88 protein-coding genes, 4 tRNA genes and 6 pseudogenes (2 of these 98 cut by a window edge) are annotated in these 115343 nt (G+C 60.6%); 52 read left to right on the top strand and 46 right to left on the bottom strand.

What is annotated here, in order from left to right:
- From PSH80_RS15980 to PSH80_RS15935, 10 genes and pseudogenes are all read left to right on the top strand, one after another.
- Positions 1-807, top strand: the 3' portion of a protein-coding gene (locus tag PSH80_RS15980) for an aldehyde dehydrogenase family protein (protein WP_057439402.1). The gene continues 714 nt to the left of window position 1, outside the view; the window shows 807 of its 1521 coding nt (coding positions 715-1521); its start codon lies off the left edge, out of view; its stop codon occupies positions 805-807.
- Positions 808-1507: 700 nt separating this feature from the next.
- Complete coding sequence (gene pqqA, locus PSH80_RS15975) at positions 1508-1579, top strand: pyrroloquinoline quinone precursor peptide PqqA (protein ID WP_003243383.1); 72 nt, start codon at positions 1508-1510, stop codon at positions 1577-1579.
- A 127-nt stretch (positions 1580-1706) separates the two neighbouring features.
- A complete protein-coding gene (ercA, locus tag PSH80_RS15970; protein WP_305417459.1) occupies positions 1707-2870 on the top strand; it encodes an alcohol dehydrogenase-like regulatory protein ErcA in 1164 nt (387 codons plus the stop codon).
- A complete protein-coding gene (locus PSH80_RS15965; RefSeq protein WP_128593474.1) occupies positions 2854-4224 on the top strand; it encodes a hybrid sensor histidine kinase/response regulator in 1371 nt (456 codons plus the stop codon). The genes ercA and PSH80_RS15965 overlap by 17 nt, the downstream gene beginning before the upstream one ends.
- A gap of 148 nt (positions 4225-4372) precedes the next feature.
- A complete protein-coding gene (locus PSH80_RS15960; RefSeq protein WP_057439400.1) occupies positions 4373-4786 on the top strand; it encodes a VOC family protein in 414 nt (137 codons plus the stop codon).
- 146 nt (positions 4787-4932) lie between these two features.
- Positions 4933-5025 (top strand): annotated as a pseudogene (locus PSH80_RS15955) (ATP-binding cassette domain-containing protein); the annotation flags it as partial.
- Between the two features lie 75 nt (positions 5026-5100).
- Positions 5101-6387: an amidase gene (locus PSH80_RS15950; protein WP_305417455.1), complete on the top strand. Its 1287-nt coding sequence runs from the start codon at positions 5101-5103 to the stop codon at positions 6385-6387.
- 108 nt (positions 6388-6495) lie between these two features.
- Entirely contained in the window at positions 6496-7974 is a 1479-nt protein-coding gene (locus PSH80_RS15945) for a DASS family sodium-coupled anion symporter (RefSeq protein ID WP_120733520.1), read from the top strand.
- A 723-nt stretch (positions 7975-8697) separates the two neighbouring features.
- Complete coding sequence (locus PSH80_RS15940) at positions 8698-10359, top strand: MFS transporter (RefSeq protein ID WP_115128516.1); 1662 nt, start codon at positions 8698-8700, stop codon at positions 10357-10359.
- Positions 10356-11507, top strand: a complete 1152-nt coding sequence (locus tag PSH80_RS15935) for an HlyD family secretion protein (protein WP_115128515.1) — start codon at positions 10356-10358, stop codon at positions 11505-11507. Before PSH80_RS15940 ends, PSH80_RS15935 begins: the two co-directional genes overlap by 4 nt.
- 14 nt (positions 11508-11521) lie before the next feature.
- Here PSH80_RS15935 and copD read toward each other — a convergent pair whose 3' ends face one another.
- Positions 11522-12370 (bottom strand): copper homeostasis membrane protein CopD, encoded by an 849-nt coding sequence (gene copD, locus PSH80_RS15930; protein ID WP_169990357.1) that lies wholly within the window; start codon positions 12368-12370, stop codon positions 11522-11524.
- Positions 12371-12373: 3 nt separating this feature from the next.
- On the bottom strand, positions 12374-12739 hold the full coding sequence (gene copC / locus PSH80_RS15925; protein ID WP_169990356.1) for a copper homeostasis periplasmic binding protein CopC: 366 nt from the start codon (positions 12737-12739) through the stop codon (positions 12374-12376).
- 115 nt (positions 12740-12854) lie between these two features.
- Here copC and PSH80_RS15920 point away from each other — a divergent pair, with 115 nt between their 5' ends.
- The gene (locus PSH80_RS15920; protein WP_029298440.1) at positions 12855-13475 is read left to right on the top strand and encodes a TetR/AcrR family transcriptional regulator; all 621 of its coding nucleotides are present in this window, start codon (positions 12855-12857) and stop codon (positions 13473-13475) included.
- 112 nt (positions 13476-13587) lie between these two features.
- Here PSH80_RS15920 and preA read toward each other — a convergent pair whose 3' ends face one another.
- From preA to hydA, 3 genes are all read right to left on the bottom strand, one after another.
- Entirely contained in the window at positions 13588-14862 is a 1275-nt protein-coding gene (gene preA / locus PSH80_RS15915) for an NAD-dependent dihydropyrimidine dehydrogenase subunit PreA (protein WP_057441482.1), read from the bottom strand.
- Entirely contained in the window at positions 14863-16230 is a 1368-nt protein-coding gene (locus PSH80_RS15910) for an NAD(P)-dependent oxidoreductase (protein ID WP_305417452.1), read from the bottom strand.
- 145 nt (positions 16231-16375) lie between these two features.
- Complete coding sequence (gene hydA, locus PSH80_RS15905) at positions 16376-17815, bottom strand: dihydropyrimidinase (RefSeq protein ID WP_057441486.1); 1440 nt, start codon at positions 17813-17815, stop codon at positions 16376-16378.
- 600 nt (positions 17816-18415) lie between these two features.
- On the opposite strand from hydA, the gene PSH80_RS15900 reads away from it, so the two are divergent.
- Complete coding sequence (locus tag PSH80_RS15900; protein WP_057441488.1) at positions 18416-19903, top strand: NCS1 family nucleobase:cation symporter-1; 1488 nt, start codon at positions 18416-18418, stop codon at positions 19901-19903.
- A 127-nt stretch (positions 19904-20030) separates the two neighbouring features.
- Positions 20031-21310, top strand: a pseudogene (locus PSH80_RS15895) (Zn-dependent hydrolase).
- 39 nt (positions 21311-21349) lie between these two features.
- On the opposite strand, the gene PSH80_RS15890 reads toward PSH80_RS15895, so the two are convergent.
- On the bottom strand, positions 21350-21511 hold the full coding sequence (locus PSH80_RS15890; protein ID WP_164844848.1) for a hypothetical protein: 162 nt from the start codon (positions 21509-21511) through the stop codon (positions 21350-21352).
- 211 nt (positions 21512-21722) lie between these two features.
- On the opposite strand from PSH80_RS15890, the gene PSH80_RS15885 reads away from it, so the two are divergent.
- Positions 21723-22409 (top strand): peptidase C39 family protein, encoded by a 687-nt coding sequence (locus PSH80_RS15885; protein WP_057441587.1) that lies wholly within the window; start codon positions 21723-21725, stop codon positions 22407-22409.
- Between the two features lie 48 nt (positions 22410-22457).
- Here PSH80_RS15885 and pbpG read toward each other — a convergent pair whose 3' ends face one another.
- From pbpG to folD, 3 genes are all read right to left on the bottom strand, one after another.
- Entirely contained in the window at positions 22458-23381 is a 924-nt protein-coding gene (gene pbpG, locus PSH80_RS15880; RefSeq protein WP_057441495.1) for a D-alanyl-D-alanine endopeptidase, read from the bottom strand.
- Between the two features lie 246 nt (positions 23382-23627).
- On the bottom strand, positions 23628-23948 hold the full coding sequence (locus tag PSH80_RS15875; protein WP_282405598.1) for a hypothetical protein: 321 nt from the start codon (positions 23946-23948) through the stop codon (positions 23628-23630).
- A gap of 28 nt (positions 23949-23976) precedes the next feature.
- The gene (gene folD, locus PSH80_RS15870; protein WP_282405599.1) at positions 23977-24831 is read right to left on the bottom strand and encodes a bifunctional methylenetetrahydrofolate dehydrogenase/methenyltetrahydrofolate cyclohydrolase FolD; all 855 of its coding nucleotides are present in this window, start codon (positions 24829-24831) and stop codon (positions 23977-23979) included.
- A 280-nt stretch (positions 24832-25111) separates the two neighbouring features.
- Between folD and PSH80_RS15865 the strand changes: the two genes are divergently transcribed.
- The 10 genes and pseudogenes from PSH80_RS15865 (at position 25112) to PSH80_RS15820 (ending at position 34507) form a co-directional block, all read left to right on the top strand.
- A tRNA-Arg gene (locus PSH80_RS15865) sits at positions 25112-25188 on the top strand.
- Between the two features lie 32 nt (positions 25189-25220).
- Positions 25221-25296 (top strand) — tRNA-His (locus tag PSH80_RS15860).
- Positions 25297-25354: 58 nt separating this feature from the next.
- Positions 25355-25439: transfer RNA gene (locus tag PSH80_RS15855), tRNA-Leu, on the top strand.
- A 77-nt stretch (positions 25440-25516) separates the two neighbouring features.
- Positions 25517-25592 (top strand) — tRNA-His (locus tag PSH80_RS15850).
- 402 nt (positions 25593-25994) lie between these two features.
- Positions 25995-27305, top strand: a complete 1311-nt coding sequence (tig, locus tag PSH80_RS15845; RefSeq protein WP_057441496.1) for a trigger factor — start codon at positions 25995-25997, stop codon at positions 27303-27305.
- Positions 27306-27397: 92 nt separating this feature from the next.
- Complete coding sequence (gene clpP, locus PSH80_RS15840; RefSeq protein ID WP_029298421.1) at positions 27398-28033, top strand: ATP-dependent Clp endopeptidase proteolytic subunit ClpP; 636 nt, start codon at positions 27398-27400, stop codon at positions 28031-28033.
- A 112-nt stretch (positions 28034-28145) separates the two neighbouring features.
- Positions 28146-29430 (top strand): annotated as a pseudogene (gene clpX, locus PSH80_RS15835) (ATP-dependent Clp protease ATP-binding subunit ClpX).
- Between the two features lie 160 nt (positions 29431-29590).
- On the top strand, positions 29591-31987 hold the full coding sequence (lon, locus tag PSH80_RS15830) for an endopeptidase La (protein ID WP_057441499.1): 2397 nt from the start codon (positions 29591-29593) through the stop codon (positions 31985-31987).
- A 146-nt stretch (positions 31988-32133) separates the two neighbouring features.
- The gene (locus tag PSH80_RS15825) at positions 32134-32406 is read left to right on the top strand and encodes an HU family DNA-binding protein (RefSeq protein ID WP_003174819.1); all 273 of its coding nucleotides are present in this window, start codon (positions 32134-32136) and stop codon (positions 32404-32406) included.
- Positions 32407-32635: 229 nt separating this feature from the next.
- Positions 32636-34507 (top strand): SurA N-terminal domain-containing protein, encoded by a 1872-nt coding sequence (locus PSH80_RS15820; RefSeq protein ID WP_057960062.1) that lies wholly within the window; start codon positions 32636-32638, stop codon positions 34505-34507.
- A 63-nt stretch (positions 34508-34570) separates the two neighbouring features.
- On the opposite strand, the gene PSH80_RS15815 is transcribed toward PSH80_RS15820, so the two are convergent.
- Positions 34571-35746, bottom strand: coding sequence for an MFS transporter (locus PSH80_RS15815; RefSeq protein ID WP_057960061.1), 1176 nt, complete (start codon positions 35744-35746; stop codon positions 34571-34573).
- Positions 35747-35872: 126 nt separating this feature from the next.
- On the opposite strand from PSH80_RS15815, the gene PSH80_RS15810 reads away from it, so the two are divergent.
- Positions 35873-36817 (top strand): LysR family transcriptional regulator, encoded by a 945-nt coding sequence (locus tag PSH80_RS15810; RefSeq protein WP_305417441.1) that lies wholly within the window; start codon positions 35873-35875, stop codon positions 36815-36817.
- 44 nt (positions 36818-36861) lie between these two features.
- Positions 36862-37659, top strand: coding sequence for a DUF2242 domain-containing protein (locus PSH80_RS15805; protein ID WP_128593477.1), 798 nt, complete (start codon positions 36862-36864; stop codon positions 37657-37659).
- On the opposite strand, the gene aceE is transcribed toward PSH80_RS15805, so the two are convergent.
- Entirely contained in the window at positions 37660-40320 is a 2661-nt protein-coding gene (aceE, locus tag PSH80_RS15800) for a pyruvate dehydrogenase (acetyl-transferring), homodimeric type (RefSeq protein WP_305417439.1), read from the bottom strand. It abuts the gene before it with no gap.
- A 155-nt stretch (positions 40321-40475) separates the two neighbouring features.
- On the opposite strand from aceE, the gene PSH80_RS15795 reads away from it, so the two are divergent.
- Complete coding sequence (locus tag PSH80_RS15795) at positions 40476-40955, top strand: MarR family winged helix-turn-helix transcriptional regulator (protein WP_057441509.1); 480 nt, start codon at positions 40476-40478, stop codon at positions 40953-40955.
- 18 nt (positions 40956-40973) lie between these two features.
- Here the strand turns inward: PSH80_RS15795 and PSH80_RS15790 are convergent, their stop codons facing one another.
- The 3 genes and pseudogenes from PSH80_RS15790 to PSH80_RS15780 all read right to left on the bottom strand — a co-directional run bounded on the left by PSH80_RS15790 (position 40974) and on the right by PSH80_RS15780 (position 44501).
- Positions 40974-41996 (bottom strand): hypothetical protein, encoded by a 1023-nt coding sequence (locus PSH80_RS15790; RefSeq protein WP_057960057.1) that lies wholly within the window; start codon positions 41994-41996, stop codon positions 40974-40976.
- A 328-nt stretch (positions 41997-42324) separates the two neighbouring features.
- Positions 42325-43365 carry an AraC family transcriptional regulator gene (locus PSH80_RS15785; RefSeq protein ID WP_220172375.1) on the bottom strand — a complete coding sequence of 347 codons (1041 nt, stop codon included), beginning with the start codon at positions 43363-43365 and terminating at the stop codon, positions 42325-42327.
- A gap of 4 nt (positions 43366-43369) precedes the next feature.
- Positions 43370-44501 (bottom strand): annotated as a pseudogene (locus PSH80_RS15780) (carbon-nitrogen hydrolase family protein).
- 211 nt (positions 44502-44712) lie between these two features.
- On the opposite strand from PSH80_RS15780, the gene PSH80_RS15775 reads away from it, so the two are divergent.
- On the top strand, positions 44713-46752 hold the full coding sequence (locus PSH80_RS15775; RefSeq protein WP_115128504.1) for an NADPH-dependent 2,4-dienoyl-CoA reductase: 2040 nt from the start codon (positions 44713-44715) through the stop codon (positions 46750-46752).
- 57 nt (positions 46753-46809) lie between these two features.
- Entirely contained in the window at positions 46810-47700 is an 891-nt protein-coding gene (locus PSH80_RS15770; RefSeq protein WP_057960054.1) for a 1-aminocyclopropane-1-carboxylate deaminase/D-cysteine desulfhydrase, read from the top strand.
- On the opposite strand, the gene PSH80_RS15765 is transcribed toward PSH80_RS15770, so the two are convergent.
- The 3 genes from PSH80_RS15765 to PSH80_RS15755 all read right to left on the bottom strand — a co-directional run bounded on the left by PSH80_RS15765 (position 47697) and on the right by PSH80_RS15755 (position 50371).
- Positions 47697-48242 carry a cytochrome b gene (locus tag PSH80_RS15765; protein ID WP_057960053.1) on the bottom strand — a complete coding sequence of 182 codons (546 nt, stop codon included), beginning with the start codon at positions 48240-48242 and terminating at the stop codon, positions 47697-47699. The genes PSH80_RS15770 and PSH80_RS15765 overlap by 4 nt on opposite strands.
- Before the next feature lie 114 nt (positions 48243-48356).
- Entirely contained in the window at positions 48357-49184 is an 828-nt protein-coding gene (phnX, locus tag PSH80_RS15760) for a phosphonoacetaldehyde hydrolase (protein ID WP_057441522.1), read from the bottom strand.
- A 77-nt stretch (positions 49185-49261) separates the two neighbouring features.
- On the bottom strand, positions 49262-50371 hold the full coding sequence (locus tag PSH80_RS15755) for a 2-aminoethylphosphonate--pyruvate transaminase (RefSeq protein ID WP_057444272.1): 1110 nt from the start codon (positions 50369-50371) through the stop codon (positions 49262-49264).
- A gap of 112 nt (positions 50372-50483) precedes the next feature.
- On the opposite strand from PSH80_RS15755, the gene PSH80_RS15750 reads away from it, so the two are divergent.
- The gene (locus tag PSH80_RS15750; RefSeq protein WP_120733508.1) at positions 50484-51344 is read left to right on the top strand and encodes a LysR substrate-binding domain-containing protein; all 861 of its coding nucleotides are present in this window, start codon (positions 50484-50486) and stop codon (positions 51342-51344) included.
- On the opposite strand, the gene PSH80_RS15745 is transcribed toward PSH80_RS15750, so the two are convergent.
- Positions 51314-52219: a LysR substrate-binding domain-containing protein gene (locus PSH80_RS15745; protein ID WP_200656910.1), complete on the bottom strand. Its 906-nt coding sequence runs from the start codon at positions 52217-52219 to the stop codon at positions 51314-51316. The genes PSH80_RS15750 and PSH80_RS15745 overlap by 31 nt on opposite strands.
- Positions 52220-52485: 266 nt before the next feature.
- Here PSH80_RS15745 and PSH80_RS15740 point away from each other — a divergent pair, with 266 nt between their 5' ends.
- The gene (locus PSH80_RS15740) at positions 52486-53811 is read left to right on the top strand and encodes an MFS transporter (protein WP_305417428.1); all 1326 of its coding nucleotides are present in this window, start codon (positions 52486-52488) and stop codon (positions 53809-53811) included.
- Between the two features lie 118 nt (positions 53812-53929).
- The gene (locus PSH80_RS15735; RefSeq protein ID WP_057441529.1) at positions 53930-54637 is read left to right on the top strand and encodes a YebC/PmpR family DNA-binding transcriptional regulator; all 708 of its coding nucleotides are present in this window, start codon (positions 53930-53932) and stop codon (positions 54635-54637) included.
- Positions 54638-54786: 149 nt separating this feature from the next.
- On the opposite strand, the gene PSH80_RS15730 is transcribed toward PSH80_RS15735, so the two are convergent.
- From PSH80_RS15730 to PSH80_RS15715, 4 genes are read right to left on the bottom strand one after another with little or no spacing between them, the layout of a single operon-like run.
- Positions 54787-56091: a protein kinase gene (locus PSH80_RS15730; protein ID WP_169990348.1), complete on the bottom strand. Its 1305-nt coding sequence runs from the start codon at positions 56089-56091 to the stop codon at positions 54787-54789.
- Positions 56092-56126: 35 nt separating this feature from the next.
- Positions 56127-57239: a cell division protein ZapE gene (zapE, locus tag PSH80_RS15725; RefSeq protein WP_220172371.1), complete on the bottom strand. Its 1113-nt coding sequence runs from the start codon at positions 57237-57239 to the stop codon at positions 56127-56129.
- A 12-nt stretch (positions 57240-57251) separates the two neighbouring features.
- The gene (locus PSH80_RS15720; protein WP_057960049.1) at positions 57252-57998 is read right to left on the bottom strand and encodes an anti-sigma factor; all 747 of its coding nucleotides are present in this window, start codon (positions 57996-57998) and stop codon (positions 57252-57254) included.
- On the bottom strand, positions 57995-58501 hold the full coding sequence (locus PSH80_RS15715) for a sigma-70 family RNA polymerase sigma factor (protein WP_305420606.1): 507 nt from the start codon (positions 58499-58501) through the stop codon (positions 57995-57997). The genes PSH80_RS15720 and PSH80_RS15715 overlap by 4 nt, the downstream gene beginning before the upstream one ends.
- Before the next feature lie 152 nt (positions 58502-58653).
- Here PSH80_RS15715 and PSH80_RS15710 point away from each other — a divergent pair, with 152 nt between their 5' ends.
- On the top strand, positions 58654-59736 hold the full coding sequence (locus PSH80_RS15710) for a catalase family peroxidase (protein WP_128593481.1): 1083 nt from the start codon (positions 58654-58656) through the stop codon (positions 59734-59736).
- Positions 59733-60269, top strand: coding sequence for a cytochrome b (locus PSH80_RS15705; RefSeq protein ID WP_305417422.1), 537 nt, complete (start codon positions 59733-59735; stop codon positions 60267-60269). Before PSH80_RS15710 ends, PSH80_RS15705 begins: the two co-directional genes overlap by 4 nt.
- On the opposite strand, the gene PSH80_RS15700 is transcribed toward PSH80_RS15705, so the two are convergent.
- On the bottom strand, positions 60167-61432 hold the full coding sequence (locus tag PSH80_RS15700) for an MFS transporter (RefSeq protein ID WP_305417420.1): 1266 nt from the start codon (positions 61430-61432) through the stop codon (positions 60167-60169). The two genes, PSH80_RS15705 and PSH80_RS15700, sit on opposite strands and share 103 nt — an antisense overlap.
- Positions 61433-61529: 97 nt before the next feature.
- On the opposite strand from PSH80_RS15700, the gene PSH80_RS15695 reads away from it, so the two are divergent.
- A complete protein-coding gene (locus PSH80_RS15695) occupies positions 61530-61991 on the top strand; it encodes a helix-turn-helix domain-containing protein (RefSeq protein ID WP_057960045.1) in 462 nt (153 codons plus the stop codon).
- 20 nt (positions 61992-62011) lie between these two features.
- Here the strand turns inward: PSH80_RS15695 and PSH80_RS15690 are convergent, their stop codons facing one another.
- Together PSH80_RS15690 and PSH80_RS15685 are read right to left on the bottom strand one after the other, a co-directional pair.
- Positions 62012-63163 (bottom strand): M14-type cytosolic carboxypeptidase, encoded by a 1152-nt coding sequence (locus PSH80_RS15690; RefSeq protein WP_120733500.1) that lies wholly within the window; start codon positions 63161-63163, stop codon positions 62012-62014.
- Positions 63164-63641: 478 nt separating this feature from the next.
- Positions 63642-63986 carry a DUF3077 domain-containing protein gene (locus PSH80_RS15685; RefSeq protein WP_057960043.1) on the bottom strand — a complete coding sequence of 115 codons (345 nt, stop codon included), beginning with the start codon at positions 63984-63986 and terminating at the stop codon, positions 63642-63644.
- A gap of 129 nt (positions 63987-64115) precedes the next feature.
- Here PSH80_RS15685 and PSH80_RS15680 point away from each other — a divergent pair, with 129 nt between their 5' ends.
- A complete protein-coding gene (locus PSH80_RS15680) occupies positions 64116-64763 on the top strand; it encodes a LexA family transcriptional regulator (protein WP_057960078.1) in 648 nt (215 codons plus the stop codon).
- Here PSH80_RS15680 and PSH80_RS15675 read toward each other — a convergent pair.
- The 4 genes from PSH80_RS15675 to PSH80_RS15660 are packed head-to-tail and all read right to left on the bottom strand — an operon-like array spanning position 64760 to position 70312.
- Positions 64760-66712 carry an acetyl/propionyl/methylcrotonyl-CoA carboxylase subunit alpha gene (locus PSH80_RS15675; RefSeq protein WP_169990344.1) on the bottom strand — a complete coding sequence of 651 codons (1953 nt, stop codon included), beginning with the start codon at positions 66710-66712 and terminating at the stop codon, positions 64760-64762. The genes PSH80_RS15680 and PSH80_RS15675 overlap by 4 nt on opposite strands.
- Positions 66709-67515 carry a gamma-carboxygeranoyl-CoA hydratase gene (locus tag PSH80_RS15670; RefSeq protein ID WP_057960041.1) on the bottom strand — a complete coding sequence of 269 codons (807 nt, stop codon included), beginning with the start codon at positions 67513-67515 and terminating at the stop codon, positions 66709-66711. Before PSH80_RS15670 ends, PSH80_RS15675 begins: the two co-directional genes overlap by 4 nt.
- Positions 67516-67529: 14 nt before the next feature.
- Positions 67530-69137: a carboxyl transferase domain-containing protein gene (locus PSH80_RS15665; protein WP_057960040.1), complete on the bottom strand. Its 1608-nt coding sequence runs from the start codon at positions 69135-69137 to the stop codon at positions 67530-67532.
- 11 nt (positions 69138-69148) lie between these two features.
- A complete protein-coding gene (locus tag PSH80_RS15660) occupies positions 69149-70312 on the bottom strand; it encodes an isovaleryl-CoA dehydrogenase (protein ID WP_305417413.1) in 1164 nt (387 codons plus the stop codon).
- A gap of 171 nt (positions 70313-70483) precedes the next feature.
- Between PSH80_RS15660 and PSH80_RS15655 the strand changes: the two genes are divergently transcribed.
- The gene (locus tag PSH80_RS15655; protein ID WP_115128492.1) at positions 70484-72166 is read left to right on the top strand and encodes an AMP-binding protein; all 1683 of its coding nucleotides are present in this window, start codon (positions 70484-70486) and stop codon (positions 72164-72166) included.
- Positions 72167-72851: 685 nt separating this feature from the next.
- On the opposite strand, the gene PSH80_RS15650 is transcribed toward PSH80_RS15655, so the two are convergent.
- The 3 genes from PSH80_RS15650 to PSH80_RS15640 form a co-directional block, all read right to left on the bottom strand.
- Positions 72852-73751 (bottom strand): hydroxymethylglutaryl-CoA lyase, encoded by a 900-nt coding sequence (locus PSH80_RS15650; RefSeq protein WP_057960038.1) that lies wholly within the window; start codon positions 73749-73751, stop codon positions 72852-72854.
- Positions 73752-73764: 13 nt separating this feature from the next.
- Complete coding sequence (locus tag PSH80_RS15645; RefSeq protein WP_057960037.1) at positions 73765-74166, bottom strand: MerR family DNA-binding transcriptional regulator; 402 nt, start codon at positions 74164-74166, stop codon at positions 73765-73767.
- A gap of 70 nt (positions 74167-74236) precedes the next feature.
- Entirely contained in the window at positions 74237-75166 is a 930-nt protein-coding gene (locus PSH80_RS15640) for a LysR family transcriptional regulator (RefSeq protein ID WP_305417410.1), read from the bottom strand.
- 151 nt (positions 75167-75317) lie between these two features.
- On the opposite strand from PSH80_RS15640, the gene PSH80_RS15635 reads away from it, so the two are divergent.
- Entirely contained in the window at positions 75318-76547 is a 1230-nt protein-coding gene (locus PSH80_RS15635; protein ID WP_029298342.1) for an acyl-CoA dehydrogenase, read from the top strand.
- A gap of 116 nt (positions 76548-76663) precedes the next feature.
- Here the strand turns inward: PSH80_RS15635 and PSH80_RS15630 are convergent, their stop codons facing one another.
- Both PSH80_RS15630 and xthA read right to left on the bottom strand, forming a co-directional pair.
- On the bottom strand, positions 76664-78004 hold the full coding sequence (locus tag PSH80_RS15630; protein WP_120733491.1) for a substrate-binding domain-containing protein: 1341 nt from the start codon (positions 78002-78004) through the stop codon (positions 76664-76666).
- Positions 78005-78202: 198 nt separating this feature from the next.
- The gene (gene xthA / locus PSH80_RS15625; RefSeq protein WP_057441571.1) at positions 78203-79015 is read right to left on the bottom strand and encodes an exodeoxyribonuclease III; all 813 of its coding nucleotides are present in this window, start codon (positions 79013-79015) and stop codon (positions 78203-78205) included.
- 188 nt (positions 79016-79203) lie between these two features.
- Between xthA and PSH80_RS15620 the strand changes: the two genes are divergently transcribed.
- The 6 genes and pseudogenes from PSH80_RS15620 (at position 79204) to PSH80_RS15595 (ending at position 88737) form a co-directional block, all read left to right on the top strand.
- Positions 79204-79854 (top strand): GNAT family N-acetyltransferase, encoded by a 651-nt coding sequence (locus PSH80_RS15620; RefSeq protein WP_057441572.1) that lies wholly within the window; start codon positions 79204-79206, stop codon positions 79852-79854.
- 64 nt (positions 79855-79918) lie between these two features.
- Entirely contained in the window at positions 79919-81646 is a 1728-nt protein-coding gene (locus PSH80_RS15615; protein ID WP_057441574.1) for an autotransporter assembly complex family protein, read from the top strand.
- Positions 81643-85318: pseudogene (locus PSH80_RS15610) on the top strand (translocation/assembly module TamB domain-containing protein). Before PSH80_RS15615 ends, PSH80_RS15610 begins: the two are co-directional and overlap by 4 nt.
- Positions 85319-85490: 172 nt before the next feature.
- Entirely contained in the window at positions 85491-85964 is a 474-nt protein-coding gene (locus PSH80_RS15605) for a MarR family winged helix-turn-helix transcriptional regulator (RefSeq protein WP_057441577.1), read from the top strand.
- Positions 85965-86005: 41 nt separating this feature from the next.
- Entirely contained in the window at positions 86006-87208 is a 1203-nt protein-coding gene (locus tag PSH80_RS15600; RefSeq protein ID WP_057960033.1) for an HlyD family efflux transporter periplasmic adaptor subunit, read from the top strand.
- A complete protein-coding gene (locus PSH80_RS15595; RefSeq protein ID WP_305417405.1) occupies positions 87208-88737 on the top strand; it encodes a DHA2 family efflux MFS transporter permease subunit in 1530 nt (509 codons plus the stop codon). Before PSH80_RS15600 ends, PSH80_RS15595 begins: the two co-directional genes overlap by 1 nt.
- Before the next feature lie 70 nt (positions 88738-88807).
- Here the strand turns inward: PSH80_RS15595 and lpxH are convergent, their stop codons facing one another.
- Both lpxH and PSH80_RS15585 read right to left on the bottom strand, forming a co-directional pair.
- On the bottom strand, positions 88808-89557 hold the full coding sequence (gene lpxH, locus PSH80_RS15590; protein ID WP_057960031.1) for a UDP-2,3-diacylglucosamine diphosphatase: 750 nt from the start codon (positions 89555-89557) through the stop codon (positions 88808-88810).
- The gene (locus tag PSH80_RS15585; RefSeq protein ID WP_057441582.1) at positions 89554-90057 is read right to left on the bottom strand and encodes a peptidylprolyl isomerase; all 504 of its coding nucleotides are present in this window, start codon (positions 90055-90057) and stop codon (positions 89554-89556) included. The genes lpxH and PSH80_RS15585 overlap by 4 nt, the downstream gene beginning before the upstream one ends.
- A gap of 247 nt (positions 90058-90304) precedes the next feature.
- Here PSH80_RS15585 and PSH80_RS15580 point away from each other — a divergent pair, with 247 nt between their 5' ends.
- A complete protein-coding gene (locus tag PSH80_RS15580; RefSeq protein WP_057960030.1) occupies positions 90305-92005 on the top strand; it encodes a glutamine--tRNA ligase/YqeY domain fusion protein in 1701 nt (566 codons plus the stop codon).
- Between the two features lie 21 nt (positions 92006-92026).
- Complete coding sequence (gene cysS, locus PSH80_RS15575; RefSeq protein WP_057441584.1) at positions 92027-93409, top strand: cysteine--tRNA ligase; 1383 nt, start codon at positions 92027-92029, stop codon at positions 93407-93409.
- Positions 93410-93480: 71 nt separating this feature from the next.
- Here the strand turns inward: cysS and PSH80_RS15570 are convergent, their stop codons facing one another.
- From PSH80_RS15570 to PSH80_RS15545, 7 genes and pseudogenes are all read right to left on the bottom strand, one after another.
- Complete coding sequence (locus tag PSH80_RS15570; protein WP_198818080.1) at positions 93481-94029, bottom strand: dihydrofolate reductase family protein; 549 nt, start codon at positions 94027-94029, stop codon at positions 93481-93483.
- Between the two features lie 457 nt (positions 94030-94486).
- Positions 94487-94897 (bottom strand): hypothetical protein, encoded by a 411-nt coding sequence (locus PSH80_RS15565; RefSeq protein ID WP_169990341.1) that lies wholly within the window; start codon positions 94895-94897, stop codon positions 94487-94489.
- 1093 nt (positions 94898-95990) lie between these two features.
- On the bottom strand, positions 95991-96236 hold the full coding sequence (locus PSH80_RS27390; RefSeq protein WP_253207633.1) for a polymorphic toxin type 47 domain-containing protein: 246 nt from the start codon (positions 96234-96236) through the stop codon (positions 95991-95993).
- Positions 96237-96732: 496 nt separating this feature from the next.
- Positions 96733-97143, bottom strand: coding sequence for a hypothetical protein (locus PSH80_RS15560; RefSeq protein WP_057960027.1), 411 nt, complete (start codon positions 97141-97143; stop codon positions 96733-96735).
- Positions 97144-98045: 902 nt separating this feature from the next.
- Positions 98046-98414 (bottom strand): hypothetical protein, encoded by a 369-nt coding sequence (locus tag PSH80_RS15555; protein ID WP_305417398.1) that lies wholly within the window; start codon positions 98412-98414, stop codon positions 98046-98048.
- 1 nt (position 98415) lies between these two features.
- Positions 98416-103043, bottom strand: a pseudogene (locus PSH80_RS15550) (RHS repeat-associated core domain-containing protein).
- 176 nt (positions 103044-103219) lie between these two features.
- Positions 103220-105040, bottom strand: coding sequence for a sigma-54-dependent Fis family transcriptional regulator (locus tag PSH80_RS15545; protein ID WP_169990598.1), 1821 nt, complete (start codon positions 105038-105040; stop codon positions 103220-103222).
- A 253-nt stretch (positions 105041-105293) separates the two neighbouring features.
- Here PSH80_RS15545 and PSH80_RS15540 point away from each other — a divergent pair, with 253 nt between their 5' ends.
- The 6 genes from PSH80_RS15540 to PSH80_RS15515 are packed head-to-tail and all read left to right on the top strand — an operon-like array spanning position 105294 to position 111223.
- A complete protein-coding gene (locus tag PSH80_RS15540; protein ID WP_057445261.1) occupies positions 105294-106388 on the top strand; it encodes an ABC transporter ATP-binding protein in 1095 nt (364 codons plus the stop codon).
- Positions 106388-107485: an ABC transporter ATP-binding protein gene (locus tag PSH80_RS15535; protein WP_057960018.1), complete on the top strand. Its 1098-nt coding sequence runs from the start codon at positions 106388-106390 to the stop codon at positions 107483-107485. The genes PSH80_RS15540 and PSH80_RS15535 overlap by 1 nt, the downstream gene beginning before the upstream one ends.
- Positions 107482-108348, top strand: coding sequence for a carbohydrate ABC transporter permease (locus PSH80_RS15530; protein ID WP_057441394.1), 867 nt, complete (start codon positions 107482-107484; stop codon positions 108346-108348). Before PSH80_RS15535 ends, PSH80_RS15530 begins: the two co-directional genes overlap by 4 nt.
- A gap of 10 nt (positions 108349-108358) precedes the next feature.
- Positions 108359-109159 carry a carbohydrate ABC transporter permease gene (locus tag PSH80_RS15525; RefSeq protein ID WP_057960017.1) on the top strand — a complete coding sequence of 267 codons (801 nt, stop codon included), beginning with the start codon at positions 108359-108361 and terminating at the stop codon, positions 109157-109159.
- A gap of 10 nt (positions 109160-109169) precedes the next feature.
- Positions 109170-109442, top strand: coding sequence for a DUF2160 domain-containing protein (locus PSH80_RS15520; RefSeq protein WP_029293327.1), 273 nt, complete (start codon positions 109170-109172; stop codon positions 109440-109442).
- A gap of 38 nt (positions 109443-109480) precedes the next feature.
- Positions 109481-111223 carry an ABC transporter substrate-binding protein gene (locus PSH80_RS15515; RefSeq protein WP_029293329.1) on the top strand — a complete coding sequence of 581 codons (1743 nt, stop codon included), beginning with the start codon at positions 109481-109483 and terminating at the stop codon, positions 111221-111223.
- Between the two features lie 233 nt (positions 111224-111456).
- On the opposite strand, the gene nuoN is transcribed toward PSH80_RS15515, so the two are convergent.
- The 3 genes in view from nuoN to nuoL are tightly spaced (at most 39 nt apart) and all read right to left on the bottom strand, a layout consistent with a single transcriptional unit that may run on beyond the window.
- Positions 111457-112920 carry an NADH-quinone oxidoreductase subunit NuoN gene (gene nuoN / locus PSH80_RS15510; RefSeq protein ID WP_200659675.1) on the bottom strand — a complete coding sequence of 488 codons (1464 nt, stop codon included), beginning with the start codon at positions 112918-112920 and terminating at the stop codon, positions 111457-111459.
- A gap of 7 nt (positions 112921-112927) precedes the next feature.
- Positions 112928-114460: an NADH-quinone oxidoreductase subunit M gene (gene nuoM / locus PSH80_RS15505; protein ID WP_057445263.1), complete on the bottom strand. Its 1533-nt coding sequence runs from the start codon at positions 114458-114460 to the stop codon at positions 112928-112930.
- A 39-nt stretch (positions 114461-114499) separates the two neighbouring features.
- Positions 114500-115343, bottom strand: the final stretch of a protein-coding gene (gene nuoL, locus PSH80_RS15500; protein ID WP_029293339.1) for an NADH-quinone oxidoreductase subunit L. The gene runs 1010 nt beyond the window's last position; 844 of the gene's 1854 nt are visible here — the last part of the coding sequence; its start codon lies off the right edge, out of view; the stop codon is at positions 114500-114502.

Here is a 115343-nt window from a genome sequence, read left to right as displayed (position 1 = left end):
ACCGGCTCCACTCCGGTGGGCGCGCACATCATGCATGCGGCGGCCGAGAACATTATTCCGTCCACCGTCGAGCTGGGCGGCAAGTCGCCGAATATTTTCTTTGAAGACATCATGCAGGCGGAGCCGGCCTTCATCGAGAAAGCCGCCGAGGGCCTGGTGCTGGCGTTCTTCAACCAGGGCGAAGTGTGCACCTGCCCGTCGCGGGCGCTGGTGCAGGAGTCGATCTACGAGCCGTTCATGGCCGAGGTCATGAAGAAGATCGTCAAGATCAAACGCGGCAACCCGCTGGACACCGAGACCATGGTCGGCGCCCAGGCGTCCGAGCAGCAGTACGACAAGATCCTCTCGTACCTGACCATCGCCCAGGAAGAGGGCGCCGAACTGCTGGCCGGTGGCGCCGCCGAACACCTGGCTGGCGACCTGTCCAGCGGCTATTACATCCAGCCGACTCTGCTCAAGGGCCACAACAAAATGCGCGTGTTCCAGGAAGAAATCTTCGGCCCGGTGGTGGGCGTGACCACCTTCAAGGACGAAGCCGAAGCCCTGGCGATTGCCAACGACAGCGAATTCGGCCTGGGTGCCGGGCTGTGGACCCGCGATATCAACCGCGCCTACCGCATGGGCCGGGCGATCAAGGCCGGGCGTGTGTGGACCAACTGCTATCACCTGTACCCGGCGCATGCTGCGTTTGGTGGCTACAAGAAGTCCGGGGTAGGGCGTGAGAACCACAAGATGATGCTCGATCATTACCAGCAGACCAAGAACCTGCTGGTGAGCTACGACATCAACCCGCTGGGGTTCTTCTGATCGCCTGATTGAACTGCCAGCTTCCACCCCTTGATGGGTAGACATCAGCCTCCCTGCTTGAAATGCAATCAAGTGTGGGAGCTGGCTTGTCGGATCGCCGCATCGCTGCGATGGTGGTGTATCAGTCGATAAATGTACTGGCCGACCCGCCGCCATCGCAGGCAAGCCAGCTCCCACAGGGGAATGCAGCTTCGCACCCCGGCTTTGCTGTTGCTGTTGCTCTGCTTTTGATCTGGCTTTTGATCTTAGGCGCCCCGTTAAACCACGCTGGCCGCAGGCAGGTATTGCGCAGTGGGCACCCCGGCATGGATGCCGGGTTAGCCGCGACACGGCCATGGATGGCCGATCGCGGCGGGCCCACGGAGCAATGCCTGACTGCGGGCATGCCGAGCCTAGGCGAGGCACCGAGTGGTGGGGCAAGAGCCCTTTTGGTTACTTTTGGGGCTCTTTTCCAAAAGTGACCCGCTGTAAGAGCGGAACCAATAGCCGCCGTTACCGCAGCAATGGATATGTACACAGACCGAAGTGATGTGTAGCTACCCATGGCCATCGCAGGCAAGCCAACTCCCACAGTTTGATCCATGTACATCCGAGACTAACGACTGCGGCCGGTTCGTTCGAAAGTAGCATTCGCCCGCCAGCCCACCCATGTATTAATGCCTGTACCGGACTCTCCCGGTATAACAAGAGGAACGCTCCCATGTGGACCAAACCCGCCTACACCGACCTGCGTATCGGCTTTGAAGTGACCATGTATTTCGCCAACCGCTGAAACCATCCCAGGAGCCGGCCTGCCGGCTCCTGCAGGGATAAGGGCTAGCCCATTGGTCTGATTGCATTCGCCAGCGGATGCGTTAGTGTGGCCCGTATCTTCCAAAACAATAAAAACAGGCTTTCCAATGAGCCATAGCCTCAGCCAATTGCGTAAATTCGTCTCCCCAGAAATCATCTTCGGCGCCGGTTCCCGGCACAGTGTCGGCAATTACGCCAAGACTTTCGGTGCGCGCAAGGTCCTGGTGGTCAGCGACCCGGGTGTGGTCGCTGCCGGTTGGGTCACGGATATCGAGGCCAGCCTGCAGGCCCTTGGGATCGAGTACTGCCTGTACACCGCGGTGTCACCCAACCCGCGTGTCGAAGAAGTGATGCAGGGCGCCGAGGTCTACCGCGAGAACCATTGCGATGTGATCGTCGCCGTCGGCGGCGGCAGCCCGATGGATTGCGGCAAGGCCATCGGTATTGTGGTCGCCCATGGGCGCAGCATTCTTGAGTTCGAAGGGGTGGACACCATCCGCGTGCCCAGCCCGCCGCTGATCCTGATCCCGACCACCGCCGGCACCTCGGCCGACGTGTCGCAGTTCGTGATCATTTCCAATCAGCAGGAACGCATGAAGTTTTCCATCGTCAGTAAGGCAGTGGTGCCGGATGTTTCGTTGATCGACCCGGAAACCACCGCCAGCATGGACCCGTTCCTCTCGGCCTGTACCGGGATCGACGCGCTGGTGCATGCCATCGAAGCCTTTGTGTCCACCGGCCACGGCCCACTGACCGACCCCCATGCGCTGGAAGCCATGCGCCTGATCAATGGCAACCTGGTGCAGATGATCGCCAACCCCGGCGATATCGCCCTGCGCGAGAAAATCATGCTCGGCAGCATGCAGGCCGGCCTGGCGTTTTCCAATGCGATCCTCGGCGCGGTGCATGCCATGTCCCACAGCCTGGGCGGCTTTCTCGACTTGCCCCATGGCCTGTGCAACGCGGTGCTGGTGGAGCATGTGGTGGCGTTCAACTACAACTCGGCGCCGGAACGGTTCAAGGTGATTGCCGAGACCTTCGGCATCGACTGCCGGGGCCTCAATCACCGGCAGATCTGCGGGCGGCTGGTGGAGCACCTGATTGCCCTCAAGCACGCCATCGGCTTCCATGAAACCCTCGGCCTGCACGGGGTGCGGGTGGCAGATATTCCGTTTTTGTCGCAACACGCCATGCATGACCCGTGCATCCTGACCAACCCGCGTGAGTCGAGCCAGCGTGACGTCGAGGTCGTCTATGGCGAAGCTCTCTGACGACCAGCAGCGGGCTCTGGCCGGGCTGCTAGGGTTGGGCGATCACTCGGCGCGCAAGAGCCACTACCCGGAGCTGACGGCGCGGCTGGATGAACTGGAGGCCGAGCGCAAACGCTATATCCGCCTCAACGATGAGCTGGAACAGCGGGTGGCGGCGCGCACCGATGAGCTGCTCGAAGCCAACCACAACCTGCAACAGCAGATCGCCCGGCGCGAACAGACTGAACAAGACCTGCGCGACGCCCGTGACGCCGCCCAGGCCGCCAATCGCAGCAAGGACAAGTACCTGGCCGCCGCCAGCCATGACCTGCTGCAACCGCTCAACGCGGCGCGGCTGCTGATCTCTACCCTGCGTGAACGCAACCTGCCCAGTGTCGAGCAGGTGCTGGTGGAGCGCACCCATCAGGCCCTGGAAGGGGCCGAGGATCTGCTGACCGACTTGCTGGATATCTCGCGCCTGGACCAGGCAGCGGTCAAGCCGGACGTGGCGCTGTACCGCCTGGATGAGCTGTTTGCGCCGCTGGTGTCGGAGTTCCATTCGGTGGCCCAGGCGGCGGGCCTCAAGCTGCGGGCGCGCACTGCCGGCTACGCGATCCGCACGGACTTGCGCTTGATGACGCGTATTTTGCGCAACTTCCTCAGCAATGCCTGCCGCTACACCGACGAAGGTTGCATCCTGTTGGGCGCGCGGCGGCGCGGTGATCGCCTGCGCCTGGAGGTCTGGGACACCGGGCGCGGAATTGCGGCGGACCGGTTGAGCTCGATCTTTTTGGAGTTCAACCAACTCGATGTCGGCCGCGCCGCGGATCGTAAGGGTGTTGGGTTGGGCCTGGCGATTGTCGAGCGTATCGCACTGATTCTGGGTTACCCGGTGGCAGTACGCTCATGGCCGGGGCGCGGCTCGATGTTCAGCATCGAGGTGCCGTTGAGTGCCGAGGTACCCCTGGCCATCAATCAGTTGCCGACACAGCCGAGCACCGGTAATCCGTTGCCCGGGCGCCGCCTGCTGGTGATCGATAACGAGCTGAGCATCCTTGAAAGCATGCGCGCGCTGCTCGGGCAGTGGGGCTGCGAGGTAGTGACCGCCACCGACCAGGCCGGTGCCTTGCTGGCGTTGCAGGGCCGGGCGCCGGAGCTGATCCTGGCTGACTATCACCTCGACCATGGGGTGGTGGGGTGTGCGGTGGTCAAGCAGTTGCGCGAGCATTTCGCCCAGAACATTCCCGCCGTGATTATCACGGCGGACCGCACCGACCAGTGCCGCCGAGCCCTGCGCCGCCTGGAAGCACCGTTGCTGAACAAACCGGTCAAGCCAGGTAAGTTGCGGGCGGTGTTGAGCCAGTTACTGGGGTAGGGCAATACTCCCTGCTCTTGTACGGGGCTATCGTTAAAAATTCTTTCGCTCTGAATAAAAATTACATGCTGTGTGTTTCTGTAAAAGCAGCACAAACTTTGCCTTATTCCACTGTCATTTAAATAGATGGTGATTTAAGGAGCGCTCCATGCAGTCGATTTTTCATCTGGCCTACCATGTTCGCGATTTGGAAGTTTCACGTCAGTTCTACTGTGACTTGCTGGGTTGCGCACAAGGGCGCAGTACGGATACATGGATGGACGTGAATTTCTTCGGGCATCAATTATCCCTGCACCTGGGTGAGCCCTTTGCCGTCACTGATACCGGCAGGGTCGGCGATCATCTGGTACCGATGCCTCATCTGGGGGTGTTGCTGGAGATGCCGGACTGGCTGGTGTTAAAGGACCGTTTGATCGCGGGCGGGGTGAAGTTTGTCCTCGCCCCTTATCTGCGCTTTGCCGGCGGACCGGGCGAGCAGGCAACCCTGTTCTTCCTGGATCCGGCCGGCAATCCCATCGAGATAAAAGGCTTCTGTGATTTGCAATCGGCGTTCGCTGTTTAACGCATGTTACGCAAACGACGTTAAGTTGATTTAAGTCTTTTGGGCACGCCAGCCAACGGTAGGACGTGAACTCGTCAAGTTGCTCAACGGCTGCGACGGAACCTGGAGCGCGTGCGCATCCCGGAGCAGGCCCACAAGGTGCCGGGCAATTGTCGGGCTGTCAGCAACAGCGCGTGGCGATTACCCGTGCCCTGTGCATGAAGCCGAAAATCATGCTGTTCGACGAGCCGACCTCGGCGCCCAATGACTTCTTCGACAACCCGCAGATTTTGCATTGATCCCTTGGGCAGACAGGCCTGTAACAGAGGAATGCCATGTACCGTTTTGATCAATTGGATGCCTCCACCCTGGCACAGCGGGTCTGTGCGGGTGAGGTGAGCGAAGAGACAGTCGCCGCACACTTCCTTGGGTGTGCCGAGGCCCAGGAGTCGACAGTACAGGCCTTTGTTTCGTTCGACCCCGACGCGGTACGTGCTCAAGCGAGGCAATTGACCGGGACGCGTGCGCGAGGTCTGTTGGCAGGTATTCCGGTGGGGGTCAAAGATAACTACGACACCGTGGATCATCCCACCGGTTTTTACTCGCCGATCTATGAGGACAACCGCCCGTCCCGCGACGCACAGGTTGTCTCGCTGCTACGCCAGGCGGGGGCGCTGATTATGGGCAAGACCCACACCACCGAATTTGCCTATATGCACACCGGGCCGACGCGCAATCCCCAGGACCCCCGACGCACGCCCGGGAGTTCGAGTGCGGGCTCGGCGGCGGGGCTGGCGGCTGGATTCTTTCCCATCGCCCTGGGTACGCAGACGGCCGGATCATTGATCAAACCTGCCGCTTACTGTGGGGTGCACGCCTTCAAACCCAGCTATGGGCTGGTCTCGCTTGAGGGGGTCAAGCCACTGGCGCCGAGTTTCGACACGGCCGGCTGGTTTGGGCGTTCGGTGCGTGACTTGAGCCTGATTGCGCAAGTCCTGATCCCGGGGTTCCCGGCGCGCCCCGCGGAAAGCCCGCTACGGTCGTTGGGTTTTTGCCGTACGGCGCGCTGGGATCAGGTGGACAAGGACGTGGCCCTGGCACTGGAGGCCGCTATGGATACGCTGCGTGCGGCAGGGCACCGAGTGAGCGAGGTGGTGTTGCCCGAGGCGTTTGCCAGGGTGTTTGATGACCATCTGCTGATAAACGATTGTGAGGGCGCCCGCTCATTGGCCGCTGAGTTCAATCGGCACCCGGACAAGATGAGCATGGAAATCCTCGATATGTTCGCCCGCGCCGAGCGGACCCGTTGGGAGCAAGAGTCAGCGGCCAAGAGGCGTCTGGCACAGTTGGCGCCGGTGCTCGAGGAGATATTCAGCCCGTTTGACGCCGTCCTGGGGGCGAGCTGCGGCATCGTCGCCCCGTTGGGCCTTGGCGCCACTGGGCCGTCGGATTTCATCAAATTCTGGATGGCATTTGGATTGCCGCAAGTGAATATTCCTCTTGTGCGCAAGGCCGCAGAGCTGCCGGTAGGGCTGCAAATAATCGGAGGATTTAGAAACGACAGCCTTTTGCTAAGCGTGGCTGAGCAGGTCGATGCTCTGCTGCGGCCGGCTGGCCGATAGGAGGGGGCTGGGCTCACGTGTTGGCCTGGCACGTTGATACCCGTCAACACGGCGTGCGGTGCTTTGCCTCATGCTGTCGGCCTGATTTGAAGGCTGACGGAGAACCCCATGAACGGCCCCGCAACAACCGCTGCATCATTCAAGTTGCCCATGGGCCTGGTGATTGCCGTACTGGTGATGGTCGGCGTGCTGCTGTTGCCGCTGCCCGCCGATTTGCCGGTGGCCGGCCAGCGGATGCTGGCGATCCTCGCGTTTGCCGTGGTGGTGTGGATCACCGAAGCGGTGTCCTACGAAGCCAGTGCGATCATGATCACCTCGTTGATGGCCTTTCTGTTGGGCACTGCACCGTCCTTGCAGGACCCGACGCACCTGATCGGTTCCAGCCCCGCTATCAGCATGGCGCTCACCGGGTTTGCCAATCCGGCCCTGGCCCTGGTGGCCGGTGCGTTGTTTATCGCCGCCGCCATGACCCACACCGGCCTCGACCGGCGTATCGCCCTGGTGACTCTGACTCGGGTCGGCACCAGCACTCGCGGGATCCTGGTGGGCGCGATTGCGGTGACCATCCTGCTCAGCCTGGTGGTGCCCAGCGCCACCGCCCGCAGCGCCTGCGTGGTGCCGATCATGATGGGGGTGATTGCCGCGTTTGGCGTGGACAAACGCTCGAATATCGCCGCCGGGATCATGATCGTCGTCGCCCAGGGCACCAGTATCTGGAACGTCGGGATCCAGACCGCCGCCGCGCAGAACCTGCTGACGGTCGGTTTTATGGACAAGATGCTCGGCCAGCGCGTGTCGTGGATCGACTGGTTGATCGCCGGGGCGCCGTGGGCGCTGATCATGTCGGCGGTACTGCTGTTTCTGGTGCTCAAGTTGCTGCCCCCGGAAAGCAATAGCATTCCCGGTGGCAAGGAAGCGGTGGCGCAGTCCCTGGTGGAGATCGGCCCGATGACCGGGCCGCAGAAGCGCTTGCTGACCGTTTCGGTATTGCTGCTGCTGGCCTGGGCCACGGAAGGGCGCCTGCACAGCTTCGATACCACCTCCACCACCTACGCCGGCCTGGTGTTCCTGCTGCTGCCGGGGATCGGCGTGATGACCTGGAAGGACGTGCAGTCGCGTATCCCCTGGGGCACGGTGATTGTGTTCGGTGTGGGCATCAGCCTGGGTACCGCGTTGCTCACCACCCAGGCCGGGCAATGGCTGGGCGCGCAGGTGGTGGGGCATACCGGCCTGGATCAACTGGGGCCGCTGGGGGTGTTTGCGATCCTCGGCGCATTCCTGATTGTGATTCACCTGGGTTTTGCCAGCGCCACCGCGCTGACCTCGGCGTTGTTGCCGATCCTGATTGCCGTACTGCAAACCCTGCCGGGAGACTTCAGCCGGCTGGGCATGACCATGTTGCTCGGGTTTGTGGTCAGCTACGGTTTTATCCTGCCGATCAACGCCCCGCAGAACATGGTGTGCCTGGGCACCGGCACCTTCACCGCGCGGCAGTTTGCCAAGGTAGGCTTGCTGGTCACGGTGATTGGCTATCTGCTGATGCTGCTGTTTGCAGCCACCTACTGGAGCTGGCTGGGCTGGATCTAAAACCTCCTGTGGGAGCTGGCTCTCACAGGGGGGGGCTCGGCTGGGGCACATAATTTGCGCCACATCACAAATCAAATGTGGGAGCTGGCTTGCCTGCGATGGCAGTGTGTCAGCCACCAGAAATAGCGCCTGAACCGCCGCTATCGCGAGCAAGCCCGCTCCCACAGGGGGGCGACTGGGCACATATTTGCGCCACATCACAAATCAAATGTGGGAGCTGGCTTGCCTGCGATGGCAGTGTGTCAGCCACCAGAAATAGCGCCTGAACCGCCGCTATCGCGGGCAAGCCCGCTCCCACAGGGGGGGCGGCTGGGCACATATTTGCGCCACATCAAAAATCAAATGTGGGAGCTGGCTTGCCTGCGATGGCAGTGTGTCAGCCACCAGAAATAGCGCTTGAACCGCCGCTATCGCGGCAAGCCCGCTCCCACAGGGGGGGGGCTCGGCTGGGCACATATTTGCGCCACATCACAAATCAAATGTGGGAGCTGGCTTGCCTGCGATGGCAGTGTGTCAGCCACCAGAAATAGCGCCTGAACCGCCGCTATCGCGGGCAAGCCCGCTCCCACAGGGGGGCGGCTGGGCACGTATTTGCGCCACATCACAAATCAAATGTGGGAGCAGGCCAGCTCCCACAAAGATGACAAGATGAACCCCGCTCAGGTCTACTAAGCTCTGAGTCAGGGTTTTACCGGCCTCGTGCGTCGGTCATCAAGGTCACGAATGGATAAATACACCCCGCACACCTGGCAACCCCACGAGCGTCCGAGCTTGCCGGGGTCGCCGTCGACGCCCCATCACCCCACGCTCAAACGCTGGGCTTTTGCCCTGGTTGGGGTGCTGGTGGCAATCACCGGCGGCCTGGGCAATGCGCTGGTGATCGCCAATCTGCCATATCTGCAAGGGGCATTGGGCGCGACCACCGCCGAAATGGCCTGGCTACCCGCTGCCTATGTGATGACCAACGTGTCCATGAACCTGCTGCTGGTGAAGTTCCGCCAGCAGTTCGGCTTGCGCGCGTTTACCGAAGTGTTCCTGGTGCTCTACGCCCTGGTCACCTTTGGCCATCTGTTCGTCAATGACCTCAGTTCGGCAATCGCCGTGCGTGCCGCCCACGGCATGGTGGGCGCGGCCCTCAGTTCCCTGGGGTTGTACTACATGGTCCAGGCGTTCCCGGCGAAGTGGCGGCTCAAGGCTCTGGTGCTGGGCCTGGGTACCGCGCAACTGGCGTTGCCGATGGCGCGGCTGTTTTCCGAAGACTTGCTGCAGATTGCCGAGTGGCGCGGCCTGTATCTGTTTGAGCTGGGCATGGCGCTGACTTGCCTGGGCTGTGTGTTCCTGCTCAAGTTGCCGCCGGGCGATCGCTTCAAGACCTTTGAAAAGCTCGACTTCCTGACCTTTGCTTTGCTCGCCTCGGGCGTGGCATTGCTCTGCGCGGTACTGTCCCTGGGGCGCATCGACTGGTGGCTGGAAGCCCCGTGGATCGGCGTGGCCTCGGCCTGTTCCCTGGTGCTGATCATGGCCGGGCTGGCCATCGAACATAACCGCGCCAACCCGCTGCTGATGACCCGCTGGCTGGGCGGCGGGGTGATGATTCGCCTGGCCCTGGCGGTAATCCTGATCCGCATGGTGCTGTCCGAGCAGTCCACCGGCGCCGTGGGCTTTTTGCAGGCGCTGAATATGAGCAGCGAGCAGATGCGCACCCTGTACCTGGTGATGCTGTTGGGGGCGATCAGTGGCCTGGTGATCAGCGCGTTGACCATCAACCCGGCACACTTGCTGATGCCCCTGGTGATTTCCCTGGCGCTGATGGCCACGGGCTCGGTGATGGACAGCTTCTCCAGCAACCTGACGCGGCCGCAGAACATGTACCTGAGCCAGTTTCTGCTGGGGTTTGGCGGTACCTTCTTCCTCGGCCCGACCATGGTGCTGGGCATGCGCAATGTGCTGGCCAACCCGCGCAACCTCGTGAGTTTCTCGGTGTTGTTCGGGATCTGCCAGAACCTCGGCGGGCTGATGGGCGCGGCGTTGCTCGGCACCTTCCAGGTGGTGCGGGAGAAATTCCATTCGAGCATGATTGTCGAACACCTGACCCTGCTGGATCCGCGGGTCGCGGCCCGTGTACAAAGCGGCGGCTCGGCCTACGGCTCGGTGATTGCCGACCCGGAACTGCGCAACCTGATGGGCATCCGCAGCCTGGCCACGGCGGCCACCCGCGAGGCCAATGTCATGGCTTATAACGACGTGTTTATGCTGATCGCGATCATCGCGATCCTCACCATGTTGTGGATCTTTACCCGCAGCCTGTGGCTGATGAGCACCACCAAGAAAGCTGCCGCCAGTGCAGCGCCTTCCGTTCAACCTAGCGGCGCACTTCCTTCATGAGCGAACCTACGGCTACCACCACGACCACCAATGCCATTGCCGCCACCCCGGAGGGCAGCACGCCACCGGGTGCGACGGCCACCGAGCCGCGCTCCCTGGGCGTGCGCATCGTCTCGTCCCTGGGCTTTGCCGCGATTGCCATCGTTGGCGTGTTGATTGTGCTGTACGCCTGGCAATTGCCGCCGTTCAGCAGCGCCGTGGAAACCACCGAAAACGCTCTGGTACGCGGCCAGGTGACGATCATCAGCCCACAATTGGGCGGTTATGTGTTCGAGGTGCCGGTGCAGGACTTCCAGCACGTCAAGGCCGGGGATTTGCTGGTACGCCTCGACGACCGCATCTACAAGCAACGCCTGGACCAGGCCCAGGCGCAACTGGCGGTGCAGCAGGCCGCCCTGGCCAACGTGGTGCAACAGCGCAACAGTGCCGAGGCGACCATCAAGCTGCGCCAGGCCGCCCTGGCCGACAGTCAGGCCCAGGCGCGTAAAAGTACTGCGGACCTGCGTCGCAACGAAGAGCTGATCAGCGACGGCTCGGTGTCGCGCCGCGAACTGGACGTGACCCGCGCCGCCAACGCGCAAACCATCGCCGCTGTGGCCCAGGCCCAGGCCAGCCTGGAAATCGCCCGCCAGGACCTGCAGACGGTAATCGTCAATCGCGGCTCCCTGGAAGCGGCGGTGGCCAGTGCCGATGCGGCGGTCGAGCTGGCGCGGATCGACCTGTCGAACACCCGCGTCCTGGCCCCCCGGGACGGTCAACTGGGGCAGATTGGCGTGCGCCTGGGGGCTTACGTCAACTCCGGCGCGCAGTTGATGGCACTGGTGCCGAACCAGTTGTGGGTGATCGCCAATATGAAAGAAACCCAGATGGACAACGTGCAGGTGGGCCAGCCGGTGACGTTTACCGTGGATGCCCTGGACCACCGCAAGTTTCATGGCACGGTGCAGCGTATTTCGCCGGCGACGGGGTCTGAGTTCAGCCTGTTGCAGGCCGATAACGCCACCGGCAACTTCGTCAAGATCGCCCAGCGCGTGCCGGTGCGGATCACGGTGGACCCCGATCAGGAGCAAAGCGAACGCCTGCGACCGGGGCTGTCGGTGGTGGTGAGTATCGACACGGCGGGGCGCTTGAAGAACAGTCCGCCTTGAACTGGATGATGCTCCTACAGCATCGGTGGCAGGGTGCCCAATAGGGAAACGGCCGCCACCGCCGCCGCGCCCAACAGCCATTCCAGCAACACGCTGGCCTGCAATTGGCCACGTCGCTGCTGGCAATCCTGGGTCCGTAGCCGGTTCAGCACTGCCAGGCCGAGCATGCCCGCCACCAGCAGCGCCTTGATCAACAGGATCAAGGCAAACCCGCTGAACAGCGGGGTAGGCCAGAATTGCCCGGTGAGCACGCGGATATTGATCAGCCCGGTGACCAGCAAACCCGCCACCAGCCCGTAACCGACGCCACTGAAGCGCTGCAGAATCTCTTCCAGGGGCGTGTGCTGCGTTTGGCGCAGGAGCAGGACCAACAACAGCAACCCACCGAGCCACGCACCGACGCAGAGCAGGTGCACCGCCTGGTTGAGGATCAGCAATTGGCCGCTAAGGCCACTGAGCATGGCGCCATGGCCCACGGGGGCCAGGGTTGCCAGGAGCAGCGTCGTCAGGGGCAGGCGCGCGCGGTTGCAACGTGTCAGCAGGCTCAGCACCAACAGGCCATTCAACAGCAGGTGCACGCTCCAGACCTGGCCGAAAAAAGTCTTGCCCAGCACCAATTGCACCGTTGCAAGGTCCAGCGCCAGCAAGTCGCTGCCGGCCATGCTGGCACTGATCAACAGCAGCCACGCCACGCCGCTGCCCAGGGCCAGCCAGGCCAGTGGCCCGGTGAGGCGCGCCAGTTGCCGGTCCACTGCCGGCTGGGGCTTGGTGCCCAGGAGCAAGGGCCGGAACACACTGGCCCCGAACATCAGCAGCACCGCCATAAAGTGCAGGAAACGGCACAGCACCAGCAGGGTTGCCATGGGTTATTGGCCGACCTTGAAGCTGTAGCTGCCTGCGCTCTTGTGGGTATCGACCGAGATGGCGTGCCACTCGACCTTGTAGGTGCCGGCAGCCAACGGGGCGGCCGGGGTCACCACCAGGGTTTTCTTGTCTTTGTCCGGGGTTTCCAGGCCCTTGACCGCCACTTCGGTGCCGTCCCTGCTCAGGGACACCTTGGTGAACGTGGCTTCGACGCCTTCGGAAAACACCAGGCGCAGGTCGGCGGGGGCCGTGACGGTGCTGTCGGCCGCCGGCGTGGTGCTTTTCAGGTGGGCGTGGGCCAAGGCCGCCTGGGCGCCCAGCAGAGAGGTCAGCAAGGCAACCGTCATCAACGTGTTCTTGATCAACATCGTGCACTACCTATCAAGGGGAGGAGCGGGCAGTGTACGAAGTTTCCACTCAGGCTGTCGCCCCGATCTAGAGCGGATGGTAGTCTTCCAGGCATGTCGTTGTCAGGGAGCCCCTATGGGCAATCACAAGATCGGTATCCGTCGGGTCAACGTCGAAAAGATTCTGCTGGCCGCTGAAAAGGTCTTCGCCGAAAAAGGCTATGGCAGCACCGCCATGGCCGACATTGCCGAACAGGCGCAACTGCCGCGTTCCAACCTGCATTACTACTTCAGCACCAAGAGCGAGTTGTACAGCGCAGTGTTGTTCGACCTGCTGGAAGTGTGGAAGCAGGATGCGCTGTGCTTCGAAATGTTCGATGACCCACGGGTGGTGCTCAGCAGCTACATCCGGGCGAAGATGCAGCACTCGCGCAGCCGCCCCTATGGTTCGAAAGTCTGGGCCAATGAAATCATCCACGGCGCGCCGACCCTCGGCGAAGCGCTGGATGCGAGCCTCTACGATTGGGCCAAGATGAAGGAAGCGAAGATCCGCCAATGGGTGGAAGACAAGCGCATCCTCGCGGTGGAGCCGTCGAGCCTGCTGTATATGATCTGGGCCTCGACCCAGCACTATGCCGACTTCGATCACCAGGTGATGATCCTCAACGACCATCAGGCGCTGTCGGATATGCAGTTCGAACGGGCGGTGCAGACGGTGACCAGTGTGATTTTGCGGGGGATTGGCTTGGAGCCCTGAGCTTTGGGGAGAGGTTGAGGGCCTCATCGCAGGCAAGCCAGCTCCCACATTGGATTGGATTTACACCATTGAAATGTGGAAGCTGGCTTGCCTGCGATAGCGATTTAAACGGTTACACCGCCTCCCGATAGGGGTTCCTCGGATCCTGGGTCCAGTTGAGAAACGGCTTGCCAGTGTCCATCGGCACCATCTCGATGCAATCCGCCACCGGGCAGGTGATCTGGCACAGGTTGCAGCCCACGCATTCGTCGTCGATCACTTGGTACACGTGGGTGCCATCGGCCTGCTTGAGGCTGGCAATCGCCTGGTGCGAGGTGTCTTCACAGGCAATATGGCAACGCCCGCAGCCGATGCACGCGGCCTGGTCAATCTTGGCGATGACCTGGTAGTTGATGTCCAGGTACTTCCAGTCCGTGGTGTTGCCCACCGCGCGCCCGGAAAAATCCTGCAGGCTGCTGTAGCCCTGGCTGTCCATCCACCGCGACAAGCCATCTTTCATCTCGTCGACAATCCGAAAACCATGCAGCATCGCCGCCGTGCACACCTGCACTGCACCGCAGCCCAGGGCGACGAATTCTGCGGCATCGCGCCAGTTGCCGATGCCGCCGATCCCACAGATCGGTAGGCCCTGGGTCTGGGGATCACGGGCAATTTCGGCGACCATGTTCAAGGCAATCGGCTTCACCGCCGAGCCGCAGTAGCCGCCGTGGGTACTTTGGGTACCGACGATCGGCAGGGCGACCATGCGTTCCAGGTCGACGCTGGTGATGGAGTTGATGGTATTGATCAGCGACACCGCATCGGCGCCCCCGCGATACGCGGCACGGGCGGCCACGCGAATATCGGTGATGTTGGGCGTGAGCTTGACGATCACCGGCAGCGAACAGTAGGTCTTGCACCAGCGTGTCACCTGTTCCACGTACTCCGGCACCTGGCCCACGGCCGCACCCATGCCCCGTTCCGGCATGCCGTGGGGGCAGCCGAAGTTCAGTTCGATGCCATCGCAACCGGTGGCTTCCACCAGGGGCAGAATGTTTTTCCATGACTCTTCGACGCACGGCACCATCAACGACACAATCAGTGCGCGGTCCGGCCAGTCCTTTTTCACCTGGGTGATTTCCCGTAGGTTGATCTCCAGGGAACGGTCGGTAATCAGCTCGATATTGTTGATACCCAGCACTTCGCGGTTGGCGCCAAAGTGCGCCGAATAACGGGACGAGACGTTGACGGCCGCCGGGTCCTCACCCAGGGTTTTCCAGACCACGCCACCCCAGCCGGCCTCGAAGGCGCGGACCACGTTGTAGGCTTTGTCGGTGGGTGGCGCAGAGGCCAGCCAGAACGGGTTGGGGGCTTTGATACCGGCGAAGACAATCGAGAGATCGGCCATTTACGCAGCCTCCACGTTGAGCATGAGTTGAGCGTGCATGGCCTCGGCGGCCAGCTTGCCGTGTTGCACGGCCTGGACGGTGAGGTCTTGCCCGAGGCTGACGCAATCGCCGCCGGCATACACGCCGGGGATGCTGGTTTGCAGCTGCGCATCGACAAAGATCCGTTCACCCTGGCGTTGCAGTTGCTGGGCCAGGGGATCGTGCAGGGCCTGCTCGTCGAAGCCTTGGCCGATGGCCTTGAAGATCGCATCGGCCGCCAGCTCGAAGGTTTCGCCGGTGGTGTGCAGCCGGCCGTTTTCCAGGCGCGTGCGGGCAAAGCGCATACCGCGTACCTGGCCGTGGTCGTCCAGCAGCACGGTGTCGGGTTGGGCCCAGGTCAGCAGGCGGACCTGGTTGGCCTTGGCGATCTCCTGTTCATGGTCGGTGGCGCCCATGTCGGCAAGGCCACGGCGATATACCAGGTTGACGTCCCGCGCGCCCAGGCGAGCCATTTGTACGGCCATGTCGATGGCGGTATTGCCGGCACCGAGCACGATGCAGCGGTCGGCCAGGGGCAGTTGGCTGAGGTCGTCGGCCTGGCGCAGCTCACGGATGTAGTCGGTGGCGGCGAGCAGGCCGGGGGCGTCTTCGTGGGGCAGGCCCAGGTGTTTGCTGGCGGCCAGGCCCAGGCCGAGGAATACCGCGTCGAATTGCTGGTGCAGGTCGCTCAGGTTCAGGTTGTCGCCCAGGCGCTGGCCGTGGCGGATTTCGATGCCGCCGATCTGCAAGAGAAAATCCAGCTCCTGCTGGGCGAAGTCATCCACCAGTTTGTACTTGGCGATTCCGTATTCATTGAGGCCGCCGGCCTTTTCCCGGGCTTCGAAAATCACCACGTCATGCCCATGCAAGGCACTGCGATGGGCACAGGACAGCCCCGCAGGCCCGGCACCGACCACCGCGATGCGCTTGCCGGTAGGGGCGGCGCGCTGGAACGGGTGTTGCTCAAAGTGCGCGTTGTCGATGGCATAGCGTTGCAACAGGCCGATCAGCACCGGGGCGCATTCGTCGCTGTGGTTGCGCACACAGGCCTGCTGGCAGAGGATTTCTGTCGGGCAGACCCGGGCGCAACTGCCGCCGAGGATATTGGCCGAGAGAATCTTCTGCGCCGCGCCCTGGACGTTGTCGGTGTGGATATTGCGAATGAACGAGGGGATGTCGATCTCGCTGGGGCACGCGTTGACGCACGGCGCGTCGTAGCAATACAGGCAGCGCGAGGCTTCCAGGTGGGCCTGGCGGGCATTGAGGGGCGGTGCCAGGTCGGTGAAATGGCTGGCGAGGGTCGCCCCATCTTCGTTGGGGTGGGGGAGGTGGTTCAGGGTCTGGATCACGGTAAGGGCCTCACGGTTTTTTTGCCTCTGGCGGGCATTGGTTTTTTGTTGTTTGCACTGGCCTCATCGCGGGCAAGCCTGCTCCCACATTTGATCGGGTTCACCTATCAACGGGGGGCAGCTGGCTTGCCTGCGAGTGGCGATTTCAGCGGTTTATCGCGACTGGCCTGGAATGCTCGGCCCGCTTGCGCAGCTGCTCGAACACCGCCGGATACGCCGGCCGTTCGACATAGCGCCCGGCACCACGCTCGGCGCGCAGGTCGCCATCGACCCACACCAGCTTGCCCTGGCTGATGGTGTGGCTGGGTACGCCACGTACGGTCTTGCCTTCGAAGATATTGAAGTCCACCCGCTGGTGGTGGGTCTTGGCCGAGATGGTCCGTGTGCCCTGGGGATCCCACAGCACCAGGTCGGCATCGGCACCGACGCGGATCGCCCCCTTGCGTGGGTAGAGGTTGAAGATTTTTGCGGTGTTGGTGGAGGTCAATGCGACAAACTCCTGCATCGACAGGCGCCCGCTGTTGACGCCTTCGTCCCACAGCAACGCCATGCGGTCTTCGATGCCGGCGGTGCCGTTGGGGATCTTGCTGAAGTCGTCACGCCCGGCGGCCTTTTGGTCGGCGCAGAAGCAGCAGTGGTCGGTCGCGGTGGTGTGCAGGTTGCCCGATTGCAGGCCGCGCCACAGTGCGTCTTGATGCCCGCGGGGGCGGAAGGGCGGGCTCATCACGTAGCCCGCTGCGGTTTGCCAGTCGGGATGCTGGTACACGCTGTCGTCCAGCAGCAGGTGCCCGGCCAGGACCTCGCCGTAGACCGCCTGGCCCTTGGCGCGGGCGTAGGTGATTTCGTCGAGGGCTTCCTGGGTCGAAACATGCACCAGGTACAGCGGCGTGCCGATGGTTTCGGCAATCCGGATCGCCCGGCTGGCCGCTTCGCCTTCCACTTGTGAAGGGCGCGACAGCGGATGGGCTTCGGGCCCGGTGATGCCCTGGGCCATCAGCTTGCGTTGCAGGTGATACACCAGCTCGCCGTTCTCTGCATGCACGGTGGGCACTGCGCCCAGTTCCAGGCAGCGTTCGAAGCTGGCGACCAGGGTGTCGTCGGCGGCCATGATCGCGTTCTTGTAGGCCATGAAGTGCTTGAAGCTGTTGATGCCGTGGTGGCTTACCAGCTCGGCCATTTCCTCGCGCACCTGTTCGCTCCACCAGGTAATCGCGACATGAAACCCGTAGTCGGCCGCCGACTTCTCGGCCCAGCCGCGCCACTGATGGAAGGCCTCCAGCAACGACTGCTGCGGGTTGGGAATCACGAAGTCGATGATCGACGTGGTCCCGCCCGCCAGGCCTGCTGCCGTACCGCTGAAGAAGTCCTCGCTGGCCACGGTGCCCATGAAGGGCAGTTGCATGTGGGTATGGGGGTCGATACCGCCGGGCATCAGGTATTGGCCGCTGCCATCGAGTATCTCGGTGCCGGCGGGCACCTCCAGATCAGTGCCAATAGCGCGGATTAGACCGTCTGCGCACAAGACATCGGCTGGATAACTTTCATCATGGGTAACAACGGTGGCGCCGCGGATCAACAGAGACATGCCGAGTTCCTCAGGGGCTTGACCGGCTTATGCCAGTTCTAAGTGTTGTAGTTCTGCTCACCGTACAGAATCTATTCTTGTCATCGGTGACAGGAATAGAAACTAGCCCGAGTTTTTCGAATGATCAAGATTATTTTTTATAAGTATATATTAGTAATAACTAGTTGATTTATAAGGATAAAAACTGAAAATCACCAAAATGTAGCGACCTCTCACCATTTTGACGCACTTGACAGGTTCCCAATATGAGCAACATTTCCTATTGCAAATCAGACGCTTGAGAGTTGCCTCTTGACGGCAGGCAGTAATAAAAATAATTGTGTTGCACCAGATTGAGTCCTGATTGTTCGGACAACTTCTGCGTTATTTGGCCTGAGTAACGTTGAAAGTGCCGTGGGACTTTTCGGTAAACAAAATAAAGCTGATAAACATCAGCCAGTTATATAAGCGGTACGGATGCGGTGACGATGTGCGGCACGGTAATTGAGTGCGCTGCCGGTTGGCCGGGTCCGTGATGTCATGTTGTCCATGCGGGACTGCGGCCATCCAGCGTTGAACGCCGGATGAGCAACAATAATTCAAAAAAACCGTGGAGCGGCCATGCAACAGAACAGATCGCAAGTCATAGAACGCGACGGCCTGTATGAACTCGACGCCGGCAGCGACGTCCTCGACAGCCCCCGTTACAACCACGATATGGCACCGACCAAGGTGCACGAACGAACCTGGAACAAGTGGCACATCACCGCGCTGTGGGTCGGCATGTCGATCTGTGTGCCGACCTATACCCTCGGCGGGGTGCTTACCGCGTACTTCGGCTTGTCGGTGGGCGAGGCGCTGGTGGCGATCCTGCTGGCCAATATCGTGGTGCTGGTGCCCCTGACGCTGAATGCCTTTCCGGGCACCAAGTACGGCATTCCGTTCCCGGTGCTGCTGCGTTCATCCTTCGGCATCCTTGGTTCCAATGTGCCGTGTCTGATCCGAGCGCTGGTGGCCTGCGGCTGGTTCGGTATCCAGACGATGTTCGGCGGGCTGGCGATTCACTTGTTCCTCGGCTCGATCTTCGAGGGCTGGAAGAGCCTGGGCGGCACCGGTGAGGTGATCGGCTTCATGATCTTCTGGGTGCTGAACCTGTGGGTGGTGCTGCGCGGTGCCGAGTCGATCAAATGGCTGGAAACCCTGTCGGCACCGCTGCTGGTGGCCGTGGGTATCGGCCTGCTGGTGTGGGCGTTGCCCAATGTGTCGCTCAGCGAGTTGATGGCGATCCCGCCCAAGCGGCCCGAAGGGGCGAGCCTGACGGGGTACTTTATGGCCGGGCTGACCGCGATGGTCGGGTTCTGGGCCACCTTGTCCCTGAATATTCCTGACTTCAGCCGTTATGCCAAAAGCCAGAAGGACCAGATCCTGGGGCAGATTTTCGGCCTGCCGCTGACCATGTTCCTGTTCGCCGCCCTGGGTGTGATCATGACCGCCGCCTCGGTGAAACTGGTGGGGGTCAGCGTCTCCGACCCGGTGACCCTGATCGGGCACATCCAGAGCCCGGTGTGGGTCGCGGTGGCGATGGCGCTGATCATCATTGCCACGCTGTCGACCAACACGGCGGCCAATATTGTCTCGCCCACCAACGACTTCCAGAACATCGCGCCCAAGCTGATCAACCGCACCACCGCCGTGATACTCACCGGCCTGGTGGGGCTGGCGTTGATGGCCCACGAACTGCTGAAAAAGCTCGGCCTGATCGTGTCCGATGTCAGCCTGGAAACCGTGTATTCCAATTGGTTGCTGGGTTATTCGAGCCTGTTGGGGCCGATTGCCGGGATCATGGTGGTGGACTATTTCCTGATCCGTCGCCAGCAACTTGACCTGGCGGGGCTGTACCGCGATGACGTGTACCCGGCCTGGAACGTGGCGGGTTTTATCGCTTTCGGTGTGCCGGTGGTGCTGACCTTGCTGTCGTTGGGCAGCGATGCCTTCAGCTGGTTCTACAGCTACGGCTGGTTTACCGGATCGGCATTGGGCGGGGTGTTGTATTACGGGCTGTGCAGCAAGCGCAAAACCAGCCCTATCGCCGCTAAATTCCCGTCGTAAATGCGGTCAATGTGGGAGCTGGCTTGCCTGCGATAGCGGTGGTAACTGACCCGCCGCCATCCCAGGCAAGCCAGCCCCCACGGATATCGCGCCGACTCAAACAATAATATTGCCTGAGGAGATCCCCATGAACGCTGCCATCGACGTTCTGCAATCCACCCATCAGCACATCAACCGCGACCGCCTGTGGCAGTCGTTGATGGACCTCGCCAAGCTTGGCGCTACCCCCAAAGGCGGTGTGTGTCGCCTGGCCCTGACCGACCTTGATCGTCAGGCCCGGGATCTGTTTGTGCAGTGGTGCGAGGAGGCGGGGTGCACTGTGACCGTCGATGGGGTGGGCAATATTTTCGCCCGTCGTCCGGGGCGCAACCCGGCGCTGGCGCCGGTGATGACCGGCAGCCATATCGACACCCAACCCACTGGCGGCAAGTTCGATGGTTGCTTCGGTGTACTGGCGGGTGTGGAGGTGTTGCGCACGCTCAATGACCTGAAGATCGAAACCGAGGCGCCGCTGGAGGTGGTGGTGTGGACCAACGAAGAAGGCTCGCGCTTCCCACCGTGCATGATGGGCTCCGGGGTGTTCGCCGAGAAATTCACCCTGGCAGACACCCTGGCCAAGACCGACGCCGAGGGCGTCACGGTGGGCGATGCACTGAATGCGATTGGCTATGCGGGCACCCGGCCGGTCAGCGGGCATAAGGTGGGGGCCTATTTCGAAGCCCATATCGAACAGGGGCCGATCCTGGAAGACGAACGCAAAACCATCCGTGGTGCTGGGGGCGCTTGGCCAGAAATGGTTCGACCTGACCCTGCGCGGCGTTGAGGCTCATGCCGGGCCGACGCCGATGCATCTGCGCAAGGACGCTCTGGTCGGCGCTTCGGCAGTGGTGGCTGCGGTCAACGCCGCAGCCCTCGGCCATCAGCCCCCATGCCTGTGGCACCGTGGGTTGCCTGCAAGCCTACCCGGGCTCGCGCAATGTGATCCCCGGCGAAGTGCGCATGACCCTCGACTTCCGCCACCTGGAACCGGCGAGCCTGGATTCGATGATTGCCCAGGTGCGCCAGGTGATCGACGACACCTGCGCCAAGCACGGCCTGACCTTCGAAATGGTGCCCACCGCCGATTTCCCACCGCTGTATTTCGATGAGGGCTGTGTCGATGCAGTGCGTGAGGCGGCCAATGGCCTGGGGTTGTCGAACATGGATATCGTCAGTGGCGCCGGGCACGACGCGATCTTCGTCGCTGAACTGGGGCCGGCGGGGATGATATTTGTGCCCTGTGAAGGCGGGATCAGCCATAACGAGATCGAAAATGCGGCACCGGATGACCTGGCGGCGGGGTGCGCGGTGTTACTGCGGGCGATGCTGGCAGCGTCAGTTGCGGTCGCTCGCAAACAGCTGGCCTAGATCTGTAGGGGCCGGCTGCCTGCCGGCTCCTGGCTGGGCTCAGGCGTGATGCGCGACTGGCTTGTGGCTCTTGGCGTGTGCAGCGGGTTTGGGTTGTGGATGATGGTGCCGGCGGGTCACGCGCAAGACCCCCCACAACATGGCGCCGGCGACGGCCAGCCAGCCAAGCACCAGCATGAAAATCGTGGTTGTCAGGCTCATAAGTGCCTCCTTTTGCCCTGTGCAGGGCACTCACTGTCTTTGCAATGGACAGTCTAGCTGCCTCCCGGTGCGTGCTATTGACCAATGGTCGTGTACATCCAACTTGTTTGCTCTATGCCGGGCTTTTTACTGTGGCCCAAGGCTATACCCGCGTCCCCGGGCGCCCTATGATCAACGCCCCAGCCCGCTGATGATCAAGAGAGTGAAGAAGTTGCGTTTACGGTCGAACCTCAAAACATCCTTGTTGGTGGCTGCCTGCGTCCTCGGCTTGGCCGCGTGTGCGGGGCATCCCACTCCCTCGAACCTCCGCGGTTTGCCCGAGCGCGTAGAGCTCAACGGGGTGCCGGCGTTTCGCGGTGACACCTATCAGGGTGGTCCGGCCGCTTTGGCTAGCATGCTGTCGCAACAAGGCATTGTGATTACACCGGGCTTGCTGGATAAGCCATTGCACTTGCCGGGCGGGGAAGCCGACCTTGAGCGCAATATGCAGGTACTGGCGCGTGAGTACGGGATGCTGGTGTATCCGCTGGACCCCAAGCTGACCGCGCTGTTGGCGCAGGTAGCGGCGGGCTACCCGGTGATGGTGCGGATTACCGAGGGCTCGACGCTATGGGCCGAGCCGCGTTATGCGGTGCTGGTGGGGTTTAATCAGCAAAACAGTACGGTGGTGTTGCGAGTTGCCAGGGACCGGAGACGCCCAGTGGCGTTCAGCGACTTCGAGTCCGCCTGGAAAAGCGCCGGCCAGTGGGCGGTGCTGGTCCAGCGGCCAAGCCAGTTGCCGGCCAACCTGGATGCGGGTAGGTGGCAGCAGGCCGCCAACGCCACGGCCCAGGCCGGCCAGGAACAGGCGGCCGCCCAGGCACTCAAGGTGATGGCCGAAAGGCCGAAGCAGCCATAATGCAAACGGCGCCCTAGGGCGCCGTTTTTTGTGCCTGTCAACCGTGCCTCAGTGGGACTGGGCAACCCCGGTCTGGCGGGCCTTGAGGTTCTTGTCGGCCTTGTATTGCAGGGCCACGTCCGGCACCGAGCCGCTCTTGCCGGTTTCAATCCACTTGCGGATGCGGCTGGCATCGGCAAAGTGTGTGAACTTGCCGAAGGCATCGAGGATCACCAGCGACACCGGGCGATTGCCCATGCTGGTCACCAGCACCAGGCAGTGGCCGGCCTGGTTGGTGAAGCCGGTCTTGGTCAGCTTGATATCCCAGTTGGCACGGTTGACCAGGTGATCGGTGTTGGAAAAGCCCAGGGTGTAGTTGGGCTTGCGGAACGACACGGTTTTTTCCTTGGTGGTGCTCAATTGCGTGAGCATCGGGTACTTGCGCGCGGCCTGCACCAGCTTGCTCAAGTCGCGGGCGGTAGACACGTTATGGATCGACAGACCGGTCGGCTCGACATAGCGCGTGCTGTTCATGCCCAAGGCCTTGGCCTTGGCGTTCATCGCGGCAATAAACGCGGCATAGCCGCCCGGATAGTGATGGGCCAGGCTGGCGGCGGCGCGGTTTTCCGAGGACATCAGGGTAATCAGCAACATCTCCTTGCGCGGCATCTCGCTGTTGAGCTTGACCCGCGAGAACACCCCTTTCATTTCCGGGGTGTCGCTGATGTTGATGGAGATGTACTCGTCCATATTCTGCTTGGCGTCCAGCACCACCATGCCGGTCATCAATTTGGTGACGGAAGCAATCGGCACCACTACGTCGGGGTTGCTGGCGTAGATCACCTTGTTGGTTTGCAGGTCCACCAACATCGCGCTGCCCGAAGCGATGTGCAGTTGCGAGGTGTCCCGTGGGGCCAGGGTGGTTTCGCTGGCGTTGGCGACAGTGCCTGCGAATGCGAAGAACAGGCTGACAAGAGAAAGACGAATATTCACGCGGATGAACTCGCTAAAAGGTAGAAAAACACCGGGTGTGACCGGCTATATGAAAAATGACGTTACATATTATTAGTATGGATCAGAAACTGATAGAGAGCCTTTAAATAAAGGCTGTAAGCCGATGATTGGTTAGGGTTGTAGCGCAAAGCGCATTGGCGCGCAGATATGGCAAAAACGCTTCTGTCAGCCCTGGGCATGTAGGACTGATACAAAAGCCTCAGGGCCTTTGAGAGGGGCTTTTTGTCAGCGGTGCGTCGAGTAGGAGTCGTTGAAATCAGGGACGAAGATGAACGGTAAAACGATTCGTTGGGCCACCCATTTATTACTGTGCGTAGGGGTACTACGTTGTTGATCGGTGAAGCCGCAGATGCCACTGACCATCATAGGGTTATGGGGTTTGGGGATTGCACTGCTGATTGGCGTTGCTTTTAAGTGCGCAGGCATCACTTTCAGAAAGCCGCGGCGCACTGTTCTGTCGAGCGGGAATAAAAAAATCCGCTGCCAGACAGCTGGCAGCGGATTTTTCAGGAGGCCCGGCGTGACCTGTGAACAGCCTTGGGTCAAGACGGGGCTCTTTTGGCGCTGCAGGTGATCAGCTGTGCAGGGTTTCGGCCGCGTACAGCGTGTTTTCCAGCAGGCAGGCACGGGTCATCGGGCCAACACCACCCGGCACCGGGGTAATCCAGCCAGCACGGGGCAGGGCGGTTTCATACACCACGTCGCCCACCAGCTTGCCGTCGTCCTGACGGTTGATGCCCACGTCGATCACGATGGCGCCTTCCTTGATCCACTCACCCTTGACCAGGCCCGGCTTGCCGGCGGCGACTACCACCAGGTCGGCACGGCCGACATGGCCCGCCAGATCCTTGGTGAAGCGGTGGGTCACGGTCACGGTGCAGCCGGCCAGCAGCAGTTCCATGGCCATTGGGCGACCAACAATGTTGGACGCGCCGACGATCACGGCGTCCAGGCCGTACAGGTCGACGCCGGTGCTTTCCAGCAGGGTCATGATGCCCTTCGGCGTGCAGGGGCGCAGCAGTGGAATACGCTGGGCCAGGCGACCGACGTTATAGGGGTGGAAACCGTCGACGTCTTTGTCGGGGCGGATGCGCTCCAGCAGCAGGGAAGCATCCAGATGCTCCGGCAGCGGCAATTGCAGCAGGATGCCGTCGATGTCCGGATCGTCGTTGAGGCCGTCGATCAGGTCGGTGAGGGCCTGCTGTGTGGTGTCGGAAGGCAAGTCGTAGGCCTTGGAAATAAAGCCGACCTCTTCACAGTCTTTACGCTTGTGCGAGACATAAACCTGGGAGGCAGGATCGCTGCCGACCAGGATCACCGCGAGCCCCGGCGTGCGCAGGCCAAGCTGGCGACGCTCGGCGACACGTTTGGCGATCTGCTGGCGCAGGCTGGCGGCGATTGATTTGCCGTCGATAAGTTGTGCAGTCATTACGCGTGATTAACCATCGAGAGGGGGAGGAAAAGTGCGCGCATTCTCGCACGCCAGGACGTGAGGGCAAAGGCGCTTGGTCTGCAAATTCCCCTAACCCCTTAAATAAAATGAATTTTTTTCAAAAAAGATTTGACGGCCCCTGGGGGCGTCTATACTATTCGTCGCACTTGTCGGGCACAGCCTAGCACTGGTTAAGAAGGTCGAGCGCAATAGCTGTTTGATTGTGTGAGGCTGGAAGCATTTAGTTTGTAGTCCTCCAAGAGTACAGATTAATCAGGCGCCCGTAGCTCAGCTGGATAGAGCATCCGCCTTCTAAGCGGATGGTCGCAGGTTCGAGTCCTGCCGGGTGCGCCATTAGGCAGCTTTGGCACAAGTAGCGCAAGATGGTGGGCGTAGCTCAGTTGGTAGAGCACGGGATTGTGACTCCCGTTGTCGAGGGTTCGATCCCCTTCGTCCACCCCATATTTCAAAAGGCGCCAGATTTAACGGTCTGGCGCCTTTGTTTTAAAAGTTTCAAGCCGCGGATGTGGTGGAATTGGTAGACACACTGGATTTAGGTTCCAGCGCCGCGAGGCGTAAGAGTTCGAGTCTCTTCATCCGCACCAAATACAGCGTCACCCTTGCCATGGGCTAGGTTGGGGCTTAACAGAGAAGGCAATTGGCTTCTTTGTCACGCAATATGGTGGGCGTAGCTCAGTTGGTAGAGCACGGGATTGTGACTCCCGTTGTCGAGGGTTCGATCCCCTTCGTCCACCCCATATTCCGAAAGGCGCCAGATTTAACAGTCTGGCGCCTTTTTTGTTTTAGCGGTTTGCGTATTCGGCGGCTGCAGGTACTGGGTCGCAGGGGTAGGGCGCTTCGTCGTATTTTTGTTTCTCGATGATGCCGAACTACCCGTCGGCCTTGCGTGCAAGGCCGGCTGTCAGGGAGATGGTCGCTGGCTGCTTCTATATATAGAAGGGTTGGCACAGAGCCCTGGCGTGATTGGCTGTATTTGTCACTGGGGCGAGGAGCATTCGTGCATTCGTACCTGTAAATTGCCTGCTGTTTTTTTACCCGTTTTCAGTAGGGTGACTTCTTGAGTTTGACCCACTAGAATGCATGCCCTTGATTCTTGGGTCGGAAACGGCCGGCTAACGTCTGTGCAACGAGGAATATCCATGCAAGTTTCTGTTGAAAATACTACTGCTCTCGAGCGCCGCATGAGCATCACCGTGCCGGCAGAGCGCATCGAGACCGCGGTCAACAAGCGTCTGCAGCAGACTGCCCAGAAGGCCAAGATCGCTGGTTTCCGTCCAGGCAAAGTGCCGATGAGCGAAATCAAGCGCCGTTTTGGTGCTGATGCACGTCAAGATGCTGTCGGTGACGTGATCCAGGCTTCCTTCTACGAAGCGGTTGTCGAGCAAAAGCTGAACCCGGCTGGCTCGCCTTCCATCGAGCCTAAGTCCCTGGAAGCTGGCAAGGACCTGGAATACGTTGCTGTATTCGAAGTGTTCCCGGAGTTCACCGTTGCTGGCTTCGAAGGTATCGAAATCGAGCGCCTGAGCGCCGAAGTGGCCGATGCCGACCTGGACAACATGCTGGAAATCCTGCGCAAGCAGAACACCCGTTTTGAAGTGGCCGATCGCGCTGCCCAGAACGAAGACCAGTTGAACATCGACTTCGTGGGCAAGGTTGACGGCGAAGTGTTCGCTGGCGGCTCGGCCAAGGGCACCCAGTTGGTACTGGGCTCCAACCGCATGATCCCGGGTTTCGAAGACGGTCTGGTTGGCGCTAAAGCCGGCGAAGAGCGCGTTCTGAACCTGACTTTCCCTGCTGACTACCAGAACCTGGACCTGGCTGGCAAAGCCGCCGAGTTCACTGTGACCGTCAACAGTGTTTCCGAGCCTAAGCTGCCAGAACTGAACGAAGAGTTCTTCGCCCAGTTCGGTATCAAGGAAACCGGTATCGAAGGTTTCCGCGCCGAAGTTCGCAAGAACATGGAGCGTGAGCTGCGCCAGGCCATCAAGTCCAAGGTCAAGAACCAGGTTATGGACGGTCTGCTGGCCTCCAACCCGATCGAAGTGCCTAAGGCCCTGCTGTCCAACGAAGTGGATCGCCTGCGCGTACAAGCTGTTCAGCAGTTTGGTGGCAACATCAAGCCTGATCAACTGCCGGCCGAGCTGTTCGAAGAGCAAGCCAAGCGCCGCGTTGTGCTGGGTCTGATCGTGGCTGAAGTGGTCAAGCAGTTCGACCTCAAGCCAGACGAAGACCGCGTTCGCGAAATGATCCAGGAAATGGCTTCGGCCTACCAGGAGCCTGAGCAGGTCGTGGCTTGGTACTACAAGAATGACCAGCAGCTGAACGAAGTCCGTTCGGTTGTGCTGGAAGAACAAGTTGTGGATACTGTTCTGCAGAAGGCTAAGGTGACCGACAAAGCGGTCTCTTACGAAGAAGCAGTCAAGCCGGCAGAAGCAGCACAAGCCGACTGATTGTCCAACTCGTTTGAAAATACACCCATAAGCCAGCCTCGCGCTGGCTTATGCGTATTCAAGACATGACTATTTGGGAGTAACTGCAGAGCATGTTCCGTAATTCGTATATTCAGCAGAACTCTGATATCCAGGCCGCAGGCGGCCTGGTCCCGATGGTTGTCGAGCAATCTGCTCGTGGCGAACGCGCCTACGACATCTATTCGCGCCTGCTCAAGGAGCGAGTGATCTTTCTGGTTGGTCCGGTAGAGGACTACATGGCCAACCTGATCTGTGCGCAACTGCTGTTCCTTGAAGCGGAAAACCCGGACAAGGACATCCATCTTTACATCAACTCCCCAGGCGGTTCGGTGACAGCCGGCATGTCGATCTACGACACCATGCAGTTCATCAAGCCGAACGTGTCCACCACTTGCATTGGCCAGGCCTGCAGCATGGGTGCATTCCTGCTGACAGCCGGTGCTGAAGGCAAGCGTTTCTGCCTGCCTAACTCGCGTGTGATGATTCACCAGCCACTGGGCGGTTTCCAGGGCCAGGCGTCGGACATCGAAATCCACGCCAAGGAAATCCTGTTTATCCGTGAGCGCCTCAACACGCTGATGGCCAAGCACAGCGGGCACACCCTGGAAGAAATCGAGCGCGACACTAACCGCGACAACTTCATGAGTGCCGAAGCCGCACGTGAATACGGGCTGATCGACGCCGTGATCGACAAGCGCCCCGCTTAATATAAGCAGCTCAAAATAGGCCTGGTCGGCATGTCCGACCACCGGCGGGCTTGAAAAAGCCCGCATAAGCCTTCATCTTGTGTTGCAAGCCTATCGGATTTGGATCGAACGAATGACTGACACCCGCAACGGCGAGGACAACGGCAAGCTGCTCTATTGCTCCTTCTGTGGCAAAAGCCAGCATGAAGTGCGCAAATTGATTGCCGGCCCCTCGGTCTTTATCTGCGACGAGTGCGTCGACCTGTGCAATGACATCATCCGTGAGGAGGTGCAGGAGGCACAGGCCGAGAGCAGCGCGCATAAATTGCCTTCGCCTAAAGAAATCAGCGGCATCCTTGATCAGTACGTGATTGGTCAAGAGCGTGCAAAGAAGGTTCTGGCCGTAGCGGTGTACAACCACTACAAGCGCTTGAACCAGCGTGACAAGAAAGGTGATGAGGTCGAACTCGGCAAGAGCAACATCCTGCTGATCGGTCCTACAGGCTCGGGTAAAACCCTGCTTGCAGAAACCCTCGCTCGCCTGCTGAACGTTCCCTTCACCATCGCCGACGCCACCACCCTCACCGAGGCGGGTTACGTGGGTGAAGATGTCGAGAACATCATTCAGAAACTGCTGCAGAAGTGCGATTACGACGTAGAGAAGGCCCAGATGGGTATTGTCTATATCGATGAAATCGACAAGATTTCGCGCAAGTCTGACAACCCGTCGATCACCCGGGATGTTTCCGGTGAAGGCGTGCAGCAAGCCCTGCTGAAGCTGATTGAAGGCACGGTCGCTTCCGTACCGCCCCAAGGCGGCCGCAAGCACCCGCAGCAGGAATTCCTGCAGGTTGATACGCGTAACATCCTGTTTATCTGTGGCGGTGCGTTCTCCGGCCTGGAAAAGGTTATTCAAAACCGTTCCACCCGTGGCGGCATCGGTTTCAGTGCAGAAGTGCGCAGCAAGGAAGAAGGCAAGAAGGTGGGCGAGTCCCTGCGTGAAGTCGAGCCTGACGATCTGGTCAAGTTCGGTCTGATCCCGGAGTTCGTTGGCCGTCTGCCGGTCCTGGCGACGTTGGACGAGCTGGATGAGGCTGCTCTGATTCAGATCCTCACCGAGCCGAAAAACGCCCTGACCAAGCAATACGCCAAGCTGTTCGAAATGGAAGGTGTAGACCTCGAGTTCCGTGCCGACGCGCTTAAATCGGTGGCCAAGCGGGCACTGGAGCGCAAGACCGGTGCACGCGGTTTGCGTTCGATTCTCGAAGGCGTATTGCTCGACACCATGTACGAAATCCCCTCGCAGTCCGAGGGTGAGTAAAGTGGTGATCGACGAAAGCGTTATAGAAGGTAAGTCCAAGCCACTGTATATCTACGAAAACAGTGAGCCGGCTGCCAAGGCTGCGCCAGACGCGTAAGCGTTTCGCAGTTTCGGTACAAACAAGGGGCCTCTAGGGGCCCCTTTGTTTTGCATAGGAATTTTTACTGTGTGTAACTGCCAGCATTGAGCTTGTTTTTTTTACACGCAGCCCCCATCTTGGTTTCAAGCTTACTTTCATCTGTCATAGAGGCGAAATCATGAAGACAACCATTGAATTGCCTCTCCTGCCATTGCGTGATGTGGTTGTGTATCCGCACATGGTTATCCCGCTGTTCGTGGGGCGCGAGAAGTCTATCGAAGCCCTCGAGGCCGCGATGACGGGCGACAAGCAGATCCTGCTGTTGGCCCAGAGAAATCCGGCTGACGACGATCCAGGCGAAGACGCCCTGTATCGCGTCGGCACTATTGCTACCGTTCTGCAATTGCTCAAGCTGCCAGATGGCACCGTCAAGGTGCTGGTCGAGGGCGAGCAGCGCGGTGCGGTCGAGCGCTTCATGGAGGTGGATGGCCACCTGCGTGCAGAAGTGGCGTTGATCGACGAAGTCGATGCGCCTGAGCGTGAATCCGAAGTCTTTGTACGCAGCCTGCTGTCCCAGTTCGAGCAATACGTGCAACTGGGCAAAAAAGTCCCGGCTGAGGTCCTGTCCTCCCTCAACAGCATTGATGAGCCAAGCCGCCTGGTCGACACCATGGCCGCGCACATGGCGCTGAAGATCGAGCAGAAGCAGGACATCCTCGAAATCATCGACCTGTCGACCCGGGTCGAGCACGTCTTGGCCCTGCTGGATGCCGAGATCGACCTGCTGCAGGTTGAGAAACGCATTCGCGGTCGCGTGAAGAAGCAGATGGAGCGCAGCCAGCGCGAGTACTACCTGAATGAGCAGATGAAGGCCATTCAGAAAGAGCTCGGCGACGGCGAAGAAGGCCACAACGAGATCGAAGAGCTGAAAAAGCGCATCGACGCCGCTGGCTTGCCTAAAGACGCGCTGACCAAAGCCACCGCCGAGTTGAACAAACTCAAGCAAATGTCGCCGATGTCCGCCGAAGCCACCGTGGTTCGTTCCTACATCGACTGGCTGGTGCAGGTGCCGTGGAAGGCCCAGACCAAGGTACGCCTGGACCTGGCGCGTGCCGAAGATATCCTCGATGCCGACCACTACGGCCTCGAAGAGGTCAAGGAACGCATCCTCGAATACCTCGCCGTGCAAAAGCGTGTGAAGAAGATTCGTGGCCCGGTATTGTGCCTGGTCGGTCCTCCTGGGGTGGGTAAAACCTCCCTGGCCGAGTCGATCGCCAATGCCACCAACCGCAAATTCGTGCGCATGGCCCTCGGTGGTGTGCGTGATGAAGCGGAAATTCGCGGTCATCGCCGGACTTACATCGGTTCGATGCCGGGAAGATTGATTCAAAAAATGACAAAGGTTGGCGTACGCAACCCACTGTTCCTGCTCGATGAAATCGACAAAATGGGCAGCGACATGCGGGGCGATCCGGCATCGGCCTTGCTCGAAGTGCTCGACCCCGAGCAGAACCACAATTTCAACGACCATTACCTGGAAGTCGACTACGACCTGTCCGACGTAATGTTCCTGTGCACCTCCAACTCCATGAACATCCCGCCGGCGTTGCTGGACCGGATGGAAGTGATTCGTCTGCCGGGTTACACCGAAGACGAGAAGATCAATATCGCCGTCAAATACCTCGCGCCCAAGCAGATTTCGGCCAATGGCCTGAAGAAGGGCGAGATCGAATTCGACGTCGAGTCGATCCGCGACATCATTCGTTACTACACCCGCGAGGCCGGTGTACGGGGCCTTGAGCGCCAGTTGGCGAAGATCTGCCGTAAGGCGGTCAAGGAACACGCCCTGGAAAAACGCTTCTCTGTGAAGGTCACCGCCGATGCTCTGGAACACTTCCTGGGTGTGCGTAAATTCCGCTACGGCCTGGCCGAGCAGCAGGATCAGGTAGGGCAGGTGACTGGCCTGGCGTGGACCCAGGTGGGCGGCGAATTGCTGACCATCGAAGCGGCGGTTATCCCTGGCAAAGGTCAATTGATCAAGACCGGTTCCCTGGGTGACGTGATGGTCGAATCCATCACTGCCGCGCAGACCGTGGTGCGCAGCCGCGCCCGCAGCCTGGGGATCCCCCTGGACTTCCACGAGAAGCACGACACCCACATCCACATGCCGGAAGGGGCTACCCCCAAAGACGGCCCCAGCGCTGGCGTAGGCATGTGCACGGCCCTGGTATCGGCCCTGACCGGCATCCCGGTGCGCGCCGATGTCGCCATGACCGGGGAAATCACCCTGCGCGGCCAGGTATTGGCCATTGGTGGCCTGAAGGAAAAGTTGCTGGCGGCCCACCGTGGTGGCATCAAGACGGTGATCATTCCGGAAGAGAATGTTCGCGACTTGAAGGAAATTCCTGACAACATTAAGCAGGATCTGCAGATTAAACCGGTTAAATGGATTGACGAGGTCCTGCAAATTGCGCTGCAATACGCGCCGGAGCCCTTGCCGGATGTGGCTCCGGAGATAGTCGCGAAGGACGAAAAACGCGAGACTGACTCTAAGGAAAGAATTAGCACGCATTAATACGTTTAAGCCTGGTGGCTTCCTTGACAGCTTTTTAGAGCCCTTGTTATAAAGCGGCTCTTAAGTGTCTGTAGGCCATTCAGCACTGGTTTTTGCTTTCACCAAAAAACTTAGAATCATACTCAATAGATATAAGGGGACTTAGAGTGAACAAGTCGGAACTGATTGATGCTATCGCCGCATCTGCTGATATCCCGAAAGCCGCTGCTGGCCGTGCGCTGGACGCAGTAATCGAATCCGTCACTGGCGCTCTCAAGGCCGGCGACTCCGTGGTGCTGGTAGGTTTCGGTACTTTCTCTGTGACCGATCGCCCAGCTCGCACTGGCCGTAACCCACAGACTGGCAAAGCACTGCAAATCGCTGCTGCCAAGAAACCAGGTTTCAAAGCCGGTAAAGCCCTGAAAGAAGCCGTTAACTAAGCTTCGTTCAAGCCTTTGCCTATCCGGGCTGGACGCTGGTCTGGCCTGGCAGCGGAGCGGCAACTGACCCGAGTATCCATCGGGTCGCTACGCCGGGGGGCGGGTTCAATACCCGTCCGTTCCGCCAGTTACGAGAAGGCGCATCCTCGGATGCGCCTTTCTTCTATCCGGATTCTACCCACGCTCCACGGTTGCCTAATTTTGAAGTTCAACCGTTTCTGGGGGACGCATGCTGCAGAATATCAGGGACAATTCACAAGGCTGGATTGCCAAGACCATTATCGGCCTCATCGTTGTATTGATGGCTTTCACCGGTATCGAGGCCATTTTCCAGGCCACGACCAACAGCCAGGACGCGGCCAAGGTCAACGGTGAAGAAATCAGTCAAAACGAGCTGAGCCAGGCCGTCGACATGCAACGTCGGCAGCTGATGCAACAACTGGGCAAGGACTTCGACGCGTCCTTGCTGGATGAAAAAATGCTGCGCGAAGCGGCCCTCAAGGGCCTGATCGAGCGCAAGCTGCTGCTGCAAGGCGCGGCGGATTCGAAGTTCTCCTTCTCGGAAGCTGCACTGGACCAAGTGATCCTGCAGACCCCGGAGTTCCAGGAAGACGGCAAGTTCAGCGCTGAGCGCTTTGACCAGGTGATCCGTCAACTGGGCTACAGCCGTATGCAATTCCGTCAGATGCTGACCCAGGAAATGCTGATCGGCCAACTGCGTGCAGGCATTGCCGGCAGCGGTTTTGTCACCGATCAGGAAGTCCTGAACTTTGCGCGCCTGGAAAAACAGACCCGTGATTTCGCCACCGTCAGCGTCAAGGCCGACCCGGCCGCAGTGAAACTCACTGACGACGAGGTCAAGGCTTACTACGACCAGCACGCCAAGGAGTTCCTGACCCCGGACCAGGTCGTCATCGACTACCTGGAGCTGAAGAAGGCTTCGTTCTTCGACCAGGTAACGGTCAACGACGATGAGCTGCAGGCCCTGTACGAGAAAGAAACCGCCAACCTCGCTGAACAGCGTCGTGCCGCGCACATTCTGATCGAAGTCAACGACAAGGTGACCGAGGCCCAGGCCAAGGCCAAGATCGACGAAGTCCAGGCACGCCTGGCCAAGGGCGAAAGCTTCGAGGCCCTGGCCAAGGAGTTCTCCCAGGATCCGGGCTCGGCCAACAACGGCGGCGACCTGGGTTTTGCAGGCCCTGGCGTCTACGATCCTGAGTTCGAAAGCGCCCTGTACGGCTTGAACCAGGACCAGGTCTCGGCACCGGTACGTTCCAGCTTCGGCTGGCACCTGATCAAGCTGCTGGGTGTTGAAGCGCCAGAAGTGCCATCGTTCGCCAGCCTGAAAGACAAGCTGACCCGCGAGCTGAAGACCCAGCAAGTGGAGCAGCGCTTCGTCGAGGCGACCAAGCAACTGGAAGACGCGGCATTCGAAGCCTCCGACCTGGCCCAGCCAGCTTCGGACCTGAAACTGACCGTGCACACCTCGGCGCCGTTTGGCCGTGAAGGTGGCGAAGGCATCACGGCCAACCGTGCCGTGATCCAGGCAGCTTTCAGCCCTGAAGTGCTGGATGAGGGTGCCAACAGCACCGCCATCGAACTGGATCCGGAAACCATCGTAGTCCTGCGCGCCAAGGAGCACCGCAAGCCGGAGCAACTGCCGCTGGAAAGCGTGGCGACCGCCATCCGTGCCCAGATGACCAAGGAGCGTGCAAGCGCTGCGGCGAAGGCTCACGCTGACGAGCTGATCGCCAACCTGCGCGATGGCAAGCTGGCGTTGGACAAGCCGGTTGATGGTCAGGCCTGGAAAGTCACTGAAGCGGCCACCCGTGGCCAGGAAGGCGTTGAGCCTGCCGTACTGCAGGCACTGTTCCGCATGGCCAAGCCTGTTGCTAAAGACAAGCCGACCTTTGCTGACGTGACCCTGCGTGATGGCAGCTTGATGATCGTGCGCTTGAACAGCGTCACCGAAGGGGCTGCGCCAACCGAAGAGGAGAAGGAGCAGTATCGTCGCTTCCTCGCTTCGCGCGTCGGCCAGCAAGACTTCGCTGCGTTCCGCAAGGAACTGGAAGCCAAGGCTGACATCAAGCGCTTCTGATGCTGTGATAGCGTCTCCAAAAAAGACCCCGGCCTGAAACCGGGGTCTTTTTTTGCCTGTTTGTCAGGTGCGGCGAGGCTGTAGGGTGGTGATCAATGCCAGCGTAGCCAAGGCGGCAACGACCCAGGGAAACCACATGACGCCCCATCCCTGAAGCAGTATGCCGCCCAGCAGCCCACCGCTGGCAATCCCCAGGTTCCACACCGTCACCAGCATCGACTGGGCTGCATCCGCCGAGTCACCGGCCGATTTGGCCAGCGCGGTTTGCAGCAAGGCGGGCAAGCCGCCAAATGCCAGGCCCCAGATGGCGACTGACAGGTAGACGACCTCGGTAGAGGCGATCCACAGCCCCAGGGCCAATGCCGCAGCGGCAAACAGCGTGCAACTGATCACCAGCAAGACCTGCAGCAGGCGGTCAATCAACAGGCCGACGATCCAGATTCCCATCAGCGCGGCCAGGCCAAATACCAGCAACACCCGGTCGATGTCGGCGCTAAGCCCTGCGGGCACCAGGAACGGCGCGATATAGGTGTACAGAATGTTGTGCGCCAGCACGTAGGTAAAGGTCACCCACAGCACCGGACGCACCCCCGGCAAACGCAGGACCTGGCGCAAGCCCAGGCGCTGTTGCGCACGTTGCCCGGCAAAGTCCGGCACCTGCCAGCGCACCCACGCCAGTAGCAGCACCGTCAGCCCGGTCATGATCGCAAAGCTCAAGCGCCAACCCACTGCAGTGCCCAGAAACGTGCCGGCAGGTACTCCAAGGGATAACGCCAGGGGCGCGCCCAGCATTGCCACGGCAATCGCCCGGCCCTGTAGGTGCGGCGCCACCATGCGGCTGGCATATCCTGCCAGCAGTGCCCAGAGCAAACCCGCGAACACCCCGGCCAACAGCCGTGCGACTAGGGTCAGCCAATACACGCTTGATAGTGCCGTGACACTGTTGACTAGCGCGAAGCCACCAATGGCTAGCATCAGCAAGGGGCGGCGGCGCCAGCCACGGGTGGCGATGGTCAGGGGGATGGCGGCCAGCAACGAGCCGAGGGCATACAGCGTGACGAGCTGGCCGACCAGCGCCTCGCTCACCCCGAGGCCGGCGCTCATCTGGGGCAGCAGACCTGCGGGCATCGCCTCGGTGAGGATGGTGATGAAGCCGGCGGTGGCCAGCGCCAGCAAGCCCGCCATGGGCAGGCGTTCGCGCTGGCTGGGCAGGCATTGCGGTGTACTGCAGTCATTCATGTGGCTCGGCTCCGTATTCAAGGCATCAGGACATCGGGGCAGAGTAGGGGGCTGAACGACTTGGAAAAATGGGCTAAGGTTCCGAACTTATCGGACGTTTATATCCGTAATTCGCAGGTAGTGACAATGGACAGTCTGGGCAGTATGTCGGTGTTTGTGCAGGTCGCGGAGACCCGCAGCTTTACCCAGGCCGGTCGGCTGCTGGGGGTCTCGTCCTCGGCTGTGGGCAAAAGCATTGCGCGCATGGAGCAGCGTCTGGGGGTGCGGCTGTTCCATCGCAGTACCCGCAGTATCACGCTGACGGCCGAGGGCGCGCTGTTTCTCGAGCGTTCACGGCGGATCCTGGCCGAGGTTGAAGCGGCCGAGCAGGAGTTGACTGAAGCAGCGACCACCCCCCGTGGCAAATTGCGCATCAGCTTGCCCCAGGTCAGGGGCCTGTTGATGCCAGTGCTGACCGAATTTATGCGGGCCTATCCAGAGATTGAGCTGGACGTGGATTTTTCCGACCGCATGGTGGATGTGATCGAGGAAGGCTTCGACGCTGTGGTGCGCACCGGCAGGCCCGAGGACTCGCGGCTGTCGGCGCGGCTGCTGGGGCACTATCGGTTGGTGCTGGTGGGAGCGCCGCAGTATTTCGCCCTACACGGCGTACCGGCCTGTCCTGCGGACCTCAACCATCATGCCTGCCTGCGTCACAAGTTCTGCGCCACCGGCAAGCTGGAGAGCTGGCCCCTGCGCCATTTACCCGGCGAACCCGAGCCGGTGCTGCGTGCACCGTTGGTCAGCACTACCATCGAGTCGCTAAAGCACGCAGTGCACGAAGGCCTGGGGATTGCCTGCCTGCCGGACTTCATGGTCCGCGAATCCGTCGAGCAGGGCCGCCTGCAGCGGGTGCTGGACGATTACCTGGAGCACAGTGGCAGCTTCTGGATGCTCTGGCCGTCGAGCCGACATGCCTCGGCCAAACTGCGGGTGTTTATCGATCATATGAGCGCCAGGCTTTTTCCTGCACCGCGCGTCGAGCCGGCCAGTGACGTTTTACCGACAGGAATCCGCGCGCGCACCCGGTGATCTGTTGCACAATACCGCCCTGACCGTTTTCCTCAGGATGATCAATGTCGACTTCATTTCACTTGCGTGGCCTTGCGCTCGCGCTGGTGCTGGCAGGCGCCACGGGCTGCTCGTCGCCCAAGACCGCTATCTACGAACATGAGAATTTCGACGATTCCGGTACGTTTTCGCGCAATTACCCGGTCAGCGATGTCGCGGCCTGCGAAGCGGCACGCCGGGCGTTGCTCAGCCAGGGCTACATCATCACCAGCAGCGACCCGAAGCTGGTGAGTGGTAACAAAAGTTTCCAGCAGACCGGTGAGACCCATCTGCAGATCAGCTTCAACGTGGTGTGTGCCGAAGATGGCAGCGGCGAGCATCATGCGACGATGTTTGCCAACGCCCTGCAGGATCGCTACGCGCTGAAGAAGGTCAACAACTCCGCCAGCCTGGGGGTGGGCGTGCTGGGTTCGGTGTCGATGCCGATTGGCTCCACCGACGACTCGATGGTCAAGGTGGCCAGCGAGACCGTCACCTCACCCAAATTCTATGACCGCTACTTTGCCTTGGTGGACGTGTTCCTGCCTCAGGAAGTGAAGGCCGCCGAACACATTCCCGAAGCGCCCAAGGCCGATCTCGGCGTGCCGGAGCCCAAGCCCGCGCCGGTGGTGGACAAGGTGCAAGCGCCGCAGGAAGCGCCGGCCATGCCTGTCGCACCGCCCGTCTCGGAGCCGCTTGCACCACCGGTGGAAGCCACGCCGATTGCGCCACAACCAGTGCCGGCAGAAGCGCCAGCGCCGACTGCGCCTGTGCTGCCGCCACCGACAGAGACCATCCCGCCGCTGCCGGCCAACGGGCAGTAACTAGACGCCGGCCGGGTCGGCTTTATCGACGTCGATCCCGTAGCGGCTGATTGCCTCGCCGACTTTGGTGCGGCTGATCAGGCCGTCATCAGCCAGGGCCTTCAATGTCGCCAAGACGATGAAATGGCGGTCCACCTCGAAGAACTCGCGCAGCGCTTCACGGGTATCGGACTGGCCAAAACCGTCAGTGCCCAGCGCGACAAAGCGCCTGCCTGTGACGAATGGGCGAATCTGATCGGCGAAGATCTTCATGTAGTCGGTGGCAATCACCACCGGCCCCGGGTGGTCCGCCAGGCATTGCTCCACGTAGCTGGTGCGTGGCTCGTCCTCGGGGTGCAAGAGGTTCCAGCGCTCCACCCCAAGGCCCTCGCGGCGCAGTTCGGTGAGGCTGGTAACACTCCAGACGTCACTGTCCACGGCAAAGTCCTCGCGTAGCAAATCTGCGGCGGCGATCACTTCGCGCAGGATCGAGCCACTGCCCATCAGTTGCACCTGGGCTTGCTGGCCCGCCTTCAGTCGATACATGCCCTTGAGAATGCCATCCTCGACACCTTCGGGCATGGCCGGGTGCGGGTAGTTTTCATTGAGCAGGGTGATGTAGTAGTAAATGTCCTCCTGTTCGACGTACATGCGCCGCATGCCCTCGCGGATGATTACCGCAAGCTCGTAGGCAAAGGTTGGGTCGTAGGACACGCAGCAAGGAACCACCGAGGCCAGCACATGGCTATGCCCATCATCGTGCTGTAAGCCTTCGCCCATCAGTGTGGTGCGCCCGGCGGTGGCCCCCAGCAGGAAGCCACGGGCCCGCGCATCGCCTGCGGCCCAGGCCAGGTCGCCGACACGCTGGAAACCGAACATCGAGTAGAAAATATAGAAGGGCAGCGTCATCAGGCCGTGGTTGGCGTAGGACGTGCTGGCAGCGATCCACGAAGAAAACGCGCCGGACTCATTCAGGCCCTCCTGTAGGATCTGCCCGTCTTTGCTCTCTTTGTAGTAGCTCAGTTGCCCGGCGTCCTGCGGGGTGTAGAGCTGACCCACGGCAGAATGAATACCGATCTGGCGGAACAGGCTTTCCATGCCAAAGGTGCGCGATTCGTCCGGCACAATCGGCACGATCAACTTGCCGATGTTCGGGTCTTTCAGCAGGGCGCCGAGGATGCGCACGAAGGCCATGGTAGTGGAAATGGCACGCTCGCCAGTGTCTTTGAGTTGGGTGGCAAACGCTTCGAGCGGCGGCACTTGCAGGGCCGGTACCGAACTGTGCCGGGCAGGAATATAACCGCCCAGGGCCTGGCGCCGCGCGGCAAAGTAGCGGCCTTCTTCGCTGTCGGCAGCGGGCTTGAGATAGGGGATTTCAGCCAGTTGGTCGTCAGCCACCTCCAGGCCGAACCGGTCGCGGAACGCCTTGACGGCCTCGGCGCCCATTTTCTTGAGTTGGTGATTGATGTTCTGGCCTTCGCCTGCCTCGCCCATGCCAAAACCCTTGACGGTTTTCGCCAGGATCACCGTAGGTTGCCCGGTATGGCGGACTGCGGCGGCATAAGCGTTGTAGACCTTGTCGGGGTCATGGCCGCCCCGTGAGAGCTTCCAGATATCGTCGTCGGAAAGATCCTCCACCAGTGCCAGCAACTCCGGGTATTTGCCGAAGAAGTGTTCGCGCACGTAGGCGCCGTTTTGCGACTTGTAGTTCTGATAGTCGCCATCCACACATTCCATCATGCGTTGGCGCAGCAGGCCGCTGCGGTCCTTGGCCAGCAGGGCATCCCAGCCACTACCCCAGATGACTTTGATCACGTTCCAGCCGGCAGCGCGATACAGGCTTTCGAATTCCTGGATGACTTTGGCGTTGCCCCGTACCGGGCCGTCGAGGCGTTGCAGGTTGCAGTTGACCACGAAGATCAGGTTATCGAGTTTCTCGCGCCCCGCCAGGGAGATCGCCGCCAGGGATTCCGGCTGGTCCATCTCGCCATCCCCCAGGAACGCCCAAACTTTGCGCCCCGCCTCAGGCTTGAGGGCGCGCAGGTCCAGATAGCGCATGAATCGCGCCTGGTAGGCCGCAGTGATCGGCCCCAGGCCCATGGACACGGTAGGAAACTGCCAGAAGTCCGGCATGAGGCGGGGGTGGGGATAGGACGACAGACCCTGGCCGCCGGCCTCGCGGCGGAAGTTATCGAGTTGTGCTTCGTCGATGCGCCCTTCGAGGTAGGCGCGCCCGTAGATGCCTGGCGAGGAGTGCCCCTGGATATACACCAGGTCGCCGGCAAAGGTCTCGGTTCGACCACGGAAGAAATGGTCAAAGCCTACGTCGTAGAGTACCGCGGCCGACGCATAGGTGGCGATATGCCCGCCCACGCCCGAGTGTTTACCGGCGCGCAAGACCATGGCCATGGCGTTCCAGCGGATAAACGCATTGAGCCGGCGTTCGATTGCCAGGTTGCCGGGGTAGGGCAGTTGCCGGTCCACCGCGATGGTGTTGACGTAGGGGGTGGTGACCCGCCCATGGAAGTCGCCATGTCGCGCTACGTCGAAATCCAGCAACTGATCGATCAGGTAATGGGCGCGGGGGCGACCTTCGGTGGACAGCACCGATTCGATGGACTCCAGCCATTCGCGGGTTTCCTGTGGATCGTCGTCGAGTCTTACTGCGTTGTTCGCGTTCATGTGAGGCTCCAGGTGTGCGGATACCAGCGTGCGGTTTCCTTGTGGGAAGGTGATTCGGCACGCTGCAAAAGTAATTGCAATTGCAACTACATGCCTGAATTTAGCGCGGGATGCGCTACCATTGCAACCTTCTCGAATTCCCCGGATGGTGTTGCATGTCGTCGAAAGAGCCTGATGTCTGGTTCCGTTTTGTCAGGGCCCACAGGACAGTCATCCGTGAAATCGAACGGCGCCTGGCCTTGGCCGACCTGCCGCCATACGCCTGGTACGATGCCCTGTGGGGCCTGGAAAGCGGTCCTGATGGCACTCGGCGCATGCATGAATTGGCCGATGTGCTGGCGATCGAGCGCTACAACCTGACGCGATTGGTGGACCGCCTGGAAAAGGACGGCCTGGTGGTGCGCTCGCGCTGCGAAGGTGACGGGCGCGCCGCGTTTGCCTCGATCACCGATGAGGGCCGGGTGTTGCGTAAAAAGATGTGGGGCATCTACGAAAGTACTGTGGATGAACTGTTCCTCTCGCAACTCGACGCCGAGCAACGCCAGGGCTTTGCCGATGCGCTGGAGCGCACGGCCGGGCTGGCGATGCAGGCCAGTGTGCAGACCCGCGGACGGCGCAGGCCTGAAACACCATAGGCAAGGGCATGCTCTTGCTCATTTGAGGGCGTACTGTTGCAGCGCGCGCTCCACTTGTCGCACCTCGATCCGTCCCTCGTCTGCCAGCGCCTTCAGGGCCAGCACGGCAATCCAGTAGCGGTCAGGTGCCGTCGGTTGGACTGAGCCGGCCCCCAGCGCGACAAACCGTGCATCCACATGGGCCGCCAACGGGTCGACGATGGATTGCGGATAGCCGGTGACAGCGATCACCGGGCTGTGGTGGGCCGCCAGGCAATCGCGCAAGTGGCAGCTACGCTTTTCGGCCAGAGGGTGTAGGCGGTTCCAGCGCTCGGCGGCGCGTGCTTCCCGCGCCAGCCGGGTGTAGCTGGGGCAGCTCCATAACTGCGCCGATACGTTCCAGTCGGTCTCCAGCAGCCTCGCTGCATGCAGGACTTCTTCAAGTGCGCGGCCAGCCCCCAGCAAGCGCACGTGCAATTCGCCGGGTGGCTCGCGCCCGATCCGATACATCCCCTTGATTGCATCCTGTCGGTGCTGTGGCGCCAGTCCAGGTCCGTCGTCCTGGTCATGCAGGGCCAGGTAGTAAAATCCGGGCCTGCCGTCGACATACAGCGCGTGCAAACCCGCCAGCACAATCGCTCGGGTTTCGTCGCCGGAGGCTGGATCGTATGGGGTGCACTGCGGGTTGCTGGCCAGCCATAGCGCAAGTGAAGGGTGCGCGCCGTGGCGCCCGGAGGCGGGGCGGGTGTGGATGTCGTTGCACAGAATCCCGCGTTGATCGGTGCCCTGGCAGAGGGCACGCAACTGCGCCGATGAAGTGGCGTTATGCAGGTACAGCAGTGGTTTTTCCCCGGTATTACGCGCAAACCAGGTGGGCCAGGCGGTAATGCGCCTGGAGTGGGATTGGCCGCGAATGACCCAGGCTTGCCGGCGTGTCGCCGGGTGGAACTCCAGGGTGTTGGCCATGGCCATCACTGTATACAGGGGCGAGCTGCGGGGTGGTTGTTGATCGTTGAGGGTGTCGATGCAGATTCGTGCGGATTGCGCAGTGCTGGCAGTCATGAGTCACGTCCCATGGCAATGGAGCGCATCACCCTACTGGAAGTTGACATGTGATTGCAATTGCAATGATTGCAGTTGCATTTAAATCGCTCGGTTAAATCCGCGCCTGGCTGCTGCGTTTAATCTTCAAGCGCAGGAACGTCATGCCCCTGTCTTTTTTTCGTCATGACGGCACTTTACGCTGGTGATGCAGGTCACTTACGCCACCTGCTTTGATTAAACAAGGAGTCGACGATGGACGATTATCAAGAAGAGCTGCTGGAATACCAGGCCTTTGAACTGGACCCTTCGCACCCGGCCGACGACGCCACCGAGCTGTAGGCAGGCGTCAGGCGGAATGCCGCTGACTGCGGCGAAATTCCCCTGGGGTCTGTCTGTTCCAGCGCTTGAAGGCCCGTTGAAAGGCTTCCGCTGAGGCGAAACCGAGCAAGTAGGCAATTTCCCCGAACGCCAGTTCGGTATCGCGAATGTAGGTCATGGCCAGGTCGCGACGGGTGTCGTTGAGAATGGCGCGAAACTGCGTGCCTTCCTCGGCCAGTTTGCGGCGCAAGGTCCAGGTCGGCAGTTTCAGGCGTGCCGCCACTTCTTCCAGGTCGGGTTCCCGGCCGCCATTGAGCATCGGCCCCAGTAAACGTGTGATGCGCTCGCGCAGGCTGCGGGTGCGGGTCAGTTGTTCCAATTCCCGTTCACACAGTTGCAGCAGCAAGTGCCAGGTACTGGGGCAGTGCTGCGGGTTGCGCAGGCCAAGGCTGTGCTGGCTCAGGCGCAGTTGATTGAGTTCGGCGCCGAACTGGATCGGGCAATCTCCCAGCACGGTGTAGCTCGCGCTGTAGTCCGGCGCGGCGAATTCGATTTCGATCCGCTCGGCCAATACAGGCTGCTGGCACAAGGTCGCCATCTGCTGCAGCCAACCGGCCAGAATCGAGTCCACCACGAAGCGGTTATAGGCGTTGTAGGGGCTGATGGAATAGAAACGCAGCCAGGCACCCTGGGCGTCTTCATGAAAGCTCGACTGGCCACGGTAGTTGGCGCCGTACAGGGCCTCGAAGCGCGTCAGGGTGCGCGCGGCTTCGCGCACGTTGGGCGCCTGGGCGGCGGTGACGCCGGCCAGGCCAAGTTGATTCATGCGGCTCAACTGGCCCATGCGCAGGCCCAGGCTGGGGTCGCCGGTCAGTTGGATGGCTGCATGGCCCAGGCGCATATAGCGTGGGATCGACAGGCGCGCACCGGGCTCACTCAAGCGCGCCGGGTCGAGGCCGTACTGCAACAGCAGCGGCTGCGGGTCCAGGCCATGGCTGAGGATGGCGTCGGCCAGGGTATGCACGATGCCCACCGATAAGTCCCCGAGGCGCATCGGTGCCGGTTTCATGGGCTTACAGCCACACGTTCAGCAGGCGCGCACCACGCGCGTTGCTGTCGGCGAAGACTTGGCCCTGGGCACTGAGAAAGCTCTGGCCGCTGGTTCCCTGGTCCCAGAATTGCCCGCGCATGAATACGCTCATGCCCGCACCCGCGAGGCTGATGGGAGGCTGGCTGATCAGGCTCAGACGATGCCAGGCTTCGCCTTCACTGAGCTCTTCGGGCTTGAGGCTGACTTCCGGGGGCGTGGACACGCTCTTGAAGCCGCGCCATGGCTTGTCCCAGGTGTCGCGGCCAATCACCAGTGCCGGCACGGCCACCAATTGCGCACCTTGTTCGTTGAGCTTGCGGTAGTTGTCGGGGTACCAGCTGTCGCTGCCCGATCAGGATGCCCAGGCGCCCGGCCGGAGTGTCGATCACGCTGATCGCGTTTTCGTCGCCCGGGGCGATAAAGCCGCGCTCATTGAAGATCGGGTAGAGCTGGCGCTGGGGTTGGCCCAACGGCAAGCCATCGCGGTCGAACACCAGGCTGGTGTTGTACAGCGCGCCATGACCGACCTGCAATTGGCCCTGGCTGACGCTCGGGTTGGGCAGGGCGATGGAGCCGGCCACCAGGGTCACTCCGAACTCTTTGGCCAGACCGCCAAACAGCACCTGGTAATCACGGGCCATGGCCGGCGCCTTCATGCGCAGGTAGGCATCGTCCAGGCGGTTATCGCCCTGGGCACTGATCAGTGCGCGCAGGAACAGCAACGGATTGCTTGCCGACAGCCAGTTCATCGCCTCTTTCAGGCTGGTGGCCTGATACAGCTGGTTTTTTTCGCCACTGACCATCAACCAGGTGCCGACGTGCTCCGGCAGGACCACGATGGTTTTGTCGTTGATCAGGCCCATGTCCCGGGCATTGCGCAGATAGGCCGAGAGCTTCAGGTGCAGGCGTTCCAGGCTCTGGTAGTCGGCGGGGAACAGCTCCGGCTGGATGCCCAGCAGGTTGCCGTGATCGGCGGGAGTGCCCTCGTTCACCGCCAGGTTGATCCGCAGGTCCGACAGGTAATGCCCCACGGGGCGCTCCTGGGTCCAGACCAGATAGGCGGAAACGGCGGCGACCAGGGCCATGGTCAGGGTCAAAGCAAGTAATTTACGCATGGGGGAACAGACAACAGGCCGTGTGCAGGGTTCGCCCCTAGGGTAGGGCCCGTCGTCCCGCTTGCCAAGGGGCGCTGCACATTTGGATCAATAAGTTGTCAGTTTCAGTCATTGAGCGCTAAGGGCGGGGCTCTTAGTCTGTGGGACATAAACCGATGGCCGGCCATTCGAGCCTGCCACGTCCCGTGATGATCCGTTGTGGAGCTGTACCATGACCGCTGCTGCCTACCCGCACCTGCTGGCCCCGTTGGACCTGGGTTTTACCACCTTGCGCAACCGTACCCTGATGGGGTCGATGCACACCGGCCTTGAAGAAAAGCCCGGCGGCTTCGAGCGCATGGCCGCGTATTTCGCCGAGCGTGCCCGTGGCGGCGTCGGCCTGATGGTCACCGGCGGTATTGGCCCGAACGATGAAGGCGGGGTGTATTCCGGGGCAGCCAAGCTGACCACTGAAGCCGAAGCGCTCAAGCACAAGATCGTCACCCAGGCCGTGCACGAGGCGGGCGGCAAGATCTGCATGCAGATCCTTCACGCCGGGCGTTATGCCTACAGCCCCAAGCAGGTTGCGCCGAGTGCGATCCAGGCGCCGATCAACCCGTTCAAGCCCAAGGAGCTGGACGAGGAAGGCATCGAGAAGCAGATCAGCGACTTTGTCACCTGCTCTCTGCTGGCCCAGGTCGCTGAGTACGACGGCGTCGAAATCATGGGTTCCGAAGGTTATTTCATTAACCAATTCCTCGCCGCCCACACCAACCATCGCACCGATCGCTGGGGTGGCGCCTACGAAAACCGTATGCGTTTGCCGGTGGAAATCGTGCGCCGGGTGCGCGAAGCCGTCGGGCCGAATTTCATCATCATCTTCCGCCTGTCGATGCTCGACCTGGTGGAAGGCGGCAGCACCTGGGAAGAAATCGTGCAGTTGGCCAAAGCCATCGAGCAGGCGGGCGCGACGATTATCAATACCGGTATCGGCTGGCATGAAGCACGCATCCCGACCATCGCCACCAAGGTGCCGCGCGGCGCGTTCAGTAAAGTCACGGCCAAGCTGCGTGGCGCGGTGCAGATCCCGTTGATCACCACCAACCGTATCAACACCCCGGAAGTGGCCGAGCAGATCCTCGCCGAGGGCGATGCCGACATGGTGTCCATGGCGCGGCCGTTCCTCGCCGACCCGGAGTTCGTCAACAAGGCCGCCGCTGGCCGGGCCGACGAGATCAATACCTGCATCGGCTGCAACCAGGCCTGCCTGGACCACACCTTCGGTGGCAAATTGACCACCTGCCTGGTCAACCCGCGCGCCTGCTACGAGACCGAGCTCAATTACCTGCCGGTCCAGCAGATCAAGAAAATCGCCGTGGTCGGTGCCGGCCCAGCCGGCCTGGCTGCTGCCACCGTGGCGGCGGAGCGCGGCCATCAGGTGACCCTGTTCGATTCGGCCAGCGAGATCGGTGGCCAGTTCAACGTGGCCAAGCGCGTGCCGGGCAAGGAAGAATTTTTTGAAACCCTGCGTTACTTCAAGCGCAAACTGCAGACCACCCATGTCGAACTGTGCCTCAACACCCGGGTCGATGTAGCGCAACTGGTGGCCGGCGGTTATGACGAGATCATTCTGGCCACCGGTATCGCGCCGCGTACCCCGGCGATTCCTGGCGTGGAAAACCCCAAGGTGCTCAGCTACCTGGACGTGCTTCTGCAGCGTAAACCGGTGGGCAAGCGCGTTGCGGTGATCGGCGCCGGTGGTATCGGCTTCGACGTGTCGGAGTTCCTTGTGCACCAGGGCGTGTCCACCAGCCTGGACCGTGAAGCGTTCTGGAAGGAGTGGGGCATCGACACCCTCCTGCAGGCGCGCGGTGGCGTGGCCGGGATCAAGGCCCAGCCCCATGCCCCGGCGCGTGAGGTGTACTTGCTGCAGCGCAAGGCTTCCAAGGTTGGCGACGGCCTGGGCAAGACCACCGGCTGGATCCACCGTACCGGCCTGAAGAACAAAAAAGTGCAGATGCTCAATAGCGTCGAGTACCTGAAGATCGACGACGCCGGCCTGCACATCCGGATCGGCGCCGAGGGCGAGCCCCAGGTGCTGGCGGTGGACAATATCGTCATCTGCGCCGGCCAAGACCCGTTGCGCGAGTTGCAGGACGGCCTGGTCGCCGCTGGCCAGAACGTGCACCTGATCGGGGGGGCCGACGTGGCTGCCGAGTTGGACGCCAAGCGCGCCATCAACCAGGGCTCGCGCCTCGCCGCCGAGCTGTAAGGCGACACGAGGGGCGGTGTTAGACTACCGCCCCTTTTTTCATGCAGACATGCACTGATGGGTCCTTTCGACTGGCTTCCCCATGCGCCCCTTGAACCTTTGCAACTGGAGTGGCTGAACGGGGTCGAGGTGGCCGTGTTGCGCCTGGACCGCATCGACCCGCTGATCAGCGGCAACAAGTGGTTCAAACTCACCGGGCACCTGGCCGAGGCGCAACAGGCGGGGGCCAGCGGTATCATCAGTCTGGGTGGCGCCTACTCCAATCATCTGCATGCCCTGGCGGCGGCCGGCAAACGCTTCGGTTTTGCCACCGTCGGCCTGCTGCGTGGGCACCCACAAGACACCCCAACCGTCCTCGACCTGCAAGCTTTCGGCATGCAACTGCACTGGCTGGGCTATGGCGGTTACCGCGCGCGCCATGGGCCGGACTTCTGGTTGCCTTGGCGCGAGCGATACCCGGATTTGCATCCCGTGCCCGAGGGCGGCGGCGCAATGACAGGGGCGTTGGGCTGTGGCGTGTTGGTCGAGCAGGTGCGCAGGCAGTTGCACACCCTGGGCTGGGCCGATTACCACGCCTGGTGGCTGGCAGCCGGTACCGGTACCACCCTGGCGGGCCTGGTGCTGGCGGAGGCGGGTGCCCATCTTGTGTACGGGGCCCTGGCGGTGCCGGATGACCACGGCGTTGCGCAGAACGTGCAGGCTATCGTGCAGGGCGGGTATGAGTTGCTGGATGCCAGCCGTGGCGGCTTTGCAAAGGTCGATCCGTTATTGCTTGAGTTTATCCAGGCCACCGAGCGGGCCAGCGGCCTGCCGTTGGAACCGCTTTACACCGGCAAGGCGCTGCTGGCGCTCAAACAACAGATCGAGGCCGGGCGCTTTGCCCCCGGCACTCGCCTGATTTTTGTGCACACCGGTGGCCTGCAAGGCCGCCGGGGTTTTGTGGGTTAACGCTTGGGCAACATGCGCAACACGGTGTTATCCCGCATGAAGTAGTGGTGGTACAGACCCGCCGCGGCATGCAGGCCGATCAGCCAGTAACCGAGGGTGCCGCCCAACACATGCCAGCCTTCGATCTGCTTGGCCAGGTCCTTGTTCTCACCAATCAGCGGTGGCAACTCGATCCCGTAGAACCACACCGAATGCCCTTCGGCACTGACGATCAGCCAGCCAAAGATCGGCATGCCGATCATGAACACATACAGCGCCACATGCATCAGCGTCGCCAGCAGGGCTTGCCATTGCGGCGGCGCGGGTAAAATCTTCGGCGCCACGCCAAGGCTGCGGGCAAACAGGCGCAGCCAGACCAGTACGAATACGGTCAGGCCGAACATGAAGTGCATTTCCTTGATCAGGGTGCGGCCGCCGCTACCCTTGGGGAAAATCCCGCGAAACTCAATGGTGGTGTAGACCAGCACCAGCAGCACTAGCATCAGCCAGTGCAAGGCGATGGACATCGTACTGTAACGGGACTCGCTGTTTTTCCACGGCATCGCGTATTTCCTCACTCATCAGGGGCAAACCTCCGTTCTTTGGCGACGAAGTCCCTTTAGCCTAAACCTGTTATGCAAGGTTTGCCCGAGTGAGGGGCGATGTATTGACGTCGATCAGGCGCTTTGCGGCATTTCACCTCGGGCCAGGCGCTGATTGATGTCGGCGATCACGCCGGGCAGGTCGGTGATGGTGTCGATCAGGTAGTGCGGGCGCGAGCCGGCAAACAGCGTTTCGATGCGCTGGCGTTCACTGGCCAGGGTCGCCGGGTCCAGGGCGCGGAACTGCTCGTAGGTCAGGCCCAGGGCGTTGCCTGAGCAGGTCAGCGCCACGGTCCACATCCCGGCGCGGCGGCCTTCGAGGATGCCCGGCACGGTGTCGTCGATCTTCACGCAGGCCGCCACGTCATCGATGCCCAGGGCGATCACGTTGGCCAGGGCCTGGGCCGGCCATGGGCGGCCATTGGGTACTTCGTCGGTGGCCACGACGTGGTCGGCGATGTAGCCGTTGGTGGCGGCCAACTCGACCACTTTGTCCATCACTTGCTTGGGGTAGCCGGAGCAGGAGCCGATCTTGATCCCTTGCGCACGCAGCGCGGCAATGGTCTCCAGGGCGCCGGGAATCAGCGCCGAGTGTTCGGCGATCTTCTCGATCTGCAACGGCATGAAGCGCTCGTAGATGGCGGTCACGTCATCGTCGGTCGGCGTGCGGCCGAAGGCCTTGCGGTAGCGCTCGGCGACTTGCGGCTGATCGCACAGGGTGCGGATGTGGTCCCACTTGCCCATGCCCATCGGGCCACGGGCTTCTTCGATGGAGACCTGCACGTCGAACTCGGCAAACGCTTCGACAAAAATCTGCGTAGGCGCGAAGGAGCCGAAGTCGACCACGGTGCCGGCCCAGTCAAGAATGGCGGCCTGCAGGGTGTTGGGGTTCTGATAGTTCATGGTTTAAATCCTGTCAGTAAGGGGTAGGAGTCGGCTTGCCGGCGATGGCGGCCGTGAAGGCCCCATCGTCGAGGGAATCAGATTTCGAGTACTTCCATCTCTTGCAGCGCCTGGGCAATCGCCGCCACCGCCGCTTGCATCTCGGCCTGGTTGACATGGCCGATGCAGCCGACGCGGAAGGTCTCCACCTGGGTCAATTTGCCCGGATACAGAATGAAACCCTTGGCCTTGACCCGCTCGTAGAAGTCTTTGAACTGGTAGCGCGGATCGTTCGGCGCATGGAAGGTGACGATGATCGGCGCCTGGATCGCGCTCGGCAGGAAGCTGCGCAGGCCCAGGTCGGCCATGCCATCCAGAAGCGTCTGGCAGTTGGCTGCATAGCGCTGATGGCGCGCCGGCAAGCCGCCTTCTTCGTTGTATTGCAGCAGCGCTTCATGCAGGGCGGCCACCACATGGGTCGGCGGGGTAAAGCGCCATTGCCCGGTCTTGGCCATGTAGGCGTGCTGGTCGAACAAATCCATGGCCAGGGAGTGGCTGTTGCCCTGGGCCGCGGCCAGGGCCTCTTTTTTCGCAAACACAAAACCCATGCCTGGCACGCCTTCCAGGCATTTGCCGGAGGCGGCGATCAGTGCATCGAACGGCACCTGGGCGGCGTCGATGGGCAGCGCGCCAAAGGAGCTCATGGCGTCGATGATCAGGTGCTTGCCGTGGCGCTGGATGACCTGGGCGATCTCCGGCAGTGGGTTGAGGATGCCGGTGCTGGTTTCGCAGTGGATCAGCGCGATATGGGTGATGCTGCTGTCAGCCTGCAACAGCCGGTCGACATCGGCGGCGGTGGTGGGTTGGTCTTCGGCGGTTTCGAAGGTGCTGAACGGGCGGCCCAGCACTTCGCAGATCTTCGCCAGGCGCTTGCCGTACGCGCCGTTGATCAGCACCAGTACCTTGCCATCGCGGGGTACCAGGGTGCCGATGGCCGCTTCGACGGCGAACGTGCCGCTGCCCTGCAAGGGCACGCAGTGATGGCTGTCGCCACCGTTGATGATCGCCAGCAGTTGCTCGCAGAGGCTGGCGGTCAGTTGGTTGAAGCGGTCATCCCACGAACCCCAGTCAACCATCATCGCCTGGCGGGTGCGGGCGGAGGTGGTCAGGGGCCCAGGTGTGAGCAGGATCGGCGCGGCAGTACTCATTCTCATGTCCTCGCAAAGCAGTGGGATGAAGCTACGGGACATAAATTGCAGTTTGGCTTGTCATCAATCAAATTGTTTGTTGTTATGCCAGCCATCAGTGAGGCCGATAGCTATGAATCTTTTCCAACTCCGTGCATTTGACGCCGTGGCCCGGGACGGCAGTTTTACCCGTGCCGCCGCACGCCTGTTTATCAGCCAGCCAGCCGTGACCGGGCATATCAAGGCGCTGGAAGAGCACTACCAGATCACCCTGCTGCGGCGTACCGCGCGGCGCGTCGAGTTGACGGAGGAGGGCATCAAGCTGGCGGCCATTACCCGCAGTATCTTCGGCCTGGTGGATGAAGCGCAGACCCTGCTCGAAGCCAACCGCCAATTGCTCACCGGGCGCCTGGAAGTGGCGGCGGATGGCCCGCATATGGTCATGCCGATGCTGGCCAAGCTGCGTGCCCGTTACCCGGGGATTACCGTCAACCTGCGCCTGGGCAATGCCCAGGAAACCCTGGCGGCGCTGCTGTCCGAGCATGCGGATGTGGCCGTGTTGACCGAGGTCGAGCCGCGCAAGGGCGTGCACCTGCAACCCTTGAACGAATCCCGTATCTGCGCCTTGGTACCGGCTGGCCACCCATGGCTGGCGGACCCGGCGGGTATCCGTCTGGAGCAGTTGGACCAGGTGATCATGGTACTGCGCGAGCCCAGTTCCATTACCCGCCGCACCTTCGACGACGCCTGTGCCAAGGCCAGCGTGCAGCCCAGGGTGTTGCTGGAACTGGACAGCCGCGAAGCGGTGACGGAAGCGGTGGCGGCCGAGTTGGGGGTGGGCGTGGTGTCGTCGGTGGAAGTCAGCCGCGATCCGCGGGTGCACGCGATTCCCATCCGTGGCGACGGGCTGCTGAACCAACATATGCTCGGCTGCATGGAGCGGCGCCGGGAATTGCGCTTGATTCAGGCGTTCTTCGAGTTGGCTTCGGGCTGATCTTCGCGCAGGCTTTCGCGGACAATCTCCAGAAAGGTCACCACTACCCGCCGCGAACTCTGTTCCTTGAGGCACACCAGTGTTTCCTTCATGCGCTGGGTGCAGTCGCGGATGGGCATGGCATACACCCGTGAATCGGCGCCGAACTCCGACGCCGACACCACGCCCACGCCAATCCCCACCACCACCGCCTCGCGCGCGGCTTCGCGGCCTTCCACCTGGATCGCCGGGCGGATGCGCAGCCCGGCCTGGTGCATCTCGCGCTCCAGGGTCTGACGGGTCACCGAGCCGGTTTCCCGCAGGACCAGAGGCGTGTCGTCCAGATCCGCCAGTTCGATGGACTCGCGCCCGGCCCACGGGTGGTTGCGGGCGACGAACGCCAGCATCGGGTCATCACGCAAGGGGATCGAGAGCAGGCGCTCATCGTCGACGTCACGCCCCACCAACGCCAGGTCGGCCTGATAGTTGTAGAGGCGGTACAGCGCATCATCGGTGTTGCCGGTCTCGATTTTCACGGTGATTCCCGGATAACGTTCGCAAAACCGGGCGATTTGCGGCAGCACATGCACCGGGGCGTCCACCGCCAGGGTCAGGCTGCCGGTTTGCAGGGCCTTGGAGTCTTGCAGCAGCTCCTGGGCTTCGGCGGCGATGACAAACAGGCGCTGGGTGATACTCAGCAGGCGCTCGCCGAGGTCGGTCAGGCGCACCGAGCGTTTGTTGCGATGGAACAGCAGCACGCCAAAACGCTCTTCAAGCTTGCGCACTTGGTCGGAAATGGCCGGCTGGGTGAGGAACAACCGTTCGGCCGCCAACGTGAAACTGCCATGGACAGCCACGGCATGGAAGGCTTTGAGTTGGGCGTGGGAAACCGACATGGCGCGACCTCTTACAAGCTGAGCTTATATTTGAAATACGATAAATCGATTTTACCTATTAGTCAGCCATTGCTTTGATAGCCCTCAGTCGCCGTAGGTTGAGTCCTACAACTTCGGCGATCATGAGCCCTTGCGTGCAACCTTGCAGGACTCATCTGACCAGTACCCGGTGCTCTGCCACCCGGTACTGCAGTGCAAAACAATAAAAACACAGGCAATTGCTTCTCGATTCTGCCGGCACACTCACACCTGAGGTCAGAACCACCATGAATATCCCTATGGGTAGCATCAAGCGTTGGCGCGTGCAGATTTTCGCCATCACCTGGCTGGCATATGCCGCTTTCTATTTCACCCGCAAAGCATTTTCCGTGGCCAAGTTAGGGATCGTTGACGACCCGAGTTTCCCGCTGGACAAGATGATGATGGCCAACCTGGATGGCCTGTACCTGGCGGCCTATGCCGTCGGCCAGTTCACCTGGGGCATGCTCGCCGACCGTTTCGGCCCACGGGTGGTGGTGTTGGGCGGGCTGGTGATTTCGGCGGCTGCCGCCCTGGTCATGGGCACGTTTGCCACCTTGCCGATCTTTGTCACGTGCATGTTGATCCAGGGGTTGGCGCAATCCACCGGCTGGTCGGGGCTGTGCAAGAACCTCGGTAGTTTCTTCCCGGCGCAACAGCGCGGGCGGGTGCTGGGCTTGTGGAGCTCGTGTTACGCGTTTGGCGGGCTGGTGGCCTCGCCCTTTGCCGGCTGGTGGGCCTACACCCTGATTGGCAGTTGGCACGCGGCATTTATCTCCAGTGCCGCGGTGGTGGCGGTGGTGGCGGTGCTGTTCTTTATTTTCCAGCGCAACACGCCACAGGACGTCGGCCTGCCAGAAGTGGAGCCCGAGCCGGCAATGAGCGCCGAAGAGCAGGCGGCGGCGAAAAAAATCAGCATCCTTGAGCCGTTGCGCGAGATCTTGCGCAACCGCACGGTGCTGACCCTGGGCCTGGCGTACTTCCTGTTGAAACCGGCGCGTTACGCGATCCTGTTGTGGGGCCCGGTGATTGTCTATGAGCAGATGCCCTCGGTGGGCAAGGTCGGCGCGGCCATTGTGCCCACGGCGTTCGAGCTGGCGGGGTTGTTGGGGCCGATCATGATTGGCCTGGCGTCCGACAAACTGTTCGGCGCCCGGCGCATGCCGGCCTGTGTTCTCAGTTTGTTGGCGCTGACCGTGTGCCTGGCGCTGTTTATGGGGGCGTTGCATACCGGCAGTGTGATGTTGGTGATGGCTTTGCTGTTTGTCATGGGCCTGACCCTGTACGGGCCGGACTCGATGATCAGCAGCACGGCGGCCATTGACTTCGGTACCGCCAAGGCCGGCGCAACGGCGGCGGGCTTCGTCAATGGTTGCGGCTCGGTGGGCGCGATCCTCGGTGGCCTGCTGCCGGGCTACTTCGACACGGTGACGGTGTTTATCGTGTTCGCCGGCGCTGCCCTGTTTTCCTCGCTGGTGCTGATGCCTTATTGGAACGCCCGGCCTGCGGTATTGGCGCAAGTGGGCGACTTTGTGCCGGATCGCACGGTGGCAATCAAACCCCTGCGCACCTGAGGTACCTGCAACGCTGGCCGGTTTTTTGGTGGAACGATGGGTTCTTGCCCTATAAACTCTGCGGCCAAAGCGCCGGCCAGTAGACGTCTCGGCGCCACGGATATCAAGAGAGTGAGTCATGGGCGCACAGTGGAAGGTTAAACATAAAGAAGCGGCATCCAATGCCAAGGGCAAGATTTTCGGCAAGCTGGTGAAGGAAATCACCATTGCCGCCCGTAACGGTGCGGACACCGCGACCAACGCCCACCTGCGTCTGGTGGTCGAGCAGGCCAAAAAGGCCTCGATGCCCAAGGAAACCCTGGAGCGCGCAATCAAGAAAGGCGCGGGCCTGCTCGGCGAGACCGTGCAGTACCATCGCGTGACTTATGAAGGGTTCGCCCCGCACCAGGTGCCGTTGATCGTTGAATGCGTGACCGACAACATCAACCGCACCGTGGCGGAAATCCGCGTAGCTTTCCGCAAGGGGCAACTCGGAGCTTCGGGCTCGGTGGCCTGGGACTTCAACCATGTAGGGCTGATCGAGGCCTCGCCGGACACCCCCGATGCCGACCCGGAAATGGCCGCCATCGAAGCCGGTGCCCAGGACTTTGAGGAAGGTGAAGAAGAGGGCACGACCCTGTTCATCACCGAGACCACCGACCTGGACGCGGTGCAGAAGGCGTTGCCGGAGCAGGGTTTTACCGTGTTGTCGGCGAAGTTGGGCTACCTCGCGAAAAACCCGGTCAGCGGCCTGAGCGACGAGCAGATGGCTGAAGTCGAAGCCTTCCTGGAAGGCCTGGACAACCATGACGACGTGCAGGACATGTTCGTCGGCCTGGCGGGCTAAACCCGGCCTGGAATTATGGGCACGGGCTTGTGTGTGAGCGGGCTTGCCCGCGATTGCGGTGTATCAGATGGCACATCAGCTGGCTGACCCACTGCTATCGCGGGCAAGCCCGCTCACACATAAGCCCGCTTCCACATTTGCAGGGCGTTTCAGAGTGAGGACAGCAGTGCCTCGATCTCTTCGAACGCCGGACGCGCTAGCACCTGCGGCTGGCAGCAGCGCTCCCGCAGCGCCTCCAGCACTTGGCGCTGGTCATCGCTCAAACCTGCGTCAATGCGCTCCAGCAACTCCTCCAGCAACACCCCGAACGCCCGCACTTCAATGCGCTGCAACGCCCTGGTTTCCAAGGTGTCGGCCGTGGCATGGAATGACGCCGCGCCAAAGTCCCCCAGCAAACAATCACCCCCGGCATTCCACAGGATATTGTGGCCATACAGGTCGCCATGGGTGATGCCATGCCGGTGCAGGTGTGCGGCCACGGAGGCGATGCCGCGCGCCATGCGCAACGCCACAGCCACGCTGAAACGGCTGGCGGGGTCGTAGATGTCCCGGGTGCAGGACGCCAGGCTGGGCAGGCCGGCGAGGTTGCGGTAGCTCGGGTCGATCAGGTCCATCACCAGCGCGGCCTGGTCATCGGGGTGGCCGATTACCCGGCCTTGCACCTTGATCAGGTTGGGGTGCAGCCCGGCGGCAATGCAGGCCTGCATTTCATGCAGCGGTGAACCGTCGCTGGTGATGGTGCCCTTATAGAGCTTGACCGCGACCGGCTCGTTCGACGGTTTGCGCAGTGCCTTGCGAATCACCCCCGAGGCGCCTTCGCCGAGCACCTCGGCCAGCTCCAGTTCGGCCCAGGGAATATTCGCTGTGTTGTCGTCAATTGCCAGTTCAACCGCGCTTTCCACCGGGTTGCCGGCATAGGCCAGCCAGGTCAGGCGCGGCAGCGTCAGCAGCCATTGCGGCAATTGCGTCAGGCGGTTGGCGGCGATGCGCAGCAGTTCGAGGTTATGGCACTGGGCCAGGCTCGCCGGCAGTTGCTCCAGGCGATTACCGGCCAGCATGAGTTTTTGCAGCAGCGGCCGTTCGCCGAGTTCATCCGGCAAGTGGCTGAGACGGTTATCGGTGAGGATCAACCAACGCAATTGCGGCGGCAGTGCAGCAGCCGACACCTGCTCGATCTGGTTGGCCTTGAAGCCGACCATGCTCAATTGCTGGCATTGCCCCAGGCACGCCGGCAGTTCGGTGAAGGCGTTGTCCGAGCAAAACAGCACGCGCAGGTGGGGCAGCCGGTGCAGGTCGTCGGGCAGACTGCGCAGGGCGTTGCCGCTCAGGTTGAGGATTTCCAGGGAGTCGGCCAGGTCGAAGATTTCCCGGGGGAACTGCGTCAGGCCGCAGGACAGGTCCAGGCGCTTGATGCCAGCCAGTTGGCCAGCCTTGAGTTGGGCAAGGGTATCCATGAACAGCTTAGGTCACTCGACAAGGTCAAAGGCGCTCATGATAGCGACTTGAGCGCCAGCGGGCTGACTTGTTGCAACTGCCCCAGGCGGCTGCGGGTGCGCGCCAGGTCAATCGCCTGGCCTTGCAGGGCGTGGTCCAGTGGCTGTTGGCCCAGCAGGGTCAGCTGCTTGTCCTGGTCGTAAAGCACGTCGATCAGGTTGATAAAGCGCTGTTGCACGGCAATCGGGCAATCGCCGAGTAGCGGCAGGTCGTCGATGATCCAGTGGTCGAAATCCTCGCACAGCAGCAGGTAATCCATCACGGCGGTGGGCTGTTCGCACAGGTCGTTGAAGGTCAAGGCCAGGCTGCGCGCCTGGTGCCAGCGCACCTGCAGTTGCCGCGAGCCGACCGCCAGCGCCAGGGGCGGGCCATCGGTGGCGGGCAGCCCCAGCTCACGGCGCTGGGCCGGGGTGCCCGGCCACACGTACTGGCCATGGGTGAAGCGCTGCAGCTGGTGGTTCTGCGCCAGGCCCCGGTAGTCCTGGGGCGCGCTGACTTCCATGACGTCCATGCGCGCGCTGATCAAGTCAATCACCGGCTTGAAGCGCTGATGGTACAGCGGGTTGGGCAGCAAGCCCTGGGGCGGGTAATTGGAGGTGACCAGCAGCAGGATGCCCCGTTGGAACAGGGCCTTGAACAGGCGAGTGATCAACATCGCGTCGCCGATGTCATGCACATGGAACTCGTCGAAACACAGCACCCGGCAGCCGTCGAGCAATTGATCCAGAGTGGCGCCCAGGGCATCGGCCTGCTGGCGGTGGGCAAACATGCCGCGGTGCAGGCGGGCGAAAAAGTCGTGGAAATGTACCCGCTGCTTGTCAGGCAAGGGCAGGGCCTGGAAAAACCCGTCCAGCAGCCAGCTTTTGCCCCGGCCGACAGCGCCGTGCAGGTACAGGCTGCGGGTCGGGCGCTGGGCCAGCAGGTGTGCGGCCTGCCGCGCCATAGCGTCGATCACCTGCACCTGGCTGGGGCTGAGGGTGTAGCCCTGTTGCCGAGCCTTGTCCGCGAAGAAGCGCTGAATGGCTGGCGCGCTGTCGTGGGCGGTTTTTTTGCCCAGCAGGCGTTTGAGCAGGGGCAGGCGCCGGGGGCGGCTCTCTCGAAAAGGCATGGCGTTGGCGTCCTAGAACCGGGTGGTCTGCTTGAGCAATGGGGTGGTCGGCTCGTCCTCCGGGCTGACCATCGCATAGTTGTAGCCGGGGCTGGACCAGTATTCGGCCTGCAGTCCATCGGCACTGCGGCTGCCCCGTGGCAGCAGGGTGTTTTGCGGGCCGGGCGGGCGAATATAAAAACTGATGCGCCGGCCCTGCGGGTTCTCGTAAAGCACCATCGCTGCCGCGCCCTGATCGGTGCTGAGCAGCCGTGCGCTGACCGGGCTGAAGCCGGCCTCGCTGAGGTCTGGCAGGCGATGGGCCTGGGCGAAGTAACGGTCGAGCCAGGCTTGCATATCGCCATTGCCCTGCACCTGGTAATCGGCGGGCATGATTGGGTTCTGGGCAAACAGGCGGTACGCCTGCATGGCGTCGGTCATCGGCAGTGCGCTGGCGACCAGGGTCGCCTGCCGCGCTTGCCAGCCACCCAGGCCGCCCAGGCCGACGGCGAGCACCAGCATGGCGGCAGTGGCCAGCTGGCGGCGCGACTGGTGCTTGAGACGCTGGCGAATCTGCGCCGGATCCAACTCGGGGTTGGCCGCTGGCGGCGCACCGATGGCCGTGCGCAGGTGCTGGGCATCCTGTTGCCAGGCGTGGACCTGGGCCGCGACCTCGGGGTGGGCGGCGAGCCAGATCTGCAGTTGGCGGCGATCCGGCTCGCTGAGCTGGTGATCGACGTACGCGTGCAGGTCGCGTTCGTTGGGGGGCAGGCTGATCATCTGAGTATCCGCAGGGAAGGGCGGGTGATGTCACCGTCGCTGAGCTGGCGCAAGGCCTGGCGGGCACGGGACAGGCGTGACATCACGGTGCCGATGGGCACGTCGAGGATATGGGCGACTTCCTTGTAGCTCAAGCCTTCCACCGAAACCCACAGCAGCAGGGCGCGTTGCTCGCTGCTCAACTGGTCGAAGGCTTGCAGGGTCGATTGGGCGATCACCGTACGTTCGACTGACGGTTGCGCGTCATCACGACCGGTGAAGAACTCCAGCATCCGCGCATAACGCCGCGAACGCCGGTGCGCGTCGAGGAACTGCCGGTAGAGGATCGAGAACAGCCAGGCGCGCAAATCGCCGTCGACGCGCTTGTTGCGCCAACTGACGATGGCGCGCTCAAGCGTGGCCTGCACCAGGTCGTCGGCGCTGCTGGGGTTGCGTGTCAGGGATACGGCAAAGCGCCGTAGCCTGGGGAGGAGTTCACGCAATGAGTCGTCGAGTTCGTGCATGGCAATCTTGGTCACTGTGCTTGGACCAGGAAGACGTCCGGCCTTGGAGGTTATTCCAGGGATTGAAAAATAAACAGTGCGGGTGGGAATAGAGCGTGTCGACGCTCGTCCTGCTTCTCTCTCACCTGTGGCCGCTGGCCCTGGAGCACTGCATGCCAGATCAACCATCCCCCTTACGCCCGCCGCTGGGGCGCGCCAGCCTGATGCTGCGCCTGGCCGCTATCGGCGTGGTCGTCGGCGCCGCCGCCGGGGCGTTTGCCTACGTCAACGGTACACTCGACCCGCAGCGGTTGCGCCCCCAGGCCCTGGTCAATGCCCTGGAAACCAATAACGGCGTGCACCCCGGCTACCGGCGCAACCATTCCAAGGGTGTATGCGTGGCGGGCTATTTCGAGAGCAGTCCTGCGGCGCGTGCCTATTCCCGTGCGCAGGTATTCAGCGAGGCCCGCACCCCGGTGATCGGCCGTTTTGCCTTGCCCAGCGGCAACCCCTATGCCCCGGACAGCAGCGTGCCGATCCGCAGCCTGGCCGTGCAGTTCAACCAGGCCAACGGCCAGCAATGGCGCAGCGGGATGAACAGCATGCCAGTGTTCCCGGTGGGCACGCCCGAGGCGTTCTACCAGATGCTCAAGGCGGGGACTCCCGACCCGGCGACCGGCAAGCCCAACCCGGCCAGTATGCCGGCGTTTTTTGCCAGCCATCCGGAGACGGCGCCGTTCCTGGCCTGGGTCAAGACGGCCAGGCCGTCAGCCAGCTATGCCACCGAGCGTTACAACGGCATCAATGCGTTTTACCTGGTGAATGCCGACGGGCAGCGCCAGGCCGTGCGCTGGGGGCTGGTGCCGATGAGCCAGGACGTCAGCGCAGCCGCTGCGCCGCCAGGGGCGGATTTCCTCCAGGCCGACCTGGAGCAACGATTGGCGGCCGGCCCCCTGCGCTGGCAGTTGCAGATCACCCTGGCCAACCCCTCAGACCCGGTGGATGACGCCAGCAAGGCCTGGTCTGGGGCGCACACGGTGCTGGATGCCGGCACCCTGATACTCGAGCGCAGTCAGCCGCAGTTGGACGGTGATTGCCGCGATATCAACTTTGACCCGCTGATCCTGCCCAGTGGTATCGAAGCCTCCAATGACCCGCTGCTGGCTGCACGTTCTGCTGCCTATGCCAGTTCCTACCTGCGCCGTACCGGCGAAGTCAGCCAGTTGCACAGCGCCTCTCAGGAGTCCCGGCCATGAAGACTCAATCACGTTTTTTCGCCCCGCTGGCGCGCCTGCTGCACTGGCTGATGGCGCTGATGGTCATTGCCATGCTGTTTATCGGTGCTGGCATGGTGGCCTCGGTGTCCCAACGCCATGCATGGTTGTTGCACCTGCACAAGCCATTGGGCATTGCGATTCTGCTGTTGGTGATCGTGCGCCTGGTGGTGCGCTTTGCTACCCGCCAGCCGCCGCTGCCTGCCGATTTGCCGGCGTGGCAGGTGTTGGCGGCCAAGGCGTCGCATCTGCTGCTGTATGGCTTGATGCTGGCGCTGCCGTTGTTGGGATGGGCGATGATTTCGGCGGCCGGTGACCCAGTGATGCTGAGCAGTTCTTTGCAGTTACCGGCGTGGGTGCCGGCCAACGCGCAGTTGTTTGCAATTCTGCGCAAGGCCCATGGGTATCTCGCCTATTTGCTGTTCCTCACGGTGTTGCTGCATTTGGCGGCGGCGTTGTTCCATGGCTGGATTCGCCGGGATGGCGTTTTGCAAAGCATGCTCGGCAAGGACTGAGGCCCCAGGGTCGCCCACCAGTATCCCAGGGCCAGTAGGTTGATGGCGGCGCCCAGGGCACAAACGCCGAGCCAGCCGGCCCAGGCGTACATCAGGGTGGCGCCGAGCGAGCCCAGGGCGCTGCCTGCCGAATAGAACAGCATGTAGCCGGCAGCCAGGCGGCTCTGGGCTTCGGGGCGCACGCTGTAGATCAGGCTTTGGCTGGTGACATGCACGGCTTGCAGGCCGAGGTCGAAGGCAATCACCCCAAGCAACAGTGCCCACAACGAAGACTGGGTCAAGGCGATGGGCAGCCAAGACACCAGCATCAGCGCCAGGGCCGCGCCGCTGGTCCACTGTGCCCAGCCTCGGTCAGCCAGGCGCCCGGCATGGGCCGCTCCCAGCGCGCCGGCGGCACCGGCAAGGCCGAACAGGCCGATCTGGGTGTGGGACAACGACAGCGGCGGGGCGCTCAAGGGCAATACCAAGGGCGTCCATAGCACCGTGCCCGCGGCAAAAATCAGCAAGGCCAGCACCGCGCGGTCGCGCAGCACTTTTTCCTCGCGCAACAGGCTGAACACCGAGCCGAGCAACTGGCGATAGGCGCCTGGTGCCCGGGGCTGCTCGGTAGCGGGCAAGACACGCCAGAGCAGCAGCGCCATCAGCAACGTCAAGCCAGCCGACAGCAGGTACACCGAGCACCAGCCGGCCAGGTCCGCCATGAGCCCGGACACCGTGCGCGCCAGCAGCAGGCCAACCACGATGCCGCTGGTCACCAGGCCCACTACGTGCCCCCGTTGCTCGGGGCGCGCCAGGTTTGCGGCGTAGGCCACCAATACCTGGGCCACCACGGCGAGCAAGCCCGTCAGCAACAGGCCAGCCAGAAACCCCACGCTGCTGTTGGACAGGGCGACCAGCAATACCGCGCCGGTGGACAGCAGTAACTGGCCGACGATCAAGTGCCGACGGTTGAGCAGATCACCCAACGGCACCAGCAGTAATAAACCGAGGCCATAGCCGACCTGGGTCAGGCTGATCACGATGCCGACGGTGGCGGGGTCCATGGCGAACGTCGTGGCCATGGCATCCAGCAGGGGTTGGGCGTAATAGACGTTTGCCACCGACAGGCCGCAGGCAATGGCGAACAGCAGCACCACGGCGCCGCTTAACGATGATTGGGGCATGCTGAGTTCTCATTGTGGTTGTTAAATAAAACCAGTTGTACGGTAGGTATTCTGGTTTTATATTGCAACTACATTTTTTGTCAGGCAGGCGTTACCCATGGTCAAACTCACCCGCTTTGAAAGTGCCGAATGCCCGGTGGCGCGCTCGCTGGAGGCGATTGGCGATGGCTGGGCGCTGTTGATCATTCGCGATGCGTTCGACGGCATCCGCCGTTTTGGCGAGTTTCAGCGCAGCCTGGGCATGGCCAAGAATATTCTTTCGGCACGCTTGCGCAGCCTGGTCGGCCACGGGATTTTCGAGATTGTCCCGGCCTCGGATGGCAGTGCTTATCAGGAGTATGTGTTGACGGAAAAGGGCAGGGGGCTGTTTGCCGTGATCATTGGGTTGCGGCAATGGGGCGAAGGGTTTTTCTACGCCGAGGGCGAGGCCCATTCGGTGCTGTTGGACCGTGAGCACGGGCAGCCGCTGCAGGCTTTGCACGTGCAGGCGGCAGATGGCCGGGTGCTTGGGCCGCTGGACTGCGTGCGAGTGGCGGCGCAGTCCGAGGCTGAGGGTTAACGGCGCTTATTGGGGCAGGGTCAGCGCAGTACGTTGACCATGTCCGCCACGGTGCTCAGCACGTCCTTGCCCAGTTGCCGGGAGCGTTTGCCGGACCAGCCGGTGCGTGGATCGGGCGCATCGTCGTTGTCCTTGAACGGCATTTCCAGGGTCAGGGACAGGCAATCGAATTTCTCGCCCACGCTGTTGCACGCCAAGGTCATATTGGCCTGGCCCGGCAAGTCGCGGGTGTAGCCATGGGTGGTCTGGAAGTCGCGGGTCAGTTCGCTCAAGTGGCTGCGAAAGTGTTTTTCCAGGGCCTCGATACGCGGGGTATAGCCGGGGTTGCCTTCACACCCTGCGGTGAACACATAGGGGATTTCTTCGTCGCCGTGGATATCCAGGAACAGGTCGACGCCGTATTTTTCCATTTGCTGCTGGACGAACAGCACTTCCGGGCTCTGTTCCTGGCTTGCGCTTTGCCAGGCGCGATTGAGGTCCTGGCCCATGGCGTTGGTGCGCAAGTGACCGTGGAACGCGCCATCCGGGTTCATGTTCGGCACCAGGTACAGGTCGGCGGATGCCAGGAGTTTTTTCAGTTCAGCATCACCTTCCTGCTGCAGGCGCTCGATGATGCCTTCCATAAACCACTCGGCCATATGCTCGCCCGGGTGCTGCTGCGCAATGATCCACACTTTGCGCTGCCCGGCGTCACCCTTGCCACGGCGTAGCAGGGGAATATCACGGCCTTCGACACTCTTGCCGGTGGCCAGCAATTGCGTACCGGCGCGGTTCAGTGCCTGCTCGATCAACCAGGCGTGACGCTCGCGACTGTAGGGTTCGAAGTAGGCGAGCCAGGCGTGTTTTTGCTCGGCCTGCAGTTCGATGTGCAAGGTTTCGCCATCAAAGCGTGTCGGCACCCGGAACCAATTGACGTGGTCGTAGGACGCCACGGCGTTGTAACCGCTCCAGGCATGTTTGTAGGAGGACTGGCCGGCGTTGCTCAGGCGAAAGGTATGGGTATGACCAATGTGCATGCCTTCGGCCTTGAAGTGGAACCATTGGAAGTGCTGGCTGCGGGTATCAGGTTTGATCGCCAGCAGTAACTGATGGGCATCGCTGGTGTCGAGCACCTGGATATTGCCACTGTCGAAGTCGGTGCTGATTTTGATGGAGGTCAAGGCCACGGTCATAGTCTGATTGCCTGAATATGAGAGTTGTGGCGGGCAGTTTACACAGACGCGGGGTAAAGTCTGGACGCAAATTATTGCGAAAAGGGAGGGGGCGTCATCCTTGACGCAGCCGCAGCTTAGAGTCTATGAGATTGATTCTCAAGTGCTATCTTGGAAAGAAGCGGGCCAGAGCGCTTGATCGGCTTTCTTTCGGTGATTGTCTTTTGCTACCATGGCGCCATCGAGCAACACACAGTCTTCATTAGCCTGAAGCCACGCCAGAATAACTGGCAAAAAAAAGACCCGGCCAAAGAGCCGGGTCAAAAACCGTGATTAGCCTGATGAGGAGATATTCCAAGAGTCCGACCTAAGGTCTCTTGGCCTATCGACTGATCTCGCGACCAGCTGCTTGCAATAATAATCATTATCATTTGCAAGTCAAATGTTTTTATCCGTCTGATAGAAATATTTTTCCTTCTGTTCCTGCACGCCTATCTGGCTATGAGGCTTTGCCGCCTGCCAGTTGCAGTGGACGCTCCAGCATGGCCTTGGCCATATCAATCAAATACACCACTGAAAACGCCAGGTCTCGGGTGCCCCCCAGCTTGTTGTTCGCCAATTCATACGCGATGGCGGCGGCGCTGCGCAGCAGGTCCGAGGCATGCACCAGGGCTTCTTCGCTGCTGACATGGGGGTTGGCCTCGAAAAAGGCCACATCGTCCACTGGCTCCGTGTCCTCTTTCAAGTAGTAGTCCAGTGCGCGTCGGGCGGCTTCGCTGCCCTGCAAGAACTTTATTTCATCGTCATCAGGTGTGCCAGGCAGGTGATCCAGGGTAGTGGTCATGAGGTCGGTGCTCTGGGTGGGAAGGTGAACAGGTGGGGTTGATAATAATACGATCTGTATTTATGTCATTTGATTGATTACTACAAACTGTTTATTGTCGCCCTGAATTCATCCGGTATTGTGTGGCCCATGGATAAATGGATAGCGTTGGTCAAAGCCAACATGAAGGCCCGCAAGGTCACGCAGCATCAACTGGCCGCACGCTTGGGCATGTCCCAGGGCGGCATTGGCCACTGGCTGGGCAAGCGCCGGGTGCCCAGCCTCGCCGATATGAACCGGGTGCTCGAAGAGCTGGGCCTGGGCTATCTGGAGACGGTGCTGGTGATCCGCGAAAAAAGCGACGCCCCGGCGAACGACGACGCCGCGTCGGTCACTCAATACAATCCGTATTTTCGTTACCCTGTGACCGACTGGAAACACCCCTGCCAGGTGCACGAACAGCGGCCAGCCTATGGCGCCACGCGTTTTGAGGCGAGCGATTACGAGGCCGACGGCGAGGCGTTCTGGCTCCAGGTGAGCGGCGATGCGATGACCGCGCCCAGTGGGCCGAGTATTGCCGAAGGGATGATGATCCTGGTGGACCCGGCCCGCGAAGCCGAGCCCGGTACATTGGTGGTGGCCCAATGGGCCGGCAGCAGCCAGGCTACCTTTCGCAAGTTGATCGAGGAAAGCGGCCAGCGTTACCTGGTGCCGCTCAACCCGACCTACCCCAAAGCCCTGCTCACCGATGACTGCCGGATCATCGGCGTGGTGGTACAGGCCACGGTGAAGTTCTAGGCCTGGGCTTCCAGCTCCACCAAGGCGCTGCCTTCGCCGACCATTTCGCCTTCCTGGCAATACAGGGCCTTGATCACGCCTCCATGGGGCGCGCGGATGCTGTGCTCCATCTTCATCGCTTCAAGCACCACCAGTTGCGCACCGGCCTCCACCGTCTGCCCGACTTCCACCAGCACCCGCACGATGCTGCCGTTCATGGGTGCGCTCAGGCCGCCCTGATGGGCTTGTCCGGCATCGACGGCGGCGATCGGGTCAAACAGCGTCACGCTGCGCATCTCACCTTGCCAGCGCAGGAACAGCGTCTGCCCATGGCGCACGGCCAAGTGCGAACGGCGGATGCCAGCATCCTCGATCAGCAATTGTTCGCCACGCAGTTGCGGCGCGGTGCTGGTTTGCAGTGTTACCAGGCGATCCTGGCCGTCACTGCTCAAATGCAGGGATGTTTCGGCAGGCAGGCCCGCACGAAAGCCCAGGGTTGCAGCCCACGGCGAGGCAGGATCGTCCTGCCGCAGCCGGGAGGGCTGGCTTTGCATGAAAGCATGACCGGCCGCCTGCCAGAACTCATCACTCAACGCACTGGCGGCAGGCAGCAGTTGCTCCTGATAACGCGGGATAAACCCGGTATCCAACTGCGCTGCGGCAAAGGCGGGATGGCCGATGATGCGCCGTAAGAAGCCCAGGTTGGTCTTCAAGCCGCCGACCGCAAACTCGTCGAGCATGCTCAACAGGCGCAGGCGCGCCTGTTCGCGGTCCTCGCCCCAGGCAATCAGTTTTCCAAGCATCGGGTCGTAGAAGGGCGAGACGTCGTCCCCTTGCTCGACGCCACTGTCCACCCGCCGTCCCGGGCCTGGCGCCGATTCGCGGTACAGCGCCAGATGCCCGGTGGCCGGCAAAAAGTCATTGGCCGGGTCTTCGGCATACAGCCGCACTTCAATCGCGTGGCCGCGCAACGGCACCTGCTCCTGGGTCATGGGCAGCGGCTCGCCTTGCGCCACGCGAATCTGCCAGGCCACCAGGTCCAGGCCGGTGATGGCCTCGGTCACCGGGTGTTCTACCTGCAAGCGAGTGTTCATTTCCATAAAGAAAAACTCACCGCGCGCATCCAGCAGAAACTCCACGGTGCCGGCGCCCACATAGCCAATCGCCTGTGCGGCACGCACCGCTGCCTCGCCCATGGCCTGGCGCAGGGCAGGGCTGAGGCCGGGTGCCGGTGCTTCTTCGACGACCTTTTGATGGCGACGCTGGATCGAGCAGTCGCGCTCATTGAGGTACAGGCAATGGCCGTGCTGGTCGGCAAACACCTGGATCTCCACGTGACGGGGCTTGATCAGGTACTTTTCCACCAGCATCTGCGCATTGCCAAACGACGACAGCGCCTCGCGCTGGGCCGAGGCCAGGGCTTCGGCCAGTTGGCTTTCGTCCTCGACCACTTTCATGCCCTTGCCGCCGCCGCCCGCCGTGGCCTTGAGCAGCACCGGGTAGCCAATGCGCGCGGCGGCCTGGCGGAAGGTTTCCAGATCCTGGCCGGCACCGTGGTAACCCGGCACCAGCGGCACGCCAGCGGTTTCCATCAATGCCTTGGCCGCCGACTTGCTGCCCATGGCATCAATGGCCGAGGCGGGCGGGCCGAGGAAAATCAGCCCGGCCTCTTCAACCGCTCGGGCAAAGCGTGGGTTTTCGGAAAGAAAACCATAGCCTGGATGAATCGCCTGGGCGCCGCTGGCCTTGGCCGCGGCGATCAGTTTGTCGATCTGCAGGTAGCTGTCGGCGGCCTTGCTGCCACCCAGGTCCACCCGGATATCGGCTTCTCGGCTGTGGCGCGCATCGCGGTCTGTGGCGCTGTGCACGGCAACGGTGGTCATGCCCAGCGCCTTGGCCGTGCGCATGACCCGACAGGCGATTTCGCCCCGGTTGGCCACCAGTACGCAGGTAATCAACGGTGCACTCATGAACGTGGCTCCTGGGACTGCCAACTGGGCGCACGCTTTTGCAAAAATGCGCGCAAGCCTTCCTGGCCCTCGGCGCTGACGCGGATGCGCGAGATGGCGTTTTCGCAGTAACGGCGCAACGCCGGGGTCAGGGCGCCATTACCCACTTCGCGCAACAAATCCTTGCTGGCGCGCATGGCGGCCGGGCTGTTGAGCAGCAGGTTGGCGATCCATTGCTCGACGTGCTGATCCAGCGCATCCAGCGGGTAGCTTTGCGCCAATAGCCCGATGGCCTGGGCTTGCTGACCGTCGAAGCGTTCTGCGGTCAGGGCATAGCGGCGTGCCGCGCGCTCGCCAATCGCCTGCACCACAAACGGGCTGATGACCGCCGGCGCGAGGCCGATGCGTACTTCCGACAGGCAGAACTGCGCATCCTCGGCGCCAATGGCCATGTCGCAGCAACTGATCAGGCCCAGGGCGCCGCCGTAGGCCGCGCCCTGGACCACCGCCAGTGTCGGGATCTTCAGCTTGGCCAGGTTGTACATCAACTCCGCCAATTCGCGGGCGTCGTCGAGGTTGGTGTGGTAATCCAGTTCGGCCGACTGTTGCATCCAGGCCAGGTCCGCGCCGGCGCTGAAATGCTTGCCGCGCCCGCGCACGACCAGAAAACGCGCCGCGGCATCGGCCTGGACCTGGTCCAGGGCAATGATCAGCTCGCGGATCATTTCGGCGTTGAACGCGTTGTTCTTCTCTTCCCGGCTCAACCACAGCGTGGCAAAGCCACGGGGGTCGTTGACCAGCTCAACAGTGTTGAAATCGCTCATGGGTGCAGCTCCAATTACATGCGGAACACGCCGAAGCGGCTCGGCTCGATGGGGGCATTCAGCGCGGCGGACAAGGCCAGGGCCAGCACGTCACGGGTCTGCAAGGGGTCGATGACGCCGTCATCCCACAGGCGGGCGCTGGAGTAGTAAGGGTGGCCCTGGGTTTCGTACTGGTCGAGGATCGGCTGCTTGATCTGCGCTTCGTCCTCGGCGCTGAACGCCTGGCCACTGCGCTCGGCCTGTTCGCGCTTGACCTGCACCAGCACGCCGGCGGCCTGTTCGGCGCCCATCACGCCAATGCGGGCGTTGGGCCACATCCACAAAAAGCGCGGGTCGTAGGCGCGCCCGCACATCCCATAGTTACCGGCACCAAAGCTGCCGCCGATGATCACTGTGAATTTCGGCACCTTGGCGCAGGCCACGGCCGTGACCAGCTTGGCGCCGTGCTTGGCGATGCCGCCGGCTTCGTATTTCTGCCCGACCATAAAGCCGGTGATGTTCTGCAAGAACAGCAGGGGAATCCCGCGCTGGCAGGCCAACTCGATAAAGTGCGCGCCTTTTTGCGCCGCTTCGGCGAAGAGGATCCCGTTGTTGGCGAGGATCGCGATGGGGTAGCCATGCAAATGGGCAAAGCCGCAGACCAGCGTGGTGCCGAACAACGCCTTGAATTCATCGAAGACCGAGCCGTCCACCAGTCGCGCAATCACTTCACGTACATCGAACGGTTGCTTGGCGTCGGCCGGGATCACCCCATACAGCTCTTCGCTGGCATACAACGGCGCGACCGGCGTGCGCTGTTGCAACTGCCCCTGTTTGCGCCAGTTGAGGTTGGCGATGCTGCGACGGGCCAGGGCCAGGGCATGTTCATCGCTGTCGGCGTAATGGTCGGCCACCCCGGAGATCTTGCAGTGCACATCGGCACCGCCAAGGTCTTCGGCGCTGACCACTTCACCGGTGGCGGCCTTCACCAGTGGCGGCCCGGCGAGGAAGATGGTGGCCTGCTGGCGCACCATGATCGCTTCATCGGCCATCGCCGGTACATAAGCGCCACCCGCCGTGCAGGAGCCCATCACCACGGCAATCTGCGGAATGCCCTGGGCGCTCATATTGGCTTGGTTGAAAAAAATCCGCCCAAAGTGCTCGCGGTCGGGGAACACCTCGTCCTGGCGCGGCAGGTTGGCGCCGCCGGAGTCCACCAGGTAAATGCAGGGCAGGCGGTTCTGTTCGGCGATGGTCTGGGCGCGCAGGTGTTTTTTCACGGTCAGCGGGTAGTAGGAACCGCCTTTTACCGTGGCATCGTTGGCGACGATCATGCATTCGACGCCTTCGACCCGGCCGATCCCGGCGATCACGCCCGCGGCCGGTACCTCTTCACCGTAGACCTGATACGCCGCCAGTTGGCTGAGTTCGAGGAACGCCGAGCCCGGGTCGAGCAGGCGGTTGATACGCTCGCGCGGCAGCAGCTTGCCACGGGAGGTATGACGCTCCTGGGCCTTGCTGCCGCCGCCTTGCTGGACCTGGGCGAGCAGGGTGTGCAAGGCATCGACCTGTTTGAGCATCGCCGCGCTGTTGCTGGCGAATTCCGCCGAACGCGGGTTGAGTTGGGTGTGCAGGGTGGCCATGGTGCACTCCCTCAGCGGGTTTCGTTAAACAGTTCGCGACCAATCAACATGCGTCGGATCTCACTGGTGCCCGCGCCGATTTCATATAGCTTGGCATCACGTAACAGACGGCCTGCGGGGAATTCATTGATGTAGCCATTGCCGCCGAGAATCTGGATCGCATCGAGGGCCATCTGTGTTGCGCGTTCGGCGCTGTACAGAATCACCCCGGCGGCGTCCTTGCGCGTGGTTTCGCCGCGCTCGCAGGCCTGGGCCACCGCATAGAGGTAGGCGCGGCTGGCGTTGAGCTGGGTGTACATGTCGGCAACTTTGCCCTGGATCAGCTGGAATTCGCCGATGCTCTGGCCGAACTGCTTACGGTCGTGGATGTAGGGGACGATCAGGTCCATGCAGGCCTGCATGATCCCGGTAGGGCCGCCGGAGAGCACCACACGCTCGTAGTCCAGGCCGCTCATCAGCACTTTGACCCCGCCATTGAGCACGCCGAGGATGTTTTCTTCGGGCACTTCGACGTCATTGAAAAACAGCTCGCAGGTGTTGGAGCCGCGCATGCCCAGCTTGTCGAACTTGTTGCTGCGGCTGAAACCCTTGGCGTCGCGCTCGACAATAAACGCGGTAATACCGTGGGCGCCTTTTTCCAGGTCGGTCTTGGCGTAGATCACATAGGTGTGGGCATCGGGACCGTTGGTGATCCAGGTCTTGCTGCCGTTGAGCACATACACGCGGCCGCGTTTGTCGGCGCGCAGCTTCATCGACACCACATCAGAGCCCGCATTCGGCTCGCTCATGGCCAGGGCGCCAATGTGTTCGCCGCTGATCAGCTTGGGCAGGTACTTGAGTTTCTGTTCATGAGTGCCGTTGCGGTTGATCTGGTTGACGCACAGGTTGGAGTGCGCCCCGTAGGACAACGCCACCGAGGCCGAGCCGCGGCTGATTTCTTCCATGGCCACCACGTGGGCCAGGTAACCCAGACCGGCACCGCCGTATTCTTCCGGCACGGTGATGCCCAGCAGGCCCATGTCACCGAACTTGCGCCACATATCCACGGGGAACAGGTTGTCGATATCAATCTGCGCTGCCCGTGGCGCCAGCTCCTTGGCCACGAAGGCCTGCACCTGGTCGCGCAGCATGTCGATGGTTTCACCGAGGGCGAAATTCAGGGTCGGGTAACTCATGGAGGGGCACCTATAAACATTATTGTTGTGGGGCTGGCGACGCCATTGGGCGATCACCTTTACGTTAACGTAAACTTGCGTTGCATGACTGTCAATCGTAGCTTACGTTAACGTCAAGCTCGCGCCTGACCGGCGCACCGTCCACCTACAAAAAAGACAATAGGGGTCGTCATGGATCAACCGAATCAGAGCTACAGCCGTGGCCCACAGGACAAGGCCTTGCTGGCCATGACCATCGGCCAGGCATTTGACCGCACGGTGGCGCAGTACCCGGAGGGCGAGGCCCTGGTGGTGCGCCATCAGCAGCTGCGCTACACCTGGCGGCAGCTGGCCGGAGCCGTGGACCTGCATGCACGCGGGCTGCTGGCGCTGGGGTTGCAGGCCGGGGATCGCCTCGGCATCTGGGCGCCGAACTGTGCCGAGTGGTGCATCAGCCAGGTGGCCAGCGCCAAGCTCGGGGTGATTCTGGTCAACGTCAACCCGGCCTACCGCAGCAGCGAGCTGGAATACGTGCTCAAGCAGTCGGGTTGCCAGTGGTTGATCTGTGCCGGTTCGTTCAAGTCCTCCGACTACCACGGCATGCTGCAGGCGCTGGTGCCGGAACTGGCGGAGCAGGGCATTGGCCAGTTGCACTGTGATCTATTGCCGGAACTGCGCGGGGTGATCAGCCTGGATGCGCGACCGCCCTCGGGGTTCATGCCCTGGTCGCAATTGTCGGCCCTGGGGACGGGGACACCCCCGGAACAATTGCAGCACCGCGAGGCCAGCCTGCACTTCGATCAAGCCGTCAATATCCAGTACACCTCCGGCACCACGGGCTTCCCCAAGGGCGCCACCCTCAGTCACCACAACATCCTCAATAACGGTTACATGGTTGGCGAAAGCCTGGGCCTGACCGCGCAGGATCGCCTGGTGATCCCGGTGCCGCTCTATCATTGCTTTGGCATGGTCATGGGTAACCTGGGCTGCATCACCCATGGCACCACCATGATCTATCCCAATGACGGCTTCGACCCACTGCTGACCCTGACCGCCGTGGCCGAAGAGCGCGCCACCGGCCTGTACGGCGTACCCACGATGTTTATTGCGGTGCTCGATCATCCGCAACGCAGCACGTTCGATCTGTCGAGCCTGCGCACCGGGATCATGGCTGGCTCCACTTGCCCGATAGAGGTGATGCGCCGGGTCATCAGCGACTTGCATATGAGCGAGGTGCAGATTGCCTACGGCATGACCGAGACCAGTCCCGTTTCCCTGCAGACCGGCGCGGATGACGATCTGGAGCGGCGCGTGACCACGGTCGGGCGGACCCAGCCGCAACTGGAAAGCAAAATCATCGACGAGGCCGGTAACACCGTGCCGCGTGGGCAGATTGGCGAGTTGTGCACCCGAGGCTACAGCGTGATGCTCGGCTACTGGAACAACCCCGAAGGCACCCGCGAAGCCATCGACGACGCCGGCTGGATGCACACCGGCGACCTGGCGACCATGGATGAGCAGGGTTATGTGTGCATCGCCGGGCGCAACAAGGACATGATCATTCGCGGTGGCGAGAACGTGTACCCACGGGAGTTGGAGGAGTTCTTCTTCACCCACCCGGCGGTGGCGGATGTACAGATCATCGGCATTCCCGATGAGCGTTATGGCGAAGAGATCGTGGCCTGGATCAAGTTTCACCCCGGGCACGTGGCCAACGAGCTGGAACTGCAAACCTGGTGCAAGGGGCGCATTGCACACTTCAAGACGCCGAAGCATTTCCGCTTTGTCGAAGAATTTCCGATGACCGTGACGGGGAAGATTCAGAAGTTTCGCATGCGTGAGATCACCATCGAGCAACTGCGTAGCGAAGACTGAGATCTGGCGCCGATCAAAAATGTGGGAGCGGGCTTGCCCGCGATGGCGGAGTGTCAGTCAACTATTCATCAGCTGACCCACCGCTATCGCGGGCAAGCCCGCTCCCACATTTGCCTTTGCATGTACCGCGCAATGGTTTTCACCCAGACAGCACAAAGGGGAGCCGAAGCTCCCCTTTAATTTGTTGTTACGTGCTCTTTTTTTATTATTGAGGGGCGGTCTATTGTTGTTTTTGGCAACCGTGGCCCTTTACCGCTGTTTTTGGCGACCCCCATCCGGGGTCAAGAGCAAACGTATTTTTTTGAGCGCTGATCTGCTTCTTCGCACGCGATCCAACCAGTGGGTAGCTACCTTGAGGTAGTTTTATTGTTCTCTGCCCGGTTGCGAGTGGCGGCTTGCGCCGTACCCTGCGAAGCACATCTTCTCCAAAAAAATCTGTTAGCTGCGTCTCTGCCGTGTTGTTTTTGTTATGTCAGAGTCGTTACGTCTTATTTTTATTAGGTTTGGTGCTTTTTATTCTTGTTATGCCATAGAGATAGCAGAAGCCGTGCCAACTTTTAAAAGCCCTTTAAAATCAATGGTTTGATTTTTTAGTAGGAAATTTACTTCAGAGAATGCGACAAAATATGTTCCCGTGTTACCCGATGTGTAGCCGCGAGGTAACACATCGGAGCAGGCGCGCTACTCAACGGGCACTACGGGCCTTGGCCACGCGTGAGCCGGTGGGGCGGCCCAGGACCGTACAGATCTGCTGACCCGCCACAATCAACTTGTCCATGTCGATACCGGTTTCGATGCCCAGGCCGTCGAGCAGGTACAGCACGTCCTCGGTGGCCACGTTACCGCTGGCGCCCTTGGCATAGGGGCAGCCGCCAAGGCCTGCGATAGAGCTGTCGAACACCTGGATACCCTCCAGCAGGCTGGCGTAGACATTGGCGATGGCCTGGCCGTAGGTGTCATGGAAGTGTCCGGCGAGCTTTGCCCGTGGCACGTCCTTGCCCACTACCTCGAACATGCGCCGCGTAGCGCCTGCGGTGCCGGTGCCGATGGTGTCGCCCAGGGACACTTCATAGCAGCCCATGGAATACAGCTCGCGGGCCACCGCAGCGACTTGCTCCGGGGCGACCTGACCTTCATAGGGGCAACCCAAGACACAGGACACATAGCCGCGCACACTCACGCCGTGCTGTTGTGCCGCCGCCATGATGGGTGCAAAGCGCTCCAGGCTCTCGCTGATGGAGCAGTTGATATTGCGCTGGGAAAACGCCTCGGACGCCGCTGCAAACACTGCGACCTCCTTGACCCCGGCCGCCAGCGCGTCCTCGAAGCCCCGCAGGTTCGGCGCCAACGCGCCATAGATCACGCCCGGCTTGCGCTGGATCTGCGCAAACACGTCGGCCGAGCCGGCCATCTGCGGTACCCACTTGGGCGAGACAAAACTGCCGACTTCGATATAGCCCAGGCCCGCCGCGCTGAGGGCGTCGACCAGTTGCACCTTGTCGGCCACGCTGATGGGCTGGGCTTCGTTTTGCAGACCGTCGCGCGGGCCGACTTCGATCAGGCGCACCTGAGAGGGGAGAGACATGGGATCTACCTTTTTATTGGGGTTGGCCGACCTGGCTCTGGATCGTCTGTTCCAGGGCCTGGGTGCAACGTTCTTCGGCGGTGTCCAGTTCCAGTTTCATCTGCTCGATGTCCAGCAACTGCTGTTCCAACTGCTCACGGCGTTCGCTGATTTTTGCCAGCATGCTGTGCAATTGCTTTTGATTGCCGCTGCTGGGGTCATAGAGTTCGATCAGTTCGCGGCATTCGGCCAGGGAAAAACCGATGCGCTTGCCCCGCAGGATCAGCTTCAGGCTGACTTTGTCCCGGGGCGAATAGATACGCTCCTGGCCCCGGCGCTCGGGGCGCAGCAGGCCCTGTTCTTCATAGAAACGAATGGCCCGGGTGGTGATGTCCAACTCGCGGGCCAGGTCGGAGATGCTGTAGGTCGTGCTCATGGTGGCGCTCAAGGAGGGTCTTGGCGCTACGCTAATGGCTGCTTGACGTAAACGTCAAGCAAATCACCGCCTACGCGTTATCCAACTTCTTCTCACGCGCCGTAACCTGCTGGCACAACTCGATCATCTGCTCGCGCATCCAGCGGTTGGCCGGGTCCTGGTCGGTGCTTTCATGCCAGTACAAGTGGGTTTCCACCGGCGGCACATCATTGACCGGCAGGTTGAACGAGTGCAGCTCATTACGCCGTGCAAAGCGCTCGGGCACGGTCATTACCATATCGGTCTGCTGCAACACCTGGGAAGCCATCAGGTAATGCTGGGAGCGCAGGGCGATCTTGCGCTGGATCCCCATTTTACCGAGGGCCAGGTCGACGTGGCCCAGGCCATTGCGCCGGCTGGAAATATGGATATGGGTCAGCGACAGGTAGTCATCGAGGCTGAACTTTTCCTTGCCCGCCATCGGGTGGCCCTTGCGCATGGCACACACGTAGCGGTCTTCCATCAGCTTGACGTGGCGCACTTGCGGGTCGGTGTTGAGCGGCGCGTCCACTGCGAAATCCAGGCGGCCGGCGGCCAGTTCCTTGGTGGTTTCCCGACGTTTGGACAGGAAACTCTCAATGATCACCGTGGGCGCCAGGCGGCGCAGGCGCTGGAACAGCGGCGGCAGGATCACCGCTTCAGTGAGGTCGGTCATGCTGATGCGGTAGGTCTTGGCCGCTTGCAACGGGTTGAAGATCCGGCTCTCTTGCACCGATACCCGCAGCAACGACAGGGCACTGCGCACCGGGCCAATAATGTTCTGGGCCATGGGGGTCGGCACCATGCCCTGGGCGGTCCGCACGAAGAGCGGGTCGTTGAAGGTCTCGCGCAGGCGTGCCAGGGCGTTGGATACGGCCGGCTGGGTGATGCCCACGATCTGTCCGGCACGGGTCAGGTTGGCTTCGGTGTAGATCGCGTCAAAGACGATGAAAAGATTGAGGTCGACCTTGCTCAGATTCATTTCGTTGCGCTCTTCTTGTTAGGTTTTCATACGCCGATCATATATCGGTGATGAATGTTAATACACGCCGAGAATAGGCTAGGTAAATTATCAGCGCTGTTCTAGCATCGTTTGCATGACCTAAACAACCTCTCCAAGAAGGGAGCTGCTCATGGATTTTGCCTATTCGCCCAAGGTTCAGGAACTGCGTGAACGCGTCACCGCGTTTATGGATGCTTACGTTTACCCCGCCGAGCCGGTGTTTGAACGCCAGGTCAGCGAAGGTGACCGCTGGCAGCCCACTGCGATTATGGAAGAGCTCAAGGCCAAGGCTAAGGCTGAAGGCCTGTGGAACCTGTTCCTGCCGGAATCCGAACTGGGCGCTGGCCTGACCAACCTGGAATACGCGCCGCTCGCCGAAATCATGGGCCGCTCCCTGCTGGGGCCGGAGCCGTTCAATTGCTCGGCGCCCGACACCGGCAATATGGAAGTGCTGGTGCGCTACGCCAATGAAGAGCAGAAACAACGCTGGCTGGAGCCCCTGCTGCGTGGCGAGATCCGTTCGGCGTTCGCCATGACCGAACCCGATGTGGCGTCTTCCGACGCCACCAACATGGCCGCCCGCGCCGAGCGCCAGGGTGACGAGTGGGTGATCAACGGTAAGAAGTGGTGGACCTCCGGCGCCTGCGACCCGCGCTGCAAGATCCTGATCTTCATGGGCCTGAGCAACCCGGATGCGCCGCGCCACCAGCAGCACTCGATGATCCTGGTACCGGTGGATGCGCCCGGGGTGAAAATCGTCCGGCCGCTGCCGGTGTTCGGCTACGACGACGCGCCCCATGGGCATGCCGAAGTCCTGTTTGACAACGTGCGTGTGCCGTACGAAAACGTCCTGCTGGGTGAAGGCCGCGGCTTTGAAATTGCCCAGGGGCGCCTTGGCCCGGGCCGTATCCATCACTGCATGCGCTCGATTGGCATGGCTGAACGGGCCCTGGAGTTGATGTGCAAGCGTTCGGTCAGCCGCACCGCCTTTGGCAAACCGCTGGCGCGCCTGGGTGGCAATATCGACAAAATCGCCGACTCGCGGATGGAAATCGACATGGCACGCCTGCTGACGTTAAAGGCCGCCTACATGATGGATACGGTCGGCAACAAAGTGGCGAAAAGTGAAATCGCCCAGATCAAGGTCGTGGCGCCGAATGTGGCTCTGAAGGTGATTGACCGGGCGATCCAGATCCATGGCGGTGCCGGGGTCTCCAATGACTTCCCGTTGGCCTACATGTACGCCATGCAACGCACCTTGCGCCTGGCCGACGGCCCGGATGAAGTGCACCGGGCGGCGATTGGCAAGTTCGAGATTGGCAAATATGTGCCTAAAGAACTGATGCGCAGCGGCCAGTAGGACCGAGTCGCCGGTATCGCGGGCAAGCCCGCCCCCACATTGTGATCGCACGCGGTCAGTGTGGGAGCGGGTTTGCCCGCGATTGCGGTGGGCCAATCCACACCCATCTTCAGGTTTCAATAAACCCATACCTCCACCCGGCGATTCTTGATTCGCCCCTCATCCACGGTATTCGCCGCTACCGGCATCTCGGCGCCGAAGCCGCGAATATCGCGCAACACCACACCACTTTTGACCAGCTCCCGGCGTACCGCCATTGCCCGCAGCTTGGACAGCAGGTCGGCGCGCTGCGGATCATCCTTGGCGTCACCAAACCCCACCAGCGTGACGCGCTTGTCCCGTTTATCGTGGCTATCTATATAAGCCACCACGCGGGCGAGGTCCTGGCGCGCCTTGTTGTCCAGGCTGGCGCTGCCTTCTTCGAAGCGAAAATTCACCGTCAGGCGTTGCGCCTCGCGGGCAATGGCCTGGTAGTCGGCTGGCATCGGCGCCCGAGTCTGCACGGTGATGGCCTGGACCTGCTGGGCGATAAAGCCATTGGCCGCCACGATGGCCTGGCCTTGGGCGCTCTGGGTAAAGTCCACCAGAGCCTCGGCCCAGGGATTGCTGTTGTTGGGCGGCAGATAGAAAAACAAGCGGCGCGACAGCGGGTAGTCTTCGGTGGCGATCAGGCTGCTCTGCGGTAACATGGCTTGGGAGTCGCCATCGCTGATGGCCACCGCCTTGGCCTGACGCACATAGGGCAGGCCGATAAAACCTATCCCCTGAGGGTCCTGGCTGACTGCATCGGACAATTGTTCGCTCGACTCAAAGCGCTGAGCCTTGCTGTCGAGGGTTTTACCGCGACGGCTGAGCACCAGCTCCTTGAAGGTGTCGTAGGTGCCGGATTGATCATCGCGAGCATACAGGCGGATCTTCCCGCCGCTGCCGCCCAAGGCCTCCCAGGTGCTGATCTCGCCGCTGAAAATCCTCGCCAGTTGTTCGGTAGTCAACACCTGCAGCGGGTTGCGTGGGTGCAGGATGATTGCCAGGCCATCAATCGCGATCACCTGCTCGGCACCGGGGCTTTTCAGGTCACCCAGGGGCTCGAGGTCCACCAGTTCGCGGTCCTTGATCGGGCGTGATGCGGCCGCCAGGTCGGCCGCGGCCTGTTTCAGCGCGGCAAAGCCGGTGCTGGAACCATGGGCGGCGATCTCGACCAGTACCCGCTTGCCTTGGGGGCTGGTGCCGACGAGGCGCTCTTCGTTGGGGTGGGCGGGTGTTTCGCTGTGTACAGCCTTGAGACCCTGTTGCTCCATCAAACCCCTGACCAGCGCCGGGCCCAACGCCGCGCCAATGGTGTTGGAGCCCTGGATGCGTAAGGCCGGGCCGTGTTCGGGAAAGGGTAGGGGCGTTGCAGAAACTGTAAGAGGAAAAACGCTGCAAAGTGTCAGCAGGTACAGAACGCGCAGCATCATGCCGGCACCTTCTCAAGCCAAAGGACGTGCGGGCAGATTAAGTCAGTAAGGTTGCCAAAATATGACTGACACCCAGCCGGTCCAAATGTGCGAGCAGGCTTACCTGCGAAGGCGGTGTGTCAGTCAACATATCTATCGACTGACCCAGCGCCATCGCAGGCAAGCCAGCTCCTACATTTTATGGTGTGGTCGCAAAGATCAGCTCAGTTCCAGCCAGATCGGCGCATGGTCCGAGGGTTTTTCCAGGCCGCGCAACTCATAGTCCACACCCGCATCCTTGACTCGTGGCAACAGGCCGTTGGAGGCCATGATCAGGTCGATCCGCAGGCCACGCTTGGGTTCGTCTTCAAAGCCGCGGCTGCGGTAATCGAACCAGCTGAAGCGATCCGCCACGTCCGGGTTGAGGTGACGGAAGCTGTCGGTCAGGCCCCAGTTCTTCAGGCGCGCCATCCACTCGCGTTCTTCCGGCAGGAAGCTGCATTTGCCGGTCTTCAGCCAGCGCTTGGCATTGTCGGCACCGATGCCGATGTCGCAATCCTCGGGGGAAATATTCACGTCGCCCATCACCACCAATGCCTGGTCATTGCTGAACTGGCTCTCCAGCAGGTGCTGCAGATCTTCGTAAAAGCGCTGCTTGGCCGGGAACTTGGTCGGGTGGTCGCGGCTTTCGCCCTGTGGGAAGTAGCCATTCATGATGGTGATCGGGTTGCCGTGTTCATCGGCGAAGGTGCCCCAGATAAAGCGGCGCTGGGCATCCTCTTCGTCGCTGGCAAACCCCTTGTGCAGGGCCAGCGGTTCCTGGCGCGAGAGCAGGGCGACGCCGTAGTGGCCTTTCTGCCCGTGGTAGTACACGTGATAGCCCAGGGCCTGGACTTCGGCCAGCGGGAACTGCTCGTCGTGGACTTTGGTTTCCTGCAGGCCGATCACGTCGGGTTGATGTTTGTCGATCAGGGCCGCCAGCTGATGAGGCCGGGCGCGCAGCCCGTTGATATTAAAAGAGACGATTTTCATGGTCGGCAGTCCAGTCTGGCAAAAGGGCGATGCTAGCCGACAAGTCGGACGGGGGCCAGCGTGGCGGTAGGACAGATGCGCTGCTAATGTCTCTCAGGGAGCCAATGGCAGGGAACGACTCCGTTGCCCCGGGCTCGTAACAATAAGAGCGCGACCTTTTTGAGTGGCGCCCAGGGGAGATACGACTGATGCCCGACACCTCGACCGCCGTTGCCCAGGTGCACCTGCTCGATAGCGGCTATTCCCGCGAAGCGCGCTCGCTGCTGTACCACGCCTATCGGCATGAGCCGACCTTTGCCTACCTGTTCGAAGCTGAACGCTCAGGGTACGAGCAGCGGGTCCGCGCGACGGTGCGCGAGCTGGTCAAGCAGCACTTTCTCCAGGAACTGCCGGCCATCGGCCTGCTGGTCAATGACCGCCTGATCGGCATCGCCCTGATTGCCCCGCCGCAACGGCGCCTGGGCATCACGGAAAGCTGGGCCTGGCAATTGCGCATGTGGCTGAGCACCGGTTTCAGGTGCACCCGGCGCTACCTCGAATACCATCAGGCGGTGCTGGCGTGCTTGCCATCGGAGTCGGTGCATGTGCTGCCGCTGCTGGGGGTCCACCCGCAATTCCAGGGCAAGCATTACGGCGAACAACTGCTGGAAGCCGTGCATAACTGGTGCGCCGAAGACCCACATTCACAAGGGGTGGTGCTGGATACCGGCAATCCGCTGTACCTGGAGTTCTACAAACGCCAGGGCTATGCCGAAGTGGCAGAGGTGGCTGTAGGACCCATTCTGGAGCATGTGTTTTTTCACCCGAATCCCCAGGTGTTACAACCTGCAACGCCTTAACCCAGAATTATTCAGACAATTCCAGGTTCTAAGGTGCTCCTCAGCTCGTGTAGCATCCGCGCCTATGAAGTTTCCAAATAAAATTACCAGCGGCTTGATCCTGCTGTTCACAAGCTGCGGCGCCTTGGCACAAAGCGAACTGGACGTGCGGGTCAAGCCTTCAAACGATGCGCTGAAGGCCAATATCGAAGGCTATATCGGCGGGGTTGGCGAGCGTGACGAAGAGGCCTTGCAGCGCTTCAGTCGCGGTGCCGAGGAGCAGGCGCGCAAGGCCGCCCAGGCACTGGGTTTTTATCAGCCGCAGATTGCCAGTGAGGTAAAGCCCGGCAAGAATCCGCGCCTGATCCTCAGCATTGACCCCGGCGAACCGGTGCATTTACGCAATGTCACGATTCGCGTCGACGGCCCGGCGGCCGAGCTCAAATCCTTCCGTGTGCCCGACAGCAAAGACCTCAAGTCCGGCGCCGTACTCAACCATGGCCATTACGAAGACGCCAAGCGCCTGATCCAGAACCAGGCCTCGCGCTTCGGCTATTTCAGTGGCCGCTTCACTCGTCAGACACTGTCCGTCGACCCCCAGGCGGGCGTGGCCGATATCGAACTGGTCTACGACAGCGGCCCGCGCTACACCCTCGGCAAGGTCAACTTTGCCGGCGATACCCCCTTTGATGAAGAGCTGTTGCAACGCATGGTGCCGTTCAAGAGTGGCGCGCCCTACGATTCCGAACTGATCGCTGAACTGAACCAGGCCCTGCAATCGAGCGGCTATTTCGAGGGCGTGCGCGTGGATGCCGCCCCGGCAGCGGCGGCCAATGATGTGATCCCGGTGGCGGTCCAACTGGAAACCCGTAAACCGCGGACCATGGGCCTGGGCCTGGGTTTTTCCACTGACGTCGGCCCGCGTGGCAAGGCCAACTGGACACGGCACTGGGTCAACCCCCAGGGGCACAGCTATGGCTGGGAGGCCGAGTTGTCGGCGCCCCGGCAGAACGTCGGCCTGTGGTACGACATTCCCCTTGATCCGCCGCTGACCGACAAGCTGCGTTTTGCCGGTGGCTATCAGAATGAAGAGCTGGCCAATACCGACACCCTCAGCAAGCTGCTCACCCTCGGCCCGGAATGGCACAGCAAATTGCCCAGCGGCTGGACACGGGTGATCTCGCTCAAATGGCAGCGCGAAGAATATCGCCTGGGGGACGACTCCGGCTTGAGCAATTTGCTGATGCCCGGTATCAGCTATTCCTACCTGCGCAGCGATAACCGCATCGACCCGCATAATGGCTATCGCCTGCAGTTCGATACCAAGGTGGCCAAGGAAGGGCTGGGCTCTGACACCAACCTGCTGTACGGCACTGCGATGATCAAGGGCTTGACCACCGTGTGGGACAAGCACCGTTTCCTCGGCCGCGCGCAGTTTGGCGGCAGCGCCACCAACGGCTACAAGTCGGTGCCGCCGTCCCTGCGTTTCTTTGCCGGTGGCGACCAAAGTGTGCGTGGCTACGAGTACCAGACCCTGTCCCCGGAAAACAACAAGGGCGACCGCATCGGTGGCCGCTACATGGTGGCCTTGAGCGCCGAGTATCAATATTCCATCGCCGAAAAATGGCGGATCGCGACCTTTGTCGATCAGGGCAACTCCTTTAACACCCTTGAGTTGCCAAGCCTGAAAACCGGGGTCGGCGTCGGCGTGCGCTGGGTGTCTCCGGTCGGCCCGATTCGTCTTGACCTGGCCCATGCCCTGGAAGATCCGGGCGGCATTCGTTTGCACTTTTCCATGGGGCCTGAGCTGTGAAGCGTGGTTTGAAAATAGCGGGTCTGAGTGTGGCAGCGGTCGTTGCCTTGGTGCCGCTGGCGGTGTGGAGCGTACTGGGTACGCAAGTCGGCAGTCGCTGGGCCCTCGGCCAAGTCCCGGGGTTGAGCGTGGAAAACTTCCAGGGCCGTTTGGGTGGGCAATGGAGCGCCGACCAGGTGCTGTGGCAACAAGACAGCAGCCGCGTAGAGCTCAATGCCCCCAAATTCGACTGGTCGCCGGCGTGCCTGCTGCGCATGACCCTGTGCATCCGGCAACTGGACGTGGAGCAGATCAGCCTGCAATTGCCACCCAGCACCGAAGACAGCAGCGGCCCGATTACCCTGCCGGACTTGAACCTGCCCGTGGCGATCGAACTGGGCGACGTGCGCGTCGGCAGCCTGCTGTTCAACGGCAGCGAAGAACTCAAGGGCCTGCAACTGGCCGCGCACTGGACAGCCGAGGGCATGCAGATCGACGCGGTACATCTGCAACGCGACGACCTGGTGCTGGATCTCAGCGGTATGCTGCACCCCGCGGGCGATTGGCCGTTGACCGCGACCGGCAACCTGAGCCTGCCCTATGCCCCGGGCGGCGCGCCGTGGACGGTGGCGCTGAACGTGACCGGTGATCTGCTCAAGACCCTCAAGCTCGACGCCGACAGCACGGGCTACCTGCCGGCCAAACTTAGCGGCGAGCTGCAACCCCTGGTCGAGAACCTGCCAGCACAGTTACGCATCACCGCCGATGGCTTCAAACCTGCCGCCGACTTGCCGGATACCTTGCAGCTCAACCAACTGGACCTGACTGCCAAGGGCGACCTGGGCAAGGGCTATCAGTTGCTGGGCAAGGCTGTATTACCCGCAGAAAAGGGCCCGGTTGACCTGTTGCTGCAAGGCCGGGTCGATGCCAAGGGCGCGCAGCTCGCCGGCCTGGACCTGAATGCCGGGGACAAGCAAAGCCTCAAGCTCAGCGCCCAACTGGATTGGCAGCAGGGCTTCAGCGCAGACGCAAAAATCGACTGGCTGGACTTCCCCTGGCATCGCCTGTATCCGCTGATTGACGAGCCGCAAGTGGTGCTACGCACCTTCAACGGTGAAGTGTCCTACAAGGACGGCAACTACCTGGGCAATCTCAAGGCCGACCTCGATGGCCCGGCCGGCAAATTCAGCCTGGTCACGCCGTTCAGTGGCGACCTCAAGCAAGTGTTCCTGCCCGAGCTGAAATTGACCGCTGGCCAGGGCAAGGCCGAAGGGCACTTGAACCTGCAATTTGCCGAGGGCATCGCCTGGGATACGGCGCTGGACCTGTCGGCGTTGAACCCGGCGTACTGGGTCGCAGAATTGCCCGGTACCTTGGCCGGGCCGCTGCGCAGCAAGGGCGAGTTCAAGAACGAACAACTCAAGCTCAACGCCGACCTTGACCTCAAGGGCCGCTTGCGCGGCCAAACGGCGGTGCTGGCCGCCAAGGCCGAAGGCGCGGGCGAGCAGTGGACCCTGGCCAACCTGGATATCCGCCTGGGTGACAACCGCATCAATGGCAGCGGCAGCCTGCAACAGCGCCTGGCCGGGCAGATCGACATCAAGCTCGCACGCCTGGCCCAGCTGTGGCCGCAGCTGCGTGGGCAGGTCAACGGTCGACTCGATGTGGCCGGTACTCTAAAGGCGCCCCAGGGCAAGCTCGACCTCAAGGGCCAGCAACTGGTGTTTGAAGACAACCGCCTGCAAGCCCTCACCCTGGACGCCACGCTTGATAATGCACAACGGGCGAAGATCGACCTCAAGGGCACCGGCATCCAGGCCGGGGATACCCAGCTCGGTACTTTGACCGCCAGCGCCCAGGGCGACATCAAAAACCAGAAAGTCCAACTGGACCTCATGGGCCCCCTGGTCAAACTGGCCCTGGCCCTGGACGGCACGCTCGACAAGGGTAACTGGCGCGGGCGCCTGGCCAGTGGCGAGGTGCAGGCCGGGGGCCAGGACTGGAAGCTGCAGGCCCCTGCGAAAATCGAGCGCATGGCCGACGGCAAGCTGACCTTCGCTGCCCATTGCTGGGTCTCCGGGCCCGCCAGCCTGTGTGGCGAAGACCAGCGACTGATGCCCGATCCCAAGCTGCGTTATCACCTCAAGCAGTTCCCCATCGACAGCCTGGCGCAGTGGCTGCCCAAGGATTTTGCCTGGCAAGGCAAGCTCAACGCCGATATCCAGCTCGACCTGCCGGCCAGCGGCCCTAAAGGCCTGATCGCGGTGGATGCCAGTGGCGGCACGTTGCGGGTCAAGGACAAGGACCAGTGGCTGGACTTCCCCTACGACACCCTCAAACTGGACACCACGCTTAACCCCACGCGCATTGATACCCAGCTGAATTTCCGCGGTGGCAAGCTCGGCGAGTTGCTGCTGCAGGCGCAGATCAACCCGCTGGCGAAAAACAAGCCGATCTCCGGCAACTTCAGCCTTACCGGCCTGGACCTGGCGGTAGCGCGGCCGTTTGTGCCGATGGTGGAAAAACTCAATGGCAAGCTCAATGGCAGCGGGCGCATCTCCGGCGGCTTGTTGGCGCCGCAGGTCAACGGCAACGTCAACCTGATCGCCGGCGAGATTTCCGGGCCCGAACTGCCCATCAGCCTTGAAGGCCTGAACGTGCAGGCCCTGATCGCCGCGCGAAAGCGTGCAGCTCAACGGCGGCTGGCGCAGTGGCAAGGCCGGGCAGGGCAGCCTCAAGGGGCAGATCGATTGGGGCCGGGCCCTGGCCGTTGACCTCAGCCTGCAAGGCTCGCAATTGCCGGTCACGGTCGAGCCCTACGCCGAACTGGAAGTGGCGCCTGACTTGAAGATCACGCTCAAGGACGACAAGCTGGCGATTGCCGGCAATGTGCACATCCCGCGCGGTGATATCACTGTGCGTGAACTGCCGCCATCGACGGTCAAGGTCTCGGATGACACGGTGATCGTCGGCAGCCAGACCGAAGAGGGCAAGCCGCCGATGGCCATCGCCATGGACATCAACGTGGTCGTGGGCGAGGACCAGCTCAACTTTGCCGGTTTCGGCCTGACCGCCAAGGTCCAGGGCCAGGTGCATATCGGCGATAACCTGGACACCCGTGGCGAGCTGTGGCTCAACGATGGGCGCTACCGCGCCTATGGCCAGAGGCTGGATGTGCGGCGTGCGCGCCTGCTGTTTGCCGGGCCGCTGGACCAGCCATACCTGGATATCGAAGCCATCCGCAAGACCAACGACGTGATCGCCGGTATCCGCCTGAGCGGCAGTGCCGAGCAGCCGACCACGCAGATCTTCTCGGAGCCGGCCATGAGCCAGGAGCAGGCGCTGTCCTACCTGGTGCTGGGCCGTCCGTTGAGCACCACCGGCGAAGACAACAATATGCTGGCGCAAGCGGCACTGGGCCTGGGCTTGATGGGCAGTGCCGGCGTGACCTCGGACATTGCCAAGAATCTGGGGATCCAGGACTTTGAGCTGGACACCCAGGGCAGCGGCACCAACACGGCAGTGGTGGCCAGCGGCAAGATCACCGAGAAACTCAGCCTGCGTTACGGGGTCGGGGTGTTCGAACCGGCCAGCACCATTGCCTTGCGTTACCTGCTGAGCAAGAGGGTGTACCTGGAAGTGGCCAGCGGCGTGGCCAGTTCATTGGATATCTTCTACAAGCGGGATTTCTGACGGTTAAAGGCACATCAAATGGTGGGAGTTGGCTTGCCAGCTCCCACCGTCGTTTTGGGGGGCATTCAGCGCCTGATTACCAAGCAACCTAACTATTTATTTGACATTCGCTGCCTAGGCAGTAATATTTCGTCACACATTCACTGCCTAGGCAGTAATAAGGTGACTCCCGATGGAACACTTCACCCCGGAAAACTTCCATAACTGCCATCTCGGGCTGTTGCTGGGGCGCGCCGCGATTCTCAAGGACCGCATCATCGACACCCATATGGAACCCCACGGCATCACTGCCGCGCAGTTCAAGGTGTTGATCATCATGGCCCAGTTCGGCGTCGATACCCCGGCGGAGCTGTGCCGCAACCTGTCCCTGGACAGTGGCTCGATGACTCGCATGCTCGACCGCCTGGAGCAAAAAGACCTGCTGGCGCGCAAGCGCTCCGAGCAGGACCGGCGCCAGGTGCAACTGGTGCTGACCGCAGAAGGCCAGCGCCTGGCGGACATGCTGCCGCAGATCGGCGCCCAGGCCCTGAACCAGTTGGCTGGCGCACTCGAACCGGGGGAGTTGCAGACCCTGGAGCACATCCTGAAGAAAATCCTGATCGCTGCGGGTGATCCCATCACGTTGCAGCGGGTCGGGACTCAATGAACACGCCAGTCACGCGCGCTGAATAACGCAAGGTACTTGTCATGGCTACTGCCCAAGCAAACAACACCGCACACTCCCAACCCAACGACGGCAACCCGCGCAAACGCAAAATCATGTTGCTGGGCCTGGCGCTGATCGTCGTCCTTTGCGTCCTGGGCGTGTGGGGCTGGTACGAGCTGTATGGCCGTTGGAGCGAAAGTACCGACGATGCGTACGTGAATGGCAACGTGGTGGAAATCACCCCGCTGGTCACCGGTACCGTGGTCAGCATTGGCGCCGACGATGGCGACCTGGTCCACGAAGGCCAGGTGCTGATCAACTTCGACCCCAACGACGCCGCCGTCGGCCTGCAAAGTGCCCAGGCCAACCTGGCGCGCACGGTACGCCAGGTGCGTGGCTTGTACAGCAATGTGGATGGCATGAAAGCCCAGGTACAGGCGCAAAAAGCCCAGGTGCAAACCGCTCAGGACAACTTCAACCGCCGCAGAATCCTCGCCCAGGGCGGCGCGATTTCCCTGGAAGAACTGTCCCACGCCCGCGACGCCCTGAGTGCGGCGAGCAACTCACTGGCCAACCTGCAACAGCAACTCAATACCTCCACTGCGTTGGTGGATGACACGGTGATTTCGTCCCACCCGGATGTGCAGGCCGCTGCCGCGCAACTGCGCCAGGCCTACCTGACCAATGCGCGCAGTACCCTGATCGCACCGGTCACCGGCTACGTCGCCAAGCGCACCGTGCAACTGGGCCAGCGGGTCGAGCCGGGTACCGCGTTGATGGCGGTGATTCCCCTGGACCAACTGTGGATCGACGCCAACTTCAAGGAAACCCAACTGCGCCAGATGCGCATTGGCCAGCCGGTGGATATCGAGGCCGATCTCTACGGCAGCGACGTGAAGTACAGCGGCACCGTCGACAGCCTCGGCGCCGGTACCGGCAGCGCCTTTGCCTTGCTGCCGGCCCAGAACGCCACCGGCAACTGGATCAAGATCGTGCAGCGGGTACCGGTGCGCATCCATATCAATGCCCAGGAGTTGGCCCAGCACCCGTTGCGGGTGGGCTTGTCGACCCAGGTGGAAGTCAACCTGCACGACCAGAGTGGACCGGTACTGGCGCAACAACCGCCGCAAAAAGCCTCGTTCACCACCACCGTGTATGACCGCCAGTTGGCCGAGGCCGACGCGATGATCACCCAGTTGATCCATGACAACAGCGTGGCCGCGCCCAAGGCAGCACAACGCTGATGAGCAATAACGCCTCGTTCACGCCACCCAGCTTGCTGATGGCCACCATTGGCCTGTCCCTGGCGACCTTTATGCAGGTGCTCGACACCACCATCGCCAACGTGGCGTTGCCGACCATTTCCGGCAACCTGGGCGTGAGTTCGGAGCAGGGCACCTGGGTCATCACCTCATTTGCCGTAAGCAATGCCATTGCCTTGCCATTGACCGGCTGGTTGAGCCGGCGCTTTGGTGAGGTGAAGCTGTTTTTGTGGGCGACCGTCCTGTTTGTGCTGGCCTCGTTCCTGTGTGGTGTCTCCACCTCGATGCCCGAGTTGATTGGCTTTCGCGTGCTGCAAGGCTTGGTGGCGGGCCCGTTGTATCCAATGACCCAAACCTTGCTGATTGCGGTCTATCCCCCCGCCAGGCGCGGCATGGCCTTGGCGTTGCTGGCGATGGTCACGGTGGTCGCGCCCATTGCCGGGCCTATTCTTGGCGGCTGGATTACCGACAGCTACAGCTGGCCGTGGATCTTCTTTATCAACGTGCCCATCGGGATATTTGCGGTGATGGTGGTGCGTGCGCAGCTCAAGAAACGCCCGGTGGTCACCAGTCATCAGCCGATGGACTATGTCGGGCTGCTGAGCTTGATCGTCGGGGTCGGTGCCTTGCAGATCATCCTCGACAAGGGCAATGACCTGGACTGGTTCGAATCCAATTTCATCATCATCGGCGCGGCCATTTCGGTGATCGCCCTGGCGGTGTTTGTGATCTGGGAAATGACCGACAAGCACCCAGTGGTCAACCTGCGCCTGTTTGCCCATCGCAACTTCCGCATCGGCACCATCGTCTTGGTGCTGGGCTACGCCGGGTTCTTTGGTATCAACCTGATCCTGCCGCAATGGCTGCAGACGCAGATGGGCTACACCGCGACCTGGGCCGGGCTGGCGGTGGCGCCGATCGGCATCCTGCCGGTGCTGATGTCGCCCTTTGTCGGCAAGTACGCGCACAAGTTCGACTTGCGGCTGCTGGCCGGCCTGGCGTTCCTGGCGATCGGCCTGAGCTGCTTTATGCGCGCCGGCTTCACCAATGAAGTGGACTTCCAGCATATCGCCCTGGTGCAGCTGTTCATGGGCATCGGCGTGGCGCTGTTCTTTATGCCGACCTTGAGCATCCTGATGTCCGATCTGCCGCCGCACCAGATCGCCGACGGCGCAGGCCTGGCGACCTTCCTGCGGACCCTGGGCGGCAGCTTTGCGGCATCGCTCACCACCTGGATCTGGATTCGCCGCGCGGACCAGCACCATGCCTATATGAGCGAGAGTATGAGCGTGTACGACTCGGCTACCTGCGATGCGCTGAACACCCTGGGCGGTGCGGGGCACAAGGCCTACGCGCAACTGGACCAGATCCTCACCAGCCAGGCGTACATGATGTCCACCGTGGATTACTTCACGCTGCTGGGGTGGATGTTCATGGGCTTGATCCTGCTGGTGTGGCTGGCCAAGCCGCCGTTTACTGCGAAGGCGGGGCCGGCGGCATCAGGGCACTGATCTTGACGTGTTCGCGGTTAAAAATGTGGGAGCAAGCCCGCTCCCACATTTGCTTCGTGTTGTTTGCAAGTCAGGCGCCAGGCAACGCCAACTGCGGATTGACGAAGTCAAACGCCGCCAGTTGAAACCCTTGCTCATCCACCTGCAACGCCCAACCCTGCTTGTCCCAATCTCCCAGCACAATGCGCTTGGCCGCCTGCTCGCCAATCTGCAACTTGTGAATGGCCGGGCGGTGGGTGTGGCCGTGGACCAGGGTGCGCACGCCGAAGGCTTGCATCACCCGTGGCACTTCCTCGGGCGTTACATCGACAATATCGTTGGCCTTCATGCGTACCTGGGCACGGCTTTCACTGCGCAGCTTGTGCGCCAGTTTATGGCGGGTGCGCAAGGGCAGGTGGCGCAGGATAAACAGCACGATGGGATTACGCAGGATGCGCCGCAGCTTCATATAGCCGAGGTCGCGGGTACACAGGCTGTCGCCGTGCATCAACAGCACGGGCTCGCCATACAGCTGCACGACGGTAGGGTCCTTGAGCAACGTTGCGCCTGCGGCTTTGCAGAACGCCTTGCCGATCAGGAAATCCCGGTTGCCGTGCATCAGGAATACTTGGGTGCCACTGTCGCTCAGCTCACGTAGAGCCGCGCAAATCGAACGCTGGAACGGGGTCATGCCATCGTCACCAATCCAGGCTTCGAAAAAGTCCCCCAGGATGTACAACGCTTGCGCGCCACGGGCGCGGCCGTGGAGTAAATCCAGAAACGCCCGGGTAATGTCCGGGCGCTCCTCTTCCAGATGCAAGTCTGAAATCAGCAGTATCACGCAACGATCTCGGCTTTCTCGATGATCACGTCTTCTGCTGGTACGTCCTGGTGACCGCTTTTCGTGGTGGTGGAAACACCCTTGATCTTGTCCACGACGTCGGTGCCTTCGGTGACTTTACCGAATACCGCGTAGCCCCAACCCTGTACGGTCTTGGCGCTGTGGTTGAGGAAACCGTTGTCAGCCACGTTGATGAAAAACTGCGCGGAGGCCGAATGCGGCTCCATGGTACGGGCCATGGCGACGGTGTACTTGTCGTTGGAAAGACCGTTGTCCGCTTCGTTCTGGATGCTTGGACGCTTGTCTTTCTTTTCTTTCATGCCAGGCTCGAAACCGCCGCCCTGGACCATGAAGTTGCCGATGACACGGTGGAAAACAGTGTTTTCGTAGTGGCCGGCGTTAACGTACTCGATGAAGTTGGCGACGGTGATCGGCGCTTTCTCGGCGTTCAGCTCGATGACGATGTCACCGTGGTTGGTGGTCAGTTTGACTTGAGTCATGTTCATTACTCTTTTCAGGGAATTCGTGGGTTCGGACGCCTGGGCACCTTACCGGGTTGGCTAAACTGCGGCCAAGGCGCGCAGTTTAGCGTGCCTGTCAGGAATTTCGAGGTGGTTTTTTACCGCCCATGCAATAAATGCAGCAGTTTTTGGCCATGCCCTGTCAGGTGCTTGACGGCATCGGCTATGATAAGCCCTTTGTTTGTCTGGCCCGACCCGGCCACGTACCTGTCTGTTCAAGGATCCTATGAGCAAGCCCACTGTCGACCCTACCTCGAATTCCAAGGCCGGACCTGCCGTCCCGGTCAATTTCCTGCGCCCGATCATCCAGGCGGACCTGGATTCGGGCAAGCACACGCAGATCGTCACCCGTTTCCCACCTGAGCCCAACGGTTACCTGCACATCGGCCACGCCAAGTCGATCTGTGTGAACTTCGGCCTGGCCCAGGAGTTCGGTGGCGTCACGCACCTGCGTTTCGACGACACCAACCCGGCCAAGGAAGACCAGGAATACATCGACGCCATCGAAAGCGACATCAAGTGGCTGGGCTTCGAATGGTCCGGTGAAGTGCGCTACGCCTCCAAGTATTTCGACCAGTTGTTCGACTGGGCCGTGGAGCTGATCAAGGCTGGCAAGGCCTACGTCGACGACCTGACGCCTGAGCAGGCCAAGGAATACCGTGGCACCTTGACCGAGCCGGGCAAGAACAGCCCGTTCCGCGACCGTTCGGTAGAAGAGAACCTGGACTGGTTCACCCGCATGCGCGACGGCGAGTTCCCGGACGGCGCCCGTGTATTGCGGGCCAAGATCGACATGGCCTCGCCGAACATGAACCTGCGCGACCCGATCATGTACCGCATCCGCCACGCCCATCACCACCAGACCGGTGACAAGTGGTGCATCTACCCCAACTATGACTTCACCCACGGTCAGTCGGACGCCATCGAAGGCATTACCCACTCCATCTGCACCCTGGAGTTCGAAAGCCATCGCCCGCTGTACGAATGGTTCCTCGACAGCCTGCCGGTGCCGGCGCACCCGCGTCAGTACGAATTCAGCCGCCTGAACCTGAACTACACCATCACCAGCAAGCGCAAGCTCAAGCAGTTGGTCGATGAGAAGCACGTACATGGCTGGGACGACCCACGCATGTCGACCCTGTCGGGCTTCCGCCGTCGTGGCTACACCCCGGCGTCGATCCGCAATTTCTGCGACATGGTCGGCACCAACCGCTCCGACGGCGTGGTTGACTACGGCATGCTCGAGTTCAGCATCCGTCAGGACCTCGACGCGAACGCCCCGCGCGCCATGTGCGTGCTGCGTCCGTTGAAAGTCGTGATCACCAACTACCCGCAAGACCAGGTCGAGCACCTCGAACTGCCGCGTCACCCGCAAAAAGAAGAACTGGGCGTGCGCAAGCTGCCGTTCGCCCGTGAAATCTACATCGACCGCGATGACTTCATGGAAGAGCCGCCCAAGGGCTACAAGCGCCTGGAGCCGAACGGCGAAGTGCGCCTGCGTGGCAGCTACGTGATCCGTGCCGACGAAGCCATCAAGGACGCCGATGGCAACATCGTCGAACTGCGTTGCTCCTACGATCCTGAAACCCTGGGCAAGAACCCTGAAGGCCGCAAGGTCAAAGGCGTGGTGCACTGGGTGCCGGCCGCGGCCAGCGTCGAGTGCGAAGTGCGCCTGTACGATCGCCTGTTCCGCTCGCCTAATCCCGAGAAGGCCGAAGACAGCGCCAGCTTCCTGGACAACATCAACCCTGACTCCCTGCAAGTACTTACGGGTTGTCGTGCCGAACCGTCTTTGGGCGACGCACAGCCGGAGGACCGTTTCCAGTTCGAGCGCGAAGGCTACTTCTGCGCGGATATCAAGGACTCGAAACCTGGTCAGCCGGTATTCAACCGTACCGTGACCTTGCGTGATTCGTGGGGCCAGTGATCAAGTCTTAAGGGAAACATCGTGCTAACGATCTACAACACGCTCAGCAAGACCAAAGAAGTCTTCAAGCCGCTGGACGGCAACAAGGTGCGCATGTACGTGTGCGGCATGACCGTGTACGACTACTGCCACATCGGCCACGGCCGCAGCATGGTTGCTTTCGACCTGGTGACCCGCTGGTTGCGTTTCAGCGGCTACGACTTGACGTACGTGCGCAACATCACCGACATCGACGACAAGATCATCAATCGCGCCAATGAAAACGGCGAGTCGTTCGACGCGCTGACCGAGCGCATGATCGCCGCCATGCACGAGGACGAGGCGCGCCTCAATATCCTCAAACCAGACATGGAGCCGCGCGCCACGGACCATATCCCGGGCATGCACGCGATGATCCAGACCTTGATCGACAAGGGCTACGCCTACGCCCCGGGCAATGGCGACGTGTACTACCGCGTCGCCAAGTTCATGGGCTACGGCAAGCTGTCGCGCAAGAAAATCGAAGACCTGCGCATCGGCGCCCGCATCGAAGTCGACGAAGCCAAGCAAGACCCGCTGGACTTCGTGCTGTGGAAAGGCACCAAGCCCGGCGAGCCGAGCTGGGAATCACCCTGGGGCGCCGGGCGTCCGGGCTGGCACATCGAATGCTCGGTGATGTCCACCTGCTGCCTGGGCGAGACGTTCGACATTCATGGCGGCGGCAGCGATCTTGAGTTCCCGCACCACGAAAACGAAATCGCCCAAAGCGAAGCGGCCACCGGCAAGACCTACGCCAACGCGTGGATGCATTGCGGCATGATTCGCATCAATGGCGAGAAGATGTCCAAGTCCTTGAACAACTTCTTCACCATCCGCGACGTGCTGGAAAAGTACCACCCAGAGGTTGTGCGTTATCTGCTGGTATCGAGCCATTACCGCAGTGCCATCAACTACTCGGAAGACAACCTCAAGGACGCCAAGGGCGCCCTGGAGCGGTTCTACCACGCGTTGAAAGGCCTGCCGGTTGTGGCGCCGGCCGGTGGCGAGGCGTTTGTTGAACGCTTCACTACCGTGATGAACGACGACTTCGGCACCCCCGAAGCCTGCGCCGTACTGTTCGAGATGGTCCGCGAGATCAACCGCCTGCGCGAGAGCGATCTCGCCGCAGCGGCCGGCCTGGCGGCACGCCTCAAGGAACTGGCCAGCGTGCTGGGCGTGTTGCAAATGGAAGCGGACGACTTCCTGCAAGCCGGCGCCGAAGGGCGTGTGGACGCCGCCGAAGTCGACGCCTTGATCCAGGCCCGCCTGAATGCCCGTGCCAACAAGGACTGGGCAGAATCCGACCGCATCCGCGACCAACTCACCGCCATGGGCGTGGTATTGGAAGACGGCAAGGGCGGGACGACCTGGCGCTTGGCTGACTGACGGCTGATGCCTGCATGAATAAAAACGCCCCGACTGGTTCGGGGCGTTTTTGTTTGTGGTGGTGTTGCGAGTCAACGCTGCTCGATGGCATACCGGCTCTGTACAAAGCCATTGTCCGAGGTACAGGTAGCGATGTGGCGAAGCTCACATTCACGACCGACGTGACTGAACAAGGGAACTCCCTGGCCCAGCAGAATCGGAATGCGGGTGATGATCAACTCACTGAGCAGGCCTGCTTCAAGAAATGCCTGGATGGTCTGGCCGCCGTCGATATAAAGATGTTTCATGCCGCGCTCGGCCAGTTGGTCGACGAGCGTGCTCACATCGGCTGCCAACACCTCCACCTTGCCCTGTAGGTGCGCAGGAATCTCTAAGGTGTTGTGGGAAAGCGCTATGACCGGCGTGCCCTCATAGGGCCACTCTGGAAAGGACAGTACTTTTTCCAGGGTCTTGCGCCCCATGACCAACCCGTCGACTGTTGCGATGAAGCTTTCATAAGTGATGCCATTCAAGCCCGAACTTTCATATTCCGGTCGGTGCAGCCACTCAATATCCCCATCTGGTCGGGCAATAAAACCGTCAATGCTTGCTGCGATAAAGACGGAACATTTGATCCTCATGGGTGGTAAAACTCCTTTTTTATCAAGTGGAATCAAGACGGTATCACTTTAGCGCCTGCACGTTGGCGGCGAATGGGAGCGACGTGGTGGTTGAGCCGACGCAAGGTCCTCCGAAGCGTTGATCAACAACGTCTTTGGATCTGTTCCTTTGCGCACGATGAAGATGCCATGGCCTTCAGCAGACCGCTTTGTTTCAGTAGGAGGGTTCAGCGGTGAGCCGCTGCGTGAAGCGAGGTTGAGTCTGATGGCGGGCTTGGGCTGTGTTTGATCATGGTAAAGCTCCTAGAGGTTGGAGCTACTATCCATCGCTGCGAAACCCGGTCGCTGAATTTGCAGCGACTGCCGAAGATTATGGGGGGCTTCCGAGTGGTAACCCTAAAACGCTGTCGGAAATATCTGAGGGGTAGGGGGCGAAGTTCTTAAATGCGATTAGATAAATCCTCCTTTTTGTCCAGGGTTACCAGGTGGATGGGTCCTCCTGGCTGGCTTTGTCCAGATCGTCTTTCCATTTATCACTGGCTAATCTATAAACTTCCTCAAAAAACTCTCGAGGATCCTCTATTTCATCTTCATTCCAGGCCATGCTTGTATATTCATCATGGTTGTCCTCAAAGAAAGCGTTGAAATTAAAATTTTTGCTGTCTAGAGAGTGTTTCAAGGCTTTCATAAGAGTGTATCTGTGCCTGTATGAAAGCTGCTCGTCTGGGTCAAGACAGTATTTGAGTATAAGTTTTTTTCTGTCTTTTGGGTTGTACTTTGAGAGTTCAACCCCTTTGGTCTCTTCTTGGTCGTAAATGTCAAAAACACCTACAAAATAATTCAAGCTCGCATCGAAAGGTATATGGCTGGAAAAAGGGTGAAATAGCACTTTTGTATTCCTTTTCTGGGGGATAGCGTGAATGGTGTTCCATCTTTATGAAACTTCATTTCGGCACCGTTCATGGCTTAATTTAAAATCGGATTTTGCGGATCCCTTCTGCGAAAAGGGGGCGGATCTACTTAACGAAGTGTACAGATAACGACTATAAGCGTTTGCCGAGCACCACGCCTTAGTGGTTGGCTTCATTCAGACACACTAATTAAGTGGGGCATTAATGACGGGCTTGTTTTTTATTGGCTAGGGATTAAATATGTCCGTCACTTTTATCACTCACATTATTAATGTTTAAATGGCTAAGGGTTTCTGAGATTTGAGCCAAAGCTTCGAGTCTGTCTAGAATGTTTAGATTGACGGAAGCTTTTACAGTGCTCCAATCTATCTTGCTTCCTGCGAACGTGAATTTTCTTGTATTTCATCAATTAGCTTTGCTTCTTCAGTTTTAGATAGCTCATTTTTTCGCAAACCTTCTGTTTATTTTGAGAACTGGTTCTGCAGAACCTTGGAACAGATAGTGAGTCCCTTTTTTCTTTCCCGACCAGACGTTTGCGTGAGAGCCATTTCGCTCATCACGCCGTAGTGGATGGTTTATCCAAGCACACAAACTCAGGGCGCATAGGCGATCAATGGCGGATCTACTACTGCATCGACTCGCCATCAAATAGATTCGTCCCGTACTGTATGTCACTTTGGTTTTTAAGCCCAGAGCACGCAATCATGGTCATCCAGATGAACCAAAAACGATAGATCATGATCGGTGACCCAGAACGGATAACCAGTTGTTTCGCTTATTAACAGCGCAAGGTCTTGTGCGTTTTCGAGTTTCCATGCTCTGTGACCCGTGTCAAAAACCAAAAGTATGAGGTCGTTTTTTTTATGCGGTCTGGTATTTCCTTCCAAAAGTCAGGGTTGTGCTCGGTGCATTTCTCGTTGAAATCGACTGGATCTAGTACATTTTTTTCTGTTTTAAAGTATTTTTTGGTTAAGGTGGATATTAATGTTGCGATCTCTTCAGAATTGAGCTTCTTTGAGGAGATTTTCAACGTGTTTATAGTTTCGTCTAATTCTTCTTCTAGATAATTCATCATGGTTCTCCGATTCTTGAGCGGCTAACTGGAAGTAACTCTAAAAGTATATGGCCCCTTACTGCACCACCACCTGCCCTTTTTCCGGCAGTTTGGTAACCAATATGAGGTGATTGAGGACCTTTTTTGCTAGAAACAAGCGTTGGGTCATCAATGTTGACTTCCGTTCCTCTGTTTGGCCCTTTCTGTACACGCCACTCGGTTGGGAAGGTTTTTCCGTATTTGTCCTTTCCCCACTTGGTCACGCTGTAATCGTCCTTGGAGACCCCTATCCGGCGAAATGCCTTGCGAAAAGGGGGCGGATCTATTTAACAAAGTGTAAAGATAACGACTATAATTGTTTGCCGAGCACCAGGCCTTAGTGGTTGGCTTCATTCAGACACACTACTTAAGGGGGGCATTAATGACGGGCTTGTTTTTTATTGGCTAGGAATTAAATATGTCCGTCACTTTTATCGGGCTGCGAAACCCGGTCGCTGAATTTGCAGCGACTGCCGAAGATTATGGGGGGGGCTTCCCAGTGGCAACCCTAAAACGCTGTCGGAAATATCTGAGAGGGGATTGATATATAACCCTTCCGGTAGTTGGTTAAAGGAACGGATCTATTTAGCGCCCTGCGGGAGCAATGGCCGTTTGCCGCCGCTCAACGCGTTTTGGTGTTGATTCATAGTGGGCAATGGTGGGCCTATTACTAAATTTACTAGCGATTAAATAGGTTCGTTCCTTTTGTTCCGGTTTTTATCAAGGTTTCTGGAAAAATAAGTTGGAAGTTGAGCCCTGAATTTTCTTTGCTTTTCCTTTTTCTACGTACTCGCTGAACTCTCGCTCGAGCGTCGTCTTGTTAGTGTATTTTTTGTATTTTTTTGGAACTTCGCATGCGTAAATGTAAAGTCTCCATGATTCGAAGCCATCAATTCGACCGTCGGGGCCGTAATCGAAGTCAATACACTTCTCGGATATGTAAACCCTACAGCCGACTCCATGTAGTTCGTACGTTGCGTCATCGCTGAGCTTTCCGCGCAGCGGGATTTTTTTTGAACGCCACAGTCCTAAGATATTTTTTGTACCAAAAGATAATTCAAGTAAGTTGGTTGCCTTTTCAACTTCCTCTAAGTATTCGCTGATTAGGTCTTCTAGCGTCTGAGTTTTCATTTTCTTGACCTTTCTAGCCTATCTGGTCCAGCGATTTTTGAAGAGTTCACTACGTCATTGATGCTGCTAAATGAGGTGTGGTGGTTTTCTATATTGTCAATCAGTCTTATGGTGACAAGTGTATGTGTTCGCCTTGCTGCAGACGCCCGATGGTGCCCATATTATATAATGCGAAAAGGGGGCGGATCTATTTAACAAAGTGCACAGATAACGACTATAAGCGTTTACCGAGCATCACGCCTTAGTGGTTGGCTTAATTCGGGCGCACAAGTTAAGGGGGCGCATTAATGACGGACTTATTTTTTATTGGCTAGGGATTAACTATTTCCGTCACTTTTATCGCTGATATGCAGGTTCTGGACAAGGCTGTCGATACTGGGTACATTAAATTATTGACTTTCAAGTGAGTGGCTCTCGTCTAGACGTCTGTTGGGTAAAGTGAAATGTTTGTTGTTTTTAAGTTTACATACTTTGGAGTATGGTCGGGCTTTTCTTTCAGGTCTATAAGGATTGTTTAAGATCCAATGCGTAGGGCTGCGCAATTATCATCATTCCCTAAGATCAGTTCTGCGGTTATGTAGGTAATGCTGTCTATGATCTCTATTTTTTCCTCATGCTGGGGTGGTCGGGTAATATTATTGTTTCCAACAAAAAATATCATTCAGGTCGAATTCGACATCAATATACTCTCCGATTTTCGGTATCGGGCCTATCCACGTTGCTACACCACGTCCGGCAGATGTCTCATAATTAACATAAGATTTTTCGCGATGAGAAAATATATTTAGTATTTTTACAATCATCTTATTTTTTTGTAGTGCGCTTTAATTGCTGGGTTGTCAATGTTCATTGTTTTGTTTTTTGGGGGAGTAAAAGGGAGCTATTATTGCATCGGCTTGCGATCAAATAGAATCGTTCCGTTTTTTACGTTTGGTAGTGTATGTGTTGTGTGTGCAGTCAAGTTTTTTAGCGGTATAGCTACCTGCAATTACTGTAAATATCACATCGCATCCGTCACTGGATGTGAAGCAATAACTTGTCCCTGTCTCGTTTGGATCTACTCGTGTTGCCTCTGCTGAGAGAGGCGTGTCAGTGGTTTCGTACATTTCGGATATTTCAGATCCGATCGCACCTATCCCTTGGAAGGCGATTAGTTTGTGGAAGGTTATTAGCCATAGCTGCTCCTGCCAGTCTGAAAACTCTATTGATAGCGTGCTTCTATCGCATATTAGTTTTTCTATTGTTCCGTCTGAAACGGGAAATTTCTTCATCTTAAGATCCTGGATGTTTTTCGCCCGGTAGAAACCCAGTTCCGTGCCCGGGCTGATAATTTTCAGGGGTGACCTTCAGTAGCGTATTTTGTTTTTCAGATTGCTTCCAGCTTAAGTCATTCGGCTTAAGCTCAATGTGATAGTGGTTGCCGTGATGTCTTGGACTAAAAGGGCCAGGATCTCCCGGGTGGCTTTCAAATCTAATGCGGGTATCTGTATTAGGCCTCCATTCCATTCGTTGGGTACCGTGTTTTGTTGTTGAAATCTTTGGCTGTACGCCTAAAGCCTCGGTAAAGTCATTTGGATCAGAAGGGAAGTGGGTGTAAGCATTCGGTATAGCAGGTGAGTTGTGGTCGGCTTCTATTTGCGATGTAGGGTCTTCGATACGAACGGCTGGTTTACACCCGCTTTCGCCCGGACACGTATTCAACCCCAACGGATCCACCCACCCCGTAGGGTTGGGCACATACAAATACCCGTTCAGCCCACCGGCCAACTTCACCGGGTCGGGCGTCAGGTAGCGTCCGTTATCCGGATTGTAGTAGCGATGCCGGTTGTAGTGCAGCCCGCTTTCCCGGTCGAAATACTGCCCCTGAAAACGCAGCGGGTTATCGACGGTGCTCACGTCCAGCCGGGTGATTTTTCCGTAGGCTTGGTAATGGGCTGACCAGACGATTTTGCCGTCCGTGTTCGTTAGCTCCTGGGGCGTACCCAGGTGGTCCAGTTGGTAGTGGAACGCCTGGGTATTGGCCGGACCAAACCCTTCCAGCAAGGCCAGCGGCCTGAAGCTATCAGGCTCGTAGAGATAGCTGCGATGCTGCCCCGCCGTGTGCTCGGCGATGACTTTGTCGCCTTGCCAGAAAAACTCAGTGGTTTTGCCCGCCACGGTTTTGCTGATGCGCCGCCCAAATGGGTCATAGCGATAACTGGCCTGGCTGCCGTCCGGTTGCGTCACGCCGATCAGGCGGTGCTGGCAGTCGTAGCGGTATTCGGTGACTAACTGCTGCGCGCGGCCACGGCGTTCGCGTATGAGGTTTCCGAAGGCGTCGTAGTCGTAATGCCGGTCGCCTTGCAGTAACAGGCGGTTGCCGACGACGATGCCGGGGCCTGGGCGGTCTTGCATCAGCAGGTTGTTCGCAGGGTCGTGGGCGAAGCGTTCGGTGGGATCCTGGGAATGGTCGGTGCGGGTCAGGCGGTCGAGGGGGTCGTAGTGGTAGTCGTCTGGCCCTTGCGGGTGTCGAGCAGGCGGGTGAGGTTGCCGCTGTTGTCGTAGGTGTAGCGGCGAAGGCCGTGGCGGTGTTCGTGTTGGGCCAGGCGGCCCTGGTCGTCGTAGTGGTAGTGGCTCAGCAGTTGGCCCTGCTGGCGCTGGTGTTCGCGGCCTGCTTTGAACAGGTGCGAGCTGAGTGTCCGGCCATTCAGGTCGACAGTGGCAAGGTGGCCGCCCTTGTCGTGGTTGAAGGTCAGGCGGTTGTTGTCTGGCAGGCGCAGGGTTTCGAGTTGGCCGCAGTGGTCGTAGCCATAACGCAGGGTGCCCCAGCCTTGGTGCTCGGCGGTCAGGCGGCTTTGCGCGTCGTATTCGTACTGCAGCGGCCAGTGGCCGTCGTCGACGCTAAGCAGATTGCCGAGACGGTCGTAGGTGTAATCCACGGTGCTGCCATCGGGCAGGTTTTTTCGGACGAGGCGGCCGGCGTTATCGCGCTGGTAGGTGGTAACCAACTGACGGTCATCGTCGCCAAATTCGGTTTTTTCCTGCAGGTGGCCGTTGAGGTCGTAGACGTAGGCGGTGCGTTGGCCGTCGAAGCCGGTTTCCTGCTGGATCAGGCCGTTGGCGTGGTACTCCAGTTGATAGCGCTCACCTGCCTCGTTTTCGATCTCGGTCAGCAGCAGGCGAGTGTTGTCGTAGCGGTACTTGAGTTGAGAGCCATCGGGGTTGATCCGGCGACTGATCAGGTGCAAGCCATCGGCATATTCATACCGGGTCACACGCCCCAGCTCATCGCGCTCGGCGGTGATTTTTCCGTAGGGGTTGTAGCTCAATTCGCGGGTGGCACCGCCCGGCATTACCACCTTGATCAGCCGACCCACCGCGTCCCAGTGATACTGGGTCAGGGCGCCATGTTCATCCTCGCGGGTAATCTGCCGGCCCAGGTCGTCATAGCGATAACGCCGTACGCCGCCATTGGGCAGTTGTTCTCCAATCAACTGGCCAAGATCGTTCCACGTCAGGCGCTGACAGCTGTGGTCCGGGTACCAAACCGCTAAAAGCTGCCCACGCTTGTCATAGCTGTACTCGGTGACATTGCCGTCAGGGTCAGTCTGGCGCGTGATCGCGCCCTGATCATTACGCTGGTACTTCCAGACCGCCTCACCCCGGCGCATGACCCGTACGAAGCCATCCTCATACTCGTAGGAGGTAGGCTCGTCATCCCCAGGAAACAGCGCCACCAAGCGCCCAGCCTCGTCGTACTGATAGGCCGTGATCGCGCCCAGGGGATCCTGTTCAACCGTCAGCCGCCCCTGTGCGTCGTAGGACCTGAAATGCTCGCCGCCATCCGGATCAACCCGCTGCACCAGGCGTGCCCGCGGGTCATGCACGTAAACTTCCTGACTGCCATCGGCGTTAAGCAGGGTGACGCGGCCGTCGTCCCAGCTATAGCGCGTATCCATCTGCGCAAAACTGGCCCAATGCCGCACACAGCGCGCCGCCTTGCCAGACCGTTCCCACTCCCAGAAGAAACTCGCCCCACCGGCCAACTGCCGCTCAGTAATTACCGCAAGGCTGTCATATTGATAGCGCTCGCTTTCGCCGACGGCATTGATCGCCTCAAGCAGTCGCCACTGTTCGTCATAGCGGTAGGAAACAACGTTCTGCTCAGTAACCCAGGCGTCATCCGATTCGCTTTCCACGCGAAACACCTGGTAGTCCAGCGCCACGATATGCCCGCGGTCATAACGCAACAGCAAGGCGCGACCGGCACCGTTATCCAGGCGCAGAATCCGCCCCAAGCCATCGCGGGAAATACCCAGGCGGTTGTCATACCCATCGCTGATCGCCGTCAGCACACCGTCGTGAAAGTGGTAGAAGCGTGCCCCCTGCGCCAGCACCAGCTCATCCGGCGTCGCCCCCAGATAAATCGCCGCTTCAGCCAGGCTATTGCTGATCGCCGGGCGGGCAACGGAGGGCAGGGGAAAGGTGGTGCTGCGGTTCTCATGGTCCGTCCACACCACCGACCCGCCGACCACCTCCAGCCGCTGCGCCAAGGAATGGCTCCAGCCAAAGCCCAGCCCGCAATCCACCTCTACGGCACTGGTGCGATACAGGCGCGTCCAGGCAAATGGCAGCACGCCATCCAGTTCGCCATCGGTCAGGGTCAGCAGTTCTTCGCCGGTGACCATGGACACCGGGCAACCGTGGGTCGCGGTTTTATCAGCGCTAGCAGTTGCTTCCCCGTTGGGGTTTTTCGCGGAGGAGGGTGCGTCGTCCAACGCCTCTGCCTGCTTGAGCGTGGTATTGCGCCGCGCGCCCCAGTGCATCTGCAGGCCACCCTTTTTCAAGCCGCCAACCACGCCGCGCACAGCCACCGCCTTGTAGCGATCCACCGCGCCCATAAAACGCTTGAGGATGTCGAACACGCCATTGACGAAGCCCACTGCAACGTCAACCACCTGCTTGCCATACTTCGCCAGACGCAGCCCCAGGTACGCGATCCCGGCACCTTGCAGGGCAATGGTCAGCACCAGCGCAATCAGCAAATCAATGAGCAGCGACACGGCAAACCCGGCAATCACCTCGGCGGTTTTCCCTGCCACCTGGCTGGGCGGCAACGCCGACAACCAGATCATCGCCGTGCGCAACATCAGGTACAGCGCCGCTTCGTCGCTGGCCAGCAACATCGCCTGTTCCATCACCTGCGGCGCTTCGCGCGCCAGGGCTGTCAGCTCGGCGGCCTGGGCGCCAAGGCGTTCGATGTGTTTGGCCGGGTCCTTGAGGATGTCCTGCACCAGCGACAGGCTGTCCCACACCTCGGAAATGGCTGACCAGGTACCGGCCAATACCCCACTGCCAATGGCACTTGACGCCGACACCTGCCAGTGCGGTTTGAACCCCCTCCATTCCTTGCGCAGCCAGGCTTGTAGCTCGGCGGCCAAACTGTCGTAGGACGCAAACAGCGCCTCCACCTGCGCCGCCGAAACCCCGCCCTGTACGCGCACCTGATAGCGCCCACCGGCCGCGCAGTGATGGGCGCCCTTGCCCTGTTCATCCAGTTGGATAAACGTGGAACTGCCGTCCTCCAGGCCAATCACCTGCACCTGGAGATTGCCCAGCGGCACGTCATACACCGACTCGAATTTGCTTTCGATCTTCAGCTCGCCGCCTGCCGGGCACACGGCAACACTGGAAGTAAAGTCGGTGTCGGTCAGGCTTACCGACACCTGGGAATCACCGATCCGCAGCACCCGCTCCATGCCCAGCAGCGACGGCAAATCCGTGGCGTGGCTGACCTTGTCCAGGGCCAGCGCGTACCAGCTTGTTACCTGCTGGCGATACAGCGCCAGGCTCTGGTGAAAGCCATCCAGCTCGTATTCGATCAGGTCGATGGGCGATGAATCAGGGGCAGGGGCTGGCATCCATGACGTCTCTGCAAAAGAAAGGCGTCGGAGAATGCCGCAGGAAAAGGGCGCTTGGAGGTGTGGTCTGTTAAATCAGAATGGGCTTACGGACAGGGGGAGTTTTTCAGTTGGAATCGGCGTTTACGCCCACATCAACTAGCGATCAGTCTTAAAGAAAGACACAGGGTTTACGGCTATGGAGCGGCGCGTAATCGCTTGTATAAGGTATTGCGGCTGACCCCCAACTCCCTCGCCAAGTGGGAGATATTGCCGCCGACCGCTGCCAGTCGTTGCTGAAGGTTTTGCCTATCGTCCAGATCGTCCATGACCACCGGCGCGCTGGGTGCGGCTTGCCTCAGGTCGACAAAAAAATCATCCGGCAGGTGCTCGGGGCGAATCGGTTGATCTTCGGCCATGACCAGCGCCACCTGCATTACGCTGCTGACCTGGCGCAGGTTGCCCGGCCAGGGGTGTTGCTCGAATAACGCCAGCACTTCAGCACTGAGCCCGGCCCACTGCGTGGGCTCGCGGTGCTGTTGCCACAGTTGCTTGAACAGCGCCTGCTTGTCACTGCGCTCGCGCAGGGGCGGCAGTTCCAGGGTCAGGCCGCCGATGCGGTAGTACAAATCCTCCCGAAACCGTCCGATCTGCACCTGTTCGCGCAGCGAACGGTTGGTCGCCGAGATAATCCGCAGGTCCACCGGGAACAATTCGCTGCTGCCCACCGGCTGTACGCAGCGCTCCTGCAATACCCGCAGCAGCCGGGCCTGGGTGGGTAAGGGCATGTCACCGATTTCATCGAGAAACAGCGTGCCTTTGTCCGCCTTGCGGATCAGGCCAATGCTGCCTTTTTGATTGGCGCCGGTGAACGCGCCTTTTTCATAGCCAAACAGCTCCGATTCCACCAGCTCCGCCGGAATTGCCGCACAGTTGACCGCGATAAACGCCTGCTGGCTGCGGGAACTGGCCTGGTGCAGGGCTTTGACGAAAACTTCCTTGCCGACACCGGTTTCACCGTGGATCAGCAGCGGAATGTCTTTTTCCAGTAGGCGTTCAGCCTGGCGCACAGCCTTTTCCACGCGGCTGTCACCAAAGTGCAGGGTCTTGAGGCCGATGGGCGCGGAGGCTGGTTCACTAAAGACCCTGGCCTGCACCGGCGCCTGTTTGGGGCGTTTGAGCAGGCACTGGAAACGGTTGCGCCCCGCAGCCTGCAGGGCAAAGGGCAGGCCTTCGGGCTGGTTGAGCAACTCCAGCAGCGAGACCTTGAACAGGCTGTCGATCATCACCCGCGACAGGCTGATGCCCAGCAAGTTGTCGGCGCGGCGATTGGCTGACAGCACCTGGCCACTTTCATCGAAGATCAGCAGGCCGGCCCATTGGCTGTCGAGGTTGTTCAGGCCGGTGTTGAAGGTCAGTTGGAAGTGTTCGCCGCCAAACAGGTTAAGGATCAGCCGGTTTTCCACGGTCTGGCTCATCATCTTGACCATGCCCAGGGTGTGGGAGGGCGGCAGGTAGCTGTCGCTGGACACATCCAGTACCGCAATGATCTCGCGGTTGGCATCAAAGATCGGCGCGGCTGAGCCGGTCATAAAACGGTTGGCCTTGAGGAAGTGTTCGTCATGTTCGATATGCACCGCCTGGGCGCAGGCCAGCGCGGTGCCGATGGCGTTGGTGCCGGTGGCGCGCTCCATCCAACTGGCTCCGGCGTTGAAGCCACGGGCCAGTTTGGGGTCGATAAAGCGTTGGGTGCCCCACGAGGTCAGGACTTGGCCCTGATTGTCGGCCAGCATGATCAGGCAGTTGGAATTGCTGAGGATGTTCTCGTAATAAGGCAGCACTTCCTGGTGGGTGGTCTGGACCAGCGCGTGCTGGCTCTCCAGCAGTTGGCTGATGCCCTCGGCGGGCAGCTGGTCGAAGCTGGGGGCGCTCTGGTGATCCAGGCCGAACGCACGGCAGCGGCGCCAGGAGTCCTGGATGATGGTGTCGTGGGGCAAAAGCGGGGCTGGTGCGGCCATGGCGGTGACCTTCTTTTTATTGTTGTTATGAACCCTATGCAATTCCAATGTGCGAGCGGGCTTGCTCAGTGTTGTTCAGAACTGTTCATTGTCAACCTGGAGGTTGTTCAATTGTTCAGTTGTGAATGTTCATTTCTGTTCAGCACTGAGCAGTGGTTTTGCTCAAGTCTTTGGCAAATCGACGTTTTTTATTATTGGCACGAAACTCGCTCTGCCCCTGGAAGAACAATTCCAATAAGAAAAAGGGCGTGTCATGTCATTGACCCTGGAACATGTGACCCGTGTCGTCGAAGGCCAGACCTGGATCGACGACGCCAACCTGCGCTTTGAAGCCGGTTCTTTCAATGTGTTGCTGGGCCGTACGCTGTCCGGCAAGACCAGCCTGATGCGCCTGATGGCCGGCCTGGACAAGCCTGACAGCGGACGCATCCTGATGAACGGCGTCGACGTCACCCATAAGCCGGTGCGCTTGCGCAATGTGTCGATGGTGTACCAGCAGTTCATCAACTACCCGACCATGACCGTGTTCGAGAACATCGCCTCGCCGCTGCGCCAGGCCGGGGCCTCCAACGAACTGATCCACAGCAAAGTGCTGGAAACCGCGAAGATGCTGCGCATCGAGAAGTTCCTGCAACGTCACCCTCTGGAGCTGTCCGGTGGCCAGCAGCAACGCACGGCGATGGCCCGGGCGCTGGTCAAGGATGCCGAGCTGATTCTGTTCGACGAACCCTTGGTCAATCTGGACTACAAACTGCGCGAAGAGCTGCGCCAGGAAATGCGCGAGCTGTTCAAGGCCCGCAACACCATTGCCATCTATGCCACCACCGAGCCCAACGAGGCACTGGCGCTGGGCGGCACCACCACCATTCTCCACGAAGGCCGGGTGATCCAGAGCGGCAAGGCCGCCGAGGTCTATCACCAACCGCAGACCGTGCTGGCAGCCGAACTGTTTTCCGAACCGCCAATCAACCTGATGCCGGGGCGCATCAGCGGCAATGAAGTGAGTTTCGCCAGCGACGTGCACTTTCCGTTGAATGTCGACCTGCGCCCCATCGGCGAGGGCGAATTCCGCTTTGGTGTGCGCCCCAGCCATATCAGCCTGGTGCCCAGCAACGACGATGATCTGGAACTGGCAGTAACCGTGGAAGTGGCGGAGATCAGCGGCTCGGAAACCTTCCTGCACGTGCGCAGCGAGCATTTTTTGCTGGTTTTACACCTGCCGGGAGTACACGAGTACGACGTGGATGCGCCGATCCGCATCTATATTCCGACCCATAAACTGTTTGTGTTCGATGGTCAGGGCCGTTTGGTCCAGGCTCCCGGGCGCCGTGTCGCGAGGGTTGCCTGATGGCCGAGATCCATTTGCAGAACCTGGCACATAGCTACAGCCCTACACCCGCCGGGCCTGAAGACTACGCCATTCGCGAAATGAACCACATCTGGGAGCAGGGCGGTGCCTACGCGTTGCTCGGGCCGTCTGGCTGTGGCAAGTCAACCTTGCTCAACATCATCTCCGGCCTGCTCAGCCCTTCGGAAGGCCAGGTGCTGTTCGACAATAAGGTGGTAAATGAGCTGACCCCGGAAAAGCGCAATATCGCCCAGGTTTTCCAGTTCCCGGTGGTCTACGACACCATGACCGTGTTCGATAACCTGGCATTCCCCCTGCGCAACCAGGGCATGGCCGAGGCGAAAGTGCACAGCAAGGTGCAGGAAATTGCTGAAGTGCTCGACCTGCAGAACCTGCTGGGCAAAAAGGCCCGCAACCTGAGTGCCGATGAAAAGCAAAAGGTCTCGATGGGCCGTGGGCTGGTGCGCGATGACGTCTCGGCGATCCTGTTCGACGAGCCGCTGACGGTAATCGACCCGCACCTGAAGTGGAAACTGCGGCGCAAGCTCAAGCAGATCCATGAGCAGTTCAATATCACCATGGTTTACGTCACCCACGATCAGTTGGAGGCCTCGACCTTTGCCGACAAGATCGCGGTGATGTACGGCGGGCAGATTGTGCAGTTCGGCACGCCGCGGGAATTGTTTGAGCGTCCCAGCCATACCTTTGTCGGCTATTTCATCGGCAGCCCAGGGATGAATCTGATTGAAGTGCGGGCCGAAGCTGGTGGGGTGCGGTTTGCCGGGACACATCTGGCGTTGTCCGAGGTGCAGCAGCGGCAGATCGCGGAAAAGGACTACAAAAAACTTCAGGTCGGCATTCGTCCCGAGTTTATCCATGTGTGGGACGAGGCCAATCCTGATGCGTTGCAGGCCGACGTCATGCATATCGAAGACCTGGGCACCTACAAGATCCTGACCCTCAACCTCGACGGCGCGCCGTTGAAAGTACGCCTGGCCGAAGACAAACCGGTACCCGAGGGCCGGGCGTCGATCAGCTTCCCGGCGCAATGGTTGATGGTCTATGCCGATGATTACCTGCTGGAGGCGCGGCCATGAACAAGGTGCAGAACAACAAGGCCTGGTGGCTGGTATTGCCGGTGTTCCTGCTGGTGGCGTTTAGCGCGGTGATTCCGATGATGACCGTGGTCAACTACTCGGTGCAGGACATTTTCGACCAGTCCAGCCGCTATTTCGTCGGTGCCGACTGGTACAAGCAAGTGCTGCTGGACCCGCGCCTGCATGACTCGCTGCTGCGCCAGTTCATCTATTCCGCGTGTGTGCTGTTGATCGAGATCCCGCTGGGCATTGCCATTGCCCTGACCATGCCCACCAAAGGCCGCTGGTCGTCCCTGGTGCTGATTGTGATGGCCATCCCGCTGCTGATCCCGTGGAACGTGGTCGGCACCATCTGGCAGATCTTCGGCCGTGCCGATATCGGCCTGCTGGGTTCGAGCCTGAATGCCATGGGCATCAACTACAACTATGCCGCCAACACCATGGACGCCTGGGTCACGGTGCTGGTCATGGATGTGTGGCACTGGACCTCTCTGGTGGCGCTGCTGTGCTACTCCGGGCTGCGGGCCATACCGGATGTGTACTACCAGGCGGCGCGGATTGATCGGGCATCAGCCTGGGCGGTATTCCGACATATCCAGTTGCCGAAGATGAAGAGCGTGCTGCTGATCGCCGTGATGCTGCGCTTCATGGACAGTTTCATGATCTACACCGAGCCGTTTGTCCTGACGGGAGGCGGGCCGGGGAATGCCACGACCTTCCTCAGTCAGACCTTGACCCAGATGGCTATCGGCCAATTCGACCTGGGGCCGGCGGCAGCGTTTTCCCTGGTGTATTTCCTGATCATCCTGTTGGTGTCCTGGCTGTTCTACACCGCCATGACCCACTCCGACGCCAACCGCTGAGGTCGCCAACATGAGCAAGCGCAAGGTCATCCCGCTGCTGATCTACATTCTGTTCCTGCTGGTGCCGATCTACTGGCTGCTGAACATGTCCTTCAAGAGCAACACCGAAATCCTCGGCGGCCTGACGCTGTTTCCGCAGGATTTCACCCTGGCCAACTACAAGGTGATCTTTACCGACCCCAGTTGGTACACCGGGTATCTGAACTCGCTGTACTACGTGAGCCTGAACACCGTGATTTCCCTTGCGGTGGCGCTGCCGGCGGCCTACGCGTTTTCGCGCTATCGCTTCCTCGGCGACAAGCACCTGTTCTTCTGGTTGCTGACCAACCGCATGGCGCCGCCGGCGGTGTTCCTGTTGCCGTTTTTCCAGTTGTATTCGTCCATCGGCCTGTTCGACACCCATATCGCTGTGGCTCTGGCCCACTGCCTGTTCAACGTGCCGCTGGCGGTGTGGATCCTGGAAGGCTTTATGTCGGGGGTGCCCAAGGAGATCGACGAAACGGCCTATATCGACGGCTATAGTTTTCCGAAGTTTTTCGTGAAGATCTTTATCCCGCTGATTGGCTCGGGGATCGGTGTCACGGCGTTTTTCTGCTTTATGTTTTCCTGGGTCGAACTGTTGCTGGCGCGCACGCTGACGTCCGTGAATGCCAAACCGATTGCCGCCGTGATGACCCGCACCGTGTCAGCGTCCGGGATTGACTGGGGGGTGTTGGCGGCCGCCGGGGTGCTGACCATCCTGCCGGGCATGCTGGTGATCTGGTTTGTTCGCAACCATGTGGCCAAGGGCTTTGCCCTTGGCCGGGTCTGAGGAAACGATGATGGAATGGATGGCATGGACCACCCCGACTGCACTGTTCTTTGCGGCGATTGCCCTGTTGCTGGCGGGCATGACCACGTGGGAGCTGCGTTCGCCGAGCATTCCCCGGCGCGGGTTGTTACCGATCAGCACCACCCGTGGTGATCGTTTGTTTATCGGTCTTCTCGGGAGCGCCTACCTGCATCTGCTGGTGATTGGCGTAACCGGCTGGAGCATCTGGGTGGCGTCCGCGCTGTCTGTGGTGTGGCTGTTGTCTGTGATGCGTTGGGGATAGCCACAGGCATCCCTTTTGATCCCAACCAGGAGGTCTCTATGTTCGATAAAAACAATAAGCTGCGACATAGCATTTCATTGGCCGCTGTCTTGGCCCTCAGTGGCCTGAGTGCTGCGGCCTGGGCTGATGCCTATGAAGATGCCGCGAAAAAATGGATTGGCAGCGAGTTCAAACCGTCCACCCTCACCGAAGCCCAGCAACTTGAAGAGTTGAAGTGGTTTATCAAGGCCGCCGAGCCGTTTCGTGGGATGAAGATCAATGTGGTGTCGGAAACCCTTACCACCCACGAGTACGAATCCAAGGTGCTGGCCAAGGCATTTAGTGAAATCACCGGGATCAAGCTGACCCACGACCTACTGCAGGAAGGCGATGTGGTGGAAAAACTGCAGACCCAGATGCAGTCGGACAAGAATATCTATGACGGCTGGGTCAACGATTCCGACCTGATCGGTACGCACTTTCGCTATGGCAAGACCGAATCCATCACCGACCTGATGGCCAATGAAGGCAAGGACTTCACCTCGCCGACCCTGGACCTCAAGGACTTTATCGGCATCTCCTTTACCACTGCGCCGGATGGCAAGATCTACCAGTTGCCCGACCAGCAATTTGCCAACTTGTACTGGTTCCGCGCCGACTGGTTCGAGCGGGCCGATCTCAAGGCCAAGTTCAAGGAAAAGTACGGCTATGAGTTGGGCGTCCCGGTGAACTGGTCGGCCTATGAAGATATCGCCAAGTTCTTCAGCGAAGACGTCAAGGAAATCGACGGCAAGCGCGTGTATGGCCATATGGACTACGGCAAGAAGGATCCGTCCCTGGGCTGGCGCTTTACCGATGCCTGGTTCTCCATGGCTGGGGGCGGCGACAAGGGCCTGCCCAACGGCTTGCCGGTGGACGAGTGGGGCATTCGGGTCGAGGACTGCCACCCGGTGGGTTCCAGCGTGACCCGTGGCGGCGATACCAACGGCCCGGCCGCCGTGTTTGCCACGCAGAAATATGTCGACTGGATGCGCGCCTATGCGCCACCGGAAGCGGCGGGCATGACCTTCTCCGAGTCCGGGCCGGTACCGTCCCAGGGCAACATCGCGCAGCAGATTTTCTGGTACACCGCCTTTACCGCCGATATGACCAAGCCGGGTCTGCCGGTGATGAACGCCGATGGCACGCCGAAGTGGCGCATGGCACCGTCACCACGCGGTCCGTATTGGGAGGAGGGTATGAAGCTGGGGTATCAGGACGTGGGCTCCTGGACCTTCCTCAAATCCACGCCTGAGAAGCAAAAACTGGCAGCCTGGCTGTATGCGCAGTTCGTCACCTCGAAAACCGTGTCCTTGAAGAAGACCATCGTCGGCCTGACGCCAATCCGCGAATCGGACATCAACTCCCAGGCCATGACTGACCTGGCACCGAAACTCGGCGGCCTGGTGGAGTTCTATCGCAGCCCGGCGCGGGTGCAATGGACGCCGACCGGCACCAACGTGCCGGATTATCCGCGCCTGGCGCAATTGTGGTGGAGCCATATCTCGGAAGCCGCCAGCGGCGAGAAAACCCCACAACAGGCGCTGGATGGCCTGGCCAAAGATCAGGACGCCATCATGACGCGCCTGGAGCGCTCCAAGGTGCAGCCGATCTGCGGGCCGAAGATGAACCCTGAGCGCGATGCCCAGTACTGGTTCGACCAGCCGGGTGCACCGAAGCCGAAACTGGCGAACGAAAAGCCCAAGGGTGAAACCGTGAACTATGCCGACTTGCTCAAGTCGTGGGAGGCGGCGCGTAAGTGAGGTAGGGCAGATAGCACAACGGCACCGTGAGGTGCCGTTTTTTGTGGTGTCGCTGCTACCGCCATCGCGGGCAAGCCCGCTCCCACATTGATCCGGTTTCATCATGAGAACACGGTCATGTGTGGGAGCGGGCTTGCCCGCGATGGCGACAGCGGTGGCACCGCATATCTCCCCCCAGAAACGCAAAACGGCACCCAAGGGTGCCGTTCTGTTTACTGCTTGAGCCTAAGCGATCAACCCGCCATCACCGCATGCTGCACCAGGGTGAGCAACGGTTGTGGGTAGACACCCAGGAAGAACGCCAGCAGGGCAATGGCCAGCAGCATCACGCCACCGGCTTTTTGCTCCCAGTGCAGCTCGGCGTCCACACGGCGCAGGTTTGGCTCGATCAGGTACAGGGTAACCATCACGCGCAGGTAGTAGAACACGCCGATGGCGCTGCCCATTACCAGGGAGGCTACCAGCCACCATTCGTGGGCTTCAACACCGGTCGCGACGATGTAGAACTTGCCGATAAAGCCGGCGGTCAGCGGGATACCGGCCAGGGACAGCATCATCACGGTCAGCACGGCGGTCAGGTACGGACGGCGCCAGAACAGGCCGCGGTATTCGTACAGGGCGTCGGCGTCCCGACCTTTGTAAGGCGAGGACATCAGGGTGATGACGCCGAACGCGCCGAGGCTGGTGATCACGTAGGTGACCAGGTACACGCCGATGGCTTCCACGGCCAGGCCTTTGCTCGCCACCAGGGCGATCAGCAGGTAGCCGAAGTGGGCGATGGACGAGTAACCCAGCAGACGCTTGAGGTTGTTCTGGGTCAGGGCCAGCAGGTTACCGAACAGGATCGACGCAATGGCGATCACGGTCAGCACGTCGCTCAGTACGCCGGTGTTGGCGGCAGGGGAGATCTGGAACAGACGCACCATCACCGCAAACACTGCAACCTTGGACGCGGTAGCCAGGAACGCGGCTACCGGCGCCGGGGCGCCTTCGTACACGTCCGGGGTCCACAGGTGGAACGGTACCAGCGACAGCTTGAACGCCAGGCCGATCAGCATCATGGCCAGGCCCAGTTGGGCAAGCGGCGCAGGCATGCTGGTGGTGGCCAGTGCGTGGCCGATACCGCTGAAGCTCAGGCTACCGGCTTCGGCGTAGAGCAGGGCCATACCGAACAACAGGAACGCGGAACCGGCGGCCGACAGCACCATGTACTTGATGCCGGCTTCCAGGGAGCGCTTGTTGAAGAAGGCGTAGGCCACCAGGCCGTAGGTCGGGATCGACAGCAGTTCCAGGCCGATGAACAAACCGGCCAGGTGCTGCGCGCTGACCAGCACGATACCGCCGGCCGCAGCCAGCAGGATCAGCAGGTACAGCTCTTCGCGGTTGCCCGGGTAGCCGGTGCCGCCTTCGCCGAGGTAAGCGTGGGCGAGGGTGACGCAGGCCAGTGTCGCAACCAGGATCAACGCGGTGTACAGCAGCGCGAAGTCATCGATCATCACCAGCGGGGTCACCGCCAGTGGGGCGACCTTGAGGGCCGGGATAATCGACAGCAAGGCCAGGTTAAGGCCTGCGGTAGACAGCAGGAACGTCTGTGAGTGATTGCGGCGCCAGGCGATTGCCAGCATCACCACCACAATGGTGAGGCTGGTAATCAGCAGCGGCGCAAGCGCGATAAAGTGTTGGATCGTGAATTCCATAGCGCTCTTACCGGGCCGAAGCGAGTTGAGTGAAGGCGGTGCTCAACCACTGCTGCACGCCATGCATCGTGGCGGCAGAGGTGTCGAGGAACGGTTGCGGATACACGCCGATATACACCAGCAATGCCGCAAGGCCGAGCACCATGATCAGTTCGCGAGCATCCATCCCTTTGAGGACAGCGTCCGACTTGGTCGGGCCGAAGTAGGCGCGGTGGATCATGATCAGCGAGTAGACCGAACCGAACACCAGGCCGGAGGTGGCAATCGCGGTGATCCACGGCGCACTGACGAAGCTGCCCATCAGGATCAGGAACTCGCCGACAAAGTTACCGGTGCCCGGCAAGCCCAGGGAGGCGGCGGCAAAGAACAGGCTGATCGCCGGCAGGTAGGCGATACGCGACCAGATGCCGCCCATTTCACGCATGTCACGGGTGTGCAGGCGCTCGTACAGTTGGCCACTGAGGATAAACAGTGCGGCTGCCGAAACACCGTGAGCCAGCATCTGGATCACCGCGCCTTGCAACGCCAGCTGGCTGCCGGAGTAGATGCCGATCAGTACGAAACCCATGTGGGAAACGGACGAGAAGGCAATCAGACGCTTGATGTCGGTTTGTGCGAAGGCCAGGAACGCGCCGTAGAAGATCCCGATCAGACCCAGGGTCATGGCAATCGGCGCGAACTCGGCCGAAGCATTCGGGAACAGCGGCAGGGCGAAACGCAGCAGGCCGTAGGCCGCCGTCTTCAACAGGATACCGGCCAGGTCCACGGAACCTGCGGTGGGTGCCTGGGCGTGAGCGTCAGGCAACCAGGAGTGGAACGGTACCACTGGCAGCTTCACCGCGAAGGCGATGAAGAAACCGAGCATGAGAATGTACTCGGTGGTCATCGACATCTTGGTTTTCAACAGGTCGGCGTAGTTGAAGGTAATCACGCCGGTGTTGTTGAAGTTGACCAGGACCAGGCCCAGGATCGCCACCAACATGATCAGGCCGGAAGCCTGGGTGAAGATGAAGAACTTGGTCGCCGCGTAGATCCGGGTTTTCTTGCCGTCCGAAGAACTGTGACCCCAGAGCGCGATGAGGAAGTACATCGGCACCAGCATCATTTCCCAGAAGAAGAAGAACATGAACAGGTCCAGCGCAAGGAACACGCCGACAACGCCGCCCAGGATCCACATCAGGTTCAGGTGGAAGAAGCCCACGTGACGCTCGATTTCTTTCCAGGAGCAGAGTACCGAGAGGATACCCAGCAGGCCGGTCAGCAGGATCATCAACAGCGACAGGCCATCGAGGGCCAGGTGCACGTTGATGCCGAAGCGTTCGATCCAGACGTGCTTGAATTCAAGCGCGAAGGTTGGATCGACACCCGGTGCCGGAGCAAATGAATAGTCGCCATGGGCCCACAGCCAGAGGCCGAGTGCGAGTTCCAGGGACATGGTCAGCAACGCAATCCAGCGGGGCAGGGTAGCGCCGAAGCGCTCGCCCATCCAGCAGAGCAGGCCGCCGATAAAAGGGATCAGGATTAGCCAGGGCAGAATCATGACGGGCTCGTTTCCTTTCGCAAGTTCGCAAAGTTCATATCAGACCGCTACCACTACGATGGCGCCGATCACCAGCACGGCACCGGCCGCCATGGAAGCTGCATACCAACGCAATTGGCCGGTCTCGGTGCGGCTCAGGGCGGTGTGACCGGCCTTGGCGGCACGCGGGATCAAACCAATGGTCTGGTCGAGCGGGTCTTTGCGCAGTACATGGCTGATCGCAAGGTAAGGCTTGACGAACAGTTTGTCGTAGATCCAGTCGAAGCCCCAGGCAGCGAACCACCAGGCCGAAAGGAAGCGGCCAATGCCACTGTTGGCCACGGCAGTGACGAAGCGACGCTTGCCGAGGAACAACATGGCCGCCAGCAGGATACCGGCGATGGCGATGGCGCCCGAGGCGATTTCCAGGCTGTGCTTGGCGTCGCCGCCGGCATGCCCGACGCTTTGTGGCAGTACGCCAGCCAGTGGCGGGGTGATCATGGCGCCGACGAAGGTCGACAGGATGATCAGCACCGACAGTGGCAGCCAGTGGGAAATGCCGTGACCTGCGTGGGCTTCGGTCTTGGCTTCACCGTGGAACGTGATGAAGATCAGGCGGAAGGTGTACAGCGAGGTCATGAATGCGCCAACCAGACCGGCGTACAGCAGGCCTTGGTTACCGCTGGCAAAGGCTTCCCAGAGGATTTCGTCTTTGGAGTAGAAACCTGCGGTCACCAGTGGCAGGGCTGCAAGCGCCGCGCCGCCGACGATGAAGCTGGCGTAGGCCAACGGCAGTTTCTTCCACAGGCCGCCCATCTTGAAGATGTTCTGCTCGTGGTGGCAGGCAACGATCACCGCACCGGACGCGAGGAACAGCAGGGCCTTGAAGAAGGCGTGGGTCATC

This window comes from Pseudomonas sp. FP818, from assembly GCF_030687335.1.
In the GTDB taxonomy this organism is placed as follows: domain Bacteria; phylum Pseudomonadota; class Gammaproteobacteria; order Pseudomonadales; family Pseudomonadaceae; genus Aquipseudomonas; species Aquipseudomonas shahriarae.
The sequence above is the reverse complement of the archived record's forward strand: the minus strand, read 5'-3'. Positions and strand labels throughout refer to the sequence as shown.

Bases quoted from the DNA above. Each gene is read 5' to 3' on its own strand.
- PSH80_RS15815 (WP_057960061.1), bottom strand. From the start codon at position 35,746: ATGAATGACTGCAGTACACCGCAATGCCTGCCCAGCCAGCGCGAACGC.
- PSH80_RS15935 (WP_115128515.1), top strand. From the start codon at position 10,356: ATGAGCGAACCTACGGCTACCACCACGACCACCAATGCCATTGCCGCC.
- PSH80_RS15785 (WP_220172375.1), bottom strand. From the start codon at position 43,365: ATGAAACCGGCACCGATGCGCCTCGGGGACTTATCGGTGGGCATCGTG.
- PSH80_RS15720 (WP_057960049.1), bottom strand. From the start codon at position 57,998: ATGATCAGCCTGCCCCCCAACGAACGCGACCTGCACGCGTACGTCGAT.
- PSH80_RS15680 (WP_057960078.1), top strand. From the start codon at position 64,116: ATGGATAAATGGATAGCGTTGGTCAAAGCCAACATGAAGGCCCGCAAG.
- PSH80_RS15820 (WP_057960062.1), top strand. From the start codon at position 32,636: ATGCTGCAGAATATCAGGGACAATTCACAAGGCTGGATTGCCAAGACC.
- PSH80_RS15965 (WP_128593474.1), top strand. From the start codon at position 2,854: ATGGCGAAGCTCTCTGACGACCAGCAGCGGGCTCTGGCCGGGCTGCTA.
- PSH80_RS15540 (WP_057445261.1), top strand. From the start codon at position 105,294: ATGTCATTGACCCTGGAACATGTGACCCGTGTCGTCGAAGGCCAGACC.
- PSH80_RS15900 (WP_057441488.1), top strand. From the start codon at position 18,416: ATGCAACAGAACAGATCGCAAGTCATAGAACGCGACGGCCTGTATGAA.
- PSH80_RS15570 (WP_198818080.1), bottom strand. From the start codon at position 94,029: ATGAGGATCAAATGTTCCGTCTTTATCGCAGCAAGCATTGACGGTTTT.
- PSH80_RS15705 (WP_305417422.1), top strand. From the start codon at position 59,733: ATGAAGACTCAATCACGTTTTTTCGCCCCGCTGGCGCGCCTGCTGCAC.
- preA (WP_057441482.1), bottom strand. From the start codon at position 14,862: ATGGCCGATCTCTCGATTGTCTTCGCCGGTATCAAAGCCCCCAACCCG.
- PSH80_RS15655 (WP_115128492.1), top strand. From the start codon at position 70,484: ATGGATCAACCGAATCAGAGCTACAGCCGTGGCCCACAGGACAAGGCC.
- copD (WP_169990357.1), bottom strand. From the start codon at position 12,370: ATGGCAACCCTGCTGGTGCTGTGCCGTTTCCTGCACTTTATGGCGGTG.
- PSH80_RS15520 (WP_029293327.1), top strand. From the start codon at position 109,170: ATGGAATGGATGGCATGGACCACCCCGACTGCACTGTTCTTTGCGGCG.
- PSH80_RS15695 (WP_057960045.1), top strand. From the start codon at position 61,530: ATGGTCAAACTCACCCGCTTTGAAAGTGCCGAATGCCCGGTGGCGCGC.
- PSH80_RS15730 (WP_169990348.1), bottom strand. From the start codon at position 56,091: ATGGATACCCTTGCCCAACTCAAGGCTGGCCAACTGGCTGGCATCAAG.
- nuoN (WP_200659675.1), bottom strand. From the start codon at position 112,920: ATGGAATTCACGATCCAACACTTTATCGCGCTTGCGCCGCTGCTGATT.
- PSH80_RS15675 (WP_169990344.1), bottom strand. From the start codon at position 66,712: ATGAGTGCACCGTTGATTACCTGCGTACTGGTGGCCAACCGGGGCGAA.
- nuoM (WP_057445263.1), bottom strand. From the start codon at position 114,460: ATGATTCTGCCCTGGCTAATCCTGATCCCTTTTATCGGCGGCCTGCTC.
- PSH80_RS15525 (WP_057960017.1), top strand. From the start codon at position 108,359: ATGAGCAAGCGCAAGGTCATCCCGCTGCTGATCTACATTCTGTTCCTG.
- PSH80_RS15665 (WP_057960040.1), bottom strand. From the start codon at position 69,137: ATGGCCACCCTGCACACCCAACTCAACCCGCGTTCGGCGGAATTCGCC.
- PSH80_RS15950 (WP_305417455.1), top strand. From the start codon at position 5,101: ATGTACCGTTTTGATCAATTGGATGCCTCCACCCTGGCACAGCGGGTC.
- clpP (WP_029298421.1), top strand. From the start codon at position 27,398: ATGTTCCGTAATTCGTATATTCAGCAGAACTCTGATATCCAGGCCGCA.
- PSH80_RS15605 (WP_057441577.1), top strand. From the start codon at position 85,491: ATGGAACACTTCACCCCGGAAAACTTCCATAACTGCCATCTCGGGCTG.
- PSH80_RS15745 (WP_200656910.1), bottom strand. From the start codon at position 52,219: ATGTCGGTTTCCCACGCCCAACTCAAAGCCTTCCATGCCGTGGCTGTC.
- PSH80_RS15755 (WP_057444272.1), bottom strand. From the start codon at position 50,371: ATGAGTACTGCCGCGCCGATCCTGCTCACACCTGGGCCCCTGACCACC.
- PSH80_RS15770 (WP_057960054.1), top strand. From the start codon at position 46,810: ATGGGTCCTTTCGACTGGCTTCCCCATGCGCCCCTTGAACCTTTGCAA.
- PSH80_RS15945 (WP_120733520.1), top strand. From the start codon at position 6,496: ATGAACGGCCCCGCAACAACCGCTGCATCATTCAAGTTGCCCATGGGC.
- PSH80_RS15670 (WP_057960041.1), bottom strand. From the start codon at position 67,515: ATGAGCGATTTCAACACTGTTGAGCTGGTCAACGACCCCCGTGGCTTT.
- PSH80_RS15735 (WP_057441529.1), top strand. From the start codon at position 53,930: ATGGGCGCACAGTGGAAGGTTAAACATAAAGAAGCGGCATCCAATGCC.
- PSH80_RS15940 (WP_115128516.1), top strand. From the start codon at position 8,698: ATGGATAAATACACCCCGCACACCTGGCAACCCCACGAGCGTCCGAGC.
- tig (WP_057441496.1), top strand. From the start codon at position 25,995: ATGCAAGTTTCTGTTGAAAATACTACTGCTCTCGAGCGCCGCATGAGC.
- PSH80_RS15715 (WP_305420606.1), bottom strand. From the start codon at position 58,501: ATGCACGAACTCGACGACTCATTGCGTGAACTCCTCCCCAGGCTACGG.
- PSH80_RS15630 (WP_120733491.1), bottom strand. From the start codon at position 78,004: ATGATGCTGCGCGTTCTGTACCTGCTGACACTTTGCAGCGTTTTTCCT.
- PSH80_RS15555 (WP_305417398.1), bottom strand. From the start codon at position 98,414: ATGAAGAAATTTCCCGTTTCAGACGGAACAATAGAAAAACTAATATGC.
- folD (WP_282405599.1), bottom strand. From the start codon at position 24,831: ATGACTGCACAACTTATCGACGGCAAATCAATCGCCGCCAGCCTGCGC.
- PSH80_RS15685 (WP_057960043.1), bottom strand. From the start codon at position 63,986: ATGACCACTACCCTGGATCACCTGCCTGGCACACCTGATGACGATGAA.
- PSH80_RS15640 (WP_305417410.1), bottom strand. From the start codon at position 75,166: ATGAATCTGAGCAAGGTCGACCTCAATCTTTTCATCGTCTTTGACGCG.
- PSH80_RS15585 (WP_057441582.1), bottom strand. From the start codon at position 90,057: ATGACTCAAGTCAAACTGACCACCAACCACGGTGACATCGTCATCGAG.
- ercA (WP_305417459.1), top strand. From the start codon at position 1,707: ATGAGCCATAGCCTCAGCCAATTGCGTAAATTCGTCTCCCCAGAAATC.
- zapE (WP_220172371.1), bottom strand. From the start codon at position 57,239: ATGCCTTTTCGAGAGAGCCGCCCCCGGCGCCTGCCCCTGCTCAAACGC.
- copC (WP_169990356.1), bottom strand. From the start codon at position 12,739: ATGTTGATCAAGAACACGTTGATGACGGTTGCCTTGCTGACCTCTCTG.
- PSH80_RS15530 (WP_057441394.1), top strand. From the start codon at position 107,482: ATGAACAAGGTGCAGAACAACAAGGCCTGGTGGCTGGTATTGCCGGTG.
- lon (WP_057441499.1), top strand. From the start codon at position 29,591: ATGAAGACAACCATTGAATTGCCTCTCCTGCCATTGCGTGATGTGGTT.
- PSH80_RS15615 (WP_057441574.1), top strand. From the start codon at position 79,919: ATGAAGTTTCCAAATAAAATTACCAGCGGCTTGATCCTGCTGTTCACA.
- PSH80_RS15545 (WP_169990598.1), bottom strand. From the start codon at position 105,040: ATGGCCGCACCAGCCCCGCTTTTGCCCCACGACACCATCATCCAGGAC.
- PSH80_RS15775 (WP_115128504.1), top strand. From the start codon at position 44,713: ATGACCGCTGCTGCCTACCCGCACCTGCTGGCCCCGTTGGACCTGGGT.
- PSH80_RS15535 (WP_057960018.1), top strand. From the start codon at position 106,388: ATGGCCGAGATCCATTTGCAGAACCTGGCACATAGCTACAGCCCTACA.
- PSH80_RS15960 (WP_057439400.1), top strand. From the start codon at position 4,373: ATGCAGTCGATTTTTCATCTGGCCTACCATGTTCGCGATTTGGAAGTT.
- PSH80_RS15920 (WP_029298440.1), top strand. From the start codon at position 12,855: ATGGGCAATCACAAGATCGGTATCCGTCGGGTCAACGTCGAAAAGATT.
- PSH80_RS15620 (WP_057441572.1), top strand. From the start codon at position 79,204: ATGCCCGACACCTCGACCGCCGTTGCCCAGGTGCACCTGCTCGATAGC.
- PSH80_RS15890 (WP_164844848.1), bottom strand. From the start codon at position 21,511: ATGAGCCTGACAACCACGATTTTCATGCTGGTGCTTGGCTGGCTGGCC.
- PSH80_RS15740 (WP_305417428.1), top strand. From the start codon at position 52,486: ATGAATATCCCTATGGGTAGCATCAAGCGTTGGCGCGTGCAGATTTTC.
- PSH80_RS15595 (WP_305417405.1), top strand. From the start codon at position 87,208: ATGAGCAATAACGCCTCGTTCACGCCACCCAGCTTGCTGATGGCCACC.
- PSH80_RS15600 (WP_057960033.1), top strand. From the start codon at position 86,006: ATGGCTACTGCCCAAGCAAACAACACCGCACACTCCCAACCCAACGAC.
- hydA (WP_057441486.1), bottom strand. From the start codon at position 17,815: ATGTCTCTGTTGATCCGCGGCGCCACCGTTGTTACCCATGATGAAAGT.
- PSH80_RS15710 (WP_128593481.1), top strand. From the start codon at position 58,654: ATGCCAGATCAACCATCCCCCTTACGCCCGCCGCTGGGGCGCGCCAGC.
- PSH80_RS15810 (WP_305417441.1), top strand. From the start codon at position 35,873: ATGGACAGTCTGGGCAGTATGTCGGTGTTTGTGCAGGTCGCGGAGACC.
- PSH80_RS15515 (WP_029293329.1), top strand. From the start codon at position 109,481: ATGTTCGATAAAAACAATAAGCTGCGACATAGCATTTCATTGGCCGCT.
- PSH80_RS15645 (WP_057960037.1), bottom strand. From the start codon at position 74,166: ATGAGCACGACCTACAGCATCTCCGACCTGGCCCGCGAGTTGGACATC.
- PSH80_RS15560 (WP_057960027.1), bottom strand. From the start codon at position 97,143: ATGAAAACTCAGACGCTAGAAGACCTAATCAGCGAATACTTAGAGGAA.
- PSH80_RS15580 (WP_057960030.1), top strand. From the start codon at position 90,305: ATGAGCAAGCCCACTGTCGACCCTACCTCGAATTCCAAGGCCGGACCT.
- PSH80_RS15790 (WP_057960057.1), bottom strand. From the start codon at position 41,996: ATGACTGCCAGCACTGCGCAATCCGCACGAATCTGCATCGACACCCTC.
- PSH80_RS15650 (WP_057960038.1), bottom strand. From the start codon at position 73,751: ATGTCTCTCCCCTCTCAGGTGCGCCTGATCGAAGTCGGCCCGCGCGAC.
- PSH80_RS15700 (WP_305417420.1), bottom strand. From the start codon at position 61,432: ATGCCCCAATCATCGTTAAGCGGCGCCGTGGTGCTGCTGTTCGCCATT.
- phnX (WP_057441522.1), bottom strand. From the start codon at position 49,184: ATGAACTATCAGAACCCCAACACCCTGCAGGCCGCCATTCTTGACTGG.
- PSH80_RS15635 (WP_029298342.1), top strand. From the start codon at position 75,318: ATGGATTTTGCCTATTCGCCCAAGGTTCAGGAACTGCGTGAACGCGTC.
- PSH80_RS15795 (WP_057441509.1), top strand. From the start codon at position 40,476: ATGTCGTCGAAAGAGCCTGATGTCTGGTTCCGTTTTGTCAGGGCCCAC.
- PSH80_RS15805 (WP_128593477.1), top strand. From the start codon at position 36,862: ATGTCGACTTCATTTCACTTGCGTGGCCTTGCGCTCGCGCTGGTGCTG.
- PSH80_RS15690 (WP_120733500.1), bottom strand. From the start codon at position 63,163: ATGACCGTGGCCTTGACCTCCATCAAAATCAGCACCGACTTCGACAGT.
- xthA (WP_057441571.1), bottom strand. From the start codon at position 79,015: ATGAAAATCGTCTCTTTTAATATCAACGGGCTGCGCGCCCGGCCTCAT.
- PSH80_RS15765 (WP_057960053.1), bottom strand. From the start codon at position 48,242: ATGCCGTGGAAAAACAGCGAGTCCCGTTACAGTACGATGTCCATCGCC.
- PSH80_RS15660 (WP_305417413.1), bottom strand. From the start codon at position 70,312: ATGAGTTACCCGACCCTGAATTTCGCCCTCGGTGAAACCATCGACATG.
- PSH80_RS15750 (WP_120733508.1), top strand. From the start codon at position 50,484: ATGAATCTTTTCCAACTCCGTGCATTTGACGCCGTGGCCCGGGACGGC.
- aceE (WP_305417439.1), bottom strand. From the start codon at position 40,320: ATGAACGCGAACAACGCAGTAAGACTCGACGACGATCCACAGGAAACC.